This is a genomic window from Spongiibacter sp. UBA1325 (assembly GCF_002306875.1).
GTDB classification, from domain to species: Bacteria; Pseudomonadota; Gammaproteobacteria; order Pseudomonadales; family Spongiibacteraceae; genus Spongiibacter; species Spongiibacter marinus.
Window position 1 is genome coordinate 631 of the sequence record NZ_DBTD01000001.1, and the last position, 113,361, is coordinate 113,991.

The window sequence follows — 113,361 nt, forward strand, 5'->3', positions numbered from 1 at the left end:
AGAAACGGGAACGGGCCAGCCGATATCGGCGGCAAGCGCTTCGGCGCTGGCGGCTCGGCGAACGTCGCCTTTATAAGTGAGCTGGGCGCCTGAGGGGTCGCTGATGATTTCGGCGCCGCCGACACCTAGCGGGCCGGTCAGGCGTATTTTGGCGTAATGGTCGCCGCATTGTAGCCAGGTGATTTGGCTGCTCTCTTGCTGGCTGCCTTGCCACAGGCCGATTCGGCCTTGCATATGCCAGTGCTGCTCTCCGGGGGTGGCCGGGGGCAGGTTGCTACAGGCTGTGAGCACGGCCGCAGCGACAATACTGGTCAGGCGGATGTGTCTATTCATCGAGGAGTTTCAGTCGCTGTAAAGTGTCGTAGATAATGGGGCTGTTCGGTGTGTCTTGCAGGCCTTTCTGCCAAGCCGCGCGGGCGGCATCCTCTCTGCCGAGTAACCAGTAGGCTTCACCGAGGTGGGCGGCAATTTCGTGATCCTGACTTTGGGCAAAGGCGCGCTCAAGGTAGCTGAGCGCAGCCTCGGTCTTACCTTTAAGGAGCAACACCCAGCCGTAGCTATCCAATATGGCGGGGTCGTCGGGCGATAGCTTAAGCGCGCGTTCGATTAAGCGCTGGGCCTCATCCAGTCGTGCGCTGCGGTTGGCCAGCGTGTAGCCCAGCGCATTGAGGGCCGCGCTGTTGTTTGGGTCGCGGTCGATAATGTAGCGCAGGTCCTTTTCCACGGCGGGTAGGTTGCCCAAGCGCTCAGAAAATAGTGACCGCGCATAGCGCAATTCGGTGCTGTCCGGCAGTGTTTGTAAGCCCTGAGTCAGCAGTGAAAAGCCACGCTCGTCTAAATCGGCCTTGCGCAGAATTTCGGCTTCCAGCAAATAAATGAATTCAGCGTGTTCCGGTAGTGATTCGCGCCAGTCGGCTAGGCGCGACAGGGCCTGCTCGCGGCCCTCTGTCGATAGGCTGATACTGGCTACCCGCCGGCTGGCCTCATTGAATTCGGGTAAGCGGGTCGCCTGCTGGTAGTGTTGCAGGGCGTCGCTCCAGTCGCGCTCTTCTTCGGCGAGGCGGCCAAGTACATAGTGCGCCCGACTGCGTTGCTGCGGATTGGCGCTCAGGCTTTCCAGTTGTTGCTCGGCTTCTTCAGTATTGCTGAGCTCGCGGTTTATCAGCATCAACTCCAGCAAGATATCGTGATCCTGTGGGTATTGCCGGGCCAGTACTTCATAGTGCGCCTTGGCTTGATAGACATCGACTTTAACCAGCTTGCGGCACAGGTCATGGCGCAGGCGCTTGTGTCTCGGGTTTTGGTCTACGGCGTATTTGAGTCGTTCTATCGCTTCGTCGTCGCGCCCGAGCTGGCTCAGGGTGCGCGTTTCAATGAGCAGGGCGTGGGGATTGGTCGGCTCTTCATCCAATGCCAGGCGCACAAGTTCTAATGCGTCTTCCTCGCGCTGGCGGTATTGCAGCATAAGCGCCAGGGCAATACGCAGGCTGTTGTCGCTGGGGTGTTGGCTTTGGACAGTTTGCAGGGCCTCGAAAAAGGCATTTTTTTCAGCATCGGGGCGGCCAAGTGCCGTGGCAGCCATTGCTGCGAAGTTGGTTTCATCGCCGAGTTCGAGCACGCGGATCATATGGGGGAGGCCGCTGAGCGGGTCGCCCAGGCGGGATAGCGCGCCGGCCAGTATATAGTGGGCCTCGCTGGCGTCGGCGTCGCGTTTTAGCCAGCGCTGCGCGTAAACCGCGGCGACGTTGTGTTGCTCCATATAGTCGGCGAGCCGCGCCGTGCTGGCAATCAGCTCAAGGTCGCCGGTGCGATCTGCCTGTCGGCGATAGTTGCCCAGGGCGGTATTGAGGTCGTGGTTGCGCAGCGACAATTCGGCGAGCAGCAGGTCGTAAACGCTGTCTTCTGGCAGGGCTCTGAGGGGCGCGCTCTTGTTTTCGGCGGCGACGGCTTTCTCCGGCTTGTGGTCTGCCGGTGTCAGGGCGCAGCCAGAGGCCAAGAGGAATAGGCCAATGAGGGTGTAGTGTAAGCGTTGTGACATTGTTGTCCTGTTGCGATGGCGCCGCGTTGTCGTCGCGGTGTAATGGCTGGAATAATCCTACCTTATTTCTATCGCCAGTTGGGCGACGCGTGCCTTCTATGACCGCTGCGAGCAGGAATGATCACCGGCTGGCAGAGAAATCGCGGCTTGTTTTGGTAATAAAATCCACATTTGAACGCCAACTTGATAGAATCCGCGTCAGTTTTGCGCTCCTGACTCGGCTTCCCAACTGAATGAAATTGCTCCTTGTTGGCATCAATCATAATTCCGCCCCGCTTTCGGTAAGAGAGCGCGTGGCGTTCGTGCCTGAGCAAATTCACTTGGCACTGCAGGACGCCCTGGCCTGTGGCTTGGGTGAGGAGCTTGCCATTCTGTCTACCTGCAATCGCACTGAAATATACGCGTTGGGCGGTCAAGGCGATGCGGTTGACGACGCAAAGATGCTCGACTGGCTGTCGCGTTTTCACCATGTCGAGCGCAGCCATTTGGATGACTGCTGCTATATCAGTCGCGATAGCCAGGCGCTTCAACACATGATGGAAGTCGCCGCCGGCCTGGATTCTATGGTCCTGGGTGAACCGCAAATCCTGGGGCAGATGAAGTCAGCCTATGCGCTGGCAGCCGAGGCGGGTACCGCAGCCTCGGGCATGCATCAGCTGTTTTCACAGGTGTTTAGCGTTGCCAAGCAGGTGCGCACCGACACTGCCATTGGCGAGAACCCGGTGTCGGTAGCCTATGCCGCTGTGTCACTCACTCAGCATGTTTTCAGTAAATTATCCAAGTGTACGGCTTTGCTGATTGGCGCAGGCGAGACGATCGAGCTGGTGGCTCGTCACCTGCGGGAAAAGGGGGTGAAGCGCATCATCATTGCCAACCGCACCCTGGAGCGCGCGCGACAGCTGGGCGAGGAGTTCCAGGCAGAGGCGGTAATGCTGTCTGACATTCCAGCGTACTTGCGCGATGCTGATATTCTCGTGGCATCCACTGCCAGCCAGTTGCCGATTCTTGGTAAAGGCGCCGTTGAGGTGGCTCTGAAGAAGCGCAAACACCGGCCAATGGTGATGGTGGATATTGCGGTTCCCCGGGATATTGAGCCCCAGGTTGCCGAACTTGATGATGTGTATTTGTATACCGTCGACGACCTTCGTGAGATCGTTGACGAAAATAAGCGCGCGCGCGAGTCTGAGGCGCGCAAGGCGGATCAGTTAATTGTTGCGGCCATTGAAGAGTGGCAGGCACGTCTGCGGTCGCGCGGTGCCGTCGCTACCGTCAAAGACTTCCGCGCCAAGGCTGAGGGGCTGCGCGATGCCGAGCTGGAACGCGCGCGTCGGCAGTTGGCCAAGGGTGAGGATGCTGCCGTGGTGCTTGAACAACTGGCGCGGGGGCTGACAAATAAACTGATTCACAGCCCCACCACGCAGATAAAAGAAGCCGGCGCCAAGGGGCGTAACGATCTGGTCGACTGGGCCCGCGAGCTGCTCCAGCTGCGCGACCAGGACCGTGAAAACTAGCGCGGTACCCTCCGCGACTTTTGCATCACCACGTTTACTTTTCTATATGTAGCCAAGCGAGATTTTATGAAGGCGTCTATTCGCAGCAAACTGGAAAACCTGCTTGATCGGTACGAGGAGATCGGCGCGCTGCTTAGCGATGCCGATATTATCGCCGACCAAAACCGGTTTCGTGGCCTCTCGCAGGAATATGCAGAAATTGAGCCGGTAGTGGCCAGCTACGCGCGGTATCGCCAAGTGTGTGATGACTTGGACGAAGCGCGATTGATGCTAGAGGAAGACGATGCCGACATGCGGGCGATGGCCGAGGAAGAAATTGCCGACGGCGAGCAGCAGCTTGAAACGCTGGAGACGGAGCTGCAGACCCTGCTGTTGCCGCGCGATCCCAATGACTCCCACAACGTGTTTTTAGAGATTCGCGCCGGTACCGGCGGTGACGAGGCGGCGATTTTTGCCGGCGATTTGTTCCGAATGTATTCGCGATTCGCCGAGTCCAAGGGCTGGAAGATTGAGGTGCTCAATGAGCGTCCCGGCGAGCATGGCGGCTACAAGGAAATTATTAGCCGTGTTGCGGGGCAGGATGTCTATGGCCATTTAAAGTTTGAGTCCGGGGCTCACCGGGTTCAACGCGTGCCAGAAACTGAGTCACAGGGCCGTATTCATACCTCGGCCTGTACCGTTGCCGTGATGCCTGAGCCGGAAGCGGCCGAAGAAGTAGAGATCAATAAAGGCGATTTGCGCATCGATACCTTCCGCGCCAGTGGTGCGGGTGGTCAGCACGTCAACAAGACCGATTCCGCCGTGCGTATTACGCATATCCCCAGCGGCATTGTGGTTGAGTGCCAGGATGAGCGCTCCCAGCATAAAAACCGGGCGCGGGCGATGTCGCTGTTGGCGGCCCGTATCAACGATGTGCGCAACAGTGAGCACCAACAAGCGCAGGCGGATCAGCGGCGTAATCTCGTCGGCAGCGGTGATCGCTCGGAGCGTATCCGCACTTACAATTTCCCGCAGGGAAGGGTGACCGACCACCGCATTAACTTAACGCTGTATAAGCTTGATGAATTTATGCAGGGCGACGTCGATCAAATCGTCGGTCCTCTGCGCCAAGAGCATCAGGCAGACTTGCTCGCGGCAATGGCTGAGTAAGGCAATGGTGGCGCCGGGTGCAATGAGTATCGCCGATGCGTTGGCGTGCCAGCACCAGCTTGAGTCAGTGAGTGATACGGCGGGGCTCGATGTCTCGCTGCTCCTTTGCCATGTGCTCGACCGGCCCCGCAGTTACCTCTATACCTGGCCCGAGCGGCTATTAGAGCCAGCGCAGCAGGCGCAGTTTTGCGCGCTTCTTGAGCGCCGCCGCACGGGGGAGCCGGTAGCGCATATCCTGGGGTATCGGGAATTTTGGTCTCAGCCTTTGCAGGTCAATGCGCATACATTGATTCCGCGCCCGGATACGGAGTGTTTGGTCGAGCTGGCGCTGAGTCTTTGCCAGAATAATGAGGCGGGTCGCCTGCTCGACCTTGGAACCGGTACGGGGGCATTGGCCTTGGCGCTGGCCAGTGAGTGGCCTCGCTGGCAGTGTTGGGCGCTGGATCGCTCCCCCGAGGCGGCGGCGCTCGCTGAACAAAACCGCCATGCACTGGGGTTGGATAATGTTCGTGTCGCGGTGTCGGATTGGTTTACGGCATTGGACGCGAGCGAGCCGTTTCATCTGATTATTAGCAACCCCCCATATATCGATGCTCAAGATCCTCACCTGGACCAGGGCGATGTGCGATTTGAACCCGCCTCCGCGCTGGTATCGCCCGAGAGTGGCTTGGCTGATCTGCGACACATTGTTGGCTCGTCGATGCCCTATCTGGCTGACAATGGCTATTTGCTGGTGGAGCACGGTTATCAGCAAGCATCAGCGGTGCGGACATTGTTTGTTTCGGCGGGCTTTGTCAGTGTGGAAACGCACCGCGATTACGGCGGCAACGAGCGTATGACCGTGGGGCAAAAGGTGGTGCAGGCCAAGTTATGAAAGAGTTAAGCGATCAGCAATTATTGCGCTATAGCCGGCATATCTTATTGCCAGAAATCGATGTGGCGGGGCAGCAAACACTGCTCTCCAGTCGCGTACTGGTTGTCGGCGTGGGTGGTCTGGGCTCTCCTGTGGCGATGTACCTGGCCGCTGCAGGTGTGGGCGAGCTGAACCTTGCCGATGGCGATACCGTTGAGCTCAGTAATTTGCAGCGTCAGATTGCGCATACCACTGCTGATATCGGTCGTCATAAAGTGGCCTCGGCGGCGCAGCGCGTTGCCGAGCTGAACCCGGATGTCTCGGTGCACGAATATGCGCAGCGACTCGAGGGTGAAGCGCTCGACGTGGCGGTGAGTTCTGTCGATATTGTTGTGGATGCCTGCGACAATTTGGCGACACGGTTTGCGGTGAACCAGGCCTGCTATCGCGCCGGTGTGCCGCTTGTTTCCGGCGCGGCCATTCGCGCTGAAGGGCAGCTTAGCGTTTATGATTTTCGTCAGGCCGATAGCCCCTGCTATCGCTGCCTGTATCACGAAGGCGGCGATGATTTGCGCTGCGCCGACAGTGGCGTGTTGTCTCCCCTGGTCGGTATGGTGGGCAGCATGCAGGCGATTGAAACAATTAAGTGCCTGCTTGCCTTGCCGGGCACACTTTGCGGCCGCTTGATGATTATCGACGCACTTACCATGGATATTCGCCAGTTGCGGCTTGGGCGTGACCCCGGCTGCCCGGTTTGCAGCGCTGGTCGATAATGGCATAGTGCGTCCATAAACCGGCACGACAACATTAATAACAAAGAGGGATTGCCGATGGTGCACGTATTGCGAGCCTATTATTTTTTTCACGACGGCGTGGTGGCGCTGCTCAAGCGCTTGGCGTTTATCTCACCGCTGATGATGCGTTTGTATCTGGCGCCGGTGATGATCGCTGCCGGGCTCAGCAAGGTCTATCATTTGGATGCAACGGCGCAGTGGTTTGAGCACAGCCTGGGGTTGCCTGAGCCAATGCTGATGGCGCAACTGGCGGCATATACCGAGCTGATTGGCGGCTTTTGCCTGCTTTTTGGTTTTGCTTTGCGCTGGGCGTGTATTCCGCTGTTAATTACCATGGCCGTGGCTGCGGTCACTGTGCATTGGCCAAATGGCTGGTTTGCGATCGCGCCCAGTGACCCTTTGAATAGCGCCGCCAAGCCGCTAGCCGATATTGGGCTACCAGCCGCGCGGGAGAGTTTGGAAAACAGTGTAGAGGTGGGGCGCCGACTCGAGCGTGCTAGCGCCATTCTCCAGGAGCATGGCAACTACCCCTGGCTTACCGCGAAGGGAAATTTTGTCGTCCTGAACAATGGTATCGAATTTGCCGCGACCTACTTCATTATGCTGCTGGCGCTATTGTTCAGCGGCGCTGGGCGCTGGCTGAGTCTGGATTTTTATCTTGACCGGCAGTGTCGGGCGGCGATTGCTCGCTATCACCTGCAGCGAGCGTCGCAAAATTTGCAACCCGAACCCGAACCCGAACCCGAACCCGAACCCGAACCGAGCGTCTCGACAAAAAATCCATCCCCGGTCGCTGAGGAGTCAATGCCCGACCCGAAGCCCCAGGCCTCCGATGCTGACGTGGGTGACCAAGCAGTTCAGGACGCCAGCTCAGACGACCCCAAGCCCTCGCGCTAAGCTGACTTTATTAACCTTAGTGCGGGTGTTTGGTGCTAGAATGGTCGAATATTGCACAGAGTCACAGTAAAAGAAGAGATCATTTTGTTAAGAAAGTTATTTTCATCCTCGCCCGCACCCCAGACTGCAGAAACCGACAAGCAGGAAAAAGCGGGTTCAGAAAGCAAGCCCGGCAATAAAGCGACCGGGCGCTCGCAGCATAAGCCACGGCAAAAACGCCCTAAAAAGCCCCAGCCAGAATGGCGTATTGAGCAGTTTGCCGTACCCGAAGCAGAGGGCAAAACGCGCTTTCATGACCTGGGGCTGGATGTTCGCCTCATGCACGGTATTGCCGATGCCGGATTTCAGTACTGCTCCCCAATCCAAGCCGCTTCGCTGCCACACACGTTGCGCGGCAACGATGTTATCGGTAAGGCGCAAACCGGAACCGGTAAAACCGCGGCGTTTTTGATCACTATTTTTAACGATCTGCTCAACAACCCCGTGGAAGAAGAGCGTTTTGCCGGTGAGCCCCGCGCGCTGGTTATTGCCCCTACCCGCGAATTGGTTGTGCAAATTGGTGAAGATGCCCGCCAGCTGGGTGCCCATTGCGGTTTGAATGTGGTGACGCTGATCGGCGGCATGGACTACCAAAAGCAGCTTGAGCGGCTCAATAGTGATCTCGTCGATATCGTGGTCGCAACGCCGGGCCGGCTGTTGGACTTCTCGGGTCGTCGCGATTTGTATCTGGATCAGGTGGAAGTGCTGGTTATTGATGAAGCCGACCGCATGCTGGATATGGGCTTTATCCCCCAGGTGAAGCGCATTGTGCGTCTGACCCCGAAAAAGACCCACCGACAAACCCTGCTGTTCAGCGCCACATTTACTGAGGATATTATTCGCCTCACTGAGCAGTGGACGGAAGATCCGGTAAAAATTGAAATAGAGCCGGAGTCGGTGGCGACGGATACCGTCGACCAAAAAGTGTATCTCGTTGAGTCACACGACAAGTTCAAATTGCTGCTGAATATTGTTAGGCAAGATGACGTGAACAGCGTCATTATCTTTGCGAATAGGCGTGATGAAACACGTCGCTTACACGAGCGACTGCGCAAAGCGGGGATTCGCTGCGGTATTCTTTCCGGTGAAATCCCTCAGAACAAGCGCTCCAGAACACTGCAACAATTCAAAGACGGTGAGATTAACTGCCTAGTGGCCACCGATGTTGCGGGGCGGGGTATTCACGTGAAGGGTATTAGCCACGTGGTGAATTACACCCTGCCTGAAGAGCCCGACGATTATGTGCACCGTATCGGTCGCACTGGTCGCGCAGGCGCGACGGGAACGTCGATCAGCTTTGCCTGTGAAGACGACGCCTTCCTGCTGCCCGATATCGAAGCAGAGCTTGCCATGAAACTGCCCTGTGAGCAGCCGCCAGCAGAGCTGCTGAAATAAGCGCGCTAGGCGCGCTTATTTCCCCCTTCCTTCAGCCTTTCCACCCACATCAGCGTGCCCCCGCATACCGCGGCGGGCATAATGATTAAGTTTACGATGGGGATCATTGTGCCCAGCATAACCAACGCGCCGAAGCTAAAGCTGGTGCCGCGTTGGCTGGCTACCCGACGACGGGCTTCTGAAAAGCTGAGCCGGTGGTTGTCCATTGGATAGTCGCAATATTCAATGGCCATCATCCAGGCATTCATTGCGAACCAAAGCAGCGGGGCCAGGGGCGAAATAATAAAACTGGCTATTAGGGTGAGGATGGCGAAGCCCGCATAGTAGAGAAGTTTGCGGCATTCACGACCGATACTGCGCGGAAAGCTCGCTAGCGCTTGGGCAATGGTTTCGCGGCCTGCCACCTCTTCCCCGCAGAGGTGTTCTTCGAGTTTTTCAGCCAATAGCCCGTTAAAAGGGGCGGCAATAAGATTGGCGATGGTGCTGAAAAAATACATCACAATGGCCAGCAGAAGAATCACGGCGAGGGGCCACAGCAACCACTCCAAAAAGCCCAGCCAGTCGGGTAGCCAGCCAATTAACTGGCCGATCCACTGAGAGAAGCGGGACATGGTTAAATAGCTAAGTGCAGCGAAAATCGCGACGTTGATGAGCAGCGGCAGTAATACAAACAGGCGAATGCCGGGCAGGCGCAACAGCTGAAAACCGCGATGGAGATACTGTGGGCCGCTGAGTAATGCAGGGGGCATAGTGCAAATCCTTGCAATGAAAAAGGCTATGGTAAGCCCGATATCCGAGCTTGCAAAGCATTGCGCCGAGTCGGCACAGTTGCTTATTGCGCTGGGCGCAGACTCCCCGTTAAATGACAGGGAAGAATAATCAACGGCTGTCAGGAGGAAATTATGAAAGTTTGGGTAATGGTGCTGCTGATGGCACTGCTTGGCGCGGCGCACGCGGGTCAGCCGATCAAGGTAAAAATGCTGGCCAGTTTGTCACCGGGCGATGAAATTGTGGTGAGTAGCACCGCGAATACCTACCAAAAAGGTGATGCGCTGAGTTTAGTCGATGTGATTCCCGGGCCGGAGGTGGTCCACGCGCGCGTTGTTGAGCGTATCGGAACCAGTAAACTCAAAGTGCGTGTTGTGGCGGAGGAAAGCTAATGCGTAAAACAATAGCGATCCTGGCCTTGGCGGTTGCGTGCGGCGCGAATGGCCGCGCCGACGAGCTCAGTGATGCGGCCATGGCAATGTGTGAAAAAGCTCGCCAGTGCGCGCGTCAGAGCATGGCCGGTGTGGAGCTTAGTGCAGATATGCGCGCGTTGGTCGATCAGCAGTTGATGCAGATGTGCGATAGCATGAAAGAGCCATTTACTGACGCGGCGGCGCGCAGTCACCCTCTGCACGGCCCCGCCGTCGCTTGCTTGCGCTCTATGGCCAAGCAGAGTTGTGAGGCCTTAGATGGCGGCGAAGAAACGGCGGCATGTAAACGCTATGAGGCGTTGCAGGCAGACTATTAGCCAGCATCACCCTGGGCGTGTTTGATTGCCCCGCAGGCAGCGCATATGCAGCGGCGCTCACCGGGTAGTGCTGCCGCACGTTGCAGTGCACCTGGGTCAAGTGTTGCCGACATGCACCAGCACTGCTGGGGCGCTTCCCCCTTTGCAATGGCGCATTGATTTTCTCCCTCGCACAGAGGGCATGCCCCGGCGTTTGCGGTATCGGTAGTCATCCCGGGATAATACCTCAGTTCGCCGCGAAGAGGCATGAGGGTGAGGTTGAATAATGAGCGACGACGACAAGCTATTTGCTGAAGAAATGGCGGGGGTAAAACCCCTGCAAAAGCCGGCGCGGGTGGCGCTCAAAAAAGCGGCCGTCGATGCCCCGTCGTTTGCTGCCCGCCGAGAGGCGGCGCAAGCCAAGCCGGGCGTGAAGAATTTTTTGGCCGACAACGATGTGCCACTGCTAGACCCCTATTATATGGTGGACTTCCGGCGCGAGGGTGTGCAGCACGGTGTCTATCGCAAGCTCAAGCAGGCCCGCTATGAGGCGGAAGCACGCCTGGATTTACATAAAATGTCGGTGGCGCGTGCGCGCCAGCAGGTCTTTGAGTTCATTCGCGATGCGATGTCGATGGATTTGCGCAGTTTAATTATCGTGCATGGCCGGGGAAATCACAGCGGTGTCGCTCTGTTGAAGTCACACGTTGCCCATTGGTTGCCGCAAATCGACGATGTACAGGCTTTTTGTAGTGCACAGCCACAGCATGGCGGAGCAGGGGCGGTTTATGTGTTGCTGCGTAAAAGCGAGAGGAAAAAACAGGAAAACCGCGACCGGCTAACGCGCGGTCGCAGTGTTTGATGGCGCTGCGCGGCCGTTACAGGCTGGCGCCGTGCTTCTCCAGCGCCGCAATGTAGTCATCGCTGTTGCGGTGTTCTTTGGCATAGCTTAGTACGCTACGCTGCGCGCTATCTACCGCGTTGATATTGCCGCCGGCTTCCAAAAACATACCGATGAATAATTCAAAGTCGTCGGCGCGCATGCTCTGGTAGGCTTTGAGTAGGCGGTGAAAGTCTGCATCCACGCCAGCTTTGGCTTCAACGTTGAGAAACTCGCGCACGCGGTCCTCAGTCCATACTTCATCTAATACTTTTTCTTTGTCTTTCTTCATTGTTTATCCCGTTGTGCCTTGCGGCGGTGTTAATCGCTAAGTTTTTTGCTCAAAAGTTGATTGACCATTCCCGGGTTCGCTTGCCCCTTGGAGGCCTTCATTATTTGCCCGACAAAGAAGCCGATAAGCTTTTTGCGCTTGCCGTCGTCGGCGGCGCGGTATTGCTCGACTTGAGCGGGGTTAGCGGCAATAACCTCATCTACCATTGCCTCTAGTGCGCCGGTATCAGACACCTGCTTCAAACCCTTGGCTTCTATTACCTCGTCGGCGCTCTGGCCGTCGCCGTTCCACAGCGCCTCGAATACTTGCTTGGCGATTTTGCCAGAGATGCTGTTGTCGCGTATGCGCACTATCAGGCCGCCGAGCTGCTCTGCGCTGACCGGGCTGTCTTTTAGTGCTTTGCCTTCGCGATTCAGGGCAGCGGACAGTTCACCGTTGACCCAGTTGGCGGCGAGTTTTGCGTCGCCTGCGACCTTGCTGCATGCTTCGAAGAAGTCGGCAATGCTTCGCTCGGCGGTTAGCAGGCTGGCGTCGTAGGTCGACAGACCGTACTCCGTTTCAAAACGCTGGCGTTTGGCGTCTGGCAGCTCCGGCATTTGTTTTTGCAGGCTATCTATTAAGGATTGCTCGATATGAACCGGCAGCAGGTCGGGGCAGGGGAAGTAGCGGTAGTCGTTGGCTTCTTCCTTGCTGCGCATGGAGCGTGTTTCGTTTTTGTCGCTGTCGTAGAGGCGGGTTTCCTGCACGACTTTGCCACCGTCCTCAATCAAGTCGATTTGGCGCTGCGCTTCTACTTTGATGGCGCGCTCGACAAAGCGGAAGGAGTTGATGTTCTTGATCTCTGCGCGGGTGCCATATTCTTCCTCGCCTTTTAGGCGCACTGAAACATTGGCGTCGCAGCGCATTGAGCCCTGCGACATATCGCCGTCAGAGATACCCAGATAAGTAACGATGGAGTGAATCTTGCGCAGGTAAGCAACCGCTTCCTCGGCGCTGCGTAGGTCGGGCTCAGAGACGATTTCTATCAGCGGTGTGCCGGCGCGGTTGAGATCGATGCCAGACATGCCGTGGAAGTCTTCGTGCAGAGATTTTCCTGCATCCTCTTCGAGGTGGGCGTGGTGAACACGGATATTGCGTGTGCTGCCATCTTCCAGGCGAATTTCCACCACCCCGTGGCCGACAATCGGCTTGTCCATCTGGCTGGTTTGATAGCCTTTGGGCAGGTCGGGATAAAAGTAGTTTTTGCGCTCAAATACCGAATCGCGGCAAATATCGGCATCGATGGCTAAACCGAACAAAATCGCGTCGTTAACGGCCTGTTCATTGAGAACGGGCAGGGTGCCGGGCAGGGCCAGATCGACCGCGCAGGCTTGGCTGTTGGGTGCCGCGCCAAAGGCAGTGCTGGCACCGGAAAAAATCTTTGATTTGGTGGTGAGCTGGACGTGAACCTCCAGCCCGATAACAACTTCCCATTGCATCCGGGCTTCTCCTTACGCGCAGTCTGGGGCGGTACGCAGGTGCCAGTCACTGCGCTGTTGATACTGGTGAGCGGCGGCCAGCAGGCGGCCCTCGTCGAAGTCTCGGCCGATCAGCTGCATGCCGGCAGGCAACTCGCCAGCAAAGCCCACGGGCATGGAGAGGGCAGGTAGCCCCGCCAGATTGACGGCAATGGTGTAAATGTCTTCCAGGTACATCGTCACGGGGTCGCTTACTTTTTCACCGATGCCAAAGGCAGGGTTCGGTGTTGTCGGGCCGGCGATAATGTCTACCTGCTTAAAGGCGTCGGTGAAATCCTGCTTAATCAGGCGGCGAATCTGCTGTGCCTTGCGATAGTAGGCATCGTAAAAGCCCGCCGACAGGGCGTAGGTGCCCACCAATATGCGCCGTTTTACTTCCTCGCCAAAGCCCTCTTCGCGGCTGCGGGTGTAGAGGTCGTCGAGGTCTGTGGGGTTTTCGCAGCGGTAGCCGTAGCGCACACCGTCAAAGCGTGACAAGTTAGTTGACGCTTCGGCCGGTGCAATGACGTAGTAGCACGGTACCGCCAGCTCGGTGTGGGGCAGGCTGATTTCAACCGTCTCCGCCCCCATTTTGCGGTACTCTTCCAGTGCGGCATGCACCGCGTCGCCAATTGCGGGGTCGAGACCAGCGCTGAAATACTCTTTGGGCAGGCCGATCTTCAGGCCGCGCAAATCCTGATCCAAAGCGCCGGCGTAGTCGTCCACGTGAACATCCATGCTGGTGCTGTCGCGCTCGTCAAAGCCCGCCATACTTTGCAGTAACAGGGCGCAATCCTCGGCGCTGCGTGCCATCGGGCCCGCTTGGTCGAGACTGGAGGCGAAGGCGATCATGCCGTAACGCGACACTCGTCCGTAGGTGGGTTTCAGGCCGGTAAGGCCGCACAGCGCCGCTGGCTGGCGGATGGAACCGCCGGTGTCGGTGCCCGTGGCCGCAGGAGCAAGGCCCGCCGCGATGGCTGCGGCACTGCCGCCCGAGGAGCCGCCGGGGACGCGATCGGTGTTCCAGGGGTTGCGCACAGTGCCGTAATAGCTGGTTTCGTTTGACGAGCCCATGGCGAACTCATCCAGGTTTGTTTTGCCGAGCATAACGGCACCGGCGCTGGCCATGTTGTTTACCACGGTGGCGCTGTAGGGCGCGATGAAATTGTCGAGCATTTTCGACGCGCAGCTGGTGCGCACGCCCTCGGTGCAGAATATGTCCTTGTGGGCGATGGGCAATCCACACAAGGCTCCGGCGTTGCCGCGTTGCCTGGCGTTGTCGGCAGCGCGCGCCTGTTCGAGGGCCTGTTCGCGGGTGACGGTAATAAAGCTGTTGATTTGGCCGTCGCGGTCGGCAATGGCGTCGAGGTATTGTTGGGTGATTTCTTCGCTGGAAAAGTCGCCGGCGGCGAGGCCACGAAGAAGATCGGCAACGGTATGACTGGGCATGGTGTCGAGTACTCTTAAATTAGGGGCTGCGGCTAGGGGCTAGTCAATAACCTTGGGAACAAGGTAGAGGCCGTCTTCGGTGGCGGGAGCGATGCGCTGAAAGTCATCCCGTTGGTCAACTTCGGTGACCACGTCTGCGCGCAGGCGCTGTGTTGCATCGTGGGGGTTGGCCATCGGATCTACGGCGTCAGTGTCGACGGCCTGCATGGTGTCGATCATGCCGAGAATGTCGCTGATTCGCTGGCGCAGCTCTTCGCTGCTTTCTTCGCTAATGCGAATTCGAGCCAGCCTTGCCAGTTTGGCGATATCGCCCTGTTCTAAACTCATGGTTCACCCTGTTGGCTTCGTGGCGCGTGTTGCGCTGATAACGCGCGCTTCGCAAGCCGAGAGCGGATGCGGAGTGCGGTTGGGAAAAGCCCGTAAACTTATCATACTTGCGCCTTGCCCTGAATCCCCGGCGTTGATAGAGTGGCAAAGTTTTTAATCTAGGGGTCAGTGCTGCCTTTTGCGCCGCGTTTTCGGCCCTGCCAGCCCGATTCTCGGTCTTCGCAGAATCGTATAAGGTGATAATCGCAAATGTTAAAACGTATCCGCGGGATGTTTTCCAATGATCTGTCGATCGATTTGGGAACGGCCAATACTCTCATCTATGTTCGCGGCCAGGGTATCGTGCTTGACGAGCCTTCAGTTGTGGCGATCCGTGTGCACAATGGCCAGAAAACGGTCGAGGCTGTCGGGATTGAAGCCAAGCGCATGCTGGGTAGAACACCGGGGAATATCACCGCTATTCGCCCTCTGAAAGACGGTGTTATCGCCGACTTTCAGGTGACGGAAAAGATGCTGCAGCACTTTATTAAACTGGTCCATCAAAACAGCTTTATTCGCCCCAGCCCCCGCGTATTGGTAAGTATTCCCTGTAAGAGTACGCAGGTAGAGCGCCGGGCGATTCGCGAATCGGTACTCAGTGCGGGTGCCCGCGAGGTGCGGTTGATTGAGGAGCCAATGGCCGCCGCGATTGGTGCCGGTTTGCGAGTTGAAGAAGCGTCAGGCTCGATGGTGGTTGATATTGGTGGTGGTACCACTGAAATTGCGATTATCTCTCTGAATGGCGTTGTGTATTCCGACTCGGTGCGTGTTGGTGGTGACCGCTTCGACGAAGCCATTGTCACGCATGTGCGACGCACCTACGGTAGCCTGATCGGCGAAGCGACCGCCGAGCGCATTAAGCAAGAAATTGGTTGTGCCTACCCCGGCAGCGAACTGCGGGAAATTGACGTGCGCGGCCGCAACCTGGCCGAGGGGATTCCCCGTCGCTTCACCCTGAATAGCGATGAAATTCTCGAAGCGTTGCAAGAGCCTCTTCAGGTAATTACCCAGGGCGTGAAGCGCGCTTTGGAGCAATCTCCGCCAGAACTGGCTGCCGATATCGCGGAAACCGGCATCGTACTGACGGGCGGTGGCGCCTTGCTGACGGGTATCGATCAGCTGATTGCCGATGAAAGTGCGTTGCCGGTAATTATCGCTGAGGACCCATTGTCGTGTGTTGCGCGTGGCGGTGGTAAGGCACTGGAAATGGTTGATCGTCACCACCTGGATATATTGTCTGCTGAATAAGCATGCTCTTGTGGCGTTGCGCCACAGGCGTGCTCGTGTAACCGTGCGTTCAGCAGAGGGAGGACGCGGCAATTAAACCGGTATTCTCCAAGCCGCCCTCATCGGGCGGTCGACTTGTCTTTTTGGGCGGCCTCGCGCTTGCCCTGATCCTTCTGGGTGCCCGCCTGGAGTCTATGGCCCCCCTTCGCACCCAGCTTTCTGTTGTTGCCGCGCCGTTTTACTGGCTGGCCGACGTGCCCTCTCGCTTGAGTGCTCAGTTTAGCGGCGTGTTTAGTAGCCGCAGCGACCTGCTTGAAGAAAACCGTGCCCTGCGTGCCGAATCGCTGATTCTTAACGCCAAACTGCAGAAATATATCGAGCTCAGTACGGAAAACGTCCGCTTGCGCGAGCTGATGAACTCGGCAGAGCGCGTCAAAGATACGGTGGTCGTTGCCGAAGTTGTTGGTGTGGCCTCTGACCCTAATCGGCATATGCTGGTGGTGGATAAGGGTAGCCGCGACAATGCCTTTGTCGGTCAGCCGGTGATCGATGCCAAGGGCCTGCTGGGGCAGATTGTCGACGTGGGCGTCTACCACAGTCGGGTGTTACTGATTACCGACAGCGCCCACGCTATTCCCGTGCGAATCAGCCGCAATGGTCTGCGCGCTGTGGCCGAGGGTAGTGGTCGTATCGACGAGCTAAGTGTTGCCCATGTTGCCGCGACAACAGATATCCAGGTGGGGGACTTGCTGGTGAGCTCGGGCCTCGGTGACCGCTTCCCCTCAGGCTACCCTGTGGGCGAAGTCACCAGAGTTGCCATCGACCCGGGTAAACCCTTTGCTGAAATTAATGCCCGCCCCTTGGCAGAGCTCGACCGCAGTCGCAATGTGTTGCTGGTATTTAGCGACAAAATTGCGGTGGAGTAAGCCATGGACTCTCACGCTCAGGGGCTGATTTTTGTCGCGGTGAGTTTGCTGGTGGCACTGGTACTTACCATTGCGCCGCTCTCGGCTGGCCTGGCTTGGCTGCGGCCGGACTGGTTGATGCTGGTGTTGATATACTGGCTGCTCGCAATGCCCGAAAACGTTGGAATTGCCCTGTGCTGGTTGGGCGGCATAATCCAGGATATTCTGCTTGGCACGGTGTTGGGGCAGAATGCGTTTTCGCTGGCCGTCGTCGCCTATATCATTCAAATATCCTACCAACAGCTGCGGATGTTCAGTTTGCGAAAGCAGGCGGCGCTGATTGCCCTGCTGGAGTTGTTCCGCATTCTTGTCGATCAGTGGGCGCAAAATTTAAACGGCGTTTCTCAGACGCATTGGTTGGTTTTTCTGCCGGTATTCTCCACCGCCTTACTTTGGTTTTTCCTGCGCCCGATGATGTCGTGGTTGCAGCGTGTGTTTGTGGCCTACTGATATGACCTTGATCCTTGCTTCTGCGTCACCGCGGCGCGCTGACCTGCTGGGGCAGTTGGGGTTGTCGGCAAAGATTTGCCCTGCCGACATCGATGAGAGCGTTCGCCTCGGAGAGCGCCCCGATGACTACGTGTTGCGAATGGCGCAAGAAAAGGCCGACGTGATTGCGCAGCGATACCCCTCGGCAGTGGTATTGGCTGCCGATACTGCCATTGACCTCGACGGACGTATTCTCGGCAAACCTGGCAACCGCGCGGAGGCCGCGAAGATGTTGCGCGCCTTATGTGATCGCGGTCACCGAGTGCTCAGCGCAATAGCGGTGTCGCAAGGTGGTGTGCAGCACGCTGAGTTAGTGGCAACAGAGGTATTTTTTGGCCCCTTGAGCAATCGCGATATCAATGATTATCTCGCCAGCGGAGAGGCCGATGACAAAGCGGGCAGCTATGCTATACAGGGGCGTGCCGCACAGTTTGTTCAGCGTATCAATGGCAGTTACAGTGGGGTGGTAGGGCTACCGCTATACGAGACCCGTAAAGCGCTGCGCGAGGTGGGTATAGAACCCCCGACAGCATTGGCAGAGTGAAACCATGAGCGAAGAAATACTGATTAACGTAACGCCGGTTGAAACGCGGGTTGCGGTCGTTGAAAACGGGGTGTTGCAGGAAGTCTATATCGAACGTACCCGCTCTAAAGGCATTGTTGGAAATATCTACCAAGGCAAGGTCGTAAGAGTGCTACCCGGCATGCAGGCGGCGTTTGTTGAAGTGGGCCTGGAGCGAACCAGTTTTATTCACGCCTCAGATATTGTCGCCCTTGAGCAAGAGGGCGGTGAGCACGCGGATATTCGCAGCAAAATCCGCGAGGGTCAGCAGCTCACCGTTCAAGTCACTAAGGATCCTATGGGAACCAAAGGGGCGCGTTTGAGTACCCGCTTGTCGGTGTCGTCGCGGTACTTGGTTTATATGCCAGGGGCGTCCCACCTCGGTGTGTCTCACCGCATTGACGATGAAGACGAGCGGCAGCGCCTGCGAGATTTGATGGAGAACATCCTGCGGGACGGTGATGACGATGAGCCTTTAGTACTGACGGATGGCTACATTCTGCGCACCGCTGCCGAAGGGGCGGGCGAGGATGAACTGCGCGCGGATGTCGCGTTTTTGCGTCGGCTATGGCTGGCGGTAGAGCGTCGTATGAAGCGTGATACGGCACCCTCAGTAATCTATGAAGACCTGCCGCTGTTTATGCGGACAATGCGTGATTTGGTGCATCCCGGGTTGGAAAAAATCCGCATCGATTCCCGGGAGAGTTTCCAGCGTGTCGATGAGTTTGCCAAAGACTATTTGCCAGAGATTCGCTCTAAGCTGGAGTACTACCCCGGTGAACGGCCGATTTTCGACCTGTACAGCGTTGAAGACGAGATTCAGCGCGCCCTTGGCCGCAAGGTTGAATTGAAGTCCGGGGGTTACCTGATTATCGACCAGACCGAGGCGATGACCACCATCGACATTAATACCGGGGCATTTGTCGGTCATCGCAACCTGGAAGAAACCATATTTAAAACGAACCTCGAAGCGGCGGCAGCGCTGGCTCGCCAGCTTCGCCTGCGCAATTTGGGCGGCATTATTATTATCGACTTTATCGATATGAAAGATGCTGAGCACCGTCGGCAGGTATTGCGCGCGCTAGAACGGGCGATGGAGAAGGATTACGCAAAGACCAGTATTACCGGGGTCTCTGAGCTGGGCCTGGTTGAGATGACGCGCAAGCGTACTCGCGAGAGCCTGGAACACGTGCTGTGTGAAACCTGCCATTACTGTCATGGCCGCGGTTCATTGAAGTCGCCGGAGACGGTGTGTTACGAGGTGTTCCGAGAAATACTGCGCGAAGCCCGAGCCTACGAAAGCAACAGCCTATTAGTGCTGGCCTCGCAGGAGGTGGTCGACCGCTTATTAGATGAGGAGTCGGCCAGCGTTGCCGATTTAGAAGAATTTATCGGTGCCAGTATTCGCTTTCAGGTTGAGGCGATGTACACCCAGGAACAGTTCGATGTCGTTCTGCTGTAAATCCGCTGTTTTAGCGCGAGTGGCTTGATCGCGATGCTACAGGGATTGTTGCGACGAGCCTACGCTCTGGTCTGGAGCTTAGCACTGCTGCTACTCGTGCTACTGGCGCTCTACGCCAGTTTGGGGCGTCAATACATCGGCTTGGTGTCGCGCTACCAAGCGGAAATTTTTAACGAACTTGAGGCGGCGCTTGGTATTGAACTTCAGGCGGAGGCGCTGACGGGAAGTTGGTCGGGGCTGTCGCCGGTCTTGCGCGTGGAAAGCCTGGATATTGGCGGCGGTGCCATCAAGCTGGACCGAGCCAAAGTGGTGCTCGATCCAATTGGCAGTTTGCTCGGTGTTGGTCCACGGCTTAAGCAACTGCGTGTGGGTCACATTGAGCTCGACTTACTTCAAGATGAGGCCGGGCGCTGGTCGATCCCCGGCATGTCCGGTGGCGGTGGCGGGACAAATCTAGACACCCTACTCGATGTTGTACTCGCGGTGCGTCGGGCGAGTATGCAAAGCCTGGATGTTAGCTTAACGTTTGCTGATGGCAGCAAAACCTCGGTGCGCAGTCGCGACTTCAGTTGGTCGAGCGATGGGCATTTTCGGCGTAGCTATGCCAGCCTGAGTGCGGATCAAACCGGCGAGATCCGCCTAATTGCCGAAGCCTATGGTGACCCGCGCGATCGCGATTTCCGGGCGTCGGCATTTGTATCGCTTGATGACAGTCGCTTCTCAGCCCTCGCCCCCCTGTTTCGCAATCAGCAGATTATTCACAACCCGGTGGACGGCCGTCTTTGGCTGACTTGGCAAGCGGGGCGCCGCATGGTGGCAAAGGGGGCGATTCGGGCAGATACCCTGGCGGCGGGTGCTCTGTGGGGGTCGACAGAACAATTTCACGATGTCTCAATGGAGTTTGTCGGCCATCACCGCGGTGACTTCTGGCAGATAGGCTTTAGCGATTTCTCGGCCAAGTGGCGCGACCAACAGTTGGATTTGGCGGGCCTGTCGCTCACCCATCAGGACGCCGTGTCGTGGACATTTTCTCTGCCCGCGCTGGATTTGGCTGCAAGTACGGCGCTGCTGAGCGACAGCGGTGTGCTGAAACGTGACTTGCAGGACACCCTCGATACCTTGCAACCATCGGGGCGGCTTAACAACCTCCATTTGAATATTAAGCGCGGCGAAGCATCCAGCTTCTCGCTGCGAAGTGAGCTTTCCAATGTCGCGCTAGCGCCCTGGCAAGGGGCACCGGGTGCAGAGGGGGTAAATGGCTACCTGGAGCTTGATGAAAATACCGGAACCGCGGTGATCGATACCGACGCGCTTAGCCTCGCGTTTCCCAATTTATATCCCCAGGCCTTCACGCTCGACAATATGAGGGGCGAGGTACATTGGCAGTTGAACAATGACCGGCTGGTACTGCGAAGCTCGCCGCTGCAGGCGCGAGATGGAGACGCACCGCTAACAGCCATGCTGCGCTTAGATCTGCCGCTGTCAGAAGAGGCCCCGGAGCCACCGCTAATGACCCTGGCAATAGCGGCGCAGCAATTACCGCTGGCGTCGGCGAAGGCCTATGTTCCCGAGGTGCTGGATGCCGGCTTGCGGCGCTGGTTGGATCAAAGTATTCGCGCGGGTCGGGCAGCCACGGCTGAATTTATATACCGGGGGTCGCTACGCAGTGGCGACCACGATGGGCGCACGGTGCAGTTGAAGCTTGATACGCGGGCGTTGGCGTTGGCCTTTCACGATGAGTGGCCCGAGGTTGCCGCTGAGCAGGCGCAGGTCTACCTCGATGGCGGGCAGGTGTGGGCCACGGCGTATGCGGGAAATTTCGTGGGCATGCAGCTGCCACGGGTTGATGTGCGCCTGGATGATCATGATGGCCCGGTACTAACGGTGAATACCGCAGCTAGTGTGCAAGCGACGGCTGTTCAGGACCTGTTTAAGCGCAGCCCCCTCGGGGCAATGACGGGGGGAGTGTTAAATGACTGGCGCATGGAAGGTGTGGTGGATAGCAGCTTCGCGCTGACAATGCCGTTAGTCGGTGAGCCGCGTGCAGAGGTGGCGGTGCAAGCGGATTTAGCACTGTCAGAGCTTACCTTGCCGGATGTTAATTTGTCCTTGAATAACGTCCGTGGCCCTCTTCAGTATCGCAGTGATAGCGGTTTGAATAGTTCCGGCTTGCGGGCGTCGGTGTTGGGGGAGCCTATTCAAGGACGCATAGAGCAGCGCGATGACGTCGTCCATGTGAAGGCGTCCGGGAAAATGGACATGGCCGCCGTACGCGCATGGTTACAGCAGCCTGCGCTCGGTTTTTTGCAGGGGCGCACAGATGTAAATGTGCATGTGCAAGCGGGTGGCAAACGCCCTGGGATTGAAATCGAGTCGGCGATGCGCGGAGTGGAAGTGCGATTGCCACAGCCGCTATACAAGGCCGCCGATGAGCCTCGGCCATTGAAAATTTATCAGTCCTTTACCGGTTCAGGGGCACCGCTCAGCGTCGAGCTTTCTGAGTTGTTTCGTTTGCAGTACCGCCAGCGTGATGGCGCTATTTCCGTGACACTGGGCGATGGCAACCGAGCGCCGTTGCGCGAGGGCGCGTTGAGCATTGGTGGGAGGCTGGCGTTTGCTGCCATGGATCAGTGGCAGCTGGCTCTCGACAATTATTTAGAATGGCAGTCTCTGCAACCTGTTGCCACGGCGGGAGGGGGAATCCCGGTGTTTGTCGATCGCTTGCAGGTCGATGAACTGGAAGTCCTTGGGCGAATCCTGCATTCCGCAAATATCAGTGCCCGGTCGGAAGGCGGGGATTGGACGCTGCGTGTCGACAGTGACGAGGTTGCAGGGAATATTGCCCTGCCATCGCAGCTGGGTGACCCCTATGTGTTGATGCTGGAGCGTCTCGCACTGCCAAGCCTTGCCAGCAGTGGCTCCGCGACCGAGCATTTGGGCGATATTGATCCGAGGTCGTTTCCGGCCTTGGATGTCGATATTGAATCACTCAGTATTGGCGATAAAAACTATGGCCGTGTCGGTTTTGACCTTCGCACAGACCTGTTTGGCGCGCATTTCTTAGCCCTGCGTGGGCAAGTGTTGGGCATCGACCTGGGCGACGCCAGCAGGCAAAACGCCTTGCATTGGTGGTATCAGGAAAATGGTCGCCGAGGCTCTCAGCTCAAGGGTAAATTTGCGGTTCGCGATATGGGGAAAGTGCTCAGCTCGCTCGGTTATGAGCGCTCTCTAGAGACGCGCTCCGGCGGCTTTGATATCAATGTGAGCTGGCCAGGCTCACCGGACCAATGGGCGATGAGCGCGAGTCAGGGAAGAGTGAAATTCGCCTTAAAGAATGGTCGGTTTTTAAAGACCTCAGATGCGGCCAGTGGCGCATTGCGCGTGTTGGGTATTTTTAATATGACCAATATTGTGCGCCGCTTAAAATTTGATTTTCGAGATGTCTTCCGCAAAGGCGTACATTTTGACGACATGCGCGGTGAACTGGGCTTTGGTCAGCAGCGATTGGTGCTAACCCAGCCACTGGAAGTCAGCGGGCCGTCGAGCCGTTTTCAGATGAGCGGTAATATTGACCTCGTGTCGGAGGCCTTAGATATGCGACTCGTTGCCACCTTGCCTGTTGGCAGTAACCTGCCCTGGGTCGCGGCGCTGGTTGGCGGCTTGCCGGCGGCTGCGGGAGCGTATGTGGTAACCAAAGTGTTCGAAGAGCAAGTCGATAGCTTCTCCAGTGCGGTGTATGACATTCGGGGCACTGTTCAACAGCCTGAACTCTCCTTCAAAAAGATTTTTGACGTCTCACCCACTGAGTTGAAGGGGCAAGAGATGCCATCGCAGGTTGCGCCGTGAGTCTTCGTGTCTCAGCGGTGCAAATGGTGTCCGGCGCAGCGGTGAGCGTCAACCTGAATGACGCGTTGGAGCATCTGGAGAAGGCCTCTCGTCAGGGAGTGCAGCTGGCGGTGCTGCCAGAAAATTTTGCCTGTTTTGACAGTGGTTCAGCGCTGGCCGAATTGGCTTGCCGGGAGCAGCACGCAGAGATACGGGGGCGGCTGGCCGAGCAGGCTAAACGTTTGGGGATGTGGATTGTCGCGGGAACGCTGCCACTGCCTGCGGCGGATGGTCGTTGTTATGCCGCCTCGCTGGTCTTCAATGACAGCGGTGAGTGTGTCGCCGATTATCGCAAGTTACATTTGTTTGATGCCGACGTTGGCGATGCACAGCAACGCTACCGGGAGTCGGAACGCTACGCTCCCGGCGAGCGGCCCTGCGTTATTGATACCCCCTGGGGGCGGCTTGGCGTAGCGGTCTGTTACGACCTGCGCTTTCCCGAGTTGTTTCGCCTGATGCTCGATGACGGGATGGAACTGTTGGCGTTACCGGCGGCGTTTACGCGGCGCACGGGGCTGGCGCATTGGTTGCCACTGCTGCGGGCGCGTGCAATTGAAAATCAGGTAGCGGTTATTGCAGCAAATCAGGGTGGTGTTCACAGCGCGCGCCGAGAGACATCTGGAGGTTCCTGCGTGATTGACAGCTGGGGGCGCGTACTCGCCGAACTCGGCTTTGGCGCCGGTATTGCGACAGCTGACATCGACATGGCGGCGCAGCGAGCGCTGCGTCAAGAAATGCCAGTGTCGCAACACCGGCGATTCTAGTTCTACGCCTGGCTTTCTTCTTCGTTGGCAATTTGCTGAAGTTCGCGCAGGTAGCGAAAGAGCTTGCGCGCTGCTGCGGGCGGCTTATTCGCCGTTTTTTCTTTGCCAGCTTGCATGAGTAACTGGCGAAGTCGCTGTCGATCGGCATTGGGGAAACGTTGTAGTGCGGCGTCGACGCCCTTCACGCCAGTGGCCAGCATATCGTCTCGCAAGTCCTCTAGCTCGTGAAAGCGTCGCGCCAATGCTTTTTGCCCCTGCTCCTGTTCAAGCAGGGCGGCTTCAATGCCGCTGGCATCAATGCGGCGCATCAGTTTGCCGATGTACTGCATTTGCCGGCGAAGCCCCTCGCGGCTCTTAATCCGCCGCGCCGTGGCGATGGCTTCCTCAAGGTCGGGATCGTCGATGGGAACCCGGGCCAAGTCGGCATTGCTTAAGCCCACGAGGCGACTGCCCAGTTTTTGCAGGGCTTCCATTTCGCGCTTCAGTGCGGTTTTACTCGGGCGTTCTTGATCGTCTATATCGGTCACAATAACGGTTGCTCTATCGGCTTGGCTTGAGTGGAACTCAAGCGTAAAAATACGTGGCTAATCCAAGGAAGGACATAAAGCCGACAACATCGGTAACCGTGGTTAACACAACGCCGCCAGCTAACGCGGGATCGATGTTTAGCGCCTTCATTACCAGCGGCAAAATGGCGCCGGCCAGTGATGCGGTGATCAGGTTAATTACCATGGCGGCGGCGATAATGGCGCCGATTAAGGGGTCGTTAAACCAGTAACTGGCGGCCAGCGCGACAATGAGTGCCCACAGCAGCCCGTTCATGAGTCCTACCAGAACCTCTCGATTGATCAGCCAGCGACTGTTATTGCGGCTGATATGGCCAAGGGCCATCCCGCGAATCACCACGGTTAAGGTTTGTGTGCCGGCGACACCGCCCATGCTCGCGACAATGGGCATAAGTACGGCCAGTGCGACGACTTTTTCAATGGTGCCTTCGAAAAGGTTGATAACACCGGAGGCAATAAAGGCCGTTAACAAATTGATGCCGAGCCAAATGGCGCGGCGCGGCGCGGTGGTCATTACCGATGCAAAGGTGTCTTCGTCTTCATCCAGACCGGCCATACTCATCAGTGAGTGGTCGGACTCTTCGCGGATAACATCGACGACGTCATCGATGGTGATTCGGCCAAGGAGCAATTGATTGTCGTCGACCACGGGGGCACTGACCCAGTCCCGCCGCTCGAAGAGGTTGGCAACATCGCGCGCAGGCATGGACGCCACAATGGGCTCAACCTCGGTGTCCATGATTTCACGAACGGTAACGCTGGGGTCCGAGACCAGCAGTTTCCGCAGCGACAGTGAGCCAATGAACTGGTCATTACGGTTAACGACCAGCAGGCTATCGGTCATTGCGGGAAGCTCTTCGTGCCGCCGCAGGTAACGCAGCGCGACATCTAGGGTGATGTTCGGCCTTACAGTGATGGTGTCGGTGTTCATCAGACCACCGGCACTGTCCTCGTCGTAGGACAGTATGTGCTCCACACGCACCCGGTCTTGATGGTCCATCGACTCCAGCACTTCGCGAATCACGCGGTCCGGAAGTTGCTGGAGTATATCGGCGATATCGTCGGTTTCGAGACCCTCGGTGATCGCGGCGACTTCCTCGGCATCCATGTGCCGCAGGAACTGACTCTGCACCTCGTCGCTCAGGTGCTGGAGAATGTCACCCTCATTTTCGGTATCGACAAGTTGCCACAGCACGCCCCGCACTTTTTGCGGTGTCGACTCAATAAGGTGGGCGGCATCGACGGGCGGCAGGCCATTGAGCATACGCCGAATTTGCAGAAACGCGCCGGAGCCCAGAGCTTCATTCAGTAGCTCTAGGCGGCTTTCAGCTTGGGGCTTTTCTGCGGTTTGGGCCATATAGCTCTCTGCGTTGCGTTCGGCTTTCTGCTGGATAGCAGTCACACAGTGTGGCGAGAATTATCCTTTAATCTTCGCTGGGCAACAATTGCAGACGGGCGAAATCGCGCTGAAATGCGCAGTATTTGATTTATTCGCCTTCGTCAAAGCGGCGTTCGATCAAGTCGACGAGAGCGTCGAGGGCTGCTTGTTCGTCTTCCCCTTCGCAGCGAATGTGCAGTGTCATGCCTTTGCTGGCCGCGAGCATCATTACCGACATGATGCTTTTTCCGTCGACCCATTGCTGCCCCGCCGACACCTGAATGCGAGAGGCAAATGCGGTGCTGGTGGTCACGAATTTGGACGCAGCACGGGCGTGAAGGCCGAGTTTATTGATGATAGGAATTTGGATTTCTTGCATCGCCTTGTCCAGCCCAGGTTAGTGCTGAAGTTCGCGGTGGCGAACTTGCAGGCCAGGACAGGTGTCGCGAAGCGCCTTAGCCAGCTTTTCGGCCATGTATACTGAGCGATGTTGTCCACCCGTGCAACCGATCGCGATGGTGAAGTAGCTGCGACCGGCAGATTCTATCTCAGGCAGCCAGCGCAGCAGGTAAGTGAGTATGTCGCTATACATCTGTTGGACTTGCGGCTGGGCATCGAGGAAGTGCTGAACGGCGTCGTCGCGGCCGCTGAGGCTGCGCAGCGCCTCGTCCCAGTGAGGGTTGGGGAGCATGCGCAGATCGTAGACCTGGTCGGCATCAATGGGTAGGCCGCGCTTAAAGCCGAAGGACTTTAGTTGTAATGCCATGCGGCTAGCGTCGACGCCGAGAACGCGGTCACGTATGGTGGCGCGCAATTGATGCACAGTCATGTCGCTGCTATCGATGGTCAGCGATGCCTCGGCGACGATGGGCTCCAACAGCGCAGACTCTTGCTTTATCGCGTCGCTAAGCGGCTGGGAGTCGGTGCTCAGTGGATGCCGTCGACGGGTCTCGCTAAAACGCTTAATGAGCTTGTCGTCGCTGGCATCCAAAAAAAGAATACGCAAGCTGGCCAGGCTTCGAACTTGTTTGCACAGTTCTTGGAAGCGGGCGAGCTCTGTTTGTGAGTTTCTCGCATCGATACAGACAGCAACCTGCTGATGAACTTTCAGTGTGCTTTGAGAGAGTTCGGCAACGAGTGCGGGCAGCAGTGACACCGGCAGGTTGTCGATGGCGTAAAAGCCTTCGTCTTCGAGCTGGTGCAGCGCCGTGCTTTTGCCCGAACCTGAGCGGCCGCTGAGAATGATAAGCTTCACGCCTAGCTGGCTACCGCACGTTCATAAAGACTGCTGTCGCTGTCTGCGCTGCGAAGCTGCTGGCGGAAAGCGTCATCGTTGAAGGCGTTGGCCAAGCTTGCCAACACTTTAATGTGTTCGTCGTGTGCTTCGGCAGGGACGATCAACGCAAACACTAAGTCCACGGGTTGGTCGTCTATCGCTTCGAAGTCGATAGGCTCGGCAAGTTTAAGCAGCATGCCGGTAATTTCGGTGCACTGCTGGCTGCGACAGTGGGGAATCGCAACCCCGTGCCCGATACCGGTGCTTCCGAGTCGCTCGCGGGCGAGCAGTTCGTTGAACAGTTCGTCGGCGTTGAATTGCGCATTATCCTCACTGACAAAAATAGAAATTTGTTCCAGTAGGCGTTTCTTGCTGCCCACAGACGTACCGCAGTGGGTACGTCCGGGGCTGAGTATTGAATCAAGGGTCATGTTTACGTTTCCGGAACATCCCCGGGCCTTTAGTGGCCCAGGTTTTTCTCCTTGTGTTTAATAAGCTGGCGATCGAGCTTGTCGGTGAGGCTGTCGATGGCCGCGTACATATCCTCTGATTCACAGGTGGCGAACAGATCGGCGCCGGCCACATGTACGGTGGCTTCAGCTTTTTGAACCAGCTTTTCTACTGACAAGGTAACGTCGGTATTGGTGATATTGTCGAAGTGCCGTTGCAGCTTGGCGAGTTTGTTGTTGACGTAATCGCGAAGTGCCGGGGTAACTTCAACATGGTGACCACTGACGGTTATTTGCATATCTTGCTCCTTCATCGCTGAGAACATCCGGCGCCTCCCGGCGCGTTGTTTGGGCCTTTTGGGGCCTTATTAGACCAGTCTTTTCCGTTCGTTAGAGGGCGGAATGACTAGTGATTCCCTGTACTTTGCAATGGTTCGCCGGGCAACTTTGATGCCTTGCTCGGCCAACAGTTGGGTGATTTTGCTGTCGCTTAGCGGTTTTTTGGGATTTTCTGCGGCAATTAATTTTTTGATTAGTGCACGAATCGCCGTGGAGGAGCATTCTCCTCCGGTATCGGTCGAGACGTGGCTGGAGAAAAAATATTTGAGTTCGTAGATGCCTCTCGGGGTATGCATATATTTTTGCGTGGTAACCCGTGAGATCGTCGATTCATGCATGCTCACCGCATCGGCGATGTCGTGGAGCACTAGCGGTTTCATCGCTTCGTCGCCGTACTCCAGGAACCCGCGCTGATACTCAACAATTTTGGTGGCGACTTTCATCAGTGTTTCGTTGCGGCTCTGCAGACTTTTAATGAACCAGCGCGCTTCCTGTAGGTTGTCGCGAATATAGTCTTTGTCGCTGCTGGTGCCGCTGTCTTTGGCGAGCGATGCGTAGTGGCTGTTAATTTGTATTTTCGGGGCAATGTCCGGGTTTAACTCAACCAGCCAGCGGCCTTCTTTTTTGCTGACGAATACGTCTGGTACCACATACTCTGTTTCGTCGTTGCCCACGCAGTCACCAGGAGTGGGGTTCAGCGTTTGAATGAGTGCCAGGGTGTCGCGCAGTTGGTCTTCTTTTAGCCGGCAGCGACGCATGATTTGGTTGTAATCACGGTTGCCGAGCTGCGGCATGTGCTGCTCGACAATCTGCAGCGCTTCAGCCAGGTATGGGGTGTCTGGGGAGAGCTGCCGAAGTTGAATTAACAAGCATTCTTGAAGGTCCTGGCCGCCAACACCGGGGGGGTCAAACTGCTGGATGAGGTGAAGGACTGCATTCACTTCTTCTATTTCGATATTGTCGTCGTCGAAGGCGTCCACCAGCTCTTCGGGGCTGACGGTGAGCCGCCCCTTTTCATCGATCGCGTCGATGATGGCATCGGCGACGATGCGGTCAAGTTCTGAGAGCCGGCTGAGGTTGAGTTGCCAGCGCAGGTGGTCCTGGAGCGACTCTGAGCTGCCGTGGCGATAGTCATTGTTGTAGTCGTCGTCGGCGCTACCGGCCGCGGAGGAGCTTGGTGCAGAGCTTTGGTAGACGTCTTCCCACTGGCTGTCTACCGGCAAATCTTCGGGGATGTCGCTGCGCTCGGCCCATTCACTGTCGGCGTCGTTGCTGGGCGCCTCCTCAGCAGAGGTCGTTTTGCTGTCAGCCTCATTGGCGTTACTTTCGCTCTGGCTGTTGCTGCTCTGGGGTTCCGGGCTGTCGCTGTCTTCCTCTACTTCCAGCAGGGGGTTGGAGTCCAGTGCCGACTGAATTTCCTGTTGAAGGTCGAGGGTGGAGAGCTGTAATAAACGAATCGCCTGTTGCAGCTGGGGCGTCATGGTCAGCTGCTGACCGACTTTTAGCTGGAGCGATTGTTTCATAGGCAATGACTTCTACTACAACCATACCTGAGGGATTAAATGCCGTTATGTAGTCATAAACGACGATGCTTCAGGGTCAGTGTAGTCCCGCAGCCGCACCGCTGCAATAGGCGTTTAAAGCAATTGCTGTGCCGATTTTTTGATCAAAGGGTAAATGTGTCGCCGAGGTAGATGTCCCGCACGATTTGGTTGTTGAGTACGGCCTCGGCATTGCCCTCAGCAACGATGCGACCTTCGCCAACTATGTAGGCTTTTTCGCAGATATCGAGGGTTTCTCGCACATTGTGGTCGGTAATCAGGACGCCGATGCCGCGCGCCTGCAGGTGGCGAATAATTTGCTGAATATCGTTCACCGATATGGGGTCTACCCCGGCAAAGGGCTCGTCGAGCAGAATAAAACTGGGCTCGGTGGCCAGTGCTCGCGCAATTTCTACTCTGCGCCGTTCCCCGCCCGAGAGCGCCATACCCGGCGATTGGCGAATATGGGCAATGTGAAATTCTTGTAGCAGTGCATCGAGCTTTTCTTTGCGTTGCTTGCGATTCAGGTCGCTGCGGGTCTCCAATATCGCCATGATGTTGTCAGCGACGCTCAGCTTCCGAAATATGGATGCTTCCTGAGGGAGGTAGCCGACGCCGTGTTTGGCCCGACCCTGGATGGAAAGTGGTGTCAGGTCTTTGTCGTCGAGCTGAATGCGGCCACGGTCGGCGTTGACGATGCCGACGATCATGTAAAAACAGGTTGTTTTCCCTGCCCCGTTGGGACCCAACAAGCCGACTATTTCACCGCTGTTAATACTCAGGGAGACGTCTTTGATTACCTCTCTGCCTTTGTAGGCTTTAGCGAGGTTGCTGGCTTTCAATACGGGCATGTTAGCGGGGAGTCTCCGGGGTGTCGGGGGTGGTGCTTGGCGCGGGGCTATCGGTATCACTCACGCCCTGCTGAGGCTGTAGGGTCATTTGTACCCTGCCATCGAGTTTGTGGCTGCCGCCATCGGCAATGACCATTTGCTTGCGCCCGCTGTATACAATGCGATCGCCACTGATCTTTGAGCCTTGATGTCGGATGGTGGCATCTTTTTGCAGCAGGATTTCCTCGGCATTTAGGCTGTATTCTATGAGTCGAGCACTGGCGACCACGACGCCTTCCCCGGCGCGGGGTTGTTGCTCAAAATGGGCGGGGCTGCCATGGGCAATAACCTTGGTTACTTTTCTGTCAGCCTCGACAATAATCAGCTTGTCTGCACGAATAATCAGGCTGCCCTGCGACATATTGACGTTGCCCGTGTAAATGCCGCGATTGTTTTCATAGGTGGCTTTGTCTGAGCTGAGGTTGATGGCCTGGCGGCGATCATCGGGCAAGCCATGCACGCTGCTGGCGAGGCAGAGCAGGGCGCTAATAGCGAAGGTGGGTAGATTATTGCGGTTCATAGTATCCTTTTACCTTCGCGAGCAGCTCGACTTTCTCGTTAACGAGGTCGGCCGTCATGCCCTCCGACTGGGTTTCGCCATTGGGTAGTTGCAGTCGCAGTGGCTGATCCGTCGCAACCAGGCTTTGCTCCAGGTCAATGCTGAGTTGCTCTGTGTGGATTTGCGCTTCGCGAATTAAGTCTTCAACAACAACACTGCCACGCAACTGCAGTTGTTGGCCATTTTGTGACAGTGTGCCGGTAATGGCTTGCGCCGTCCACGGCCGCTGCTCGCCGATATTGCCGATGTAAAAGGGCTGATTGAGCTGGATGCTGCCCGAGGAAATCATGCGTTCGGCACTGTCTGCGCGCCAGCGGTATGCCACATTGCCGTCTTGGCGATATTTCAAGCCTTCGATGCCCTGGAGGTGGGAGTCAACGTCGGGGATGGCTTCGAAGCTGTCAGTCAGGCTCAATTTCCCGCTCTCACTAAATTGCGTGAGGTAGATCACGGTGCCCGCGATAGCGGCCAGTACCGATAGGACCGATGCAGCATTGATATTGAATGACGGCGCAGCCATTTACAGGAACTGCTCAAGTGCGTCGTTGAGCTTGCCTTGAGACATCAAAATAAGCTCGGCGATCTCTCTCACAGCGCCGCTGCCCCCCGCGGCACGCGTTTGCCAGTCGGCATGGCGTGCTACGAAGTGGTGACCATTGGCGACGGTAATGCCCAGGCCCGCTGCTCGAATCGCGGCTAAGTCGGGTAAATCGTCACCCACGTAGGCGATTTGATCGTAGCTTAGTTTGAGGTCTTGGCGCAGTTCTTCGAGTGCCGTGCCTTTGTCTTCCCTGCCTTGGTAGATTAACTCGATGCTCAGTTCTCGCGCGCGTCGCAGCAGCAGTTCAGAGGTTCTGCCGGTGATAATTGCGGGGCGGATGCCGGCGTCGCGCAGCAGTTTAATACCAAGCCCGTCAAGGATGCTGAACGCTTTCATTTCCTCGCCGCTATTGCCAAAGTACAGGCTGCCGTTGGTCAGTACGCCGTCGACATCCATTGCCAGTAGGGTGACCGTTTTTGCTTTTTCGAGAATGGTTTGCATGGTGTTCCCTGTTTTAGGCGACGCCGGCTTTAAGCAGGTCGTGGGTGTGGATCACGCCTACTGGCTTTGCGTGATCGTCCAGAGCGACCAAGACGGTGATTTTATTATCTTCCATAATGCGCAGTGCTTCTGCGGCCAGTGTGCCGGGCCTGATGCTGCGGCAGTTGGCGGTCATCACGTCGTCTATTTTCGCCTGGTGAATGTCAATGCCGCGGTCGATCGCGCGCCGCAAGTCGCCGTCTGTGAAAATACCCGCCAGGCTGCCGTCTTCATTGAGTACCGTGGTCATACCCAGCGCCTTACTGCTCATTTCCAGCAGGGCATCGCTGAGCTTGGCGCCAGTATTGATGTGCGGTATGGCTTCCCCGGTGTGCATAATATTGTCAATCTTCAGCAGCAGGCGTCGACCCAGCGCGCCGCCGGGGTGAGAGAAGGCAAAATCATCGGCGGTGAAGCCGCGGGCCTCCAGTAACGCGATGGCGAGCGCATCGCCCATTACAAGTGTTACGGTCGTGCTGGATGTCGGGGCAAGATTCAGTGGGCAGGCCTCTTGTTCTACGCCGACGTCGAGATGGACATCCGCGCTGCTGGCGAGCTCCGAGTTGGGCTTTCCCGTCATGGCGATCACGGGTACGGCCAGCAGCTTAAGCAGCGGGATCAGGGTGACCAGTTCTGCAGTTGACCCCGAGTTTGACAGGGCTATCACCACGTCGCCGGCGGTAATCATCCCCATATCGCCGTGGCTGGCCTCCCCGGGGTGTACAAAAAATGCGGGGGTGCCTGTACTGGCCAGGGTCGCCGCCAGTTTGTTGCCGATGTGGCCCGATTTACCCATGCCGGTGACAACGACTCTGCCCTTGCAGTTTAGAAGAAGTTCGCAGGCGCGATTAAAGCTGTCGTCGATACGCTCGCCGAGCGCGTCGACGGCGTCTCCTTCCATGCGAATAACGCGTTTAGCAGTGTCGAGATAAGAAGATGCCATCGTTGGGAGGAAACCTCGTTATTGCAATAATGCCGTTAAGCGGCGGCTAATTTTCGCTATGATAATTTCCAATGTGAAAAATTAACAGGTTTACCTCGTCGTCGTGCGGGGAGCCAATTCCGTAAACTGCTGTCTTAGCAAGGGTGTAGAGCAGGCTATTCGCGGTAACGCGGGTCGTGGCTTAACTATCGGAGATAAAAAAATGTTCAAACAAATGCTTTTGGCGCTGGGTTTGGTGATATTTGCGGGCGCCGTGTCGGCGGCTGACGCACAGCGCGGGCCTCATGAAGTGGTGGCGGGTACCACGCAGGAATTGATGAAAGTGATTGAAGAGGCGCGCGAGTACGTTGCCGAAGATCCGCAACGCTTTAACGACGAAGTGCGTCGAATTATGGATGAGGTTGTGGATTTCCAGAGCTTTGCTCGCGGGGTAATGGGCAAATACGGTAGTCGTGCGTATTACCAGAGCTTGCGAACCAAAGAGGAGCGCGAGCAATTTCGCGACAATGTGATTCGCTTTACCAAGAACTTCAAAGACGGTTTGATCAACACCTACGCAAAGGGTCTGCTTGGTTTCAACGGCAACAAAATAGAAGTACTTCCGCTGCCTGCTGATGCGGATTTGTCCGGTAGCGTCGGCGTGCGCCAGCACATCTACGGCGAGCGCGCTGAGCCCTATGAAGTTGTTTATACCCTTCGCCGTGGGCGCGACGGTAACTGGATGCTGCGCAACGTGATCATAGAGGGGCTGAATTTGGGGTTGATCTACCAAAACCAGTTCACTACCGCGGTGGCGACCTATGATGGCGACATTGATAAAGTGATCGACAACTGGACGGTTGCTCCGAGAGAGGTGATGGAGCAGGCCGCCAAGTGAAGACCTGCGGCGGTCTTCTCGCCAAGACCGCCGCAATTGCGTACAATTCGTCGCCTAATTTTTGTATTTACGGAATACCTTAGGCATGCAAGCAGAACAGATCCTGGCGCGACTCCGCGAACACTTCGCAGATGGTGTTTTTGAAGTGAGTGGGGAAGGTAATCATTACGATGTGCAAGTGATCAGCGATGCCTTTGCCGGTCTTCGCCCGGTGAAGCGTCAGCAGCTGGTATATGCCGCCGTGAACGACTGGATTAAAGACGGTTCTCTCCACGCTATTAATATTAAGGCGCTGACCCCTGCCGAAGCCTGATGGGCAAATAGGTAGTTGGCGGCGCAGGAGCTCTCATGGATAAATTGTTAATCCGCGGCGGTGGTCCGCTCAGCGGAGAGATACGCGTTTCAGGTTCAAAAAATGCGGCCCTGCCGATACTGGCGGCGACTCTGCTATCCAGTGAGCCGGTAAGAGTCAGTAACCTGCCCCATCTTCACGATATTACTACCATGATCGCCCTGCTGCGTAGCATGGGTACTGAGCTGTTGGTTGACGAGAAACTCTGCGTTGAAATCAACGGTGCCACAACGAAGCAGACCACCGCGCCCTACGAATTGGTGAAAACCATGCGGGCGTCGATCCTAGTGCTTGGTCCGCTTTTGGCCCATTTTGGGCGCGCCAGAGTGTCTTTCCCCGGCGGCTGTGCGATCGGCAGCCGTCCTGTTGATCAGCATTTGCGTGGCCTGGAGGCCATGGGCGCGCAGATCGACGTCGATGAAGGCTACATTACCGCAACCTGTCCCAACGGGCGGTTGAAGGGCGCCCATATTTTGTTTGATATGGTCACCGTCGGCGGCACCGAGAATGTTCTTATGGCGGCGTGTTTGGCCGAGGGGCGAACAGTTCTGGAAAATGCGGCGCGAGAGCCAGAGATTATTGACTTGGCGAATTGCTTAATCGCGATGGGAGCCAAGATTTCCGGCCATGGTAGTGCAACCATCACCATTGATGGTGTAGAAAAGTTAGGTGGCTGCAGTTATTCGGTGATGCCAGACCGCATAGAGGCGGGAACCTACTTAGTTGCCGCTGCAGCAACGCGCGGCAATATTAAACTGCGGGATATCGATCCCAACACGCTAGATGCTGTGTTGGTTAAGCTTGAAGAAGCCGGCGCGAAAATTGAGCATGGCGAAGACTGGATTAGCCTGGATATGGAAGGCCGACGTCCCAAGGCCGTGAGTTTCAAGACGGTGCCATACCCGGGATTCCCCACAGATATGCAAGCGCAGTTCACGGCGATGAATGCGGTGGCTGAGGGCGTTGCCAAAGTGAGCGAAACCATCTTTGAAAACCGCTTGATTCAAACCCACGAAATGAATCGTATGGGTGCGAACATTAGCGTCGATGGCAATACCGCGTTGATTACCGGAACAGAACGCCTGAAAGGTGCGCCGGTAATGGCCAGCGACTTGCGCGCGTCGGCGAGTCTGGTGATTGCTGGTTTAGTGGCTGACGGTGAGACACTCGTGGACCGCATCTACCATATTGACCGCGGCTACGAGTGTATTGAAGAAAAGTTCTTGTCGCTCGGCGCCGACATTCGCCGGGTCAGCAGTTAAAAAATATTAGTCTGGCCATTGCCGCAAGTATTGGCGGTAAAGCCTAATTCGGGAGTTGTAAGCGTGGATCAGCCAATTACCATAGCGCTAACGAAGGGGCGTATTCTCAAAGAGACGCTGCCTCTTTTGGCGGAGGCGGGTATTGAACCGCTGGAGGATATTTCCAGTAGCAGAAAGTTGATCTTCTCGACAAATCATCCCCATATTCAATTGATCGTGATTCGAGGTACGGACGTACCCACATACGTAAAGCTGGGCTCGGCTGATATCGGCATTGCCGGTAAAGATATGCTGCTCGAGTTAGGGGCTGAGGACATGTATGAGCCTCTGGATCTGAACATCGCGCGGTGCAAGCTAATGACCGCTGGGCGGGTGGGCGAGCCGCTGCCTCAAGGGCGCGTGCGCGTTGCGACAAAGTTTGTAAACGTTGCGCGCCGCCACTTTGCCGAGCGCGGTATTCAAGTGGAATTGATCAAGCTTTACGGTGCCATGGAGCTGGCGCCGCTGATGGATCTTGCCGATCTAATCGTCGATATCGTTGATACTGGTAATACCTTGCGAGCGAACGGTATGGAGCCCCTGGAACTGATCTCCCCAGTGAGTTCGCGGTTAGTGGTGAACCGGGCGGCAATGAAGCGCAAGCACGCGGTCATTCAGGGCATTATCAACGATTTGGAAAAGGCAGTTAGCGCACGAGCCGCGGAGGCCTGAAAATGAGCAAGGCAGTGATCAACAGAATGAGCCGCAGCGCGCCGGACTTTGATGCCCGGCTCGATGCTTTGCTCGCCTGGGACTCTGTGTCGGATGCGGGCGTAGTGAGTACGGTCGCCGGTGTGCTGGGCGATATACGTGAGCACGGCGACTCGGCGCTGCTGGACTACACGCGCCGTTTCGATAACGTGGAAGCGGCGTCAGTTGCCGAGCTGGAGTTCAGCCAGCAACAGTTGCACGCGGCATTGCAGCGTATTGATGCACAGCAGCGGCAGGCTCTGGAGCGGGCGGCGGAGCGAATTCGTTTGTACCATGAGCATCAGCGTCAGGAGTCGTGGCAATATCAAGAGGCTGATGGAACGGTGCTTGGCCAGCAAGTGCGGCCTATGGATCGCGTGGGTTTGTATGTGCCGGGTGGCAAGGCAACCTATCCTTCGTCAGTATTAATGAATGCAATTCCAGCCAAAGTGGCTGGGGTGGCTGAGTTGGTTGCCGTGTCCCCCACGCCGGGTGGTCAGGTGAATGATATGGTCTTGGCCGCTGCTGCCATTGCCGGGGTGGATCGGTTGTTTGCGATAGGTGGCGCGCAGGCGATTGCGGCACTTGCCTATGGTACCGAAACCATTCCCAAGGTGGATAAGATCGTCGGGCCTGGCAATATCTATGTCGCCACGGCAAAGCGGCAAGTGTTTGGTAGCGTGGGCTTGGACATGATCGCGGGCCCCTCCGAGATACTGGTCGTTTGTGATGGCAAAACCGATCCTGACTGGATCGCCATGGATTTGTTCTCGCAGGCCGAACACGACGAAGACGCGCAATCATTATTGATATCGCCCAGCACGGAATATCTGGATCAAGTGGCGGCAAGCATCGACCGACTTTTACCGACAATGGAGCGCGAGGATATGATCCGGCGTTCGCTGAGTGAGCGCGGCGCGCTGATCGCTGTGGCGGATATGTCGGAAGCTATCGAGCTGGTGAACCGCATTGCGCCGGAGCACTTAGAGCTATCCGTTGACGAGCCCGAGCAATATTTACCGCAGATCCGTCATGCAGGAGCGATCTTTCTCGGCAGGCACACCCCGGAAGCCTTGGGGGATTACTGCGCAGGACCGAATCACGTGCTGCCGACGTCAGGCACTGCGCGTTTTTCATCGCCGCTTGGCGTGTATGACTTCCAAAAACGCTCCTCGGTGATTAACTGCTCTCCCGCCGGCGCTGCTGTGCTCGCTGAAACCGCGTCGGTGTTGGCGCGTGGTGAATCGCTGACGGCACACGCGCGAAGTGCCGAGTATCGACTCCGGGATGGGGGTGGCGATGAGTAGGTTTTGGAGCCCTCGCGTCAAAGAGCTCGAGCCATACGTGCCGGGCGAGCAGCCCAAGTTGAGCAAGTTGACGAAGCTCAATACCAACGAGAATCCCTTCCCACCGTCGCCTAAGGCTATCGAGGCAATGCAAGCGGCACTGGGTGATGATTTGCGGTTGTACCCGGACCCAAATGCGGACAGCTTGCGGGCGGCGATTGCTAATTATTATGGCGTTGAAGCCAATCAGGTGTTCGTGGGGAATGGCTCCGACGAGGTGCTGGCTCATATTTTTAATGGTCTATTCCAACACGGCCGCCCGCTGCTCTTTCCCGATATCAGCTATAGCTTTTACCCCGTGTATTGCCAGCTGTATAACATTCCTTTTGAGCGCATCCCGTTAACGGACGATTTTGCGATAGATGTCAGTGACTACACCGGCATCAATGGTGGCATTATTTTCCCTAACCCCAATGCCCCCACTGGACGCTTGCTGCCCTTGGATGAAATTCGTCGTTTGCTGGCGGTGAACAACGAAACCGTTGTGGTTGTTGATGAGGCGTATATCGACTTTGGTGGCGAGTCGGCGGTCGGCTTGGTGAATGAATATCCCAATTTGCTGGTAACGCAAACCTTCTCCAAGTCGCGCTCCTTGGCGGGCCTGCGAGTGGGTTTGGCGATTGGTTCAGCAGAGCTGATTGACGCTTTGGATAGGATAAAAAACAGCTTCAATTCCTATCCATTGGACCGTTTGGCATTAGCGGGGGCGGAAGCGGCGATTAACGATCGCGAGTACTTTGCGCAGTGCTGTGATGCGGTGATTGCCGAACGTGAGCGCTTGCGCGCTGAGCTCAGCCAGCGTGGGTTTGAGTCGCTGCCCTCTGCGGCGAATTTTTTGTTCACGCGCCACCGGACGCTGGCAGCCGCGGATATTGCCGCGGCCCTGCGAGAGGATGGGGTGATTGTGCGGCACTTCAAGCAGCCGCGTATCGATAATTATCTGCGTATTACCGTGGGCACTGCCGAGCAGCATGCTCAGTTGTTGGCGTCTTTCGACGCTCGCTTTCCCCGCTAGCCGCCCTGTTGCTCAGGGCGCATCGTAACTTTAGTGGTTACCGAGAATGGTTTGTTGCTGCGCAGCAGGCCTAGTCGAACGGTTTCGCCAGGGCGGGTGTCGGTGATGAGTCTCATCCCGGCGTGGCCGTCGCCAACTTTCTCGCCGTTGATCTCCGTTAAAATATCACCCAGCTGAAGGCCCGCGGTGGCCGCTGGACCATTCCTGGCCAGGCCTGTGATAACCACGCCATTGGTGCCTGTGCCCAGAGGCTGAACTTCAATCCCCAGCCAGCCGCGTACCGGCCGTCCGTAGCGGATGAGGTCGTTCATCGTGCGCAGCGCAAGGTCGGTGGGTATCGCAAGGCCAATACCTGTGGAGCCGCCACTCTGGGTATAAATCGCCGTGTTAATGCCCAGGAGCTTGCCGTCGCGGTCGATCAATGCACCGCCGGAGTTGCCGGGGTTGATCGCGGCGTCGGTTTGAATAAAGTTTTCGAACTGGCTCAAACCCAGTCCATAGCGTCCCGTTGCGCTGATGATCCCCTGGGTTACGGTTTGGCCAAAGCCGTAGGGGTTGCCGATGGCCAGCACAATATTGCCAACCCGCGCCTGCTCTGGCTGCCCGGCTTGGATCGCGGTTAGGTTTTCCAGGTCAATCTTGAGTACCGCCAGATCGGTGTCGGAATCACTGCCGATCACGCTGGCCAGCGCTTGGCGGCCGTCTTGCAGCATCACCAAAATTTCGTCGGCATCTTTAATAACGTGAAAGTTAGTGAGCAGATAGCCGCGCTTGTCGACGATAACCGCCGAGCCAAGGCTGCGCTCCAAGTGTTGCCGTGCCCTGCCGCTGCGGTTAAAGAAGTGCTTGAACAGGGGGTCGTTGGCAAGAGGGTGGCGCTGCTGTACCACTTTGGTGGTGTAGATGTTGACGACCGCAGGTGCTGCCTTCTCCACGGCTGCTGAAAAATCGCCAGGTGCTGCGCCGCCTGGCTGATAAGAGAGGATGAAGAGCCCGAGTAGCAATCCGCAGATACTCGGCCAGAAAAGCGTTTTCAGAAAGTGCAGTTTCACCGCAGCGCCTCAATTTTCAGCAGCATAATCGTTAGCCGGGAGCAGGCTGTGGTTCTGGCGTCCGGCGGGGCGTGATAGCCTATCACGAATGTGAACGATTCCGAATTAACAAGGGGGAAATGTGGCGACGAGTTTGCAGGAGACGAGTTTGCAAGAGTTGGTGGCGGAGGCGAACGCTATCATGGAACCTGAGGCATTTACGGACTACTGCCCGAACGGCCTGCAAGTAGAAGGGCGGGCTGAGGTGCGGCGTATCGTTAGTGGCGTGACGGCCAGTCAGGCGATGATTGATGCTGCTGTGGACGCAGGCGCTGATGTCCTGCTGGTTCACCACGGTTTTTTTTGGCGCGGAGAGGACCCCTGCGTGAAAGGTATGAAGCGCCGGCGCCTCCAGCGGCTGTTAGAGAGCGGCGTTAGCCTTGTTGCCTACCACCTGCCTTTGGATGCCCACCCGGTGCTGGGTAATAACGCTCAGTTGGCAAAAGAGCTGGGGTTTGTGGTGGAGTCGGGGTTGGATGGTTCGGCCAGGCCGGTCGGCAATGTGGGGCGTTTGAGTGAGCCGATGGCCGCGCGCGACTTTGCTGCCAAAGTGGCCAGCGTTTTGGGGAGAGAGCCACTGCTGGAGGAGGTGGGGGAGCACCCCATTCACCGAATTGCCTGGTGTACCGGCGCGGCGCAATCGTATATCGATCGTGCGGCAGAGTTGGGGGTAGATGCCTACCTGAGTGGCGAGGTATCGGAGCCGACCATTCACAGCGCAAGGGAGCAGGGGCTGCACTACATTGCGGCGGGCCACCACGCCACCGAGCGCTACGGCGTGCGCGCGCTTGGCGCCAAGCTAGCGGAGACGCTGGGAATCGAGCATCAGTTTATCGATGTTGATAACCCAGCGTAAGCGGGGTTAGGCGTGGGGCGCCACCGGCGGTTTAGGTTCCTGTTCGGATTCTGAGTCCTTGTCCAGGCCAAACTCTTCATGGAGGGCGCCCTTGCTGCCCGGTTGGCGCGGCGCATAGTCCAGTGGCTGCTGAGAAGGTTTGCCGGCAGCGGGGTTGCCCTCGAGTACGGGGCGGCCCTCGGGAAGGGTTTGCAGGGGACTGATGCCCGTGCTGTGCAGGTCGCGTGCGCCACTGGCGATGTGGTTGTGAACATTGCGGTAGCTTTCAGCAAGGTCGTTGAGTAGCTCTGCAGTGCGGTCAAAGTGGCCGCTGACTTCTTGCTGGTAGTCCTGTTGCTGCTTTTGCATGTCATTAAACTGCTTTTCCAAGGCAGCGCGACTCTGCTGTTCTGGCCTGATGCGGCTGAGCATAAAGTAGCCTGCGGCACTGCCTATCAGCAGGCAGATAATGGCTACGGCGATCAGGGTGCTCAATTCGTACACAGTGTTTCCTCCTTGCTCACGACATGTTGCCGTGTTTCGCCACAGTATAACTGGCTCGGATGATTGGGGCAGCCAGCTGAAGCGAAAAATTGCCAATTGGCATTGCGCTGGGTAAAGTTGCCGCCGTCAAAACTAGGGAGAGCAGTATGTCTTCACCTCTACAGCGCTATCAGAGAGATATTGAGTCGGGCGGGTTTTCCCATGACCAAGCTCAGGCGCATGCTGTTGCGTGTTTGCAGCGTTTGTACGAGGAGCTGATTGCTGCACCGCCGAAAATTCAGGGGCGCGGTTTGGCAGGAGTATTTGCCAGGTTTCGCAAAGCGCCGCCGGTTGCCTCCATTAAAGGGCTCTATTTTTGGGGTGGAGTGGGGCGCGGCAAAACGTATTTAATGGACACGTTTTACGACACTCTGCCGTTTGACGATAAGCTGCGTGCGCACTTTCATCGATTTATGCAGCGCGTTCATCGCGAGCTAAAGGACCTTGCCGGGGAGAAAAACCCCCTGGTTATGGTGGCAGACCGCATAGCGGATGAGGCGAGGGTCATCTGCTTTGACGAGTTTTTTGTCTCCGATATCACCGATGCCATGATTCTCGCAGGCTTGTTCGAACGCTTGTTTGAGCGCGGCGTGGTGCTGGTTGCCACCTCAAATATTGTTCCCGACCAATTGTACAAAGATGGCTTGCAACGGGCGCGCTTTCTGCCGGCTATCGCCTTGATTCAAGAAAATGTTGAGGTTGTGAATGTCGATGGTGGGGTGGACTACCGTCTGCGGGCCCTCGAGCAGGCAGAGTTGTACCACAGCCCCCTGGACGACCAGGCGGAGGCCAGCTTGCAGCGTAGCTTCACCAGTTTGGCGCCCGAGGCACCCGAGGCGAATGTTGCGCTGGATATAGAGGGGCGAAATATTGTCGCCAAGCAAGTGGCTGACGACGTGGCGTGGTTTGAATTCGATGAGCTGTGTGATGGCCCCAGAAGTCAGTACGACTATATCGAGCTGGCGAGAATCTTCCACGCCGTGGTGATTGGCAATGTGCCAATACTGGGCGCCGGAAGAGATGACCAGGCGCGACGTTTTATAAATTTGGTCGATGAGTTTTACGACCGCAATGTAAAACTGGTATTGTCTGCAGCCGCACCGTTGGCGTCGCTGTATGCTGGCGGACGATTAGATTTTGAATTTGAGCGTACCCAGAGCCGTTTGCTCGAAATGCAGTCCAAGGAATATCTGGCGCGAGAGCACCGCCCATAGTGGCGGCTTGCTCTCGCGGTGTTTGTTTAAGAAAGCTGTGTTTTTAGCTTGAAAATCATTTGGCGCTTATGTAGTATTCGCGCTCTTTGTTCGGTACGGTCCCCATAGGCGAGATTCATGAAAACCTTTAGTGCAAAACCCAACGATGTCACTCGCGACTGGTTCGTGGTTGACGCCGCCGACAAAACATTGGGTCGTCTGGCCAGTGAGATTGCGCATCGCTTGCGCGGTAAGCATAAGCCTGAGTACACGCCTCATGTCGATACCGGCGACTACATTGTTGTTGTCAACGCGGAGAAAGTTCGCGTAACTGGCAAGAAAACGACAGACAAGATTTACCATCATCACACTGGCTACCCCGGTGGTTTGAAGTCAATCAGCTTCGAAAAGCTGATCGATAAAGCCCCCGAGCGAGTTATTCAGGGTGCGGTTAAAGGCATGCTGCCTAAAAACCCCCTGGGTCGAGCTATGTTCAAGAAACTGAAAGTTTATGCTGGCGCTGAGCATCCTCACACTGCCCAACAGCCCATCGAACTGAATATTTAACGGAAGCGTACTATGTCAGCCACTCAATATTACGGCACTGGTCGCCGTAAAACTTCTTCAGCTCGCGTCTTTCTGAAGGCGGGAAGCGGTAAAATTTCGATCAATGATCGTGAGCTAGATCAATACTTTGGTCGTGAAGTTGCTCGTATGATCGTTCGTCAGCCTCTGGAGCTGGTCGATATGGTTGAGAAGTTTGATATCAAAGTAAACGTCAGCGGTGGCGGCAGCTTTGGTCAGGCCGGTGCGATTCGTCACGGTATTACACGTGCGCTGATGCAGTATGACGAAGCCTTGCGTGGTGACCTGCGTAAAGCCGGTTACGTGACTCGTGATGCTCGTGAAGTTGAGCGTAAGAAGGTTGGTCTGCGTAAAGCGCGTAGAAAGCCACAGTTCTCCAAGCGTTAACCACTGCGGCCGAATGGCCGGAAGGCGCTTTGGCGGCTATCGGAAAACGCCCAACAGAAAAACTGTGGGCGTTTTTTTTTGCCCGTTTGAGAGGCGGGATAATGCTGGCGAGCAGGGAATTGATTGTCAGTCCGGGCCAAGTTCATTAGTATTTGGCCCACTTGAAATTAGCTGTCGCTCCCTTATTGGGGCGGTTTAGTCTGATTATTCGTATGTTATGGGGGAAACGTCATGAGTAATGACGGCGTAAACACGGGGCGTCGGCGCTTTCTGACCGCAGCTACCTCGGTGGTCGGTGCCGCAGGCGTAGTTGGGGTGGCAACGCCATTCGTGGGCTCTTGGAATCCCAGTGCCAAAGCTAAAGCGGCAGGTGCACCGGTAAAGGCAGATATCAGTAAATTAGAGCCGGGCCAAATGGTCGTAGTAGAGTGGCGCGGTAAGCCAGTTTATGTACTGCGCCGCACAGAAAAGCAGATCGAAGAGCTTTCTACTATCGAAACACATTTGAAAGACCCCGCATCTGAAGGCGCGCAGCAGCCGGAGTACATTGAAGGCATTGCTCGCTCTATTCGTTCTGAGTATCTCGTTTTGATCGGCTTGTGCACCCACTTGGGTTGCGCGCCTAAGCACCGTCCAGAAGTCGGTGTTCCCGACTTGGGTGGCGATGCCTGGGTAGGCGGCTTCTTCTGCCCTTGCCACGGCTCACGCTTCGATCTGTCTGGTCGCGTCTACGCGGGCTCACCTGCGTCGCGTAACTTGGATATTCCGCCATATTCATACGAAGGTGACAATGTACTCGTCATCGGTGTCGATCAGGGGGCTGCGTAATGAAGATGTTAATTGGTCTGCGCGACTGGGTTGATGCCCGCCTACCAATTATGCGTGCATGGGATACCCATATGGGTAAGTACTATGCACCTAAGAACTTTAACTTCTGGTATTTCTTCGGTGTGTTGTCGTTGCTGGTGTTGGTAAACCAGCTGCTGACCGGTGTATGGCTGACAATGAGCTTCACGCCGAGTGCTGAGGAGGCGTTCCGCTCCGTTGAATACATCATGCGTGATGTCGAATACGGTTGGATCATACGCTATATGCACTCAACCGGAGCATCGGCGTTTTTCGTTGTTGTCTACTTGCACATGTTCCGTGCCCTGCTTTACGGCTCGTATAAGAAGCCCCGTGAGCTGATTTGGGTATTCGGTATGTTCATCTTCCTGGCGCTGATGGCAGAGGCCTTCGTTGGTTATGTATTGCCATGGGGTCAAATGTCATACTGGGGTGCGCAGGTAATTATCTCGCTGTTCGGCGCCATTCCGGTTGTCGGCGAAGATATTGTGCAGTGGATCCGCGGTGACTACCTGATTTCTGGTATTACCCTGAACCGCTTCTTTGCGCTGCACGTTGTTGCGCTGCCGATTATTCTTCTGGCCTTGGTTGTTCTGCACATCCTTGCGCTCCACGAAGTGGGCTCCAATAACCCTGACGGCGTTGAGATCAAGAAGAACAAGGACGAGAACGGCATCCCCCTGGATGGCGTGGCGTTCCACCCTTACTACACCGTGCACGATTTGACAGCGGTGGCGGTGTTCTTGTTTGTCTTCTGTAGCATCATCTTCTTCATGCCTGAAATGGGCGGTTATTTCATCGAGTTTGCGAACTTTGAAATCGCCAATGGTTTGAAGACGCCTGAGCACATTGCTCCAGTTTGGTACTTCACGCCGTTTTACTCGGTGCTGCGTGCCGTTCCCGATAAGCTGTGGGGCTTCGTTGCATTCGGCGCGTCTGTAGCGATTCTGTTCCTGTTGCCTTGGCTTGACCGCAGCCCAGTGAAGTCCATTCGCTATAAAGGGCGTATCAGTAAGATTGCTATCGTACTGTTTGCGGCAGCCTTCCTGATCTTGGGTGTGCTGGGTGTTAAGGCGCCGACCGAAGGCCGTACTTTGCTGGCTCGAATTTGCTCAGTGATTTACTTTGCCTTCTTCCTGCTAATGCCTTTCTGGACCAAGTGGGAAGCGACTAAAGCTGAGCCGACCCGGGTGACCGATGGCGGCATGGGCTTCTGGAAGAGCATGGGCGTTCTGCTGGTCGTTGCGCTGTTGACCATCGTTCCGCTGAAGGCGGTCGGTGCGGAGTCAGCGCATAACTGCGGCACTATGGATTGCGATGAAATTCAGACGGACGTTACCAACCTGCCGTCCTTGCAGCGTGGCGCCCAAACCTACATGAACTATTGTATGGGGTGCCACTCTTTGCAGTACGGGCGTTATCAGCGTACTGCCAACGACCTGAATATCCCCGAAGACTTGTTTGAGCAGTACCTTAAGTTCGATCAGTCGGCCAAAATCGGTGCATTGATGACCAATGCCATGGATGAGGCCGAAGCAAAGAAATGGTTTGGCGCTGCGCCACCGGATCTGACGCTGGTTGCGCGTGCGCGTAACCCCGACTGGCTTTACACCTACTTGCGCACTTTTCACGCTGACCCTTCACGTCCATACGGCGTAAATAACCGCGTGTTTAAAGATGTTGGTATGCCTCACGTTCTCGCTGAGCTGCAGGGTATGCCTGAGTGTGCGCCGGGCCCGGTGCAGGCGGCCAATGGTGGTATACTGCGCGACCCGTTAACGGGTGAAGATGTGCTTTTCGATGAAAACGGCAATGCCCTGAACCCATGTGGCAGTTTCACCTACGCTACCGAAGGGTCGTTGACTCCGGAAGAGTATGATGCCGTTATCTACGACCTGGTGAACTTCCTTGAGTACATGGGAGAACCTGTACAAGCGAAGCGTAAGCGCATCGGCGTTTATGTGCTGGCGTTTATTGCGCTGTTCTTCGTTTTTGCTTACCTGCTTAACCGCGAGTACTGGAAAGACGTGCACTGATGTAAACCTGCGAACAGCTGGGTTTTATGGACGGGCGGCTTCATTTTGAGGTCTGCCCGTTTCTTGTCATATAGATTGATAGTTTGAGGTGAGTTCAATGGGCGTTGTTGCCAAGCGTTCTACAATGACATTTTTTTCTGATGCAGCCAGCCACTATAGCCATCGTGTGCGGATTGTATTGGCAGAAAAGGGTGTAACCGTCGATATTGTTGACGTTGATCCAAGCAACCTTCCCGAGGAAGTCGCTGAGCTCAACCCCTATGGTAGTTTGCCGACCCTGGTGGATCGCGATTTGGCTTTGTATGAGTCAAAAGTGATGATGGAATACCTCGATGAGCGTTTTCCTCATCCGCCATTGCTGCCGGTATATCCAGTAGCGCGTGGTGAGAGCCGTCAGTACATTTATCGTATCGAGCGCGACTGGTGTCGTCTGGTTGATGAAATTCAGAACGGAAGCCAAAAAGCTCAGGATAAAGCGCGCAAAGAGCTGCGTGACAGCCTGCTGACGATCGCACCGATTTTCGCTGAAAAGCCATTCTTTATGAATGAAGAGTTCACATTGGTGGACTGCTGTTTAGCTCCGATTCTATGGCGATTGGAGCAGCTGGGCGTGGAAATTCCTCAGACTCGTCAGTCCAAGCCACTGCTGGAATACATGGTTCGCCTGTTTGAGCGCCCCTCATTCCAGGAGAGCTTGACCCAGAAAGAGCGGGAAATGCGCGGCGAAAACAGCGCGGCCTAATCACTATGGCAATGAACTCCAGCCGCCCTTACATGATCCGAGCGATCTATGAATGGGTCGTCGATAATGACTGCACTCCCTACATTCTGGTGAATGCCATGATGGAGGGGGTGGAAGTGCCCCAGCAGTTTGTGCAAGACGGTCAAATTGTTCTTAATATCTCTCCGTCTGCTGTTGTTGGTCTTGATGTCGGCAACGACGAGCTGGGTTTTCGGGGGCGGTTTGGCGGTGTTGCGCAGGATATCCGTGTGCCCGTTGCCGCTGTGCTCGGAATTTACGCCAGAGAAAATGGCCAGGGCATGCTGTTCGATGCCGACGAGCCGCCGACAACACCGCCGGATGGGGCGGGCTCCGACGCGACGTCGAGCACTAAGCCGCAGCCGGGGCGGCCAAGCCTGAAAGTAGTCAAGTAACAGCAGTAGCCCGAATCCTAGGGCTACTTACCTCCCTAGTAGTATTCAAATACCCTTACCACTTTTTGCACGCCTTTTGTTTCGCTGGTCACGCGCGCCGCGATATCTGATTCACTCTTTGATACTAAACCCATCAAATAGACGACACCCTTTTCTGTAACGACCTTGATGCGCGATGCATCCAGCTGTTCGTTAAGGGATAGGCGGCTTTTGACCTTGGTGCTCAGCCAGCTGTCATTGCTGCGTGTGAGCATGCTGCTGGCTTCGCCAATGCTGAGTTCGTTGTGCACCTTTCGCACTTTTTTGAGCTTGTCAGCAACGGCGGCGGCTTGCTGTTTTAGCTCGGCGTTAGCTACTTGTCCTGTGAGCAACACAATGCCGTTGTGACTGGTGACGTTAATGTGTGCGTCCTCGAGCTCCGGGCGGGTTTTGCGGATATTGACGGTGGCTTTGGTTTCAATAATTTGGTCGTCAATATAGCTGCCAAGGCTGCGACTACCGGGGTCTTCCTGTATCGGTGCGTCGTTAGTAGCAGTGAGTATCTGCGTGCAGGAAGCAAGACTCAGGGACAAAGCTAGCGCCTGCAAGGTGCGAAGGTAAGTATTCATATCAATAACTTCCAAATAGTTGGCTGTCGATGAGCTCGCATATTGCGTGAACAGCAACAAGCTGCATTTCTGTTAGGCGGGCGGCATTGTCCACGGGAAAGACCAGCTCAATATCATCGGCTTGCAGCAGCGCGCTAGCGTCACTGGCATCTGGGCCCGAGAGGCCGATTACGCGCATTTCGCGTTCGTGTGCAGCCTGAATGCAGCGCAGCGTATTCGCACTGCCGCCCTGATAGCAGATGAAGAGGCAGTCACCGCGATGACCTAATGCCCGGATCTGATTGGCAAATATATCGTTGTAACCTGACTGGGATGCGATTGCCGTGGCAGTCGCTGAATCCGTCGTTAGCGCCATCGCCGGAAGCGCTGGGCGCTCATGCTGAAAATGGTTAAGCAGGTTGGTAACAAGATGTTGGGCGATTAAGCCCTGAGTGCCCTCGCCACAACAGATAACTTTGTTCTCGCTGAGCATGGACTCGACGATACCGTCACTGGCTTTCGCAATACCTTCACCAAGTGCTTCCATGGTGTACATGCAGCTCTCTATGTGGCGGTGAAACAGGTCTACCACGTGTTCTGATTGATCCACAGTGCGGAATCCTTATAGCTGAAAGGCATTAGGTAGCCAGTGTAGTTGGAATTTGCCTTGCTGCTCCGATGCTTCAATGACATCGAAACGGCAGGGAAGTTCGCACTGGCTGTGAGTTGCTAGGTAGAGTGAGGCCGTTTGGATAATGCGCTGTTGCTTGTGTCGGTCGACCGATTCCGCACCTCCGCCGAAGCGACGGTTATTGCGCAAGCGGACCTCTACAAACACCAGTGTTTCTCCGTCCTTAGCAATAATGTCGATCTCTCCAAAGCGGCTACGAAAATTTTGCTGGACGATGATAAGGCCTTGTTTGCGCAGGAAGTCGCAGGCTGAACGCTCGGCGTTATCGCCTTTTTGCTTGCGGTTAAACAAGTTTATTCCTGGCTTGATGCATCGATGACCGCGACACCCCCGCGAATTTCCGCCAGTGTGAGTTCGCGCTCTATTTGGCCCAAGGCATTCAAGGTGAGTGTGCCTGTTTCGCCGAATACTTGCCCACTGCCCGTGCGTAATTGATTAATACGCATATGCAAACGGAAGCTGTCTACGCCCAGGGCATACATGCGCTGAAAGGCATCGCTGCGAGCAAAGTGCGCATTAATGGCTTGGCGTATGGCGGAGTCACTGTTGAACACCCAGGGGATATCGACAAAGTGAATACCGTTGATGTCCTGGTCCCGGGAGCGGTCAGTGTTGCCGCGGTAGATATGTGATGTCGCGTAGACGGGTAGGTCGCCCGCATAGTGGTAGGCCAAAAGCGGCTTCACGGCGCGGCCTTCGTTCGGGCGAGCCACCAAGAAAATCATGTCGGCATCGCTGCGGCGATAGGGTTCGAAGTAAGGCGTCATGCCAATAATTTGTTGCAGTCGACGTCGACGCTGTTCACTTTGGTCGATATGAAGCAGTTGTTTTATGCGCTTGGAATAGTCGTTGGATTTAGCGTTAAAGTTGGTGCTGTCGCTAATATAGCCGCCGGCTTGTTGCCAGCGCTGGGCGAAGGCCTGTGCCACCTTGCTGCCCCAGTTGCCCTCTGGGGTGATGATCATCGCTCGTTGTAGGCCTTTATTGCGCGCAATATCCGCAATCTGCTCCGCTTCATCTTGCGGGTTAAGGCCGAATTGATAGAGGCCGCTGGGGAATTGATCCCCTTCGATACGGTTGAGCGCCAGGGTGGGGATCGGCATCATTTTGGGGTGCTGACTAATCAGCTCGTCGAGTTTTTCCTTACGCAGAGGGCCGATAGCCAATTCGCAGCCGTCGCTAATGGCTTGATCGAGCAGCCGATTGATGTCGCCGCTACCACTATCGTAGAGAATAATTTCCGGGGTTCTGGCCTGGTTTTCCTGCGCCTGCATGTAGGCGGCGATAAAGCCGTCGCGTATGGCCTTGCCATAACTGGCAAAGCGCCCGGTGAATGGCAGGATGAGCGCGAGTTTCGTGGGCTGGTCAACAATTAGGCTGTCGAGCTGATCCAGGCCGCCGGGTAGTGGGTGGCGACCGGGGTGGTTGGGCCAGCGTGCCAGCCATGTATCGCGCTGGCGAATCTGCGCTTCAATATCGCCCTGATTGTCTTTGGCAACCGAGGCAAGCTCGAGCCAGCCAAGATAGTCGCGGTTGCTGGCGCTGTCGAGTTTGTCGAGCAGTACGGACGTTGGAATCTGCATCAGCGATTGCCAAATAGCATCGCGGTTCTGCTCCTGCTGACTGCGGGTGAGCAGCGGATCGATAAATATCCATTCCCGTACGGCGGCAAGGTGGTCGCCCTCAATGGCAAACAGCGACGCCCTAAGCTGGCTGAATTGCAGTTGGCGCCGAAGGGGGGCTTCCAGCATTGCCTGCTCAATTAATGGATCTGACAGCTGGATCAGCGCCTCGCTAAATTCCGCGTGCGCGCGGTGAATTCGCGCTCTGACAAGGGCCAGGCGAAGTGCTTGATTCGGGGTTAATTCCGGTGCGACCAAATCTCGTACGGTGTCGTCCGCGCGCCCCATCTCTCCGTCTCTAAGAAGCACTTCGGCCGCGCGCAGTTGAAGCTCTTGCGCGGCTTCTGGGTCCAGACTCATGGCTTGTTGCAGCCACAATTCAACATCTTCGGATTTCGCCGTGGCAGGGTTAAACTCGAGTGCTTGCCGGTTTATCGGGGTGCTGGGGCGCTGGCGAATCTCATCGTAGCTTGTCAGGGGTTCCTGCTGCGTAGCGGTTGGCGAACTCGGTGCGCTGGAACAGGCAGCGAGTGCTGCGCCAATGATCGCGAGCGCGAAAAATCTTGTCTTCATCATTATGCCGTTGTTAGTCTTCGCCAGCTGGTTCATTAGAGGATAGTCCTTTTGGAGTCGACTCCCACGCTTTTCGTCGTTGCCACACCTCTCGGGAATCTCGCCGATATGGTACCCCGAGGGCTGGAAGTCCTACAATCGGTAGATCGGATTGCGGCGGAGGATACGCGCCGCAGCGCCCCTTTATTGGCGCATTTCGGTATTACTACCCCTATGATCGCCTACCATGACCACAGCGGCAGCAAGGATACCGAGCGCTTGCTCGATATTCTGCGCAGCGGCGGTAGTATCGCGCTCATTTCTGATGCCGGTACGCCGCTGATCTCAGACCCCGGTTATCGCCTTGTCGATGCAGTGTTGGCGGAGGGGTTTCGGGTATCGCCCATTCCCGGAGCAAGCGCTCTGATAGCGGCTCTGTCGGTCGCAGGTTTGCCGTCAGACCGTTTTACATTTGAAGGGTTTATGCCCGCCAAAGAGCAGGCCCGCCGCAAGCAGCTGGACGCCCTCAAAGCAGAGCCTCGCACCATGATTTTTTATGAGGCTCCCCATCGGTTGCTGGATTGTGTGCGGGATATAGCGCGGTGCTTTGGCGGTGATCGTGTGGTGGTGTTGGCGAGGGAGCTCACTAAATTATATGAGACGGTGGCAAGGCTTCCCGCTGATGAATTGGCTGCGTGGGTGGCTGGCGATCGCAATCAGCAGCGGGGTGAGTGTGTGCTGTTGGTGGCTGGGTATCAGGCGAAGGAGGGCGACCTTAGTCCGGAGGTAGTGCGCTGCTTCGATATACTTCGCAGCGAACTGCCGATGAAGCAGGCCGCTTCGATAGCGGCGAAGCTTACCGGGGTTAAGAAAAACCGTCTTTATCAATACGGGTTAGAGCAACCCCTAAAAAAATAGCCGCTCGGGCTTGTGTCTTTTTAAAGTACTGGTTATTCTTACAGTTGAGTCGGCTGGGCGGCCGCTCTGCGCGCAAGCGCGGGGAGGAAAGTCCGGGCTCCATAGGGTAAAGCGCCAGGTAACGCCTGGGGGGCGAGAGCCTACGGAAAGTGCAGCAGAAAATATACCGCCTACGTAGCTTCGGCTGCCGGTAAGGTTGAAATGGTGCGGTAAGAGCGCACCGCGCGACTGGCAACAGTTCGTGGCATGGTAAACCCCGCTTGGAGCAAGGCCAAATAGGAATCCTACGCTGCGACCCGCAGTGGATTCGGGTAGGCTGCTTGAGGTTTGCGGTGACGCAGGCCCCAGATGAATGGTCGTCCACGACAGAACCCGGCTTATAGGCCGACTCATTTTTCTTCTTTTCTGTTTATTTCTCCGATAACGAGCCATCTACTTAAGGGTTTACTTTAAGTAGTGTTTTTATGTGCTTGTTTTTCATGCCTTAGTTTTCTTCGTTTTTGCAAGTTCCGCGATTTTGCCTGCCATTTCACAACATATTTGCGAAAAATCCCTGCGTTTTGCGGTGCGTCTTCCTTGACATAAATGCTGCACAGTTCATATAGTGTCGCGTAGTGGTGAAAAGTGGCATTTTGTGGGCTCAGGTGGTGTGAAAGTGGATTTTGAAGGGATAAAGGTGGGCTAGCGTGTTTATCGGCAGCTACGCAATCACAATGGATGCAAAGGGGCGCATGGCGATTCCAGCCAAGGTGCGCGATGCCCTTTCGTCCGTGTGTGAGGGGCGTTTGGTTGTCACTGCTCATACAGAAGAGCGCTGCCTGTTGGTCTACCCCGAGCCCCAATGGCTGGATTTACAGCCAAAAATTGAGGCCTTGCCCAATATCCATCGCAAGGCCAGACGTATGCAGCGCTTGTTGCTTGGTTATGCCACGCCGCTTGAGCTTGATGGCAATGGCCGCGTGTTATTGCCACAGACCCTGCGTGACTACGCAAATTTAGAAAAGAAATTGATGCTTATCGGGCAGGGGAAAAAATTAGAGCTTTGGAGTGAGTCGGGCTGGAACCAGGAGCTCGATACCGGCGATGACGATGAGTCGATGCCGGAAGAAATGCTGTCGCTGTCACTTTAAGGGGGCGCTTTGGAACAGCATCTGACGGTACTGCGCAACGAGGCGGTTTCGGCACTCATGGGGCCAAGTGATGGCTGCTATGTGGACGGAACGTTTGGGCGTGGCGGCCACAGCCGGTTAATCCTGGAAAGCTTGGGCGAAGCGGGGCTGCTAATGGGGATCGATAAAGATCCTCGTGCCTGTGAGTCTGGCGCTGCCTTAATGGCTGAAGATCAGCGTTTCCAGATGCGCAAAGGTTCATTTGCCGAGCTCGATGAATTGCTGGAGTGTGCCGGTTGGCGCGAGGGTATCGACGGCGTGCTGCTTGATCTTGGTGTCTCGTCGCCGCAGCTGGATGAAGCCGAACGCGGCTTTAGTTTTCTGCGCGATGGCGACCTTGATATGCGCATGGATACCGAGTCAGGCCAGAGTGCAGCGCAGTGGTTGGCTGAGGCGGAAGAGAGCGATATCGCGCGGGTGCTCAAAGTCTATGGCGAAGAGCGCTTTGCCAAGCGTATCGCGCGAGCGATTGTTGAGGCTAGAGCGGAACAGCCAATAACAAGAACGCTGCAGTTGGCAAAAATTGTGGCGGAGGCGAACCCCTCTTGGGAGAAGCACAAGCACCCAGCAACGCGAGCGTTTCAGGCGATACGCATATACATCAATAACGAATTGGGCGACCTAGAGCGCCTGCTAGAAAAAGTTGTTGAGCGCCTGCGGCCCGGCGGTCGGTTGGTTGTTATCAGTTTCCACTCGCTGGAGGACCGCATCGTAAAGCGTTTTATGCGTCGACAAGCCCAGGGCGAGTCGGTGCCGGCGTATTTGCCTGTTACCGATGATCAGGTTGGGCGGACGATGCGACTGGTCGGTAAAGCAGTGAAGCCGAGTGAGCAAGAGGTGACAGCGAACCCCAGAGCGCGCAGCGCGGTGATGCGAGTTGCTGAAAAACTGGGGGAGCGCTAGGTGGCGGCCGCTGGCAAGCCGAAAAAAAAACAGCGTGAGAATGCTGAGGTTGCGCCTTTTGGCGGGTTTTGGGTGCCGCTGCTGTTTGTTCTGGTTTTGGTGTCAGCGTTGGCGCTGATTCAAAGCTCGCATAAATCGCGCAAGTTATTTAGTGAGTTACAAGATTTGCGACGCGACGCTATGCAGTTAGATGAAGAGTGGGGGCGTCTGTTGTTGGAGCAGAGCACATGGGCGTCGCCCGATAGAGTGCAGGGTCTGGCTGAAGATAAATTAAAAATGAAAGCGCCTGATATGCGTGAGGTAAAAATGGTTAGGGGTTATGGCAAAGCAGGTTAAAGCACCGATATCGCCTTGGCGGTTTCGCGTTGTTGTGGCCGGCCTGCTGGTGCTGGCTGCCATGCTGCTTGCGCGCACCCTGACCTTGCAGGTGCTTGATGTTGATCGCGGCTATGAGTTCCTGCAGGGGCAGGGTAATGCCAGGACGATTCGCAGTGAAGTCATTCCCGCACACCGTGGCATGATCTCGGACCGCAATGGCGAACCGCTGGCGGTTAGCACACCGGTAGCGTCAATTTGGGCAAACCCCAGAGAGCTGGGCAAACAGAAAGACGCCTGGCCGAAGCTGGCGCGTGCACTGTCGATGTCGGTTGCAGAATTGTCCAGAAAAATGGAGCGTTACAGCAATAGCCAGTTTATGTACCTGCGCCGCCATCTCGCACCGCAAGACGCGAAAGCTATCCTCGCATTAAAAGTGCCGGGGGTTTACCTGCAGCGCGAATACCGGCGGTTTTATCCCGCGGGTGAGGTCACGGCACATTTACTGGGTTTTACGAATATCGATGACCGAGGTCAGGAAGGCTTAGAGTTGGCCTATGACGAATGGCTCAACGGCGAGCCCGGCCGCAAGCGAGTATTAAAAGATCTGTATGGCAATATTATTAGGGAGATCGATGCCGGGAAGGAGGCGAGCCCCGGAAAGAGCCTCCAGCTCAGCATAGATTTACGCTTGCAGTACTTGGCCTACCGAGAATTAAAAGCAGCACTTAAACGAACCGGCGCTAAAGCCGGTTCGGTCGTTATTCTCGATAGTAAGAGCGGTGAAGTGTTAGCGATGGTGAATCAACCCTCGTACAACCCGAATAACCGCAGTCAGCTTAATCCGAGCGCGTTGCGCAATCGCGCTGTTATCGACATGTTTGAACCGGGTTCAACGGTGAAGCCGATGACATTGGTCGCTGCACTCGAGAGTGGCCGCTATCAGCCGGATACCGAAATAAACACCCACCCCGGTTATATCAAGGTGGGGCCTAAGCTACTTGAAGATCATCGCAACTACGGCGTGCTGACCGTAGCGGAAGTATTGAAAAAATCCAGCCAAGTTGGCACTACCAAAATTGCACTGTCGCTGGACGAGCAAGAAGTGTGGCGTGTTTTTCAGCGATTCGGCTTTGGCCGTGATACCGGCTCCGGGTTTCCCGGGGAGAGCAGCGGAGTACTGCCTAACCGTCCGAATTGGCGAGCGATCGAACGGGCGACGTTGTCCTTTGGTTATGGCATGACGGTTACCAACCTCCAGCTCGCTCAAGCTTATTCCGTATTTGCGAACCACGGTGTGTTTCAGCCGGTGAGTATGCTGAAGCGTCAGGAGCCCGCCGAGCACCGGCAGGTGATTGCTCCGAAAGTCGCCCGCCAGGTGGTTGATATGCTGGAGCTGGTTACGCAGCCTGGCGGCACAGCCACGCGAGCCCGCGTAGCGGCATACCGCGTTGGAGGAAAGACTGGAACATCGCACAAAGCCGTTGCTGGTGGCTATGCGGAAGACCGCTATTTTTCGCTGTTTGCCGGCGTGGCGCCGGCCAGTGACCCGCGCATTGTTGCAGTCGTGACGATTGATGAGCCGGAGGGTGATTATTTTGGCGGGCTAGTGGCCGCGCCGGTATTTTCCAGTGTCGTTGCCGACGCGCTGCGCTTGATGAATATTGCGCCGGATGATGTTGAGCCTGAAGCTGAAGGCGAAGACCGGGGGGATGCCGCCGCATGACCTCTGTAGCCCGCTATAGCAAGCCGAGTGAGCGCAGCCTGGGTGATTTACTGCCTGGTGTCAGTGCCGATGTGGCGGCAATTCCCGTGGCTGGCCTGTGCCTGGATAGCCGAAAAATTAAGCCGGGCAAGGTTTTTCTGGCATTAAAAGGTCATGCTCACGATGGTCGTGACCATATCAATGCGGCCGTCGCGGCAGGCGCCGTTGCGGTTATTGCCGATGCGCCGTGTGACACTTCGACATGGTCGTTGCCGGTGTTGCCCGTTGACCAGCTAGCTGAGCGCGTTAGTGAAATTGCCGGTAAGTATTTTGCTCACCCTTCACAGGCTATGCGCCTGATAGGCATAACGGGCACCAATGGCAAAACCAGCTGCAGTTGGATGTTGGCGCAACTGCTTGAGGCCATGGGTGAGCCCTGCGGGATCGTCGGTACCTTGGGCAATGGTCGTCTGGGCGACTTGAAACCAGCCGGAAATACCACGCCCGACGCGGTATCCATACAGGCGCTGCTAGCCAGTTGGTGTGAGGGCGGCGCGCGCTGGGCCTCTATGGAAGTGTCCTCTCACGGCTTGGCGCAACACCGCGTTGAAGCGCTGCATTTCGACGCGGCGATATTTACCAATTTAAGCCAAGATCATCTCGATTATCACGGCAGCATGGCGGCGTACGCTGCGGCGAAGGCCCGTTTGTTTAATTGGCCAAATCTGGGGCTGGCGGTCATCAATCGCGACGACGAATTTGGTCGGCAATTGATAGCCAGTGCAGCGGCGTCGCAGATAATTGATTACAGCCTGAGTGATGCCGCTGCGCAGATCTATGTTGAGCGGCTGGCAAGCGATATTTCCGGCAGCCGAGCCGTGCTGCACAGCCCCTGGGGGCGGATCGATATTGATACGCCGTTGTTGGGCGACTTCAATTTGGCCAACCTGGCAGCCGCATGTGGTGTGTTGCTCGCTCGGGGCATTGCTCCACAGCAGATTGCCAATGTATTGGAGGCTCTGCAGCCAGTGCCGGGCCGAATGCAGTGCTTGCGCAGTGAAGACGGGGTGCTGGTTGTGATCGACTACGCCCATACCGAAGATGCCTTGACGAAGGTGCTCGATAGCTTGCGTCCGGTATGCAGTGGCCAGCTGTTTTGCGTGTTTGGTTGCGGTGGCGAGCGAGACCGTGGCAAGCGCCCGTTGATGGGACGCGCAGCCGCCGCTGGGGCTGATCGTCTTTATGTTACTAGCGACAACCCTCGCAGCGAGGCGCCACAAGACATTATCGATGATATCTGCGCTGGTATTTCTGACCTTAGTGGCGTTGAGGCAGAGGTTGATCGCGAGCGTGCCATATTGGCGGCGATTACCGGTGCTCAGCCGGGTGATGTGGTGCTTATAGCCGGGAAAGGCCACGAGCAAAGCCAGGATATCGGTGGTCAACAGCTTCCTTTTAGCGACCTAGCGGTGGCCCATCGGGCTATCGGTCGTAGGGAGGCAATATGATTCAGCCAATGTCGCTGTCGACAATCGCTGCACTTTGTCAGGGACGCGTTTACGGCGAGGATGTAGCGGTGTCTTCGGTGGAGATCGATAGCCGCCGTAGCCGTGACCAAAGTCTTTTTGTCGCGTTGCCGGGTAAGCACGTTGATGGTCACAACTTCATTGACGCAGCGGCGGAAAATGGCGCGGCTGCAGCGCTTGTGAATACAGTGAGTGAACGCCTGCCCTGTGTTCAAGTTGAAGACAGCTATGCCGCTATTGGCGCTATGGCGCGGGAGAATCGCCGGCAATACCGCGGCGCGTTGGTCGCGTTGACTGGCAGCAGCGGCAAAACATCAACCAAAGAAATATTGGCGGCGCTGTTGAGCGTGCGTGGCAATGTGTTGGCAACGGCGGGCAATTACAACAATGAACTGGGTGTTCCCCTTACGTTGTTGCGACTGAGCGCTGAGCACGATTTTGCGGTGATTGAGATGGGTGCCGCCAAGGCTGGCGACATTCGCTACCTGTGCGACTTTGCTAGCCCTCGTGTCGCGATTTTGACCAACGCACAGCCGGCACATATTGAAGGCTTTGGCTCGCTGGATGGTGTGGCAAACACCAAGGGCGAAATATTTGAAGCCCTTCCGGCTGATGGCCTTGCGGTCATTAACGCCGACGATCAGTACTGCTCGCGCTGGCAAGAAAGGGCCGCGCATTGCCGACGGGTCACGTTTAGCGTCGAGTCTGCGTCGGCAGATATTTACGCCAGCGATATTCAGTTGCAGGCAGGGAGATCGCTATTCACCTTGCACTGCCCGGAGGGCAGCGTAGCGGTCGAGTTGCCCCTGCCGGGTCGCCATATGGTTGCCAATGCCCTGGCGGCGGCGGCGGCCGCATTAGCACTGGGCGTTGAACCTGGGCAATTGCCCCAGGGGTTCCGGCTGGTACGAAATGCCAAAGGCCGGCTGTCGCGGGAAACAATTGCAGGTGTCACGCTTATCGACGACAGCTACAACGCCAACCCTGGCTCCGTGCGAGCGGCGATTGATGTTCTGGCCAATGAGCAAGGGCAGCGGGCGCTGGTGCTTGGCACCATGGCTGAGCTGGGAGAGAACGCCGCCGACCAGCACCTGCGAATTGCCGAGTACGCCGCGAAAGCGGGTATCGAGCGTTTCATTGTCGTTGGCGAATATGCCAGTGCGATGGCGGCGCGCTTTGGCGAGGGCGCGCGCGCTTATGGCGATAATTCAGCGCTGCTATCGCAGCTGGCTGATGACACACAGGGCATTGATGCCGTGCTAATTAAAGGATCCCGCAGCGCCGCAATGGAGGCCGTGGTGCAGGTATTACAACAACAATTGTCCAAGGGGGACAGCTGACATGCTGTTACTGTTATCAGAATACCTGAGCCAGCATATTAGCGGATTTGCGGTTTTCCAATATCTTAGTTTTCGCGGCATTCTCGGAGTGTTAACTGCTTTGGCTATTTCGTTGTTAGTCGGGCCGGCGATGATCCGCAAGTTGAACTTCTATCAAATTGGTCAGGCCATTCGCGATGATGGCCCGAAGTCCCACCTGAGTAAATCCGGGACTCCGACCATGGGCGGCGCCTTAATTCTGGTCGCGATATTTACCAGTACCTTGCTGTGGGCCGACCTGCGCAACCCCTTCGTGTGGACCGTATTGATCGTCACCTTTATTTTCGGCGCGGTGGGCTGGGTTGATGACTACCGCAAGGTTATCGAGCGCAACCCCCGCGGACTGCCCGCGCGATGGAAATACTTCTGGCAAAGTGTTGCGGGCATCGGTGCGTCGGTTTTCTTGTATATCACCGCAGACAGCCCCGTCGACACTACGCTGTACTTCCCGTTCTTTAAAAATCTCAGCTGGCAAATGGGGCCGCTGTTTATGGTGCTGTGTTACTTCGTGATCGTTGGCGCCAGCAATGCGGTGAACCTGACTGATGGTCTAGATGGCTTGGCGATTCTGCCCACGGTATTGGTGGGCGCAGCGCTGGGCTTGATCGCCTACCTTACCGGGCACGTGAAGTTTGCCGAATACCTGCATATTCCTTACGTCGCGGGCGCAGGGGAGCTCATTGTGATATGCGGCGCCCTGGCTGGCGCCGGGCTCGGTTTCTTGTGGTTTAACACCTATCCCGCGCAAGTTTTTATGGGTGATGTGGGCGCCCTGGCTCTGGGGGCAACCCTGGGTTGTATTGCGGTGATTACCCGCCATGAGATCGTGTTTTTCATCATGGGCGGCATATTTGTATTGGAAACGGTGTCGGTCATTTTGCAGGTTGCATCGTTCAAACTGACGGGACGGCGCATTTTCCGTATGGCGCCTATCCATCATCACTTTGAATTAAAGGGGTGGCCTGAACCGCGGGTAATCGTACGTTTTTGGATCATTACTGTGATGCTGGTGCTGTTTGGCCTGGCAACATTGAAACTACGGTAATAAGAGAGTCAAGGTGAGCGTAATAGCGTCGGACAATAAACGCGTCATTGTGGGGATCGGAGCCACCGGGCTTTCTGTTGCCCGCTATTTGAGTGCGCGTGGCTTGCCCTTCACTGTTGCCGACAGTCGAGAGCAACCGGCAGGGCTCGATGCGTTTCGCCAGGCGTTCCCCGATGTTGAGCTGCAGCTTGGCCCCTTCTCCGAAGACCAGTTTATCGGCGCCAGCGAATTGCTGGTGAACCCGGGTATCCCGTTGAGCGAGCCGGCGATTGCAGCGGCCTCGGCGGCGGGCATTCGCGTCAGCGGTGACATTGATTTATTTCACCAAGCGGCGAGTGCGCCGATTGTGGCAATCACCGGATCGAATGGGAAAAGTACGGTCACCACGTTGGTGGGCTTAATGGCTGAGCGGGCCGGCATTCGCGTTGCGGTCGGCGGGAATCTGGGCACGCCTGCTCTGGAGTTGTTGGACGACGATGTCCAGCTGTATGTATTGGAGCTCTCGTCCTTCCAGCTAGAGCGCTGTGCAATGCTTGGTGCAGAGGTGGCGACAGTGCTGAATATCAGTGCTGATCATTTAGACCACCACGGCAGCATGCTCAACTATCACCAAGCGAAACACCGAATTTTTCAAGGCTGCAAAAAAGCCGTTGTCAATGCTGACCAGTCACTCACGCAGCCCCTGGTGCCCGACGATGTCGAAGTATGGAGCTTTTCGCTGGGCCACTCAGATTTTCGGCGCTTTGGCGTTTTGGAGCAGCCGGGCGGGCGCTACTTGGCGCTGGCGCGTGAGCCGCTAATGGCGGCAAGTGAATTGCGCATAGCGGGGCGCCATAACCTGAGCAATGCATTGGCGGCACTGTCCATAGGCGCCGCAGCAGGGATTGATACACCGGTAATGCTTGACGCCTTGCGAGAATTTTCGGGTCTGCCGCACCGCTGTGAGTTTGTGGCAGAGATCGATGGCGTGCGTTTTTACAATGACTCGAAAGGCACCAATGTCGGGGCATCGGTCTCGGCAATAGAAGGCTTAGCTGAGAGTGGAAAAATCGTATTGATTGCCGGTGGTTTGGCCAAGGGCGGGGAGTTTTCGCCGCTGGCTGAAGCCATGCGCAGAAGCGGCCGAGCGGCAGTGGTGATTGGCGAGGCGGCCGCCGCGATCGAAGCCTGTCTCGCAGAGCACGTACCTTGTCGACGCGAGCAGAGCATGGCTGCTGCTGTGCAAGGCGCGTTAACCTTTGCTCAAACTGGAGACGTTGTACTTCTCTCTCCGGCCTGTGCAAGTTTCGACATGTTCCGCAGCTACAGCGATCGCGGCGAACAGTTTAGTGCCGCTGTTCGGGAGCTTGCCCATGGTTAAGCCCCTAATGATTTGGCAGGAAGTTCAGCAAATAGATCGGCACTTGCAGCTGCTGTTATTGGCATTGCTGGCCGTGGGCTTTGTCGCGATGACCTCGGCATCGGTAGAGCATGCCGCTAGTCGCTATGGCGACACGTTCTTCTTCGCTAAGCGCTACGGCATGCATTTTACGTTGGCGCTGGCATTGAGTGCGGTGATGTATCTCACCCCCATCGATTTTTGGGAGAAAACCGGTTGGTTGTGGTTGCTGATTGGCTTCTTGTTGTTGGCGCTGGTGCTGGTGCCGGGCGTAGGGCGTGAAGTAAACGGCAGTCGCCGCTGGTTGGCGGTGGGGCCATTGACGCTACAGGCCTCGGAATTTGTGAAGCTCTTTGTCATCTTTTATTTGGCGGGCTATCTGGTTCGTCGCGGCGATGAAGTGAAGGAACGGTGGTCTGGGTTTATCAAGCCGATGGCCGTGCTATTTGCGCTGACGCTGTTACTGATGTTGGAGCCGGATTTTGGTGCCACGGTGGTAACTGCTGGCACTGCCTTTGTCATGATTTTCTTGGGCGGCGTGAAACTTGGTCAGTTTTTACTGGTCATTCTTGGCTGCGTTGCGGGCGCCGTTGCGCTGGTAATTTTTGAGCCCTATCGGATGAAACGTTTAACAGCATTTACCGATCCTTGGGCGGACCAATTCAATAGTGGCTATCAGCTCACTCAGTCACTGATTGCTTTCGGTCGTGGCGAGCTGACGGGCGTTGGTTTTGGCAACAGCGTACAGAAGCTGTTTTACCTTCCCGAGGCGCACACGGATTTTGTGTTCGCAATTTTTGCCGAGGAGTTCGGGTTTATCGGCACCTTGGTCATTCTGGGGCTCTTTGTTGGGTTGGTGGGACGTATCTTGGCGATTGGGCGGCATGCGGAGCTTACCAGTAGGCGTTTTCATGCGTTCGTTGCCTACGGTGTAGCGATGATGATCAGCGCCCAGGCATTTATCAATATGGGAGTGAATACCGGCTTGTTACCGACCAAGGGCCTGACCCTGCCCTTCTTTAGTTACGGTGGTAGCAGCTTGATGGTGTGTATGGCCATGGTGGCATTAGTTGCGCGAATAGAACGTGAATGCAGGGGGGAGCATGGCCGATAAACCCTGTGTACTTATTATGGCGGGCGGCACCGGCGGGCATGTTTTTCCGGCGTTATCGGTGGCCGGGGTATTGTCCGAGCGCGGTGTTGATGTGCATTGGCTGGGCACTGCTGCCGGTATTGAGGCGCGCCTGGTCCCCGCTGCGAATATTCCTTTGCATTGTTTAAATATGGCGGGCGTGCGCGGTAAGAACCCGGTTTTTCGCATTGCTGCCTTGTTTAAGGCGGGGACTGCGGTGCTGCAAAGCATGAGGCTGCTGCGAAAGATCAAGCCGTTTTGCGTTATTGGCTTGGGGGGCTACGCCTCTGGGCCTGGCGGATTGGCCGCAAAAATTCTGGGTATTCCGGTATTGATACACGAGCAAAACGCCGTCGCCGGCACCACTAACCGGGTGTTGGCGAGGCTCGCGCGGCGCTGCCTGACCGGTTACCCAATTGCACTTGGCGGTGCGAAAAGCTGCTATATCGGTAACCCCGTGCGTGCCGAAATTGCCAATATTGCTGCACCGGAGCAGCGTTTATCCGGCCGTGATCAAGGCTTACGGGTGCTTGTACTGGGAGGCAGCTTGGGCGCGAAGGCCATCAATGATTGCATGGTCAATATGTGGCCATTGCTGTCAGGGCTCACCGGGGTGCAACTGTGGCATCAGACTGGTCGCGCTCACGAGGGTGTGGTGCGGGAGGCCTACCAAGCCATTGGCGCCGAGGTGCGCGCTGACGCCTTTATTGATGATATGGCAGAAGCTTACAGCTGGGCTGATGTAGTGATATGCCGGGCGGGGGCGTTGACGGTAGCCGAGCTTGCCGCGGCAGGTTTGCCAGCCATTCTTATTCCCTTGCCGCATGCCATTGATGATCATCAGCGGGCCAATGCCCAGTGGTTTGTCGACGGTGGGGCAGGTGAAATCCTCGACCAAAAAGAGCTGACTCCCGAGGCCTTGGCGGCACGCTTAACTGACCTTGCGGCGCAGCCAGCCTTGCGTCTGAGCCAAGCTCAATCGGCGCGGGCCCTGGCCAAAACTGATGCTGCCGAGGTGGCTGCGGACTACTGTATGGAGTATGCCCATGGTCACTAAGCATCCTTTCATTGTTCCAGAGATGCGCCGCGTGAAGCGCATTCACTTCGTGGGTATTGGCGGCGCAGGAATGTGCGGTATCGCCGAGGTATTGCTGAATCTGGGTTACGTTGTTTCTGGCTCGGACTTGAAGGCATCGCCCAGTACGGCGCGGCTGCAGCGCCTTGGCGCCAGTATTGCTTTCGGTCATGAGGGTGAGCGCATTGCCGGTTGCGATGTTGTGGTTGTCTCGAGTGCGGTGAACAGCGACAACCCCGAAGTTATTGCCGCGCGCGAATTGCGTATTCCCGTTGTGCCGCGCGCGGAAATGTTGGCCGAGCTGATGCGTTATCGGCACGGCATTGCAGTTGCGGGTACCCATGGGAAAACGACGACAACCAGCTTGATTACCTCCATTTTCGCCGAAGCGGGCCTGGACCCGACATTTGTTATCGGTGGTTTGGTAAACAGTGCGGGCACCAATGCGGCGCTGGGCGAAAGCCGCTACCTGGTTGCCGAGGCCGATGAGAGTGATGCCTCGTTTTTGCATCTGCAGCCCATGGTGTCAGTGGTGACCAATATTGAAGCCGACCACATGGATACCTACGACGGCGATTTTGGCCGTTTGAAGAAAACCTTTATCGAGTTTTTGCACAACCTGCCGTTTTACGGTGTGGCTGTGGTCTGCGTCGACGACCCGGTGATTCGTGAGTTGCTCCCCGAGATTGGTCGCCAAACGCTGACCTATGGCTTTTCGGAGGATGCGGATTTTCGTATTCAAGACGTCAAGCAGGACGGACTGAAAAGCCATTTCACCGTTGCGCGGCGCAGTGGCGAGGCCTTATCGCTGTGTATTGGGCAGCCCGGTATTCACAATGTACTCAACGCCACAGCGGCGGTGGCGGTGGCGAGTGACGAGCGTTTGGCTGACGAGGCCATCTGTCGAGGCATTGCAAACTTTCAGGGTGTGGGGCGGCGCTTCCAGCGTTATGGCGAACAAGCACTCGCCGACGGCAGCTTTATGTTGGTCGATGATTACGGCCATCACCCCACCGAGGTTGCCGCCACTCTGGCCGCTGCGCGTCAGGCGTGGCCGGATCGGCGCCTAGTGATGCTGTATCAGCCTCACCGCTACACCCGCACTCGCGATCTTTACGAGGATTTCGTCAAGGTGCTGGGCAGCGCCGATGCGCTGGCGCTGTTGGATGTTTATGCCGCCGGTGAGAATCCGATCCCCGGTGCCGACAGTCGCAGCCTGTGCCGCAGTATTCGCTTGCAGGGGGCGCTTGAACCGCTGTTTATCGATGGACCGGAGCGCGTTTATGAACAGCTCAAGCCTCACTTGCGCCCCGGCGATGTGCTGTTGACGCAAGGTGCCGGCAATATCGGCGCCGTTGCGCAGCAACTGGCCAACCAGGATTGGACATAAGTAATGACGAAAGTAGTGCTCAACGACATTGTGCAGGCGACAGACGGCAGAGTCGCTGTGCTGCTGGGTGGCAACAGCGCGGAGCGTGAAGTCTCGCTGCGCAGTGGCGCGGCCGTTGCTGACGCGCTAGCCGCACAAGGTTTGGCGGTCACTAAGATTGATACCGCTGGCGATGGTTGGATGAGTGAGCTTGCGGCGTTCTCTCACTGTTTTTTGGCGCTACATGGCCCCGGTGGCGAGGATGGCACCGTTCAGGGCGCACTGGAGTGCCTGGGTGTGCGTTACACGGGCAGCGGCGTCATGGCCTCTGCGCTGGCAATGGACAAGTTGCGCTGCAAATTATTGTGGCTGGGCTGCGGGCTTAGCACGCCGAAGTTTGTGGAATTGGACGAGCGCAGCAATTGGTCGGCGATCGCCAACGAGTTGGGTGAGGCCATTGTAAAGCCCGCCTGTGAAGGCTCGAGTATTGGCATGTCGAAGGCGTGTAATGCCAGTGAATTAGAGCAGGCGTGGCTTGCCGCAAAACCCTATGGGCGGGTGTTCGCTGAGCAGTGGGTAAGCGGTGGTGAATATACCGTGGCGATACTCGATGGCGAGGCCTTGCCTGCGATTCGTTTGGAAACTGATGCGGCGTTTTACGACTTCAATGCCAAGTATTTGTCGGATAGCACCCGCTATCACTGCCCAGCGGGACTGAACGATCACGATGAGGCGGAGTTACGTGACCTCGCGTTAAAGGCCTTCGACGCGGTTGGCTGTCGAGGTTGGGGGCGCGTTGATGTAATGCGTGGTGCCGACGGCCGTTTTTACTTATTGGAAGTTAACACCGTACCGGGGATGACGGATCACAGTTTGGTGCCAATGGCCGCTAAACAAGCAGGCATGAATTTCGAGCAATTGGTACTGCGGGTGCTGCACAGCAGCCTCGCCGGTGAGGCAGACGCGAATGGCCGCTAAGCAAAACCGCTTTAAAAGCTCGCGCAAAGAGACAGAGCGCAGCAAGCGCGGCAATCGCCGTGAGTGGGGGCGAATAGCCAACCGGCTGCTGTTGTTAGTTGCTGTGCTTGGCTTTGTTTACGGGGTGGAGCGGCTGTCCGCCAAGTTGGATGCCATACCTGTGGAGCGGGTGGTGTTTGCCGGTGACTTGCAGCGTGTGGATCGCGATGTGCTGGTTGAACGGGTTACTGGTCAGTTAGCGGTGGGATATATCGGCTTGGACCTCGAGGCTATTCAGGCCGAACTTGAGCAGGAGCCATGGGTATATCGCGCAGTGGTGGAGCGGCTTTGGCCGCGGGAATTGAAGATCACCATTGTTGAAGAAACCCCGATAGCCGTGTGGGGACGGGGCGGTTTGCTTAACCATCGAGGGCGGATTTTCGTTCCTCAGGATGGCAGTGATTACGGTGCAGACTTGCCGCGCTTAGATGGCCCGAAGGGCAGTGCGATAGAAATAATGCGGCAGTACCGGTTGATGAGTCAGTTGCTGGGTGATGAACAGCTCACCTTACAACACTTGGAAATGGATGCGCGAGGCAGCTGGACCGCCCGCATCGACGAGAATGTGGAGCTGGTGTTGGGGCGCCAGGAGCCACTGGAAAAATTACGGCGATTTCTGTGGGTTTACCGCAAGTATTTAGCGGCAGATTTCGCCACCGTTGCGCGGGTTGATATGCGCTACATAAATGGTCTCGCGGTTGCGCGGACTCAACACAGTGATAAGGGATAACCATGCACAGTGCGTTAGGAAAAATAGTTAGCGGCAATGCACGCTCACACTATGCGCCGTGCAGAGCTTGGGGGAAGTGCAGCTATGTCTAGTTCAAATGCCGGAAGAATGGTTGTCGGTCTCGATATTGGCACGTCGAAAGTCGTGGCGATTGTCGGCGCCATTAACGACGAAGACAAACTGGAGATCGTTGGCATCGGCTCTCACCCATCGCGCGGCTTAAAGAAGGGCGTGGTGGTGAATATCGAGTCCACCGTGCAATCCATCCAGCGGGCCATCGAAGAGGCTGAGCTGATGGCGGGTTGCGAGATCCACAGTGTGTATGTCGGGATTGCTGGCAACCATATTCGCAGCCTGAATTCCCACGGCATTGTCGCCATCCGCGATCGCGAAGTATTCCAGCTGGATCTGGATCGCGTTATCGATGCCGCGCAGGCGGTAGCGATCCCGGCTGATCAAAAGGTGCTGCATATCCTGCCGCAGGAATTCGTCATCGATGAGCAGGAAGGCATCAAAGAACCGCTCGGGATGTCGGGGGTTCGGCTAGAGGCAAAGGTGCACTTAGTTACCTGTGCGGTGAATGCCATCCAAAATATTGAGAAGTGTATTCGTCGCTGTGGGCTGGAGGTTGAAGACGTCATTCTGGAGCAGCTGGCATCGAGCTATTCCGTGCTGACTGACGACGAAAAAGAGCTGGGCGTTTGCCTGGTCGACATTGGCGGTGGCACCAGTGATATCGCCATCTTCACCGACGGTGCCATTCGCCATACCGGCGTGATTCCCATAGCTGGCGACCAGGTGACCAATGACATTGCGATGGCGTTGCGCACACCGACCCAGTACGCCGAAGAGATCAAAATTAAATACGCCTGTGCCTTAACCCAGCTTGCCGGTGAGGGCGAGACGATCAAGGTTCCCAGCGTTGGCGAGCGGGCGCCGCGAGAGTTGTCGCGTCAGGCGCTGGCAGAAGTCGTCGAACCCCGCTACGACGAGTTGTTCACCTTGGTACAGGCGGAGCTGCGACGCAGCGGTTACGAGGATTTGTGCGCGGCCGGCATCGTGCTGACCGGTGGCACCTCCAAAATGGAAGGGGTTGTTGAGCTTGCCGAGGAAATTTTCCACATGCCGGTGCGCATTGGCTCACCGCAGGATGTTCGCGGTTTGAACGACATTGTGCGCAACCCGATCTATGCAACCAGCGTGGGCCTGCTGCACTACGGCATTAAGCACCAAACCGAAAGTGGTGGTCATGGCCGCGTACGCCAAGACGGTTTCGTATCGCGGCTCAAGAGCTGGTTTCAAAACAATTTTTAACGAATCTGCAGCGGCGCCGATGTTGCCGCAGATGATAACGAAGTAGTAACGGGTCGTGTTTGGCAGCACGGCCAATATTGTAAAAGGGAGAAAGACCATGTTTGAACTCGTAGATAACGTTCCTCAGAACGCTGTGATTAAGGTTGTTGGTGTCGGTGGTGGCGGCGGTAATGCCGTTAAGCACATGATCGCTAACTCGGTAGACGGCGTAGATTTCATCTGCGCGAATACCGATGCGCAGGCGCTAACCGATGTCATGTCTAAAACTGTGCTGCAGTTGGGCACAACGATTACCAAGGGCTTGGGTGCTGGCGCGAATCCAGAAGTGGGTCGTCAGGCCGCCATGGAAGACCGCGATCGCATCGCTGAAGCGCTGGAAGGTGCTGATATGGTGTTCATCACCGCGGGGATGGGCGGCGGCACCGGCACCGGTGGTGCGCCAGTGGTTGCTGAAGTGGCGAAAGAGCTGGGTATTCTTACCGTTGCAGTCGTGACTAAGCCCTTCCCGTTTGAAGGTAAAAAGCGCTTAACCGTTGCCGAAGCGGGAATGAAAGAACTGCGTCAGCATGTGGATTCGCTGATCACTATCCCCAATGAAAAGCTGCTGCCAGTGCTGGGTAAAAACACCAGTCTGCTCGACGCTTTTAAGGCTGCTAACGACGTATTACTCGGCGCCGTACAGGGTATTGCCGACCTGATTATCCGCCCGGGTATGATTAACGTCGACTTTGCTGACGTGCGCACAGTGATGTCAGAAATGGGTATGGCGATGATGGGTAGCGGTATCGCTCGCGGTGAAAATCGCGCCTGTGAAGCGGCTGAAGCGGCGATTCGCAGCCCACTCCTAGAAGACGTGAATTTGGAAGGGGCGCGGGGCATTTTGGTTAATATTACCGCAGGATTGGACCTCTCCCTAGGCGAGTTCAGCGATGTCGGGGATACTATCAAGGAATTCGCGTCCGAGGACGCAACCGTGGTGGTTGGTACGGTTATCGACCCAGAAATGAGCGAAGAGCTGCGGGTTACTGTGGTGGCGACAGGCTTGGACGGTGTGGCACAAGAAGTGCCCTTGAAAGCCGTTGAAAATAAACCTGTTGAGCGTGCGAGTGACTACCGCAAGTTGGACCGCCCAACCATTATGCGTAATCAACAAGCGGCGGCAGCGCGCGAAGCGGTTGCGGCGGCGCCTGTCGTAGAAGACAAGGATATGGAATACCTGGATATTCCAGCGTTCTTGCGCCGCCAGGCAGACTGATACGCAGCAGCGTTAGTCGCGCGGGCGCCGCCGACCTTGGGTCGGCGTAGCGTGCGATGGCGTCTTTGCGTCTTTAAAAGAGTATAGAAAATGATCAGACAACGAACATTGCGCAATACCATCCGGGCGACCGGGATAGGTTTGCATACTGGGGAAAAAGTCTTTTTGACCCTGAAGCCAGCGCCCGTTGATACGGGTGTGATCTTCCGGCGAACGGACCTGAACCCCGTTGTCGAGATTCATGCTCACGCAGAGAATGTCGGTGATACAACGCTTTCCACAACGCTGGTTAATGGTGATGTGCGCGTGTCGACCGTAGAGCACCTGCTGTCCGCGATGGCAGGGCTAGGTATCGACAACGCCTACGTGGAGCTGAGCTCCTCAGAAGTGCCCATTATGGATGGCAGTGCGGGTCCGTTCGTGTTTTTGATTCAGTCTGCGGGAATCGAAGAGCAGGACGCGCCCAAAAAGTTCATCCGTATTAAACGTCCAGTTACCGTGAAAGACGGCGATAAAGTCGCGAGTTTTCTCCCTTTTGACGGCTTTAAAGTTTCTTTCACGATCGACTTTGATCACCCTGTTTTCAGGGATCGGACAGGGCACGCTGAGTTGGATTTTTCCAGCACCTCTTTTGTTAAAGAGGTGAGCCGCGCTCGCACATTTGGGTTTATGCATGAAATCGAATACCTGCGCTCCAAGGGTCTAGCCCAGGGCGGCAGTGTCGATAATGCCATCGTGGTGGACGAGTACCGTATTTTGAACGAAGACGGCCTTCGCTATGAAGACGAATTCGTGAAACACAAAGTGCTCGATGCTATTGGTGACCTCTACCTCCTGGGTACCAGCCTTATCGGTGAGTTCAAGGCGTTTAAGTCTGGCCACGGCTTAAATAATGCCTCGCTTCGCAAACTCATCAAAGAGACTGACGCCTGGGAGTGGGTGACCTTTGAAGACCCCGCCGACGCCCCCATCACCTACGCCGCTGCGGCTGCAGTTAACGCGTAATTTCTGGCCATTTCCGGCGCGAGCAACGGCCGCCGGGAATGGCAATCTTTTCTCATCTATGCGATATTGCCACCCGGTAGCGCAGTGCTCGCACAGCTCCTGCTCGCGCCCACTTGCTGGGTGTCGGTCGCAGTGATCTTCACCGATACGCCCTTGAATTTTTGTCATCTGACCCTCATTGACGTAGTTTAGCGTGGCGCTGCCATTAGGGTTCACAGGCCCTAGCACGCAGGAACTCATATTCCCCGGGAAAGCAACGACTCATCATGATCACATCCGTAGTCAAAAAGGTATTTGGAAGCAAGAATGATCGCGAGCTGAAACGCATGCGAAAAGTTGTTGCACGTATATCCGCCATGGAAGAGGAGCTAACCGCTTTAGACGATGCCTCGCTCCAGGCCAAAACCGGTGAATTTCGCCAGCGATTGAGTGCCGGCGAGTCCTTGGATCAGCTCTTGCCGGAAGCGTTTGCGGTGGCCCGAGAGGCTGGCCGGCGGGTGCTCGGCATGCGCCACTTTGATGTGCAGTTGATCGGTGGTATCACCATGCACGAGGGCCGTATTGCTGAGATGCGCACGGGTGAGGGTAAAACGCTCGTGGCGACATTGCCGGTCTATCTTAACGCGCTTGCAGGCAAGGGCGTGTTCGTTGTTACCGTGAACGATTATCTCGCCCAGCGTGATGCCAACTGGATGCGGCCACTCTACGAATTTCTCGGCTTAAGTGTGGGTATCATTCGCTCTGGGCAGGGTGCGGAAGAGAAGCGCGCCGCTTATGAGTCGGATATCACCTACGGCACCAATAATGAATTTGGTTTTGACTATCTGCGCGACAATATGGCCTTCGCGATTGAGGACCGTTATCAGCGCGAATTGAATTTTGCCATTGTCGATGAGGTCGACTCGATCCTGATCGACGAGGCGAGAACGCCGCTGATAATTTCTGGGCCGGCGCAAGACAGCTCAGCCCTTTATAAACAGATAAACCGTTTTATTCCCCAGCTGCAGCCCGTGCCAGAGAGTGAAGGCGAGCCACAAGCGGGTGTTGAAGCGGCAGAAGGTCATTACACCGTTGACGAGAAAATGCGTCAGGTGGAGCTCAACGAGGCAGGTCACCAACTGGTTGAAGACCTGTTGATTCAGGCCGGCCTTTTGGAAGAGGGCGACAGCCTGTATTCGGCTAGCAATCTTAGCCTCCTGCACCATGTTAATTCGGCGCTGCGCGCCCACGTGCTGTTTAACAACAACGTGGAATACATCGTTCAAAATGACCAGGTTGTGCTGATCGATGAACATACTGGCCGGACAATGCCAGGGCGACGCCTGTCTGAGGGCTTGCACCAAGCGATCGAAGCAAAGGAAGGGGTCACTGTTCAAGCTGAGAGCCAAACGCTGGCGTCGACAACCTTCCAGAATTATTTCCGCTTGTTTAACAAGCTCGCCGGTATGACGGGCACGGCAGACACCGAAGCCTTCGAATTTAAGCAGATCTACGGTTTGGACGTGGTGGTCATTCCCACCAATAAGCCCAATGCGCGTCGCGATTTGAATGACCTTGTATACCTGAGCAAAGAAGAAAAGTACGACGCCATTGTTGAAGACGTTAAGGGCATTGTCGAAACGGGCGCCCCGGTTCTGGTGGGTACTGCCTCGATTGAAACGTCTGAAGAAATGTCCAAACGCTTCAAGCAAGCGGCAATCCCTCACAAGGTGCTGAACGCGAAGTATCACGAGCAAGAAGCGGAAATTATTGCTCAGGCGGGACGCCCCGGCGTGGTAACAATTGCCACCAACATGGCGGGTCGAGGCACCGATATTGTACTCGGCGGTAGCGTCGATGCAGAAATTGAACAGCTCGATTCGCCCTCTGATGCGGTGATCAGTGAGCTCCGTGAGGCCTGGAAGCTGCGCCATGAGCAGGTGATTCAAGCGGGTGGTTTACATATTATCGGCACAGAACGTCACGAGTCTCGCCGTATCGACAACCAGCTCCGCGGTCGTGCGGGGCGCCAGGGCGACCCGGGTCTATCGCGGTTTTACTTGTCTCTGGAAGACAACCTGATGCGTATTTTTGCCTCGGATCGGGTTCGCGGCATTATGCAGGCATTGGGCCTGGAGAAAGGCGAAGCCATTGAGCATCGCATGGTTTCAAACGCCATTGAGAAAGCGCAGCGCAAGGTAGAGGGACGCAACTTCGACATTCGTAAGCAATTGCTGGAATACGATGATGTTGCCAATGACCAGCGGCAAATTATCTACCAACAGCGCAATGAGCTGCTGGAGTCAGACGACATTAGCGAGATGCTATCGGCTGTTCGCAACGACGTGGTGCAAGATGTCGTCAGCGAGTATATCCCTATGCAGAGCATGGTCGAGCAGTGGGATGTTGCGGGCTTGGAGCGCCGTATCGAAGCGGACTTCGGTGTGAAGTTGCCGATTGCGCAGTGGCTGGATGAAGACAAAAAGCTGCAGGAAGAGGGCGTTCGTCAGCGTATTATCGACGCCGTCGACGCTGCCTATGCCAGCAAGTGCGCGCAAGTTGGGCCGGACATGCGCAAAATTGAGCGCCACATTATGCTGCAAGTGCTCGATACCCTGTGGAAAGAGCATCTGGCAACGATGGATCACCTTCGTCAGGGTATTCATCTGCGCGCTTTTGCTCAGAAGAACCCAAAGCAGGAATACAAGCGCGAGGCCTTCGAGTTATTCCAGCAAATGTTGGAGAGCTTAAAGCACGAGGTTGTGCGCTTCCTGTCGCATTTGCAGCTGCAGCAAGATGAGAGCGCTGAAGCACTTGAGCAGCAGCGCCGCGAAGAACAGGCAAAGCGCGCGATGGAATTCCAGCACGCGGAAAGCTCTGCGCTGGACGATGAGGGGCTGCAAGATGAGTCCAGCGACACGCCAAAAACCCCCGAGACCTTTGTTCGAGAGGGACGTAAGGTTGGGCGCAATGAGCCCTGTCCCTGTGGTTCAGGCAAAAAATACAAACAGTGCCACGGTAAGTTGGACTAACCCTTAGCCTTGTTGAAGGGCAGACAGTCAAAATAGGAAACAGTGATGGCAGTGGGTTCGGGGAAATTTGGGCATTTGCACACCGTGCCAGGTGTGCGTCTTGGTATTGCCAGTGCGGGTATCAAGAAAGTCGGCCGTAAAGATATTGTGGTTTTCGAATTGGCGCCAGGCAGCAGTGTTGCCGGCGTGTTCACGCAGAATGCATTTTGTGCTGCGCCGGTAACGGTGGCCAAGTCTCATATTGCTGGTGCCGAGAGCCGTTACCTTCTGGTGAATACCGGCAATGCAAATGCAGGCACCGGTGAGCAGGGCATGCGCGATGCTAAGCGCTGCTGTGAGGCCTTGGCTGAGCTGACGTCGGTATCCCCCGAGCAGGTGTTGCCATTCTCAACAGGTGTGATCGGCGAGTCTCTGCCGGTTGATAAAATACTGACGGCGTTGCCCGATGCCCTGTCTGACCTATCAGAGGATAACTGGGCGGCGGCGGCCAGCGGTATCATGACGACCGACACGCGTCCAAAGGCCTGTTCACGTCAATTAGAATGGCAGGGCAGCACGATTACGATAACCGGTATCTCCAAGGGTGCCGGCATGATCAAGCCGAATATGGCGACAATGCTTGGCTACGTAGCCTGCGATGCACGCATTGAACCGGGGCTGCTTCAGTCCATGGTCACGCGCTGTGCTAATGGCTCGTTTAACCGCATCACGGTTGATGGCGATACCTCGACAAATGACGCCTGCATGCTGATCGCCAGCGGCGAGTCGGGGCTGGAAGTGACTGAGCAAACGCCCGAATTACTGGCCGCCTTGCAAGCGCTGTTGGATGAGGTTTTTCTGGAACTGGCGCACGCCATTGTGCGCGACGGTGAAGGCGCTACCAAGTTTGTAGAAGTGGCGGTGAGTGGGGCGCGGACGTCTGACGAGGCGCTAAAAGTGGCCTACACAGTTGCCGAATCTCCTCTGGTGAAAACTGCCTTGTTTGCCAGCGACCCCAACTGGGGGCGTATCCTTGCGGCCATCGGGCGCGCAGGTGTCGAACGCCTGACGGTTGAAGATGTCAGGGTTCACCTTGACGAGGTCCTGATTGCCGAGCGCGGTGGCCGTGCGGCCTCATACACGGAAGAGGCTGGTGCTGCCGTGATGAAGAAAGACGAGATTGCTATCCGCATTGATCTCGGTCGCGGCAATGCGCGGGAGACGGTGTGGACCACCGATTTTTCTTATGACTACGTCAAGATTAACGCGGAGTACCGCAGCTAGTGGCGGTCGTGCACGTTGCGGTGGGCGTTATCTGCGATGACCAGCACAATATCCTGATTGCCAAACGCTCTGCAGACCGCCATCAAGGCGGCCTGTGGGAGTTTCCCGGAGGCAAGGTGGAAAGCGGCGAATCTCTGGTTGAAGCGTTAGAGCGGGAGCTGCAAGAAGAAATAGGGATTAGCCTTGTGCCTGAGCAATGCTCGCCGCTGCTCAAAATTGAGCACGACTACGGGGATAAACAAGTTTGTTTAGATGTGTGCTGGGTCAGAGGGTTTCGCGGCCAGCCTGAGGGCCGAGAGGGGCAGCCCCTAATGTGGGTTGCGCCGCAGAACTTAAGTCAGTACCGCTTTCCCGAAGCGAATCGCGCGATTATCGACGCCATAATGGCGAGCGCCCCTTAACAACGGGCACTAGCCAATCAGCGCGGCTTGTAGTCATCGTTTAAGTCGCCACTCAGAATATCTTCATAATCGGGTTGCCCCGGAATATGGTGTTCCTCGTTTGACCAAGCGACAAAGTCCTGATTTTTGCAGTTCTCGCTGCAAAATGGACGGTAGGGATTGCCGCTGTCCCATTTTAATTTTGCGCCACAGATTGGGCAGGGCACGATGGTGCTAAGTGTCGTGGGCTTGTTTGCTGTGCTCACTGCGCTTTTTTCTCCTCGGCATAGGCCAAGTACTGCTGGTGCAGTGTTTCCACTTTTACATCCAATTGTTCGATATCGCCACTATTATCAACCACATCATCGGCGGCATCCAACCGTTGTTGGCGACTGGCCTGGCTGGCCATAATCCGCTCTACTTGGGCCCGATCATTGTCATCACGCGTCATTGTGCGAGCAACCTGGACGGACTCCGGAACATCGATCACTAATAGGCGGTCACAAAGCGCCTTCTGCCCGCCCTCTACCAGTAATGGTGAAACGTAAATGACGTAAGCGCCTTTGGCTTGCTCAAGTTGGTTTAGCGTCTCGGTGGCAATTAGCGGGTGCAGGAGTGCCTCTAACCACTGCTTGTCTTCGGCATTGCTGAATATTCGTTTTCTCAACTCCGCGCGCCGGAGTTCCCCGTTTGCATCCACAATCGCATCACCAAAATGCTGCTGAATTGCCTTTAATGCGTCGCTTCCAGGTTCAACGACCTGGCGGGCTATCACGTCTGCGTCCACGACGGTAATGCCGCGCGTTGCAAAGCGGTCCGACACGGCGGTTTTACCGCTGCCAATGCCGCCACTGAGTCCTACAATGAAGTTGCTCACAATCGAAATTCCGTGTTTATCAAAGCGGTGGTAGCCCGGCGAACGTCAGATAGCCGTTCAATAAGGCAGGGCCCCAAAATAAGGCGATCCAGCCTGCCATCGCAAGGTAGGGGCCAAAGGGAATGGTGCCGGCATTGTCCCGACCTTTGATCGCCAGCAGCATGCCGCCGAGCACCGCGCCGACTACCGATGACAGCAAAATGATAACCGGTAGCATCTGCCAACCGAGCCAGGCACCGAGGGCAGCCAGTAGCTTAAAGTCGCCGTAACCCATCCCCTCTTTACCTGTTGCCAGCTTAAACAGCCAGTAAACCGACCACAGAGACAAGTAGCCAAAGATCGCGCCAAAAACGGCGTCCTGAAGTGGCACCGTCCCACTCAAGGCGTTGTACGCCAGGCCGAGCCAGAGCAATGGCAGGGTCAAGCTGTCTGGCAGGAGTTTGTGGTCGATATCTATCATGCTCATCACCAGCAGCAGCCAGCTGAAGACAATGACCGCTGCTGTGTGCCAGGACATGCCGAACTGAATGGCGGCAAAGACGGCGAGGATGGCCGTTGCGAGTTCTATCGCGGGATAACGCAAGCCGATTCCCGCTTTACAGTTGGCGCAGCGACCGCGTAAAAGTATGAAGCTGACAAGAGGGATATTCTGCCAGGCTCTCACGGGGGCGTGGCAATGGGGGCAGTGCGAATGGGGGTAAGACAGCGTAAAGTGTTCCTGCGAATCCGTCCCGTCCTGCTCCAGAATGAGCCTACACTCCTGCTTCCAGCGCGCCTCCATCATTTTGGGTAAACGGTAAATAACAACGTTAAAAAAACTGCCAAACAATAGGCTAAAGACGGCGAGCAGCGCCATGCTTAGCGCTGGGTTGGAGTGTAAATAGCTCAGGGTAGACATGAATAAAACCTAGCGTTGCGCCGCGCAATGTTGGCTAGCGGCGCTTGAAGTAGTGGACAAGCCCGAGATGGTTAAATCGCGGAACCCAGCATGAAGATTGGTAGGTACATTGCGATCATCAAACCGCCAACCAGCACGCCGAGAACCGACATAATGAAGGGCTCTAGCAGCGCCGTCAGAGAGTCTACCGCATTGTCCACGGCCTCTTCGTAATGATTGGCCACTTTATCGAGCATTTCGTCCAGCGAGCCAGACTCTTCACCTATCGAGACCATCTGCAGCAGCATGGTGGGGAAGAGATTAGTAAAGCGGATGGCAGAATACAGCGTCTGCCCCGTGGTCACGTCGTCGCGAATTTGAATAATGGCTTTGTTGTATACGGCATTGCCCGCGGCGCCGGCAACAGAGTTGAGGGCATCTACCAGCGGCACACCGGCGCCGAAAGTGGTGGCGAGGGTGCGAGAGAAGCGGGCAATGACCGAGTTGTAAATAATATCGCCGACAGCGGGTATTTTAAGAGAGACCTTGTCGACCCAGTCTGAAAAAGCCTGAGAGCGCCGGCGTGCCTGACCAAAGGCATAGACCGATACGCCAATAGCGGCGAACATAATATACCAATTGGCCTGCATCCACTCCGACATCCCTACCACAAGTTTGGTGAATGCTGGCAGATCAGAGCCGAAGCTTTCAAAGGTGGCGGCAAACTGGGGGACGACCTTGATAAGCAGGATCGCGGTGACCACGATGGCAACACAAATAACCGCAATGGGGTAGGTGAGGGCTTTTTTGATTTTGGCTTTCAGTGCCTCGGTTTTTTCCTTGTAGGTCGCTACACGGTCAAGCATGAGTTCAAGCGTACCGGATTGCTCGCCGGACTCGACCAGGCTACAAAACAGATCATCGAAGTACTTGGGGTGTTTGGCGCAGGCGGCGGCAAAGCTGCCGCCGGAGGCCACATCGTTCTTAATGGCATTGACCAGCTCGGTCATTGTCGGATTGCCCGCGCCCTCGGCGACAATGTCGAAGCTTTGCACCAGCGGCACCCCGGCTTTAAGCATGGTGGCCATTTGCCGGGTGAAAATGGCAATGTCTGCCGGTTTGATCGGCTTTTTGCTACTGAACAGTGGCTTGGGCTTACGCTTTACAACCTTGGGGGCAATGCCCTGCTTGCGCAATTGCGCCTTGGCAATCGCCGGAGAAATAGCAACCATCTCTCCACGGGTTTTTCGGCCTTGCTTATCGGTACCCTGCCAGACAAAAACGGCATCTTTATTCTGTGCGGCCATAATGCTTCTCGAATCTTGTTTTAATCTTTGGTCACGCGGTTAACTTCACTGAGGCTGGTGACGCCTTGTGCGCACTTCTTGAGTGCAGACTGGCGCAAATTATTAAAGCCTTCTCGTTGCGCTTGGTCGGCAATTTCCAATGAGTTGCCGTTCTCCATGATAATACGAGAGATATCTGGTGTTATGCGAACAACTTCGTATATCCCGACGCGACCTTTGAAACCGTTGTTGCAGCGCTCACAGCCAACTGGCTCCATAATCATAGCTGAGCTTAGCATTTCTTCCGTAAAACCTTCCTCTAACAGGGTTTCTTTAGGGATATCTGCAGGTTTTGCGCATTCCTTGCAGAGCCTGCGAGCCAGACGCTGGGCAATAATCAAGCTGACGGAGGTTGCCACATTGAAGGCGGGCACACCCATGTTCAGCAGGCGGGTTAAGGTTTCCGGGGCGCTATTGGTGTGCAGGGTAGATAAAACCAAGTGACCGGTCTGCGCGGCCTTAATGGCAATTTCGGCGGTTTCGAGGTCCCGTATCTCACCCACCATGATAATGTCGGGGTCCTGACGCAGGAAGGATCGCAGGGCCTCGGCAAAGCCCAGTCCGACCTTGGTATTCACGTGTACCTGGTTAATGCCTTCCAGGTTAATTTCTACCGGATCTTCTGCCGTGGAGATATTGAGCTCTGGGGTATTGAGAATGTTCAGGCCGGTATACAGCGATACCGTCTTACCTGAGCCTGTCGGCCCCGTCACCAAAATCATACCTTGAGGCTGGTTGAGGGCCGATAGGTACATCTCCTTTTGCTCGGGCTCATAACCCAGAGCGTCGATGCCCATTTGTGCGGAAGACGGGTCGAGAATCCGCAACACGACCTTTTCCCCCCACAGAGTGGGCAGCGTGTTTACACGAAAGTCGATAGCGCGCGTTTTGGATAGCTTCATTTTTATGCGGCCATCTTGGGGGATACGCCGCTCAGAGATATCCATTTGTGACATAACTTTCAGGCGCGCAGCCAGTCGAAAGCCCAACGATGCCGGCGGGCGGGCGACTTCCTGCAAAATACCGTCGGTGCGAAAGCGCACGCGGTAGGTCTTTTCGTAGGGTTCGAAGTGAATATCGGAAGCGCCGCCGCGAATTGCGTCTAGCAGGACTTTGTTCACGAATTTTACGACGGGCGCCTCGTCGGCACCGCTGCTATCGCCTTCAGCAGCAGCGTCCTCGTCTACCGCCTGAACGTCCAAGTTCTCCAGGTCGATATCATCCATCTCACCCAGGCTGTCGGTGAGAGACTCTTCCTGGGCGGCCATATAGCTATCGATGGCTGCGTTCAGCGCGGATTCCTCAACAACAATGGGCTCAGTGCTGAGGTTGGTATGAAATTTTACCTGATCCAAGGCGTGGAGATTGGTGGGGTCCGACATGCCTATATAGAGGCGCTTCCCCCGCTGCCACAAAGGCACAATGCGGTGGCTGCGTATCAACTTGCTGTCTACCAGTTTTTTCGGCGCCAAGTCGATATTGAAGGCCCGCAAATCCAAAAAGGGAATGCCAAACTCATCCGCTGCTGCCTCGGCCACGGCGATGCCATCCACCAGCTTGCTGGCCACCAAATGGCTGACAAAGCTCTTCTTTTCCTTGCTCGCGGCTTCTTGCGCCCTGCGAATGCCGGCCTCGTCGATTAAACCGTCGAAGACCAGTCGGCGAGCCAAACCGGTTAAGGGCGTGCTGGAAGAGTTCATAAGCCGTTCTTTTTCTTGGTATTGGATAGAGAAATATCGAAATGCATACAGTACTCTAGCACGCTCGCTCGGGTAGTTGGATAGGGAGTTCAACAGGAAAGTCTCCTCCCATCAAGTATCGACACACTTACCCCATCTGGTATTGGAGAACAATAATAATGGCGACCTTGCCCTCGCTAAAGGCTTTCGGCTTTGATCTAAAGCGTTCCGCAGACTTGCTGCAACTGACCCTGTTACTGTTGGTGTTCTCAGTCGCCCTGCTAACCGGCACTTGGGACCTGGGCAACTCCCGAATTGTGATGTACCACCAGCTGGTATTTATTGCCGCGTTTGCGTTGCTACAGGCTTGGCGGGTTGCTTGGTTGCCGCTCATTCGCGATAACCGTTGGATTTTGGTGCTTACCCTTGCCTGGGTAGTGTCGGTTTCGGTGTCTTTTTACACCTCGCCGCTGAATTTACAGTTTCTGACGGTGGCGCAGTTTCGCTATGCAGAAACGCTGGTACATATTTTTTTCTTCCTATCGTTATATGTTTCCAACCAATTAAGCCCTTTGCCGATCAAGAAGATACTGATCGCTATTGTATTCAGTAATGCGCTGGTTGTAGTGCATGCCTTTTTAACGTGGCACTTTAGTCCGGAGCTCAATATTCATACTCACAGGATGTGGTTTAGCAATTTCCCGATGGCAGGTCATGCTCGGCACGCAGGTTACAATATGCTTGTGGCTGTGTTGGCAGCAATCGGGCTCGTCATATCAAGCCGGCAGCGACGCGGCGCACTGCTGGCGACTATAGGCTTGATGGTGGTTGGTAGTTGCCTCGTTTGGTTGGGCGGGCGCGGTTCCATGCTTTCAGCAATTATAGGTGTGTTCGTTGCTGGGCTCGTGTTCCGGCCCAAAATGGCGCCATTTAAGAAGGCGGCGATTGCTGGGGCGATAGTGCTATCGGTATTTTTCGCCGAGCAGTCCTCGCAGTTTGGGTTTAACGGGCTGGGAAATTCCGTTGCGCGTTCAGTTGCTGCCGAGGACCTTAATCGCCTGTCTTCAAGCCGCTTGGCAATTTGGCAGGACTCACTAGAAAAGCTAGACGGGCATTGGCTAAAGGGGCTCGGCTCTCAAGCTTATCTACTGTTGCCAGACAAGGTCGCCCGTAAAACCTCCATGCCTCATAACGTTTTTGTTCAGTTCCTGCTTGAGTGGGGGGTAATTGGCACGCTGTTGTTTTCTGCACTATTCGCCACTTTGCTTTACAGCATTGCTTGTGTATCCGCTCAGTCGCAGGGGCAAAGCGAGCTTGGGTTGGTATTTTCTGCGTCGGCGATTGTTGTTGCACTGTCTGCACACGGCCTAACGGATGGCACCTTTTACCACGGTAAAGCGAGCTTTTATTTGGCGCTGGCGGCCGCGCTTTGCTTTGCGTTTACTGGGCGTCAAAATTTGGCAGTCACTGACAAATAGTGTCACTGCTCGTGCTGGCAGTTTGGTTAAAGCCCGCATTTTATCAAGCAAGGCACGTTGGCATGAAAACCGCATGACCAGTGTCAGGTTGATAATGGTCAATCGCAATAAATAAGTATCTGGAGAAGACTATGAAGCAAGTACAACAGGGTTTTACACTGATCGAATTGATGATCGTGGTGGCGATTATCGGTATTTTGGCGGCGGTAGCATTGCCTGCTTATCAAGATTACACAACTCGAGCTAAAGTCTCAGAGATCGTTCTAGCCGCGTCTGCATGTCGCACAACTATCACGGAGGTTTATCAGTCTGGCAATAATGCGCCGGGTGCTGACGGCTGGGGCTGTGAAAGTAGTTCACCATCTTCTCAGTACGTGAAGTCGATCGAAACCACTGCGAATGGCCGCATCGTTATCACTGGTCAGGGCATTAGCCAGCTCACCGCAGGCTCCGCAGATGTATTAACATTGAGCCCGACTACTGATGGCTCAACTGAGATGACTTGGGCTGCGAATCAGGGCGATGCAGTTTTCGAGTGGGTTTGTGGTGCCTCGGGCAAGGGCACGACAATTCCTTCTCAGTACCTGCCAGGTTCATGCCGCGGTTAATATTGCTTAAAGCGATTGGGAAAGGCGTCCAATAGGGCGCCTTTTTTATTTGGAGTTCTGCAACGTTGTCAGCCCTTGCACTTTTTATCCTTACCACACTTTCGTATTTTGGTTCTGTAAATCCAAACCCTTTAGGGCTAATTAGCGGCATCTTTATTTTATGCATTGCCGTTACTATGTTGTGGCTGGTGGGCGGAAAGTGCGGTTGGCTGAGACGTGCAGTATCCTACTCGGTGGTCGCATTATTTCTTTTGCTCACCGTTTCGAATTGGTGGTACTTCCAATATTTTCAGTCTTACTTCAATTATGAAGCGATTGCCTTAATTGGCGACGCGCCTGAGGCGCTGAAAAGTGTTTCGCAATTCGAATACACACGCGAAGCCGTCGTCCTGGCCGTCGTAAGCCTACTTCCTTTAGTGCTAGCGCAGCTATTTAGTTTGCCTCTTATACCGCGCTCGCCGCGCGTGCGGTATGTTGGCGCGGCAGTTTTTTTGGTCGCTGCGCTGGTGTCTGGTGGCATCTTTCACAGTTCAGTGGCGAACTATAAAAGCGTGGGGATGTTCAGTTTGTCGCCGGCTTACTTCCATCCCGTGCATGCTTTTTTCACGTCGATGTCGAGTCAGCAAGAGCATGTTGGCGCGGAGTTTGAGGCGCTTAATTTATTTCGGCAGGCGAATCGTGGTGCCCCCACACTTGTTGAGCGTAACAACAAAAATATCATTGTCATTACGCTTGAATCTGTTCGTGCTTCCCAGCTGGATTACTATGCAGCATTGGGTGGTAAGGAGGGTATAGCGGCGACTCCTGTATTCAACGCCTTTGCTGCCAACAATATTTCGGCAAAGAATTTTTACGCTAACACCAATTTCACCGTGAAAGGCGAGATGGCGATTTGGTGTGGTCTTTTGGATCACAACGCCAAACCGCCGCTGTCGACGATTAGTGAACAGCTAGCGAACAACTTACCTTGCCTGCCGTCAATGCTTCGCGAATTGGGGTATGACACGCGCTTTTATCATGGCTATCAATCGCGCTTTTATAACCGCCGTGCGTTTTTGCCTAAAGTGGGTTTTGAAAACAGCCTCTTCTTTGCTGATGTGAGTGAGGGGCGTTCGGTTGAAGAAATTGGCTGGGGTATTTCCGATGAGGCAATGTTGGGCCTGATGCTCGATGAGCTTCAGTCGCTAGCTTCGCCATTTTTTGCTCATATCACCACGCTCAGCAGTCACTACCCCTTTCATTGGCAGTGGCCGGAGGCATCCCAGTCCGCCCAGTTCGTGGAGAGCGGAGATAAGCTTTACGACAATTACCGAAGGGCCGTGGCCTACGAAGATTACGCTTTTGGCAAATTTTGGGAGGCTTTTAAGCGCTCCCCTCTGGCTGAAAATACCATTGTTGTCGTCACGGCTGACCACGGCGTGTGGACGTTTTCGCCGGAGGATGCGGCGCAGGGCGATAATGTTGTGCTGGATGAAAAATTTTTCCGTATGCCGCTGGCGATATACCATCCTGACGTGGACGAGCCTCAGGTCATTGAGCAGGTTTCCAGTCAAATTGATATTGCGCCGACGCTACTGGCAATGCTGGGTTTGCCCCATGACGAGTTTGTTGGAAAGAACATGCTTACCGAAGTGGAGCGGCCCTGGGCGCTGATGATGAAAAGTGGCCAGCTGGTGGTGCGCGTTGAGAATATGCTTTGCCGGATAAACGGGCGGGAATGTGCAGGCCTGCATCAAGAATGCATCGCCCACCAGTTTGGTGAGCTCTTTCTGAAGAAATTCACTGACATGCAGGCTTGTTATAATGTGGATGGCGACCTGCTTCAGGGTGGCACCTATTCAGAGGTGGCAGAGAGTGAGCCGTGGTTGCAGCACGGTTTCAATCTCATTAATTATCACAATAAGCGTGCCCTTGGTGCTATCGACTAAGGGTTTCTTATGTCAGCCGCATCGACAAATCCACCGCCCTGGCATGCTTAGTCAATGCGCCTATCGAGATGTAATCAACGCCGGTTTCGGCAATGCCTGCCAGTGTGGCTTTGCTAACATTCCCCGAGGCCTCTAGTTTGGCGCGGCCTGCGGTAAGGTCCACGCCTTTGCGCATATCGTCCAGGCTGAAATTATCCAGCATGATGGTGTCAGCGCGGGCGTCGAGGGCTTGTTCCAGCTCGTTCAATGACTCTACTTCAACTTCCACGGGTTTGCCTGGTGCCAGCTGGCGGGCAGCCGCGATAGCGTTGGCGATGCTGCCGGCAGCTGCAATGTGGTTCTCTTTAATAAGGAAAGCGTCGTAAAGGCCGATGCGATGGTTGTGGCAGCCGCCGCAGGTTACAGCGTATTTTTGCGCGGTGCGCAGGCCGGGAATGGTTTTGCGGGTGTCCAGAAGTTTGACCTGGGTATGCGCCACAATGTCGGCGTAGTCTCGGCAAGTAGTGGCGGTGCCAGAAAGCAGCTGCAGAAAATTGAGAGCACTGCGCTCACCGGTCAGCAGGCTTCTGGCTTTTCCTTGTAGCTCAAATAACACGCTATTTGGTTCAACGCGGTCCCCGTCTTTGACGTGCCAGGTAACTGTGACTGAGTTATCAATTTGTTGAAATACTTCGTCTACCCAGGCCTGCCCGCATATGACCGCTGCCTCTCGGCTGATAATTTTTGCAGCGGCGATTTCTGTGTCCGGGATTAACATGGCGGTGATGTCGCCGCTGCCGATATCCTCCTTCAGTGCTGCGCGTACAGCGGATTGAACGTCGTTTTCAGTGGCTGTCGGGAGGGGCATGGATAGGCCTCAATGGCAAATTTACTGATAAAAATTTATGGCGAATCCGCTAGCAACAACACAGTGGCCCCTAGTCTTCTAGGTAGTTTCCCGCGCTGGTCGCTGAGAAATGGCAGCTGCTATAAAACGTCTATGTGAGAGGTTGCGGATGCGCGACGCAGGCGGAGTTTACCAAGATGGGAGGTATAGGTGTAGTTGAGTGGGCAGATATGCATAATTCGCTACTGACGACTCAACGACACTTTGGTATAACTGTGTGACCTAGGAAGGGTTGAAGCAAGCAAGGACGGCTAAGGTCGTGTCCCGAGCGGTGGGTTTCCAACGCATTGCCGCTGCATATCGAGATACAACGTACCAATAGAATACAAGCAGTTCGACAGATGGCTGGCAGAAATCAAAATGACTGATAAACCCAACAATGTTGTGGATTTAACCACGCGCAGAGACCCGACGCACGGCGCCGCTGACGCCAGCTCGGCTACGTTGCCTGCCAGTATGGCGGCCCTGCGTGAGAAATGTCAGTTATTCTTGGCAGAGCGTCTTACCAGCTTATTGGACGATGTTGATGACACGCTCTTTGAGCTTGCGGATGAAGCGAGCAGTGCGAAAGAACAGCATCTGTATTTTGACTCGATGCGTGAAATTCGCGTTCATCGCCAAGTGATAGAGCAAAAATTTAGCACAAAACTTCGCGACAATTTTACGGATCAGCTGAACGCCGCCGTCAACGGCGCTGCAGATAGAGGGCGAGCTAAGCTAAAGCTGCTTGAATCAGATGCTCTGGAAGAATTGGTCGCTATTGAGGGCATGGCGAAGAAGGCCGAGCGCCAGCACTTGCAAGAATTGTGGCAGTTGAGTGTTGCCTGGCAACACAGTGTTGGTGGCGAAAGTATCAGCGCGGCGGAGTTGCCAATGGGGCCGGCAAAAATTGCCAAGGCCTTCAGTGAGGCATGCCGCGACCTGAATATCGATATCAAAGCCCGTTTAATACTGTTTAAGATGTTCGACAGCCAAATCATCTCCCGCTATGGCGAGCTGTTTGATTTGATGCTGCCGGTGTTGGAGACAAGCGGCGTCGCCTTGGAATCAGAGCGGCCTGAGCCTCGGCAGCGCGAAGATGAGTCCTCGGCGGCAGCGGAGTCTTCTGGGGCTGTGGATGAAGGAAATTCGCGGCCGGCCGCTGAATTAGTGAATCAATTGGTCGATGCCATGGATGAGGTCTTTCAACAGGCCTCTGCGAATGAGTCGGCGACCCTTTCCAAGCCGTCGTTTATGGTCGCCCTGCAAGATATGCAGGATGAGCAGTTTAGCCACCTGAAAACCCGGGGTGCGGCAAACGACAGTCACGCATTTCTGGAGATTTCGCAAAAGCTGGTTTCCCGGCTTCGCGAAGTGAGCCGGGTTTCGCAAAATGATGCGTCGGCGCTCTCCCTCGAGAGGGATCAGGATACGGTGCATTTCGTAGGTACCTTATTCCAGTACATGCTCGAAGGCGATGGGCTTTCCGATCCTCTCAAGCGCTTGTTGGCTCACTTGCAGATCCCGATTCTAAAAATGGCGATGCTGGATAAGAGCTTCTTTAGCCGAGAAGAGCACCCGGCCAGAAAGTTGCTCAGTGCGATCGTTGGCGCAGGCATTGGTTGGTCGCCTGTTTCCACGCCTGAAAAAGACCCGCTGTATAAAAAACTCGAAGAAGTCGTTATGCGCATTCTTGGCGACTTTGGTGTAGATACCCAGATTTTCGTCGATGTTTTGATGGAATTTGGCAAGTTTCAAGAAAAGGCCCAGCGTCGCGCTGAGCTGGTGGCTCAGCGCACAATCAACGCAGAGGATGGCCGGGCAACTGCCCAGGCAGCGCGCTCATATATCTCCGGCCTGCTGGAAGACAGGCTCCGCGAGGCGGATTACCCTCCGGTGGCCCGCAAAGTCTTGTTAGACGGCTGGAGCAAAGTACTGTTCCTAAGCTATGTGCAGTCTGGTCCCGAGAGCGCAAGTTTCAAAGATGAAGTGCAATTTGTTGAGCGTTTTTTGTGGAGCGTTGCCCCGAATAATGAAGCCGAGCACCGCAATGAGCTGATTACCGCGCTGCCGGTGCTGATTGAAACGCTTCGACTCGGTTTCAACCGGGTGTCGCTAAATGCGTTCGAAACCGGTAAGTGGTTTGAGCAGCTTGAGCGTTTACATCTAGCCAAATTAAGCCGAAATGAGGCACCGTCGGCACCGCGCGCGGCAGATGAAGAGCAAGCATTAGAAGATTTGGACGCCGCCTTGGCAGAGCTCGATGAGCCAGCGGTGGTATCAACGGAAAACGTTACTGCCGATGAGGCGGCTGAGCCTGCGTTAAGTTCAAATGAGTCGCCGGTTGACGATGCGGTAAGCACCGCCGCGGCGCTTGAGAGCTTGCGCGTTGGCAACTGGGTGGACCTGCGTCAAGACGACGGAAAAATGCTGCGTTGCCGCTTGGCGGCAGTGATTAACGGCATTGGTAAATACATCTTTGTCAATCGCGCTGGAATTAAAGTCGCTGAATACGACATGGATACCCTGCGATCAGCAGTGGTTGACGGCGATATCGTGCTGATCGAAGACGACAGAATGTTTGACCGGGCACTGGAGTCGGTGATTAGTAACCTGCGCGACATGCACGACAAGCCGCTAAGTTAAGGCATCTCTGAGTTATCACCGAATTAATCAGAGGCGCCTTAAGTACTGCGCGGCTGGGCTTGTCCGGCCTCACTAAATTTCTCATGGCCTGTTACACTTTCCCGCAGAAACGCGGGAGTGCAGATGTACACGATTGATAAAAATGGGTGGTTTGAACACGCCCGCAAAACCCCCTCCGAAAACTTCAATGCTCGCCCCGAAGGGGAGGAGATTGACCTTCTGCTCATCCACAATATCAGCCTGCCACCCGGGCAGTTTGGCACGGGCTGCGTGCCGCAGTTTTTTTGTAATACCTTGGACTGCAGTCAGGATCCGGCGCTGGCCGATATTCAGGAGTTGAAGGTCTCGGCGCACTTATTCATTGACCGAGAAGGCGAGTGCTTCCAGTTTGTCTCCCTGCTAGATCGCGCCTGGCATGCGGGGGTGTCGCAATTTTGTGGCCGGGACAACTGCAACGACTTTAGTATTGGCATTGAGCTGGAGGGTGAAGACCACCGCCCCTATACCGAGCGGCAGTACCATGAGCTGGCGGCAGTCACGCGCGCCTTGCGTCAGCGGTTTCCAAAAATTAATCTAGAGCGTATCGTTGGGCACTGTGATGTTGCGCCCGGAAGAAAAACCGATCCGGGGCCGGCCTTTAACTGGGACAAATTGCGCGCCTTGTTAGCTTAACGCCTTCCTGTAGCGGTAATGAGTGGAAATTAACTATGGAATTTTTCGCGATTTTGATCGCTTGGGGTGCGGTACAGTTCTGGGGTAGCGCGGAACTGTTCCAGCGCGATAGTTGGGTGGTGCAATACCGTCAGCTGCTGAAAGGATTTGCCAGTCCCGCTCTTCGTTTGGGGCTGTTTGTATTAGTGCCGGTGTTATTACTGGCGCTGCTGTTGTGGTTGATTGCTCCGCTCGTTTTTGGCTTACCGCTGTTCTTAATTAGCGTGGCGGTATTGCTATACAGCCTGGGAAGGGGAGACTTTCAAATACAGCTGCGCCTCTACCTAAACAGCTGGCAGCGCGGAGATTTAGAAGGGGCCTTCCTCTATGGTCAGCACTTTAGTGAGGAGCTCTGTGACAGCGGTGCGGACAATGCCCTGCAAATGCACAACGCCGTGCGCAAGGCCGTGTTCTATCAGGGGTTTGAGCGCTGGTTTGCGGTGGTGTTTTGGTTTTTTGCCTTGGGACCGGCAGCGGCATTGCTCTACCGTTTGGTGTTCATGACCGCGCAAGATGCCCTTGCCAGTCAGCAAGAGCGGGATTTAAGTAAAAACATACTCTACTACCTGGAGTGGTTGCCCGCTCGCCTGCTCGGCTTTGCCTTTGCACTGATTGGCGATTTCGAGGGGTGCTTTGGGAAATGGCGGGCTATGGTGCTGGGGGACCTGCCCAGCGACGCTTACCTGGATGAGCTGGGAAGCTGTTCTATGGCATCAGCGGTGAACGCTGAGCTCGATGGGGATCAATTCGTTCAGCAGGCAGCGCAAGAGTTGCAAAAAGTGCAGCAGTTACTTTCTCGCAGCCTACTGTGTTGGATTGCTGTGATGGCGTTAATGCAGTTGTTCTAAGTCTTGCTAAAACAATGAGTGTTAACAGGCCCTAGGCATGCGTATTGGCATTGATCTCGGCGGCACCAAAATTGAGGCCGTCGCCATGGACGACGGCGGCGACATTCTGTACCGGCAACGCACGCCGACTCCTCGCGATAATTACGCCGCCATTCTCCGCGCTATTGCCGATCTTGTTGAGCGCGTTGAAGCGGCGCTCGGCCAGACCGGCAGTATTGGTATTGGCACGCCGGGCGCCGCCTCGGCGGTTGATGGCCGGATGAAAAATTGCAATACCACCTGTTTGAACGGGCAAGCGCTACAGCGGGATTTAGAAGCGTTGATGCAGCGCCCGCTGCGCCTAGCCAACGATGCGAACTGTTTCGCCTTGTCTGAGGCGGTTGACGGCGCGGGGCAGAATGCGAGCAGTGTCTTTGGTGTCATTATTGGGACCGGCGTTGGCGGTGGCTTAGTGTTTTCTAAGCAGCTTCACGTGGGCGCAAATGCCATCGGGGGAGAGTGGGGGCATAACCTTATGCCAGGCGCTGACGAGGGGCGTCAGTGTTATTGCGGTCGCCGCGACTGCATAGAAACCTACCTCAGCGGCGCAGGTCTGATGCAGAGTTACCAGCGGAATCAGGGGTGTGCTGAGAACGTACAAGGCATTGTGGCTGACGCCGAAGCCGGTAGCGAGCGCGCCCGTGCGCAGCTTGACGATTACTGCGAAAAGCTGGCCAGAGCCCTGGCATCAGTCATCAATACGGTCGACCCAGAAGCGATTGTGTTAGGCGGTGGCCTTTCTAATATTCCACTACTCTATACCAAGGTGCCTGAATTATGGGGCAAGTGGGTATTCAGTGACCAATGCCGCACGCAATTATTGCCCGCGCGCTACGGTGATAGCAGCGGTGTGCGCGGTGCGGCCTGGCTGTGGTGAGTTAGCGTTTATCGGCGGGTTGCCAAAGTACTTCATTGTCGCCATTGCGGCGCGCAAGTAATCGCGCCATCACAAATAAAAAGTCAGAGAGGCGATTGAGGTACTGCCTGCTAGTGTCGTTGATGGCTGTCTCGCGGTGCAGGGCAACAAGGCTGCGCTCCGCGCGACGGCAAATGGCTCGGGCAAGATGGCAGGCAGCGGCCGGTTTATTGCCGCCGGGTAAGATAAAGTTCTTCAGTGGCGGCAGGTCGTCGTTGAGCGTGTCCAGGCTCTCTTCAAGTTCGCCGATGCGCTCTGCACTAACCAGGGTGTAGCCCGGTACAGCGAGTTCACCGCCAAGGTCGAAAAGGTCGTGCTGAATGCGTGCCAGTAGGCGAGCGTAGTCGTCTTGTTCGGGGAGTTCGGCAATCAGTACGCCCACTTGTGAATTGAGTTCATCTACTGTGCCTATCGCCTCCATTCTGGCGTGATCTTTGTCAATCCGCGAGCCGTCGCCCAAGCCCGTTGTCCCGTCGTCTCCGGTGCGGGTATAAATCTTGGATAAACGGTGTCCCATATTTCCCTCTGCTGACTGCTGTCTTGTAGAATGACGTGCCGGTGCGGAATTTCGCTGCCGGCGTAAGTATACGTGACTTACAGAAACTGGGCAGCCGAGTGCCCATAAAAACGATAATAGGAGTCAGGGTGCTGGAATTATATTTAGGTGGTGCGCGGTCTGGCAAAAGCCGCTTGGCGGAACAGCGCGCCTGCGACAGTGGCCGGGATTTGATCTACATCGCCACAGCAACCGCAGGGGATGCTGAAATGGCTGCACGTATTGCCCATCATCGGCAGCAGCGTGCAGGCTGCGGTTGGCACACCGTTGAGGCGCCTGAGCAGCTTTGCCAAGCCATCGCCGAACACGCCGCTGAAAACCGGTGCATCTTGGTAGACTGTTTAACGCTGTGGTTGAGCAACTGGCTCATTAAAGATGACGAACAGCAATGGCAGGGTGTAAGAGCCGGGTTTCTGCAGTGTATCCAGCGTAATCCAGGGCAGGTGATACTGGTCAGCAATGAAGTTGGTCAAGGCGTTGTCCCCACTGGAGCGCTGACTCGCCGCTTTGTAGACGAAGCGGGCCGCCTACATCAGGACATCGCCGCTGTCGCCGACCGGGTGGTATTTGTTACAGCAGGCTTGGAACAAGTGTTAAAAGGGAAATAACCGTGACTGAGTGGTATTTAGAGGCGGCGCCAGAGCCGGACGAGGAAATGCGCGCCGCTGCGCAGCAGCATCAAGACAATTTGACCAAGCCGCGTGGCGCTCTGGGGCGACTAGAAGATGTTGCCGTGCAACTGTCGGCGGTTCAGCGCACGCTGACCCCCAAGCTTGATCGGGCATTTATTGCAGTTTTTGCCGCTGATCACGGCGTCGCTGCCGAGGGCGTGTCGGCGTATCCCCAAACGGTAACCGCCGAGATGGTGCGTAATTTCGCCAGCGGCGGCGCGGCAATCAGTGTATTAGCCGACAGCGTCGGTGCGTCATTTAAAGTGGTGAACACCGGAACGGTTTACGCGATTGAAGACCTGCCCAATGTAGTCGATCGGCGCGTGGCTGCCGGAACACAAAATATGTGCGTCACCGAAGCGATGGATCGCGAGCAGTGCTTGGAGGCCTTTGCCGTGGGCCGGGATATTATTGATGAGGCGGGGGATATTGATATCTTTCTCGGCGGTGAGATGGGCATTGCCAACAGTACCTCTGCTGCGGCACTTGCGGTGGCGCACACGCGGCTGTCGGCAACGGCAATGGTGGGGCGCGGCACCGGTATTAGTGAGCAGGGCTTAGCCAAAAAAGCGGCGGTGGTCACGCGGGCAATGTCGCGGCACTTGCCGCATATGAAAGACGGTGTCGAAACCTTGCGGCGTATCGGTGGATTAGAAATTAACGCCTTGGTGGGTGCATATATTCGTGCCGCGCAGAAAGGCATCGTTGTTTTGGTTGATGGCTATATTTGCACGGCGGCAGCAATTTCTGCCGTGAAGGTGAACCCCACTATTCGACCTTGGTTGTTCTTTTCTCACTGCTCGGCTGAGCCCGGCCACAAGCGGCTGTTAGCGAAAATGGACGCGCAGCCGCTGTTAGAGCTGGATATGCGCTTGGGCGAGGGCAGCGGTGCCGCACTGGCTCTGCCAATTTTGCGTGCGGCCTGTCGACTGCACAACGATATGGCTAGCTTTGAGCAAGCCGGAGTGAGCCGAGGTGGCGACGCGTGACGGTAACAAGCAGCCGTATTGACCTGCTGCGTCACGGCGCCTGCGAGGGCGGCGAGATATTTCGCGGCAGTACCGATGTTGCCTTGAGCGAAACCGGCTGGTCGCAAATGCGTGACAAAGTCGCCAGCGTGGACGAGCCTCACTGGGATCATATTGTCACCTCGCCGTTGCAACGCTGTGCGCGTTTTGCTGAAGAACTTTCTAGCAAACGCGGCATCGCTCTATCGGTGGAAGAGAACTTGCGCGAGATCCATTTTGGCGACTGGGAGGGGCTGCCGCACAGTGAAGCCCAACAGCGAGACCCAGAGGTGTGGCGCAAGTTTTGGCAGTCACCGGATTCGGCTAGCCCGCCCAATGGCGAGGCGATGAGTGACTTTTGCGCGCGGGTGACAGGAGCACTGGATGCCATTGCCCAGCAGCACAGTGGGCAGTCGGTGTTGCTGGTGGTGCACGGCGCGGTTATCCGCGTGATGATATGCCATTGGTTGGGTATGCCAATGGGCGCAATGACGCGGCTATCGGTGCCCTACGCCGGCTTTAGCCGCTTTCATATTTATCACCAAGATGGTCGGGAGCCGTGGGTGCAGTTGCATAGCCACGGCTAGGCCTTCAGTGGCGTGATTACGGGCGTTCGATTTTCGGAGCAGATAGCGCCTTACTGCCTGTAATAAACCATTTGCCGTCCCGGCGCACAAATTGGTAACGGGCGTGATGGCGCTGGGTTTCCCCGGCTTTGAAACTACCAAAGCTGCTTTTGTACTGTTTGTATTCCATATTGAAAGGCGCGAGCTTTCGCATGCCGACCACAGTGTCGAAGTCTTCAGGGAAGCGCAGCGTCACATAGACGTCAGCGCTAGCGGACTCGCCGCCGTCATTTTTGTTCAATACCTCGACACTCTCCAACTCGAAAAATGCGGGCTCAGCCAATTCGGCGATGTTTTTCTTTAACAGTTCTTGCACGGTGTAGTCGGTAAATGCGATGGGCTTCTGGCTGCAGGCAGCCAGCACTATCGCTGCGGCGAACACTGCGAAAATGCGGCGTATTGCAAAGGGAAAAATACACATAAATAGGTAGCTCGTTAGAAACATAACTGTCATCTTTGGGCAGTAGGCTCCTCTGCGTGCGAGATTTGCATGCTTCACGCCCTGTTTGATGACAACGAGTACACTATGGATCGCCGACTATTTATCAAAGCGCTTACTACTGCCAGCATTGGCATACCTATACTGACAGCCTGCGGAGGCGGTAGCAATAACAGCGGCGGTGGCGGTGGTACCGGTGGTGGCGTAACGCCAAGTGCGGGGCTGCGATTTGAACACGGTGTTGCCAGTGGTGACCCTTTGGACGACCGCGTAATTTTATGGACGCGAGCAACGCCAGCGCTTGGCCACACCGGCGATATTACGGTGTTGTGTGAAATCGCCGAAGATCCGAGCTTCGAGCGCATTGTGCTTTCAGAAACCCTGAGCAGTAATGCCAATCGCGACTACACAGTAAAGTTTGACGCTGCCGGCCTACTGGCTGACCGACGCTACTGGTACCGGTTTAAAGGTGCCGACAGCAGCTCACCGGTTGGCCGCGCGCGAACCTTACCCCTGCCAGGTCAATACACTGACCGCCTGCGCTTTGCCGTGTGCTCGTGTAGCAGCTATCCCCACGGTTACTTTTCGGTATACCGCATGATGGCAAACCGCGCCGACCTCGACTTTGTTATGCACCTGGGCGACTACATCTACGAATATGGCCAAGATGAGTACGGCGACCATCCAGAGCGTCTGCTCGATCCGGCCCATGAAATTGTCAGCCTGGACGATTACCGGCGCCGCTATGCGTTATACCGCCGCGACGTCGATCTTCAGGCCACTCACGCCACCCACTCCTTTGTTACGGTGTGGGACGACCATGAAACCACCGACAATTCTTACAAAGATGGCGCGAACAATCACAACGAGGGCGAAGGCGATTGGTTTGAGCGTAAACGCTTAGCGATTCAGGCCTATTTTGAATGGCTGCCGATCCGTCCGCCGACCGCAAGTCAGGACAGCATCTACCGCGCCTTCCGCTTTGGCGATCTGGCTGACTTTGTCATGCTCGATACCCGTTTGGAAGGTCGGGAAAAGCAGCTCGATAACCCGGTTGATCCGGCGCGCATTGAGCAACGTGACCTACTGGGGCAAACGCAAAAAGACTGGTTTAAAAATCAGTTGGCGGTGTCGCAAGGGATATGGAAATTCGTCGGTCAGCAAGTCATGTTTGCGCAGCTGCAGATCCTCGAGCTGCAACGTCTGCTGCCAGGTGTCCCCACTAACGACTTCAGCCCACTCATTGCCGTCAATATGGACCAATGGGACGGCTACCCCACCGAGCGCGAAGAGATACTCGATTTCATCGACGAGCAAGGTATTCAAAACACTGTAATTCTAACCGGTGATATCCACACCAGCTGGGCGAACGAGGTGTATAAAAGCAGTGCGATCTTGACCAGCGGTGTATTGGATGAGCCGTTGGCCGTCGAGTTCGTGACCAGCAGTATTACCTCGCCCGGCTTCCCAGACGGCGCCGCCGAGTTGGTATCGGCAGTGCTGCCCGTGGCGAACCCGCACATGAAATATACCGACCTGAAAAACAAGGGTTTCATCTTGATGGACGTCACTCGCGAACGCACACAGGCGGAGTATTACTACGCCGCCGATATCAGTCGTGCTGACCAGTCCGGGGTGGAAATGGACAAGGTTAAAACACTGTCTGTGAATGCCGGCAGCAGCCGCTTAGTCGAAGACACCCCAGTGAGCCGTCCGCGTAGCTAAGCCGCTGTAACCTAAAAGGAAGTAGATAAATGTCTCATTTGTACAACGCACTGGGTCGCGCTCTGGTATTTGGCGCAGCGGTGGCCGTGAGTGCCTGCGGTGGTTCCTCGTCAAGCAGTAACAGCGGTTCAACGCCTGGTGTAGATAACGGCGTTGAGCAGCCCGTTGATGGCAACGTCGACACCCTGCGCTTTATTTTGCTGGGTGACAGCGGCAGCGGCAGCGATGGTGCTTATGCAGTCGGGCAGGCGATTGAAAAAGTCTGCGCGGCTCGCGGGTGCGACCTTGTCCTTGGATTGGGCGATAATATCTATGAGTCCGGGGTGAGCTCGGTGATGGATAGCCAGTTCGAAGAAAAGTTTGAACAGCCTTTTGCCCCCGTTGATCTGCCGTTCTATTTTGTTTTGGGTAACCACGACAACACCGAATTTTTCGGTGGCGATGGTGCGGGAAATGCCAACGGTGATTTCCAGGTTGATTACCATTATCGCGACAGCGAACACCCCGATGCGCCCCGCGCCAGTGACCGCTGGAAGATGCCTGATCGCTACTACCGTTTTACTCAGGGGCAGCAGGAAAATGGCCAGCCCTTGGTGGAGTTCTTCGCCATTGACTCCAGCCAGGTGGCTGGCGGTTTCCCCGATAGCGATGAAAACTACGCCTACAACAGTTATGGTCTGGCGCAGGCGCGTTGGTTGAAAGCGTCAATCGATGCCAGTCAGGCCAAATGGAAAATGGTGTTTGCTCACCACCCCTATGTTTCCAATGGCAGCCACGGCAACGCCGGTAACTATGACGGCGTCCCCGGCTTCTTACTGCCGGTTCTCGCGGGCGAGCGCTACAAGGCCTTCTTAGAAGAAACCATGTGTGACCGTGCCGACTTTTTCTTTGCGGGCCACGACCACGACCTGCAGTGGCTAATGCCGACGCCATCGTGTGGAAAGACGGAGTTCATTCTATCTGGCGCGGGAAGTAAAACCCGCAGCCTGGTGCGGCGCGACGAAAACCCCGTGTTCTACGAGCGCGGCGACAGCTACGGGTTTTTCTGGGTAGAAATCAAAGGCGACCGCCTGCGTGGCGAGGCCTATGAGGTTGATCCCAATGACCCTGCTTTAGGATTGGGGTCGCTCTCTGACCCCCAGCCGGCTTATGGCCGTCAAACACCGCAACAGCCCTCACAGGGACTGGCGGCAAGCGATGCCTTTAGCAACCCCCTGCAGGGCGATTCGAGCTTTGATGTGTCGTCGGAGCAGGGCAACCTCGACCCTGTGCAGGAGCAATTGCGCGCTGGTTTTAATGGTTTGGCTGCAGCCGTACCAGAAGAGAATTTGGCGGCAGTCATCGCCTCGCTGGGCGCTGCGACGGAAGGCTTGATTGAAGTCGTGGACGCGCTGGCAAGTGGCGCCCAAGCCGCTGCGACTGAGCAAAATCCGGAATTGATACTGGCGGGTTCTGCCAGGGCGTCGCAGGCATTGCTGTACTCTTTGCAGCAGTTGCAAGCCATTGCCGACCGCGATGATTTACCCGCGCCGTTTGACCAGTTAGCGCCAGCACTGGATGCTTTCAAAGCCGCCAACAACCAAGGTGGTGAGCAGCAGGCGGCGGACCTGCGCAGTTTGACTGACCCGCTGCGGGGCCTGGCTGGCAATATTCAGGGCATAGTCGATGCCATTGAAGAAGAAGCCGGTATCGTCCCAGTGGTGGGTGGCAGCTTTGCCTTGCTGTCTGAGCTATTGCTGGACGTGGGCCGCAGCATCGATGCCATCGGCAATGTCAGCGTTAGCGAGCTGGGGCAAGTGCTGTCTTCTACCGTGGAAGATCTGTTGAATAATATTCTTGTGGGTGTGATCCCCATTGAGCAGTTTGCGCCGGCTGAAGTGACTCAGGCCATCGGTTTGGGGCCGGCCTTCCTGAGCAGCGCTTTGCTGGCCGTCACCCGAGAATTGGGTTTCCATATTGATAACTTGCTGCTGTCTCAGTTGGATCCGCTGATCGGCGCCCTGGATCAGCTGCTGTTGCGGCCGCTGTTTGATGCCTTAGCGGGGCTGTCTGAATTCTAGTGAGCAGGCATGGAGCAGTTTATCGAGATCGATGTGCTGCTCCACGCTGTCGGCAATGCGGTCTAGATTCGTTTCTATGACCGCGTCGTAATTGTAGGCAGCCTGCTCGGTGGCACCAGCCCAGGTGAGCAGCTGTTGCCGAGCGTGGTCATCGTCGAACAAACCGTGGATATAGCTGCCCAGTACTTGCCCGTCTTCGCTAATGGCGCCGTCAAGGTGGCTTCCCAAATCGGCAAAATGGCGCTCGAGGCCGGCGCCCTCACTGACCCCGGCGTGAATTTCATAACCGCGGATTGAGGTCGTTTTACCGTTTAGATGGCAGTGCCCGCTGACTTGGCGCAGGGTTTTCTCGCTGGCCAGTGTGGTGGTGATATCAAGAAGGCCTAAGCCCTCACTGCTACCGGCTGGGCCTTCAATACCAAGCGGATCGTGCAGTTCACGGCCCAGCATTTGAAAGCCGCCGCAAATCCCCAACACTTTGCCACCGTAACGCAAATGACGTTTGAGCTGATCGGCCCAGCCATTGTCGCGCAGCTGTTGTAAGTCAGCGCGCACGCTTTTGCTGCCGGGCAGGATGAGCAAATCGCAAGGCGGCAGTACCTCGCCTTTGCGTACGAAGCAAAGGTCAACATTGGGGTGCAGGCGAAGGGCGTCGAAGTCGGTGTGATTACTGGTGCGGGGCAATACCGGTACCGCCACCCGCAAACTGATATCCTCGCGAATTTGCTGGGTATCAATGGCATCCTCGGCTTCCAGGTGCAGGTCGTGCAAATAGGGCAGTACACCTAATACGGGCTTGCCGGTGCGCGCTTCCAACCAGTCCAATCCGGATTGCAGCAGGGCAATATCGCCGCGAAAACGGTTGATGACGAACCCAACAACCCGCGCTTGTTCGCTTGCTGACAACAACTCCAGCGTGCCCACCAAATGCGCGAAAACGCCACCGCGATCGATATCCGCAATCAGTATCACCGGGCAGTCAACCGCTTCTGCAAACCCCATGTTGGCAATATCGTTCGCGCGAAGATTGATTTCAGCGGGGCTGCCGGCGCCCTCCACCACAACCCAGTCGTATTGTTGAGAAAGGCGCTGGTGGGACGCCAATACCGCCTTTCGCGCAGTCGCTTTATAGCCGTGGTAGTCCTGCGCCTCCATATTGCGCAGGGCCTGCCCATGAATTATCACTTGTGCGCCGGTGTCACTATTGGGTTTAAGCAGAACCGGGTTCATATCGCTGTGGGGGGCTAGTCCGCAAGCCCGCGCCTGCACGGCCTGGGCGCGGCCGATTTCCTTGCCATCGGGGGTGACGGCGCTGTTAAGCGCCATATTCTGTGGCTTGAACGGCGCGACATGTAAGCCGCGGCGATGCAGGGCGCGACACAGTGCGGCGACGAGAACGCTTTTGCCGGCATCGGAGGTGGTGCCCTGAACCATTAGCGTATTAGTCATCGTCTGCCTCGTTCTCGATTTGCCAGCCATCCTCCATAATGAGTGTGTGGAGGGGGCGGCGTTGATCCCACTGCGCCGTCTCCAGCATTGGGCGGTCGTAAAATTCCTCTACGGGTCCCAGACACAGCAGGGCAATGGGGTGGCTACCGTCCGGCATTTTTAGCAGTGCCTTCAAGGGTTCTGGCTCAAATAGCGATACCCAGCCCATCCCTAAGTTTTCGGCGCGTGCAGCCAGCCAAAGATTTTGTATGGCGCAGGCGGCGGACGCCAGGTCCATTTCCGGCAGCGTGCGGCGGCCGAACAGGTAGCGCTCTCGCTGGTCGCACAGTGCCACCACAATGAGTTCGGCGCACTCGCGTATACCTTCTACCTTTAGCTGTAAAAACTCACTACCGCGTTCTTCCAGTGCCTCGGCTGAGGCAGTGATCTCCTGCTGCACCAGGTCATAGAGTTGTTCCCGGAGCCGGGGCTTGCGGATGCGGATAAATCGCCAGGGTTGCATGTAGCCGACGCTGGGCGCTTGGTGTGCGGCGCTAAGCAGGCGTGTCAGTGTGGTGTCGTCAATCTCGCCACCACAGAAATGACGCATATCCCGCCGCGCGGCAATCACGCGATAGATGGCGTCGATATCGTCGCGGCTAAAGTCAGTTTTCATTGCCGGTATGTCGCTGATTGCGGGGAATAAAAACGCGCTGGCCTTGGTCTTCGAGTACGGTAAGCGGTTGCCGATACAGTTTTTCCAGGGCGGGGGCTTGCAGCATGATCGAGGCGTCTCCCCAGCAGGCATTGCCGTCGGGGTAGAGCAGAAGTAGCTGATCGCAGTAACGCGCTGCCAGGTTGATGTCGTGCAGGCAAAGCAGAACGGCATTTCCTTGTGCGGCCTGTTCGCGCATCATCGACATAACGGCGACTTGGTGGTGAAGATCCAAGTGATTGCCGGGCTCGTCGGCCAGCCAAATATCCGCTTGCTGAGTCATGGCGGTGGCAATGGCCAGGCGCTGTTTTTCGCCGCCGGAAAGGCTGCTCACCAGGCGCTGCTCCATGCCACTTAACTCCATTCGCGCGAGTGCGGCGCGAGCGATCTCAAGGTCCTCGGCAGACTCCATATCCCAGGCGCTTAAGAAGGGGTGGCGGCCGATCATCACCGATTCCATCACCGTTGCCGGGAAGCTGTCCGAGCGCTCCTGAAAGACAACCGCCATTTGCTGGGCGATTTGCCGCCGGCGCAGCCGTTGAATGGCCGAACCTGCGAGATATACCGTACCTTTACGAGGTTTGCGCAGCCCGGCCAGGGTATGGAGTAGGGTGGTTTTACCCGCGCCGTTGGGACCGAGAACGCCCCAAACTTCGCCGCGCTGAATCGCAAAGTTAAGCTCGCTGCCATCGCTGCGACCCGGCACATCAATGCAAAGCTGGGCGGCTTGTAACAAGACCTCGCTCACTATCGGCTCCGGTATAACAGTAGCAAGAAGGTGGGAACGCCGAGCAGGGCGGTGATAACGCCAACGGGCAATTGCTCCGGTGCGATGATGGTTCTGGCCAGCGTATCTGCCAAGGTGAGCAGTGCACCGCCTGCCAAGGCGCAGGCGGGGAGAATCAGCCGCTGGTCATTCCCCAATATCAGCCGCAGCATATGTGGCACGACCAAGCCAACAAAGCCGATGCTGCCGGCGGTGGTGACCGCCAAAGCGGTGAGTAGGCTGGCGGCAATATAAATACTCCACTCCATGGGCTTAACGGCAACGCCCAGCGCCGCTGCTTGCAGCGGGCCGCGGGCCATTGCATTGAGGCTGCGCCCGAGTGGCAGCAGAAGCAGAGACAGAGCGAGTAGAGTCGTCAGTGCTGGCCACGGGCTGCGAGCATAGGCGAGATCCCCCATCAGCCAGAACAGCATGCCGGGCAGGCTTTCGGTGGGGGCAATGGCAAGCATAAAGGTGACCACGGCTCCCCATCCCGCCGCAATAACCACACCGGTAAGCAGTAAGCGTGTGGGTGTCCAGCTGCCGGTGCCGTGGGCTAAGCCGAATACCGTGATCGCCGATACAATGGCGCCGATGAATGCCGAGCCTGAAACCGCCGCACTGCCCAGACCAAGCAGCATGGCGCTAAGGGCGCCCACCGCCGCGCCTCCGGAAAGGCCGAGCACATAGGGGTCCGCCAGCGGGTTGCGCAGCAGCACTTGCATAAGTGCGCCCGCCACGGCCAGTAGCCCGCCGGTGGCAAACGCGGCAAGGCTGCGCGGTAATCGCAGGTCGAATATCAGGGTGTGGTGTAGGGGTTCTCCCTCTCCTTGCAGTACCGCCCACAGCTCCGCGGTGCTAATGGCGACACTCCCAGTGCTTACACTAAGCGCAACGGCCAACAGCGCGCCGAGGCTGAGTAGGGCGAGTGCGGGTAGCAGGCGCGGGGTGTGATAGCTAGCGGCGGCCACGTGCGGTGTCCAGGTGCTGGCACAGCATTCGGGTGCCGCTGAGGAGTCTTGGTGTTGGCCGTTGCAGAGTAGAGGGTGGAATAAAGAACAGATTATCTCTCTGCACGGCCAGCAGGCCTGAGTAGGGGCGCCAGTCGTCCAGCCAGCTGCGATTTTCTTCTCCCATGCCGCCGGCGATAATGGCTTCGGGGTTGGCGGCTAACACGGCCTCGTGGTCGATGCGAGCAGCCAAGCGCGGCAGGTTGCCAAAGACGTTTATGCCGCCGCACAGGCGTGTCGCTTCGCTAATTAGGTGTTGGTCGTTAACCGTCATTAAGGGGTTAACCCAAATTTGCTGAAAAACGCGAACGCTCTCAGCGTTCTGGTACTGCTTGCGTAAGGCGGATATGCCTTGGTCAAAATGCTCGGCGGCGGCATTTGCTGCGGGCTCGCTGCCGGCCAGCTCGCCAAAACGGCGCAGGGTGCGACTAACATCGTCAAAGCCGCGCAGCTCGCTGTAATACACCTTAAGCCCCAGTGCTTCGAGTTGCGCCAGTTGCTCTGTCGGGTTGCCACTGTGCCAGCCGATTAGTAGATCTGGTGTTAAGCTGAGAATCGCCTCAAGATCAAAACGGTTGTAGCTGCCCACTCTCGGCAGGGCTTTCGCTTCATCAGGGTAGTCACTAAAGCTGACGGCAGCGATTAATTTATCGCCCGCGCCTGCGGCATAGAGCAGCTCCGTCGCACCGGGTGACAGGGCTATAATGCGCGCAGCCGGAGCATCCAGGCAAACCTTTACGTTGCGGTCATCGTCAACGCAGCGCTCACTGCCGGCGTTGGCTATGTGCGCGAGCAGTAGGCTGAGTACGACAAGCAGGCGGCGCATCAATACTCCACGCCTTTTCTCGCCTTAATGCCCGCGCGAAAGGCGTGTTTTTTATCATCGATCATCGATACGGTGTCGGCCAGTTCTTTGAGGGCTGGCGGCGCACCACGGCCAGTAATAATCACGCTCTGCTCCCGAGGGCGGTTGCGCAGCGCTTCGTAGACTTCTTCGGCGTCGATGTATCCGTACTTCAGTATGTAGGTCAGTTCGTCGAGCAGCACTAAGTGTAATGAGGCATCGTTCAACAGTGTTTTCGTTTGCTGCCAGGCTTGCTGAGCGGCTTCGCGATCGCGTTCCCGGCTTTGTGTTTCCCAGGTAAAACCGGAGCCCATCACAATGAAAGGCACCTCGGGACAGCGCTGTTGCAAGAAATTTCTCTCACCACAATCCCAGGTCCCCTTGATGAACTGCACCACCGCGGCCTTGTAGCCGTGACCAATACAGCGAATCACCGTGCCAAAGCCCGAGCTGGATTTCCCCTTGCCCGGCCCGCTTAAGACGATAAGCACGCCGCGCTCTTCGGTCGCTTTCGCGACCTTGGCGTCGATCAGTGCCTTCTTCCTCTGCATGCGCTGTTGGTGGCGCTTCTCTTCTTCATTCATTGTGACGGAGCTCCATCGCAGTCTACGCGTTCGCCTTAGGGGGCGTAGGTCACGCTTAGCAGGGCTTCACGCCCAATTGACTCATAGTTGCCGAGGCTGAAGTGTCTGGCGCTAACGTAGTCTTTGTCAAACAGGTTCTTTACCAGCAGTTGCAACTTGAGGCTGTCATTGATCTGGTAGGAAACACCGGCATCGACCAGGCCGTAGCCCGGCAATTCGTCGGTATTGCTGGTGTTTTCGTAGCGGTCACTGGTCAAGCGAACACTGGCATTGACTCCCCATTGCTGCCATTGGCGGTCAACATCGATGTTCACCTGGCTATCGGCGCGGCGGCGCAACTCCTTGCCTGAATTTTTATCTTCAGTATCCAAGAGCGTTGCATTGGCTTCGATATGCCACTGTCTTACTACGGTTGCTAAGCTTAGCTCCAGGCCCTCGATGCGCGCTGATTCAATTTGGTCCGGCCCGAAGGTGGCTGGGTTGTATTGAATGAGCTTATCCACGTCATTGATGAAATAGTTAACGCTCCACTGTCCCCAGGCGTGTTTACCGCGCAACTCCAGCTCCCGGTTTTTTGAGCTTTCAGGCTCGAGGTTGGGGTTGCCGTAGCCGGGGTAGTAGAGGTCGTTAAAAGTGGGGGCGTTGAAGCCCTCACCGTAGGAGGCGATCAATTTCATGCCCATGGGTAAGTCCAATCCGGCGGCGGCGTTGCGGGTGTCGCTGGAGCCAAATTGTTCATTACTGTCGTGACGCCATCCCAGTGCGTAGTCGATGCGGCCATAGTCGGCTTGCCATTGCGCAAAGCCTGCATTGTTCTCGCGTTCGTCTTTGCCGTAGCTCAGCGTGCTGTCGACCTCGTCATTAATATGCTCGCCACCCAGGGTGAGTACGTGGTGTTTACCGAGCTGCCAGTCATTCTGGGCAGTGAATTGCTTGCGAGTGGTTTCGAATACATCGCCGCGAAGATTCGCGGCAACCAACGCGGGGTCGCGATAGCGATAGCGCGTTTGGCTTTCATCGGTAGATTGGCCCGCGGTAAGCTTCAGTGCCCAGTTGTCGCTTAGCTGAAATTCACCGCGCAAACCCGCGACGGTAACCGTGCTGTCTGTGTAGGGCTCGCAGGCAAAGTTATTGGGAAACGGTGCGTAGCAGTTGGTGTCGTATTCGCTCTCGCTATCGCTGTGCTGGTACAGCGCGTGAACTTTGGCGCGTGCGTTAAAGCGATGTGACACGCTGAAATTGATAGCCTGCTGCTCAAAACCGTCGTCATCGCCGTGGCGCAGTGCCTTGCTTGTGGTGTTGTCGACGCCGTCGGTCTCCTCGTACAAGCCGCTTAGGCTGAACTGAGTGTCGGCGTTTCCGCCGTTTACGGCAGCAACCGTTTTAACAGTACCCTCGGTGCCCGCGCTAAGTTGTACAAAGGGTTTCACACCATCGGTGTCGTGGTACTTCTTGGTGATGATGTTAATGACACCGCCAATCGCCTCGGAACCATACAAGGCTGAGCGAGGCCCGCGAACAATTTCTACGCGCTCGATCAGCTCCGGGGGCAAGTTAGTGAGCGAGGGACTGCCCAGTGTTGCTGAGCCTACCCGCACGCCGTCAACCAACAGCAGCGTATGATTACTTTGGTTGCCGCGAACAAACAAGCTGGTGGCGGCGCCGCGGCCACCGTTGCGCACGAAGCTGATGCCAGCGGCGCGAGACAGCAATTCTTGCAGGTCGAGCGGTGCGATACGCTCGATATCGGCGCGCTCGAATACCGTGACTGGCGCCAGTACTTCGGCAATGCTTTGCTCAGTGCGCGTGGCGGTAACGACGGTGGTTTCTATTTCGCCGGCGCTGGTAATCAGCGGGCTGGATAAGGCTGCAAGCAGAGCAGTGTTCACAGCAAGTGGACGGTTTTTCATGACTTACCTCAAAGCTAAAAATAGGAAGCAATGAGGGAGGGATAGTGGTGATATACAAGTATATGACCGCTGATGAAGCCCTCCGCTACATCGGGTGATAACTGATTAGGCCGGTTCCGGGCTCTCACCAAAGGTGATTACCGTTGCGGGGGCAGCGTCGGTCTTGTCGAGTGGTCGACTCACCGAACTTCCCGTTTAACCCTCAAACTAATGTCTTTGGGCACCTAACACAGGCGGCGCAACTCTATTCGGGCGCGAAGGCGTTGTCAAATATTCAGCGCCAACGCTCGACTGCGGGCGCCAGGTTCGCAAGCTGGCGGGCTGGTTTGCCAGCCCTGCTTCCGTTGGTATTAATGGAGGTACTTGTCTAGGTCGATCAGTGACTTAGCATTTTCCTTTACCAGTATATCGATAATAAATTCCCGCTCAGGCGTGATGACTTTCATCTTGTGTTTTCCAGAGGGCATATTGGGTAATTTGGTTGGCGGCGTGCGAGAGATGCCGTTTATTTCCAGCTGAATATCGTTGCGGGTCGTCACGATTACGAGCACACCAGTCGATTGCACCACTTTTCCTGCGCCTAATTGTTCCGACATATTGCCCGAGGGTTGCATGTCGAAATCATAGGCAAAGGCGTCGTCGGCTTCTATTTGGACGCTAATCGTCTTGGCACCGAAGAAGTCCTTCCGAACTTGTATGGTGTGCCGACCCTCGGTGAGCTTGCCTACGTAGGGCGTGGCTTTACTTATCTTTCCGCTGGGCTTGCCATCGATGTATACGTCGACATTGTCCATGTTTGCGGTAAGGCGAATATAGCCGCTGCCAAGCTTTTCAAGCCGACTGATCTCTTGGTGGAGCTCCGTGCCATCAAAATAGCGCAAGGGGTAACTGGCGGTGCTGTGATTAGTGGAAAAGCTAAGCGGGACAGTAATTTCCTTGAGCCAAGCATCAATCAGGTGGTGGTATTTCTTTGGCAGCTGACTGAAAAAATGCGCCTTCGAAAAGCCGAGGTGCTTGTTGGCTGTCGCCACCTCTATTACGCCGTCATCTACCGTAATTGTCATACCGTCAGGTACATTACCAGCCCGGGGTTGAACCTGAGCCTTCACGCTGCGCTGGTTTTTGAGCACCCGCTTAAACAGCGCATCTTGCTTGACGATATTTACGACCGTATCTGTGATATTGCGCTCATTGAGCTCGCCGCCGGGTGCTAGCCTTTTTAAGAAATGACTCTGATAGCGATTTAGTCTTTCGCCGTTACGGTATGTTATGCAGCTGTGCAAAGCCGACATGTCTAGGCTGCACAGTATGGCATCACCTTGTTCCGGGACGGATACTTTACCTCCGCTCTCGAGGCGCTTTGTCGTCTCCCATATGAGGCTGGGTTTGCCACTGATACGCCGGTTGCGAGTGGTTGAGGTTTCGGCGCTATGCAGCGGTGACAATAACTCGGTCAGTGCCTGGCTTTGCTCCAGGTAAAGGCGCTTCTTCTTTTTTGCGCCGGCGACGCGATGTTTGTAGTCGCCGTCAGAAAACGCCGCCCAGGATTGAATGTAGTCAATGCTCTTGATGTGCGACTCGGTGAGATTCGCCTCGCGATCTATGGTGTACGCCAGGACAATTTGCTGGGGTGTTTCGGTGCGCGTTGAAATTTCAAATTTTTCCGCCTGTACGTCCATGTGCTCAACAATAATCTTTGTTTGATGGACAAGTTCATCGGGGTAGTACTTGTAGTACTTTGTTGCACAGCCTGAGGAAAGGATAGCCAGCAGGCATAGAGTGAAAACAGAAAGTCCCTGTCGATAACGAGTCATTTGCCATGAATCCTGAAAAATACGAGTAAGATCGCCGCAGGCATTGTGGCGTGCCTGGCGACCAATTGTAGCGAAAATAAAGCGCTTCTGACTTGCAAGCTGCTGAATAAAAGCAGATTAAATGGGCTGCGGCGGTCGCCTTTTTGCTCCTCATGCGGCGTGTTAGCAGGTGGTTGTCGTAGAGTTTGCTTGTCGTAGAGTTTGCTTGTCGCGAATGGCGCCCACTTATGTTTTGCGGTCAGGTAAAGAGCGATGTCAGGGTAGAGAGGCTAGACCTTGTATTGATTTTTTCGGTACTGGCCGGGAGACTGGCCGTGCCAGCGCCGAAAGGCGCGGGTGAAGCTTGCTGTATCCAGGTATCCGAGCTGGGCGGCGAGTTCTTCCAGCGTCATCAGGGAGTTCTTTAGCAGTTGCTCGGCGAGTGAGCGTCGCTCGTCATCAACCAGTTGCCGGAAGCTGGTGTTCTCCTCTTCCAGGCGACGACGCAGGCTGCGCGGTGAGATCGCCAGCGCTGCCGCCGTGTCTTCCAGTGTTGCGCTTAGCCCGAGTTGACAGAGGATCTGGCGACGGACTTGTCCTGCGGTTCCGGTTTCCTGCCGACGTGCCAATTGCGTGCGGCACTGGTCTTCCAGCATTCTCACCAAGTGCGGGTCGTAAGTGGGAAGCGGTCGGTCGGCGTCTTCCGGGGCGATTAACACGGCGGTTCGCGGTGCAGCGAAATGCGGGTTCCAGGCAGCTAAGGTCTCGCTTTTCTCAAGCTCCGCGGTTTGCATTAAGTCCAGCTCCACGGCTTGCACGCTAATGCCTGACAAACCGAGTTCACGCAGTAAATTGAGCGCAGTTGCCAAATCGCGAAGTTTCAGAAATTCCCTGAGCTCAAGTGGGATGGTATCGCCGTTGAGTACAACGCCGAAATGCGTGTCGTTGTCGATCAGGCTCAGTTGGCAGTAGGCAGTGCTTAGCGGTAGATAGCGCATGGCATGTTGCACAGCGTCTCGCAGGCTGCGGCAGGTGCGAAGCGTGAAGCCCCATAAGCCGAAGGTGGCGATGTTGTAGCGCAGGCCCAGTTCAAACCCGATGGCGGGGCTGCCGCCAAGGGCATGCATCACATTCGCGATGACCTGCATTTCCTGCTCGCGGGTAATCAGGCTTTCTGTTTCGGCAAGGTCGCTGTCGGAAATACCGGTGTTTTGCAGGCAGCATTGTTGGCTAACGCCGCGCTCGGCTGCAAAGTTGACCATGACCTGGGCCATGGTAATTGGGTGAAGAATATCCGCGTTCATCGCCCGGCTAGCTCCGTCTGCCGCCGCAGCCGGCACGCGATGTGTGGTGGTCTGCTATGCCCTGATGACGGCCAGAAATGCCCTTCTGGTTGAGCGACGCTGTCTGTAGTGTGCTGGCCTGTCATCAATGCTCGGAGAATAATCGGTGGAAAAGAATCATAGCACAGCTAATCGGCGGGCTATTGTGGTGGCCAAGCGCTACATGGGAGAGTTTGCCTGGCCAACGGTGCTACTCACTATGTTAGTTGTCGGTGCTTTTATTGCTAACTTGGCACTGTTCATCGCCGGTGTGGTGCCGTGGTGGCTGGCGACGCTGGTGTATGCCGCGCTCACCTACACGGCCTACACGCCTTTGCACGAAGCCACCCACGCGAATATTCATGGTGATCATGCATCGTTGAAATGGCTGAACGATGCCTGTGGGTTTGTTGTTGCCCCCATTATTATGATCCCTTACGCATCGCACACGGTGGAGCACTTTACCCATCACCGCTATACCAATCAGCAGGGTAAGGACCCGGACTATATGCTCCACAAAATGGGCGACGGGTGTTGGGCCTTTCTGGTGACGGGCCTGCGGTTTTTTTGGCTGCAAAACCGCTTCCTTTACGCGACCCGCTGGCACAAGGTGTCTGGCCGCGAGCGGTTGATTTATTTGGGTGAAATTGCGTTTTCTGTGAGCTGGCGTATCGCCTTGGTGGCGTGGGTGGCCACGCCGGCGATTGTTGCATTATTGATCGTGGGCTACTTCCTTGGTGGCTTCTTTACGGCCTACTGGTTTGCGTATCGCCCGCACCTGCCTTACCGCGACGCTGAACGCTACCGCAATACCTGCAGTATGATCATGCCGCGTTGGATGAAGCCATTTGAATGGTTCTGGCTGGGACAAAACCTGCACTCCATTCACCACCTCTTTCCCCGCGTGCCGTTTTATCGCTATCACGCCGTTCACCGGGAAATCGAGCCGATTTTGCGCGCAGAGCAAACGCCGATTATCGGTATTTTTAGCCGCGAACCTGTGGAGCCTTGATGGGCACGGTGGCAAATGCCTGGGTCTGCGGCTGGGTACGGAAGCCTGTGGCTTATTGGCCCGGAAGGGCCTTAAGCTGCTCTAGCAGCTGCCGGTTGATTGGCATGGCAATACCGTGTTGCTCTGCCACGCGACAGAGGTAGCCCGTGATGTAGTCGATCTCACTGCGGCGACCGGACTCGATATCTTGTAACATCGATGAGCGGTTGAGGGCGGTATTTGCGACGACTTCCACGACTTGCTCCCGCAGGCCGTCAAAGACATCGCCCAGTTGCAAATGCGGCGCCAGGCAGAGCGCCTCGTCGATGACGCCGTGCAGTTGCTGAAGCGCCTGAGGGTTGTCCAACAGCTCGCCGTTGCGGCAGCGATACAGCGCCGTTAAGGGGTTGATGGCGCAGTTGATAATGAGCTTGCGCCACAGGGCTTGCTCGATGTTCGGGTCGGGGGTAACAACGAGCGGCCCGACGCTGAGTTCCCTCGCCAGGGTTTCATCATTTGAGCCGCCGCCAAGCAGCGTGCGACCGCGACCCGCATGCACGACCTGAAAAGGAGCGGGGCGAAACGCTCCTTCCGTGGTGACGGCGTGATAGCACTGCAGGTCGGGCCGAAGTTTGAGCAATTCTTCGCGCACGCCCAGGCCATTTTGAAGCAGTACCACGCAGGCACCCGAGGCCAAGCGAGGGCTGATAGACGCGACGGCTGACAAGCTGTCTGGTGCTTTGGTGGTAAGGAGTAAACGCGCTATCGGCGGGCCGTTTTGTTCGCATGACTCTGCCGCCAGTGGCAGCAGTTCAGCACTCCCTGCCAGAGTCGCGAGGATTCCCCCAACCATTTTATACTGCGAAAGCCGTTCGTCGCTGCGTAGCAGCAATGTGGTTGGCAGGTCATATTTAGCGGCGTAGCTGGCCCACAGGCTGCCTATCGCGCCTGCGCCAAGTATGTGCCAATGTGAGCGGTGTGAAGTCATGGTGGCAGCTTACGTGATGGCTGCGGTGTGGAGCAACGGTGCTGTTTGCGCGCGTCAGCCCTTGTTACACTTGTGCCCGTTCATTTGTATAGGAAGAACCTGAATGCCGTCGTTTGATATCGTGTCTGAAGTGGATTTGCACACCTTTACCAATGCCCTTGATCAGGCCAACCGCCAGTTGGATACCCGCTTTGATTTTCGCGGTGTTGATGCCAGCTTCGAGCGCGACGGGCTCAATGCCACGGTGTTGGCGGAGGCGGAGTTTCAGCTGACTCAGATGGAAGACATACTGCGCAGCACCCTGATAAAGAACAAGATCGACCCGAAGGCGATGGAACTGGGCGACATGGAAGGCTACGGCAAGCAAGTGCGGCAAAGGGTGACCATGAAAAATGGTTTGGAGTCGGATCTGTGCCGCAAGATCGTCAAGCTGATCAAAGACAGCAAGCTGAAAGTGCAAAGCCAAATTCAGGGTGACCAGGTGAGGGTCACCGGTAAGAAACGCGACGACCTCCAGCAGGTAATGGCACTGTTGCGCGATGCTGATCTAGAGCAGCCCCTGCAATTCAATAATTTTCGCGATTGATTGCACCGACTCCGGCCTCTGGGCCGCAGCCCAATTAAGGATAGGCAATAATGCAGCCCCAGCCGTCACCGGACGTCACCGACCTGCCATGGTATCGAGCCATTTTTACACAGCAGATGTTTATCTGCGTGCTTACTGGGTTGGCCTCGGGGTTGCCGTTGTATTTCCTCATTCAACTGGTGCCAGCGTGGCTGCGCAGCGAGGGAGTGGGGCTAACCGAGATCGGCTTATTTGCCCTGGTGGGCTTCCCGTATAACTGGAAGTTTGTATGGGCACCGCTGATGGATCGCTATGTGCCGCCGTTTTTGGGCCGCCGGCGCGGGTGGATGTTGATCACGCAAATCGCTCTCATGCTGTCCATGGCGGCACTGGGTTTTATTGACCCGACGATGTCTGTCGGGTTGGTTGCCTACGTGGCGGCGGGGGTCGCTTTTTTTAGCGCCAGCCAGGATGTTGTGCTGGACGCGTATCGCCGTGAGCTTCTGAAGGACGAGGAGCTGGGGCTGGGCAACGCGATACATGTGCAGGCCTACCGCTTGGCCGGTTTGGTGCCGGGTTCTCTCGGGGTGATCATGGGGGACTACTTCCCCTGGAGCACGGTGTTCATGGTGATGGCCGGCTTCATGCTCATCGGTGTTGCGATGACCTTCTGGGTAAGCGAGGCCGGTGATGACAGCGCGGCGCCTCTTACCCTGCGCGCGGCAGTGGTCGAGCCATTTAAGGAGTTTGTGCAGCGCAACGGGCTGGGCAGTGCCTTGTGGCTGCTGACCTTCCTGTTTCTGTACAAGCTCGGTGACAATATGGCCACCGCGCTGTCGTCGCCTTTTTACTTGGATATCGGTTTTAGCCTCACGGAAATTGGCACGATCGCTAAAACGGCCTCGCTGACGGCCGCGATTATTGGCGGCCTGGTGGGCGGCGTGATAATGATTCGGCTGGGCATCAATCGCGCGCTTTGGCTATTTGGTGTGGTGCAACTGCTGAGCATCTTTGGCTTTGCGGCATTGGCTGAAATCGGGCCGAACCGCCTGGCGCTGACCCTAGTGATTGTATTTGAGTACCTCGGGGTGGGTTTAGGCACCGCCGCCTTTACCGCCTTTATTGCCAGGGCAACAACACCGGCCTATGCGGCCACACAGTTTGCCTTGTTCACCGCGCTGGCGGCACTGCCGCGCACCTTTGCCAATGCCACCACTGGCGCCATTGTTGAAGTGGTCGGTTGGACGAATTTCTATTTGCTCTGCGCCGCATTGGCGATCCCAGGCATGTTGATGCTGGTTAAGGTTGCGCCGTGGTCGGCAGAGCGCTAGTGCTGATCCGGCCACCGGCATCGCTGCCACGCGATTTTGCCGTCGGGTGAGGCGCTGCCTTCATCAATCAGCCGTGAGAGCTGTCGACGATAAGCCTCGGAATTGTGTGGGAAACTGATTTTGCCTTGTGCATTGATAACGCGGTGCCAAGGCAGGGTGTTCTGGTCGGGAAGTTGGCTGAGCTGGCGCCCAACCCAGCGGGCCCGGCCGGGCAGTCCTGCTTGGCGGGCGAGCTCGCCGTAGCTGCATAAGCGGCCAGGAGGAATCTGACTCAGCGCCAGCAGTAGCTGACGCCGAGCTTGGTCGGAAGGCTTATTCGTCAAGGTTGCGAATACGCTCCCAGTAGTCTTCGTAGAAGAAGTCGACCTTTCCGGTTTCCAGCGAGTACTCCGCGCCCACGACCATTAGCTTCCCTTCGCTAATCAGCTGTTCCAATGTGGATGAGCCGCTGCAAAGGTGCTCTACCGAGGTCCGTACATTGGCGCGTACCGCCTGCTTAACCAGTTCCTCTGGGTTGTCTTTTAACTCGGTGACTAGCAGAGTTTCCACGGCTGGGCGCACGCGCTTAACAATGGAGTGTAGGGCGGAGGTGGGGATTTTGGAGTTGCCACTCAGTGCGTCTACCGTGGCTTTGACAGCGCCACAGCGCGAGTGACCCAGCACTACAACCAATGGCGTGCCAAAGTTGAGGGCGGCAAATTCAACACTGCCGATGCCCGACGGGGCTACAACATTGCCGGCTACGCGAATAACAAACAGATCGCCCAGAGTTTGGTCAAACACCATCTCAGCGGGAACCCGCGCATCGGAGCAACCCAAAATGATGGCGAAGGGGCTTTGCTCCTCAACCAACTCGGGTTTTTTATTCGATATGTAGTCTTTGTTTTCAGCCAGCTTTTCAACAAAGCGGGTATTGCCTTCTTTTAAACGCGCAAGCGCTTCCTGAGCATTGATCATTATCTACCTTTATATGTGTTTTCTGTCGAGTGTTACAGCCAATCGCTGATCAGCACGCCAAAACCGACGCTCTGCAGCGAGTTATTGTATTCGATCAGGCTTTCGCCATAACCATTAAAGTATTTTACATAAGCTTTGATCTTGGAACTAATCGGAAAGCTCCAACCGATTTCCACTGCGCCACGGTTGTCGCTGCGCAAGTTGTTGCGCAGCATCACGCTGAGTGTGCGGTCTTTCCATTGATAGAAGCCCATCCACTCAAAGTGGCCGAGATAAAATTCGATATCGCGGTTATCGTCATCATCGGCGGCCTCGGGGATGCGGTACCAGGGCTTAAAGGTCATGGCGAAGCGGTCGTGCTCAAACACCATATTGAGCATGATGCGATTCCAGCTGCGTGACAACGGCTCGCCGCGGCCGTTGGACTGATGGTTAAATATTAGCTGGTTGCCCACATTGCGAATCCCCTTCCATTGCCAGTCGTTGCTGTAACTGAGAATGAGCTCGGGCTCGTGGTTGGTCTCGCGAAACGGTGCGGAAAACTCCTTGTTGTAGGCCTGCCAGAAGGAGCGGTTGGTATAGGCGCCGCTGAGAATGCCGCCCCCGAGGATTCCCTTGGCGATGTGTACTTTTACACTGAGCTGAAATTCGACCTCAGTGCTATCAACGTTTTCCTCTTTGATCGGCAGCGACGAGCTGTACTCTGCGGTGTCGTCGCGCCAGGACAGGGGAAGCAAGTAATTGGCGCGGTGGGGGGTGAGTACAAAGGGATTGTCATCGGTGAAGCGCTCTAGTGCAACACGCTCTTCGACAACGCCCTTGGTTTGTTTGCGAATATGCTCTTCGGCAGCATCGGGGCCTTGAAGGCGCTGTTGGCACTGTTCGCGCAGCTGGCCGAGCGTGATCTCGTCGGAGGCGCTCTGAGCGGCCAGCGATAGGCATTCTTCCATATCCATCGCTGGTGTTGGCGCACTCGACGGTGCAGCGTAACTTTTTGAAATATATGGTGTTAGCAGCAGTAATAAGGCGGCGCGAGCGAGGTGCATAGGGCTGAGGTCTCGAAGGTGGTAGAGGTCGCAGTGGCGTTGCTGACATAATAAGTTGTCAGCAAGGCGGGCACTAGGCGCTTTGGTTTTTTTCTTTCCTTGGGGCTAATGACGGCACCATTTTTGATTCATCAGGTCAGCATAACTATGAGAGTCCTATTTAGTATTTTTGTCATCGCCCCCATCTTGGAAATGTGGCTGCTTATCGAGGTTGGGGGGCTGATCGGTGCCCTGCCTACGATCGCGTGTGTATTGCTAACCGCGTTAATCGGCGCCACATTGCTGCGCCAGCAGGGCGTGTCTACGTTATTGCGTGCGCGCCAGCGCCTGGATCACGGTGAGGTGCCCGCCAGAGAGATACTCGAGGGCCTGATGCTGGCAATTGGCGGCGCACTACTGCTCACACCGGGCTTTATTACTGATGCGGTGGGTTTCGTCTGCCTGATTCGCCCCTTGCGCAACGCCGTTATTGACCAGATGCTGCGCCGCGGCGTTATTCAGATGCAAGCCGGTGGCTTCAGCGCCAGTAGCGGCCCGCGCGGCAATTCTTCGGGCGCGGAAGGGCGCCGCGAGCCTGGCCATATCA

Annotated in this window: 113 protein-coding genes, 1 other RNA gene and 1 riboswitch (1 of these 115 only partly in view); of the genes, 67 read left to right on the forward strand and 47 right to left on the reverse strand. The window is 55.9% G+C overall.

What is annotated here, in order from left to right; genetic code table 11:
* Positions 1–333, reverse strand: a 333-nt coding sequence (locus tag B3K78_RS00010) for a lipoprotein insertase outer membrane protein LolB (RefSeq protein WP_286693830.1), incomplete at its 3' end; no start/stop codon positions are given.
* Complete coding sequence (locus B3K78_RS00015) at positions 326–2,038, reverse strand: tetratricopeptide repeat protein (RefSeq protein ID WP_286693831.1); 1,713 nt, start codon at positions 2,036–2,038, stop codon at positions 326–328. The genes B3K78_RS00010 and B3K78_RS00015, both read right to left, overlap by 8 nt.
* A gap of 233 nt (positions 2,039–2,271) precedes the next feature.
* Here B3K78_RS00015 and hemA point away from each other — a divergent pair, with 233 nt between their 5' ends.
* The 6 genes from hemA to rhlB all read left to right on the forward strand — a co-directional run bounded on the left by hemA (position 2,272) and on the right by rhlB (position 8,676).
* Positions 2,272–3,549 (forward strand): glutamyl-tRNA reductase, encoded by a 1,278-nt coding sequence (gene hemA / locus B3K78_RS00020; protein WP_286693832.1) that lies wholly within the window; start codon positions 2,272–2,274, stop codon positions 3,547–3,549.
* A 66-nt stretch (positions 3,550–3,615) separates the two neighbouring features.
* Positions 3,616–4,698 (forward strand): peptide chain release factor 1, encoded by a 1,083-nt coding sequence (prfA, locus tag B3K78_RS00025; RefSeq protein WP_286693833.1) that lies wholly within the window; start codon positions 3,616–3,618, stop codon positions 4,696–4,698.
* Positions 4,699–4,720: 22 nt separating this feature from the next.
* Positions 4,721–5,572: a peptide chain release factor N(5)-glutamine methyltransferase gene (prmC, locus tag B3K78_RS00030; protein ID WP_286693834.1), complete on the forward strand. Its 852-nt coding sequence runs from the start codon at positions 4,721–4,723 to the stop codon at positions 5,570–5,572.
* Positions 5,569–6,324 (forward strand): HesA/MoeB/ThiF family protein, encoded by a 756-nt coding sequence (locus B3K78_RS00035; protein WP_286693835.1) that lies wholly within the window; start codon positions 5,569–5,571, stop codon positions 6,322–6,324. Before prmC ends, B3K78_RS00035 begins: the two co-directional genes overlap by 4 nt.
* 57 nt (positions 6,325–6,381) lie before the next feature.
* A complete protein-coding gene (locus tag B3K78_RS00040; protein ID WP_286693836.1) occupies positions 6,382–7,242 on the forward strand; it encodes an HvfX family Cu-binding RiPP maturation protein in 861 nt (286 codons plus the stop codon).
* Between the two features lie 246 nt (positions 7,243–7,488).
* Entirely contained in the window at positions 7,489–8,676 is a 1,188-nt protein-coding gene (rhlB, locus tag B3K78_RS00045; protein WP_286693908.1) for an ATP-dependent RNA helicase RhlB, read from the forward strand.
* A gap of 5 nt (positions 8,677–8,681) precedes the next feature.
* Here the strand turns inward: rhlB and cysZ are convergent, their stop codons facing one another.
* On the reverse strand, positions 8,682–9,425 hold the full coding sequence (gene cysZ, locus B3K78_RS00050) for a sulfate transporter CysZ (RefSeq protein WP_204997259.1): 744 nt from the start codon (positions 9,423–9,425) through the stop codon (positions 8,682–8,684).
* 153 nt (positions 9,426–9,578) lie between these two features.
* Between cysZ and B3K78_RS00055 the strand changes: the two genes are divergently transcribed.
* Together B3K78_RS00055 and B3K78_RS00060 are read left to right on the forward strand one after the other, a co-directional pair.
* Positions 9,579–9,836 (forward strand): hypothetical protein, encoded by a 258-nt coding sequence (locus tag B3K78_RS00055; protein ID WP_286693837.1) that lies wholly within the window; start codon positions 9,579–9,581, stop codon positions 9,834–9,836.
* Positions 9,836–10,192, forward strand: a complete 357-nt coding sequence (locus B3K78_RS00060; RefSeq protein ID WP_286693838.1) for a hypothetical protein — start codon at positions 9,836–9,838, stop codon at positions 10,190–10,192. Before B3K78_RS00055 ends, B3K78_RS00060 begins: the two co-directional genes overlap by 1 nt.
* Here B3K78_RS00060 and B3K78_RS16850 read toward each other — a convergent pair.
* A complete protein-coding gene (locus B3K78_RS16850) occupies positions 10,189–10,440 on the reverse strand; it encodes a cysteine-rich CWC family protein (RefSeq protein ID WP_414711273.1) in 252 nt (83 codons plus the stop codon). The two genes, B3K78_RS00060 and B3K78_RS16850, sit on opposite strands and share 4 nt — an antisense overlap.
* A gap of 17 nt (positions 10,441–10,457) precedes the next feature.
* Between B3K78_RS16850 and smrA the strand changes: the two genes are divergently transcribed.
* Positions 10,458–11,033 carry a DNA endonuclease SmrA gene (gene smrA / locus B3K78_RS00065; RefSeq protein WP_204997263.1) on the forward strand — a complete coding sequence of 192 codons (576 nt, stop codon included), beginning with the start codon at positions 10,458–10,460 and terminating at the stop codon, positions 11,031–11,033.
* Between the two features lie 16 nt (positions 11,034–11,049).
* On the opposite strand, the gene B3K78_RS00070 is transcribed toward smrA, so the two are convergent.
* The 4 genes from B3K78_RS00070 to gatC are packed head-to-tail and all read right to left on the reverse strand — an operon-like array spanning position 11,050 to position 14,615.
* A complete protein-coding gene (locus tag B3K78_RS00070; RefSeq protein ID WP_204997264.1) occupies positions 11,050–11,343 on the reverse strand; it encodes a PA4642 family protein in 294 nt (97 codons plus the stop codon).
* A gap of 29 nt (positions 11,344–11,372) precedes the next feature.
* Positions 11,373–12,821: an Asp-tRNA(Asn)/Glu-tRNA(Gln) amidotransferase subunit GatB gene (gene gatB, locus B3K78_RS00075; RefSeq protein ID WP_286693839.1), complete on the reverse strand. Its 1,449-nt coding sequence runs from the start codon at positions 12,819–12,821 to the stop codon at positions 11,373–11,375.
* A gap of 12 nt (positions 12,822–12,833) precedes the next feature.
* Positions 12,834–14,288, reverse strand: a complete 1,455-nt coding sequence (gatA, locus tag B3K78_RS00080; RefSeq protein WP_286693840.1) for an Asp-tRNA(Asn)/Glu-tRNA(Gln) amidotransferase subunit GatA — start codon at positions 14,286–14,288, stop codon at positions 12,834–12,836.
* 39 nt (positions 14,289–14,327) lie between these two features.
* Positions 14,328–14,615 (reverse strand): Asp-tRNA(Asn)/Glu-tRNA(Gln) amidotransferase subunit GatC, encoded by a 288-nt coding sequence (gene gatC, locus B3K78_RS00085; RefSeq protein ID WP_286693841.1) that lies wholly within the window; start codon positions 14,613–14,615, stop codon positions 14,328–14,330.
* Between the two features lie 249 nt (positions 14,616–14,864).
* On the opposite strand from gatC, the gene B3K78_RS00090 reads away from it, so the two are divergent.
* The 7 genes from B3K78_RS00090 to B3K78_RS00120 all read left to right on the forward strand — a co-directional run bounded on the left by B3K78_RS00090 (position 14,865) and on the right by B3K78_RS00120 (position 24,008).
* Entirely contained in the window at positions 14,865–15,902 is a 1,038-nt protein-coding gene (locus B3K78_RS00090; protein ID WP_027874581.1) for a rod shape-determining protein, read from the forward strand.
* Between the two features lie 71 nt (positions 15,903–15,973).
* The gene (gene mreC, locus B3K78_RS00095; RefSeq protein WP_204997318.1) at positions 15,974–16,807 is read left to right on the forward strand and encodes a rod shape-determining protein MreC; all 834 of its coding nucleotides are present in this window, start codon (positions 15,974–15,976) and stop codon (positions 16,805–16,807) included.
* Positions 16,808–16,810: 3 nt separating this feature from the next.
* Positions 16,811–17,296, forward strand: coding sequence for a rod shape-determining protein MreD (mreD, locus tag B3K78_RS00100; RefSeq protein ID WP_204997268.1), 486 nt, complete (start codon positions 16,811–16,813; stop codon positions 17,294–17,296).
* 1 nt (position 17,297) lies between these two features.
* On the forward strand, positions 17,298–17,879 hold the full coding sequence (locus B3K78_RS00105) for a Maf family protein (protein WP_286693842.1): 582 nt from the start codon (positions 17,298–17,300) through the stop codon (positions 17,877–17,879).
* A 4-nt stretch (positions 17,880–17,883) separates the two neighbouring features.
* Positions 17,884–19,359, forward strand: a complete 1,476-nt coding sequence (rng, locus tag B3K78_RS00110; RefSeq protein WP_204997270.1) for a ribonuclease G — start codon at positions 17,884–17,886, stop codon at positions 19,357–19,359.
* Positions 19,360–19,392: 33 nt separating this feature from the next.
* Positions 19,393–23,205: a YhdP family protein gene (locus B3K78_RS00115; protein ID WP_286693843.1), complete on the forward strand. Its 3,813-nt coding sequence runs from the start codon at positions 19,393–19,395 to the stop codon at positions 23,203–23,205.
* Positions 23,202–24,008 carry a carbon-nitrogen hydrolase family protein gene (locus B3K78_RS00120; protein ID WP_286693844.1) on the forward strand — a complete coding sequence of 269 codons (807 nt, stop codon included), beginning with the start codon at positions 23,202–23,204 and terminating at the stop codon, positions 24,006–24,008. The genes B3K78_RS00115 and B3K78_RS00120 overlap by 4 nt, the downstream gene beginning before the upstream one ends.
* 2 nt (positions 24,009–24,010) lie before the next feature.
* Here the strand turns inward: B3K78_RS00120 and yjgA are convergent, their stop codons facing one another.
* The 12 genes from yjgA to B3K78_RS00180 form a co-directional block, all read right to left on the reverse strand.
* Positions 24,011–24,535, reverse strand: a complete 525-nt coding sequence (gene yjgA, locus B3K78_RS00125; protein WP_286693845.1) for a ribosome biogenesis factor YjgA — start codon at positions 24,533–24,535, stop codon at positions 24,011–24,013.
* Between the two features lie 37 nt (positions 24,536–24,572).
* On the reverse strand, positions 24,573–25,931 hold the full coding sequence (gene mgtE / locus B3K78_RS00130) for a magnesium transporter (protein ID WP_027874574.1): 1,359 nt from the start codon (positions 25,929–25,931) through the stop codon (positions 24,573–24,575).
* Positions 25,932–26,061: 130 nt separating this feature from the next.
* Positions 26,062–26,331 carry an HPr family phosphocarrier protein gene (locus B3K78_RS00135; RefSeq protein WP_027874573.1) on the reverse strand — a complete coding sequence of 90 codons (270 nt, stop codon included), beginning with the start codon at positions 26,329–26,331 and terminating at the stop codon, positions 26,062–26,064.
* A gap of 18 nt (positions 26,332–26,349) precedes the next feature.
* The gene (gene rapZ / locus B3K78_RS00140; protein ID WP_286693846.1) at positions 26,350–27,207 is read right to left on the reverse strand and encodes an RNase adapter RapZ; all 858 of its coding nucleotides are present in this window, start codon (positions 27,205–27,207) and stop codon (positions 26,350–26,352) included.
* 2 nt (positions 27,208–27,209) lie between these two features.
* Positions 27,210–27,659, reverse strand: coding sequence for a PTS IIA-like nitrogen regulatory protein PtsN (ptsN, locus tag B3K78_RS00145; RefSeq protein WP_204997274.1), 450 nt, complete (start codon positions 27,657–27,659; stop codon positions 27,210–27,212).
* A gap of 29 nt (positions 27,660–27,688) precedes the next feature.
* Positions 27,689–27,976 (reverse strand): ribosome hibernation-promoting factor, HPF/YfiA family, encoded by a 288-nt coding sequence (gene hpf, locus B3K78_RS00150; protein ID WP_204997275.1) that lies wholly within the window; start codon positions 27,974–27,976, stop codon positions 27,689–27,691.
* Between the two features lie 69 nt (positions 27,977–28,045).
* Positions 28,046–29,539: an RNA polymerase factor sigma-54 gene (locus B3K78_RS00155; protein ID WP_204997276.1), complete on the reverse strand. Its 1,494-nt coding sequence runs from the start codon at positions 29,537–29,539 to the stop codon at positions 28,046–28,048.
* 143 nt (positions 29,540–29,682) lie between these two features.
* Positions 29,683–30,408 carry an LPS export ABC transporter ATP-binding protein gene (gene lptB, locus B3K78_RS00160; RefSeq protein WP_204997277.1) on the reverse strand — a complete coding sequence of 242 codons (726 nt, stop codon included), beginning with the start codon at positions 30,406–30,408 and terminating at the stop codon, positions 29,683–29,685.
* A 1-nt stretch (position 30,409) separates the two neighbouring features.
* Positions 30,410–30,967, reverse strand: coding sequence for a lipopolysaccharide transport periplasmic protein LptA (lptA, locus tag B3K78_RS00165; RefSeq protein WP_286693847.1), 558 nt, complete (start codon positions 30,965–30,967; stop codon positions 30,410–30,412).
* Positions 30,954–31,526 (reverse strand): LPS export ABC transporter periplasmic protein LptC, encoded by a 573-nt coding sequence (gene lptC / locus B3K78_RS00170; protein WP_286693848.1) that lies wholly within the window; start codon positions 31,524–31,526, stop codon positions 30,954–30,956. The genes lptA and lptC overlap by 14 nt, the downstream gene beginning before the upstream one ends.
* Entirely contained in the window at positions 31,527–32,048 is a 522-nt protein-coding gene (locus B3K78_RS00175; protein ID WP_204997280.1) for a KdsC family phosphatase, read from the reverse strand.
* 13 nt (positions 32,049–32,061) lie between these two features.
* Positions 32,062–33,030: a KpsF/GutQ family sugar-phosphate isomerase gene (locus tag B3K78_RS00180; RefSeq protein ID WP_286693849.1), complete on the reverse strand. Its 969-nt coding sequence runs from the start codon at positions 33,028–33,030 to the stop codon at positions 32,062–32,064.
* A gap of 202 nt (positions 33,031–33,232) precedes the next feature.
* On the opposite strand from B3K78_RS00180, the gene B3K78_RS00185 reads away from it, so the two are divergent.
* From B3K78_RS00185 to hisC, 6 genes are all read left to right on the forward strand, one after another.
* The gene (locus tag B3K78_RS00185; protein ID WP_286693850.1) at positions 33,233–33,907 is read left to right on the forward strand and encodes an MlaC/ttg2D family ABC transporter substrate-binding protein; all 675 of its coding nucleotides are present in this window, start codon (positions 33,233–33,235) and stop codon (positions 33,905–33,907) included.
* Positions 33,908–33,992: 85 nt separating this feature from the next.
* A complete protein-coding gene (locus B3K78_RS00190; protein ID WP_027874562.1) occupies positions 33,993–34,220 on the forward strand; it encodes a BolA family protein in 228 nt (75 codons plus the stop codon).
* A 35-nt stretch (positions 34,221–34,255) separates the two neighbouring features.
* On the forward strand, positions 34,256–35,521 hold the full coding sequence (gene murA / locus B3K78_RS00195; RefSeq protein ID WP_286693851.1) for a UDP-N-acetylglucosamine 1-carboxyvinyltransferase: 1,266 nt from the start codon (positions 34,256–34,258) through the stop codon (positions 35,519–35,521).
* Positions 35,522–35,584: 63 nt separating this feature from the next.
* Positions 35,585–36,232: an ATP phosphoribosyltransferase gene (hisG, locus tag B3K78_RS00200; protein WP_286693852.1), complete on the forward strand. Its 648-nt coding sequence runs from the start codon at positions 35,585–35,587 to the stop codon at positions 36,230–36,232.
* A gap of 2 nt (positions 36,233–36,234) precedes the next feature.
* Positions 36,235–37,557, forward strand: coding sequence for a histidinol dehydrogenase (hisD, locus tag B3K78_RS00205; protein WP_286693853.1), 1,323 nt, complete (start codon positions 36,235–36,237; stop codon positions 37,555–37,557).
* Positions 37,550–38,611, forward strand: a complete 1,062-nt coding sequence (gene hisC / locus B3K78_RS00210; RefSeq protein ID WP_286693854.1) for a histidinol-phosphate transaminase — start codon at positions 37,550–37,552, stop codon at positions 38,609–38,611. Before hisD ends, hisC begins: the two co-directional genes overlap by 8 nt.
* Here hisC and B3K78_RS00215 read toward each other — a convergent pair.
* A complete protein-coding gene (locus B3K78_RS00215) occupies positions 38,608–39,663 on the reverse strand; it encodes a trypsin-like peptidase domain-containing protein (RefSeq protein ID WP_286693855.1) in 1,056 nt (351 codons plus the stop codon). The two genes, hisC and B3K78_RS00215, sit on opposite strands and share 4 nt — an antisense overlap.
* A gap of 121 nt (positions 39,664–39,784) precedes the next feature.
* Here B3K78_RS00215 and B3K78_RS00220 point away from each other — a divergent pair, with 121 nt between their 5' ends.
* Positions 39,785–40,558 carry a Nif3-like dinuclear metal center hexameric protein gene (locus B3K78_RS00220; protein ID WP_414711274.1) on the forward strand — a complete coding sequence of 258 codons (774 nt, stop codon included), beginning with the start codon at positions 39,785–39,787 and terminating at the stop codon, positions 40,556–40,558.
* Positions 40,559–40,564: 6 nt separating this feature from the next.
* Here B3K78_RS00220 and B3K78_RS00225 read toward each other — a convergent pair whose 3' ends face one another.
* Complete coding sequence (locus tag B3K78_RS00225; RefSeq protein WP_204997286.1) at positions 40,565–41,041, reverse strand: Z-ring associated ZapG family protein; 477 nt, start codon at positions 41,039–41,041, stop codon at positions 40,565–40,567.
* Between the two features lie 146 nt (positions 41,042–41,187).
* On the opposite strand from B3K78_RS00225, the gene zapE reads away from it, so the two are divergent.
* From zapE to B3K78_RS00260, 7 genes are all read left to right on the forward strand, one after another.
* The gene (gene zapE, locus B3K78_RS00230) at positions 41,188–42,294 is read left to right on the forward strand and encodes a cell division protein ZapE (protein ID WP_286693856.1); all 1,107 of its coding nucleotides are present in this window, start codon (positions 41,188–41,190) and stop codon (positions 42,292–42,294) included.
* A 117-nt stretch (positions 42,295–42,411) separates the two neighbouring features.
* Positions 42,412–42,840 carry a 50S ribosomal protein L13 gene (gene rplM / locus B3K78_RS00235; RefSeq protein ID WP_204997288.1) on the forward strand — a complete coding sequence of 143 codons (429 nt, stop codon included), beginning with the start codon at positions 42,412–42,414 and terminating at the stop codon, positions 42,838–42,840.
* 12 nt (positions 42,841–42,852) lie between these two features.
* A complete protein-coding gene (rpsI, locus tag B3K78_RS00240; RefSeq protein ID WP_204997289.1) occupies positions 42,853–43,245 on the forward strand; it encodes a 30S ribosomal protein S9 in 393 nt (130 codons plus the stop codon).
* A gap of 231 nt (positions 43,246–43,476) precedes the next feature.
* Entirely contained in the window at positions 43,477–44,073 is a 597-nt protein-coding gene (gene petA, locus B3K78_RS00245) for a ubiquinol-cytochrome c reductase iron-sulfur subunit (RefSeq protein WP_204997290.1), read from the forward strand.
* A complete protein-coding gene (locus B3K78_RS00250) occupies positions 44,073–46,127 on the forward strand; it encodes a ubiquinol-cytochrome c reductase (RefSeq protein ID WP_286693857.1) in 2,055 nt (684 codons plus the stop codon). Before petA ends, B3K78_RS00250 begins: the two co-directional genes overlap by 1 nt.
* Before the next feature lie 97 nt (positions 46,128–46,224).
* Positions 46,225–46,869 carry a stringent starvation protein SspA gene (gene sspA / locus B3K78_RS00255; protein WP_286693858.1) on the forward strand — a complete coding sequence of 215 codons (645 nt, stop codon included), beginning with the start codon at positions 46,225–46,227 and terminating at the stop codon, positions 46,867–46,869.
* A 5-nt stretch (positions 46,870–46,874) separates the two neighbouring features.
* On the forward strand, positions 46,875–47,282 hold the full coding sequence (locus B3K78_RS00260; RefSeq protein ID WP_286693859.1) for a ClpXP protease specificity-enhancing factor: 408 nt from the start codon (positions 46,875–46,877) through the stop codon (positions 47,280–47,282).
* A 35-nt stretch (positions 47,283–47,317) separates the two neighbouring features.
* Here the strand turns inward: B3K78_RS00260 and B3K78_RS00265 are convergent, their stop codons facing one another.
* From B3K78_RS00265 to B3K78_RS00280, 4 genes are read right to left on the reverse strand one after another with little or no spacing between them, the layout of a single operon-like run.
* On the reverse strand, positions 47,318–47,890 hold the full coding sequence (locus B3K78_RS00265) for a BON domain-containing protein (RefSeq protein ID WP_027874549.1): 573 nt from the start codon (positions 47,888–47,890) through the stop codon (positions 47,318–47,320).
* 1 nt (position 47,891) lies between these two features.
* Complete coding sequence (locus B3K78_RS00270; protein ID WP_286693860.1) at positions 47,892–48,479, reverse strand: D-sedoheptulose-7-phosphate isomerase; 588 nt, start codon at positions 48,477–48,479, stop codon at positions 47,892–47,894.
* 12 nt (positions 48,480–48,491) lie between these two features.
* Positions 48,492–48,851 (reverse strand): YraN family protein, encoded by a 360-nt coding sequence (locus tag B3K78_RS00275; protein ID WP_286693861.1) that lies wholly within the window; start codon positions 48,849–48,851, stop codon positions 48,492–48,494.
* A gap of 2 nt (positions 48,852–48,853) precedes the next feature.
* Positions 48,854–50,791 carry a penicillin-binding protein activator gene (locus tag B3K78_RS00280; RefSeq protein WP_204997296.1) on the reverse strand — a complete coding sequence of 646 codons (1,938 nt, stop codon included), beginning with the start codon at positions 50,789–50,791 and terminating at the stop codon, positions 48,854–48,856.
* A gap of 15 nt (positions 50,792–50,806) precedes the next feature.
* Here B3K78_RS00280 and rsmI point away from each other — a divergent pair, with 15 nt between their 5' ends.
* From rsmI to mutT, 21 genes are all read left to right on the forward strand, one after another.
* Positions 50,807–51,652, forward strand: coding sequence for a 16S rRNA (cytidine(1402)-2'-O)-methyltransferase (gene rsmI / locus B3K78_RS00285; protein ID WP_286693862.1), 846 nt, complete (start codon positions 50,807–50,809; stop codon positions 51,650–51,652).
* Between the two features lie 45 nt (positions 51,653–51,697).
* An RNA gene (gene rnpB, locus B3K78_RS00290) (RNase P RNA component class A) lies at positions 51,698–52,048 on the forward strand.
* A 290-nt stretch (positions 52,049–52,338) separates the two neighbouring features.
* Positions 52,339–52,782 carry a division/cell wall cluster transcriptional repressor MraZ gene (gene mraZ, locus B3K78_RS00295; protein ID WP_027874545.1) on the forward strand — a complete coding sequence of 148 codons (444 nt, stop codon included), beginning with the start codon at positions 52,339–52,341 and terminating at the stop codon, positions 52,780–52,782.
* Positions 52,783–52,791: 9 nt separating this feature from the next.
* Positions 52,792–53,724, forward strand: coding sequence for a 16S rRNA (cytosine(1402)-N(4))-methyltransferase RsmH (rsmH, locus tag B3K78_RS00300; protein WP_286693863.1), 933 nt, complete (start codon positions 52,792–52,794; stop codon positions 53,722–53,724).
* Positions 53,725–54,060 (forward strand): cell division protein FtsL, encoded by a 336-nt coding sequence (gene ftsL, locus B3K78_RS00305; RefSeq protein ID WP_286693864.1) that lies wholly within the window; start codon positions 53,725–53,727, stop codon positions 54,058–54,060.
* The gene (locus B3K78_RS00310; RefSeq protein WP_204997300.1) at positions 54,044–55,765 is read left to right on the forward strand and encodes a peptidoglycan D,D-transpeptidase FtsI family protein; all 1,722 of its coding nucleotides are present in this window, start codon (positions 54,044–54,046) and stop codon (positions 55,763–55,765) included. Before ftsL ends, B3K78_RS00310 begins: the two co-directional genes overlap by 17 nt.
* Entirely contained in the window at positions 55,762–57,252 is a 1,491-nt protein-coding gene (locus B3K78_RS00315; RefSeq protein ID WP_286693865.1) for a UDP-N-acetylmuramoyl-L-alanyl-D-glutamate--2,6-diaminopimelate ligase, read from the forward strand. Before B3K78_RS00310 ends, B3K78_RS00315 begins: the two co-directional genes overlap by 4 nt.
* Positions 57,249–58,610 (forward strand): UDP-N-acetylmuramoyl-tripeptide--D-alanyl-D-alanine ligase, encoded by a 1,362-nt coding sequence (locus B3K78_RS00320; RefSeq protein WP_286693866.1) that lies wholly within the window; start codon positions 57,249–57,251, stop codon positions 58,608–58,610. The genes B3K78_RS00315 and B3K78_RS00320 overlap by 4 nt, the downstream gene beginning before the upstream one ends.
* 1 nt (position 58,611) lies before the next feature.
* Entirely contained in the window at positions 58,612–59,694 is a 1,083-nt protein-coding gene (gene mraY, locus B3K78_RS00325; protein WP_027874539.1) for a phospho-N-acetylmuramoyl-pentapeptide-transferase, read from the forward strand.
* 13 nt (positions 59,695–59,707) lie between these two features.
* Positions 59,708–61,054, forward strand: coding sequence for a UDP-N-acetylmuramoyl-L-alanine--D-glutamate ligase (gene murD, locus B3K78_RS00330; protein ID WP_286693867.1), 1,347 nt, complete (start codon positions 59,708–59,710; stop codon positions 61,052–61,054).
* Entirely contained in the window at positions 61,047–62,186 is a 1,140-nt protein-coding gene (gene ftsW / locus B3K78_RS00335) for a putative lipid II flippase FtsW (RefSeq protein WP_286693868.1), read from the forward strand. Before murD ends, ftsW begins: the two co-directional genes overlap by 8 nt.
* On the forward strand, positions 62,176–63,261 hold the full coding sequence (murG, locus tag B3K78_RS00340) for an undecaprenyldiphospho-muramoylpentapeptide beta-N-acetylglucosaminyltransferase (protein WP_286693869.1): 1,086 nt from the start codon (positions 62,176–62,178) through the stop codon (positions 63,259–63,261). Before ftsW ends, murG begins: the two co-directional genes overlap by 11 nt.
* Positions 63,251–64,669, forward strand: coding sequence for a UDP-N-acetylmuramate--L-alanine ligase (murC, locus tag B3K78_RS00345; protein ID WP_286693870.1), 1,419 nt, complete (start codon positions 63,251–63,253; stop codon positions 64,667–64,669). The genes murG and murC overlap by 11 nt, the downstream gene beginning before the upstream one ends.
* A gap of 3 nt (positions 64,670–64,672) precedes the next feature.
* Positions 64,673–65,626 (forward strand): D-alanine--D-alanine ligase, encoded by a 954-nt coding sequence (locus B3K78_RS00350; RefSeq protein ID WP_286693871.1) that lies wholly within the window; start codon positions 64,673–64,675, stop codon positions 65,624–65,626.
* On the forward strand, positions 65,616–66,395 hold the full coding sequence (locus B3K78_RS00355) for a cell division protein FtsQ/DivIB (RefSeq protein WP_286693872.1): 780 nt from the start codon (positions 65,616–65,618) through the stop codon (positions 66,393–66,395). The genes B3K78_RS00350 and B3K78_RS00355 overlap by 11 nt, the downstream gene beginning before the upstream one ends.
* Before the next feature lie 84 nt (positions 66,396–66,479).
* The gene (gene ftsA / locus B3K78_RS00360) at positions 66,480–67,709 is read left to right on the forward strand and encodes a cell division protein FtsA (RefSeq protein WP_204997309.1); all 1,230 of its coding nucleotides are present in this window, start codon (positions 66,480–66,482) and stop codon (positions 67,707–67,709) included.
* 97 nt (positions 67,710–67,806) lie between these two features.
* Positions 67,807–68,964 (forward strand): cell division protein FtsZ, encoded by a 1,158-nt coding sequence (gene ftsZ, locus B3K78_RS00365; RefSeq protein ID WP_204997310.1) that lies wholly within the window; start codon positions 67,807–67,809, stop codon positions 68,962–68,964.
* A gap of 90 nt (positions 68,965–69,054) precedes the next feature.
* Entirely contained in the window at positions 69,055–69,969 is a 915-nt protein-coding gene (lpxC, locus tag B3K78_RS00370; RefSeq protein WP_027874531.1) for a UDP-3-O-acyl-N-acetylglucosamine deacetylase, read from the forward strand.
* 266 nt (positions 69,970–70,235) lie between these two features.
* The gene (gene secA, locus B3K78_RS00375) at positions 70,236–72,980 is read left to right on the forward strand and encodes a preprotein translocase subunit SecA (protein ID WP_286693873.1); all 2,745 of its coding nucleotides are present in this window, start codon (positions 70,236–70,238) and stop codon (positions 72,978–72,980) included.
* 45 nt (positions 72,981–73,025) lie between these two features.
* Positions 73,026–74,243 (forward strand): bifunctional glutamate N-acetyltransferase/amino-acid acetyltransferase ArgJ, encoded by a 1,218-nt coding sequence (gene argJ / locus B3K78_RS00380; protein WP_286693874.1) that lies wholly within the window; start codon positions 73,026–73,028, stop codon positions 74,241–74,243.
* Positions 74,243–74,644 (forward strand): 8-oxo-dGTP diphosphatase MutT, encoded by a 402-nt coding sequence (gene mutT, locus B3K78_RS00385; protein ID WP_286693875.1) that lies wholly within the window; start codon positions 74,243–74,245, stop codon positions 74,642–74,644. Before argJ ends, mutT begins: the two co-directional genes overlap by 1 nt.
* Before the next feature lie 17 nt (positions 74,645–74,661).
* Here mutT and B3K78_RS00390 read toward each other — a convergent pair whose 3' ends face one another.
* From B3K78_RS00390 to pilB, 5 genes are all read right to left on the reverse strand, one after another.
* The gene (locus B3K78_RS00390) at positions 74,662–74,889 is read right to left on the reverse strand and encodes a DNA gyrase inhibitor YacG (protein WP_349676106.1); all 228 of its coding nucleotides are present in this window, start codon (positions 74,887–74,889) and stop codon (positions 74,662–74,664) included.
* On the reverse strand, positions 74,886–75,500 hold the full coding sequence (gene coaE, locus B3K78_RS00395) for a dephospho-CoA kinase (protein WP_286693876.1): 615 nt from the start codon (positions 75,498–75,500) through the stop codon (positions 74,886–74,888). The genes B3K78_RS00390 and coaE overlap by 4 nt, the downstream gene beginning before the upstream one ends.
* Before the next feature lie 19 nt (positions 75,501–75,519).
* Positions 75,520–76,398, reverse strand: coding sequence for a prepilin peptidase (locus tag B3K78_RS00400; RefSeq protein WP_286693877.1), 879 nt, complete (start codon positions 76,396–76,398; stop codon positions 75,520–75,522).
* 71 nt (positions 76,399–76,469) lie between these two features.
* On the reverse strand, positions 76,470–77,684 hold the full coding sequence (locus tag B3K78_RS00405; protein ID WP_204997315.1) for a type II secretion system F family protein: 1,215 nt from the start codon (positions 77,682–77,684) through the stop codon (positions 76,470–76,472).
* A 20-nt stretch (positions 77,685–77,704) separates the two neighbouring features.
* Positions 77,705–79,423, reverse strand: coding sequence for a type IV-A pilus assembly ATPase PilB (gene pilB, locus B3K78_RS00410; RefSeq protein ID WP_286693878.1), 1,719 nt, complete (start codon positions 79,421–79,423; stop codon positions 77,705–77,707).
* A gap of 158 nt (positions 79,424–79,581) precedes the next feature.
* Between pilB and B3K78_RS00415 the strand changes: the two genes are divergently transcribed.
* From B3K78_RS00415 to B3K78_RS00425, 3 genes are all read left to right on the forward strand, one after another.
* Positions 79,582–80,880 carry an O-antigen ligase family protein gene (locus B3K78_RS00415; RefSeq protein ID WP_286693879.1) on the forward strand — a complete coding sequence of 433 codons (1,299 nt, stop codon included), beginning with the start codon at positions 79,582–79,584 and terminating at the stop codon, positions 80,878–80,880.
* Between the two features lie 131 nt (positions 80,881–81,011).
* Complete coding sequence (locus B3K78_RS00420) at positions 81,012–81,488, forward strand: pilin (RefSeq protein ID WP_286693880.1); 477 nt, start codon at positions 81,012–81,014, stop codon at positions 81,486–81,488.
* A 557-nt stretch (positions 81,489–82,045) separates the two neighbouring features.
* Positions 82,046–83,416, forward strand: coding sequence for an LTA synthase family protein (locus B3K78_RS00425; RefSeq protein WP_286693881.1), 1,371 nt, complete (start codon positions 82,046–82,048; stop codon positions 83,414–83,416).
* Between the two features lie 7 nt (positions 83,417–83,423).
* On the opposite strand, the gene nadC is transcribed toward B3K78_RS00425, so the two are convergent.
* Complete coding sequence (gene nadC / locus B3K78_RS00430) at positions 83,424–84,263, reverse strand: carboxylating nicotinate-nucleotide diphosphorylase (protein ID WP_286693882.1); 840 nt, start codon at positions 84,261–84,263, stop codon at positions 83,424–83,426.
* A 399-nt stretch (positions 84,264–84,662) separates the two neighbouring features.
* Between nadC and B3K78_RS00435 the strand changes: the two genes are divergently transcribed.
* From B3K78_RS00435 to B3K78_RS00450, 4 genes are all read left to right on the forward strand, one after another.
* Positions 84,663–86,927, forward strand: a complete 2,265-nt coding sequence (locus B3K78_RS00435; protein WP_286693883.1) for a DUF1631 domain-containing protein — start codon at positions 84,663–84,665, stop codon at positions 86,925–86,927.
* A 123-nt stretch (positions 86,928–87,050) separates the two neighbouring features.
* On the forward strand, positions 87,051–87,599 hold the full coding sequence (gene ampD / locus B3K78_RS00440) for a 1,6-anhydro-N-acetylmuramyl-L-alanine amidase AmpD (protein WP_204997411.1): 549 nt from the start codon (positions 87,051–87,053) through the stop codon (positions 87,597–87,599).
* A gap of 35 nt (positions 87,600–87,634) precedes the next feature.
* The gene (ampE, locus tag B3K78_RS00445; RefSeq protein WP_286693884.1) at positions 87,635–88,486 is read left to right on the forward strand and encodes a regulatory signaling modulator protein AmpE; all 852 of its coding nucleotides are present in this window, start codon (positions 87,635–87,637) and stop codon (positions 88,484–88,486) included.
* 37 nt (positions 88,487–88,523) lie between these two features.
* A complete protein-coding gene (locus B3K78_RS00450) occupies positions 88,524–89,402 on the forward strand; it encodes an ROK family protein (RefSeq protein WP_286693885.1) in 879 nt (292 codons plus the stop codon).
* A 1-nt stretch (position 89,403) separates the two neighbouring features.
* Here B3K78_RS00450 and B3K78_RS00455 read toward each other — a convergent pair whose 3' ends face one another.
* A complete protein-coding gene (locus B3K78_RS00455) occupies positions 89,404–89,958 on the reverse strand; it encodes a cob(I)yrinic acid a,c-diamide adenosyltransferase (protein ID WP_204997414.1) in 555 nt (184 codons plus the stop codon).
* 128 nt (positions 89,959–90,086) lie between these two features.
* Here B3K78_RS00455 and cobU point away from each other — a divergent pair, with 128 nt between their 5' ends.
* From cobU to cobC, 3 genes are read left to right on the forward strand one after another with little or no spacing between them, the layout of a single operon-like run.
* Positions 90,087–90,605, forward strand: a complete 519-nt coding sequence (gene cobU, locus B3K78_RS00460) for a bifunctional adenosylcobinamide kinase/adenosylcobinamide-phosphate guanylyltransferase (RefSeq protein WP_286693886.1) — start codon at positions 90,087–90,089, stop codon at positions 90,603–90,605.
* Between the two features lie 2 nt (positions 90,606–90,607).
* On the forward strand, positions 90,608–91,657 hold the full coding sequence (gene cobT / locus B3K78_RS00465; protein WP_286693887.1) for a nicotinate-nucleotide--dimethylbenzimidazole phosphoribosyltransferase: 1,050 nt from the start codon (positions 90,608–90,610) through the stop codon (positions 91,655–91,657).
* Positions 91,654–92,262: an alpha-ribazole phosphatase gene (gene cobC, locus B3K78_RS00470; RefSeq protein WP_286693888.1), complete on the forward strand. Its 609-nt coding sequence runs from the start codon at positions 91,654–91,656 to the stop codon at positions 92,260–92,262. The genes cobT and cobC overlap by 4 nt, the downstream gene beginning before the upstream one ends.
* A gap of 16 nt (positions 92,263–92,278) precedes the next feature.
* Here cobC and B3K78_RS00475 read toward each other — a convergent pair whose 3' ends face one another.
* Complete coding sequence (locus B3K78_RS00475) at positions 92,279–92,755, reverse strand: EexN family lipoprotein (RefSeq protein WP_286693889.1); 477 nt, start codon at positions 92,753–92,755, stop codon at positions 92,279–92,281.
* Between the two features lie 72 nt (positions 92,756–92,827).
* Here B3K78_RS00475 and B3K78_RS00480 point away from each other — a divergent pair, with 72 nt between their 5' ends.
* Both B3K78_RS00480 and B3K78_RS00485 read left to right on the forward strand, forming a co-directional pair.
* On the forward strand, positions 92,828–94,465 hold the full coding sequence (locus tag B3K78_RS00480) for an alkaline phosphatase D family protein (protein WP_286693890.1): 1,638 nt from the start codon (positions 92,828–92,830) through the stop codon (positions 94,463–94,465).
* Between the two features lie 29 nt (positions 94,466–94,494).
* Positions 94,495–96,525 carry a metallophosphoesterase gene (locus B3K78_RS00485; RefSeq protein WP_286693891.1) on the forward strand — a complete coding sequence of 677 codons (2,031 nt, stop codon included), beginning with the start codon at positions 94,495–94,497 and terminating at the stop codon, positions 96,523–96,525.
* Here B3K78_RS00485 and B3K78_RS00490 read toward each other — a convergent pair.
* The 9 genes from B3K78_RS00490 to B3K78_RS00530 all read right to left on the reverse strand — a co-directional run bounded on the left by B3K78_RS00490 (position 96,502) and on the right by B3K78_RS00530 (position 106,879).
* Positions 96,502–97,974 (reverse strand): cobyric acid synthase, encoded by a 1,473-nt coding sequence (locus B3K78_RS00490; RefSeq protein ID WP_286693892.1) that lies wholly within the window; start codon positions 97,972–97,974, stop codon positions 96,502–96,504. The genes B3K78_RS00485 and B3K78_RS00490 overlap by 24 nt on opposite strands.
* Entirely contained in the window at positions 97,967–98,629 is a 663-nt protein-coding gene (bluB, locus tag B3K78_RS00495) for a 5,6-dimethylbenzimidazole synthase (RefSeq protein ID WP_286693893.1), read from the reverse strand. Before bluB ends, B3K78_RS00490 begins: the two co-directional genes overlap by 8 nt.
* Positions 98,619–99,416, reverse strand: a complete 798-nt coding sequence (locus B3K78_RS00500) for an ABC transporter ATP-binding protein (protein WP_286693894.1) — start codon at positions 99,414–99,416, stop codon at positions 98,619–98,621. Before B3K78_RS00500 ends, bluB begins: the two co-directional genes overlap by 11 nt.
* Positions 99,416–100,405 (reverse strand): FecCD family ABC transporter permease, encoded by a 990-nt coding sequence (locus B3K78_RS00505; protein ID WP_286693895.1) that lies wholly within the window; start codon positions 100,403–100,405, stop codon positions 99,416–99,418. Before B3K78_RS00505 ends, B3K78_RS00500 begins: the two co-directional genes overlap by 1 nt.
* Positions 100,392–101,270 carry a cobalamin-binding protein gene (locus tag B3K78_RS00510; RefSeq protein WP_286693896.1) on the reverse strand — a complete coding sequence of 293 codons (879 nt, stop codon included), beginning with the start codon at positions 101,268–101,270 and terminating at the stop codon, positions 100,392–100,394. The genes B3K78_RS00505 and B3K78_RS00510 overlap by 14 nt, the downstream gene beginning before the upstream one ends.
* Positions 101,270–101,872, reverse strand: coding sequence for a cob(I)yrinic acid a,c-diamide adenosyltransferase (cobO, locus tag B3K78_RS00515; RefSeq protein WP_286693897.1), 603 nt, complete (start codon positions 101,870–101,872; stop codon positions 101,270–101,272). The genes B3K78_RS00510 and cobO overlap by 1 nt, the downstream gene beginning before the upstream one ends.
* Before the next feature lie 35 nt (positions 101,873–101,907).
* Positions 101,908–103,782, reverse strand: a complete 1,875-nt coding sequence (locus B3K78_RS00520) for a TonB-dependent receptor domain-containing protein (protein ID WP_286693898.1) — start codon at positions 103,780–103,782, stop codon at positions 101,908–101,910.
* Positions 103,783–103,873: 91 nt separating this feature from the next.
* Positions 103,874–104,025, reverse strand: a riboswitch (cobalamin riboswitch).
* Between the two features lie 107 nt (positions 104,026–104,132).
* Entirely contained in the window at positions 104,133–105,596 is a 1,464-nt protein-coding gene (locus tag B3K78_RS00525) for a TcaA 3rd/4th domain-containing protein (RefSeq protein WP_286693899.1), read from the reverse strand.
* A 269-nt stretch (positions 105,597–105,865) separates the two neighbouring features.
* Positions 105,866–106,879 carry an AraC family transcriptional regulator gene (locus B3K78_RS00530; RefSeq protein WP_286693900.1) on the reverse strand — a complete coding sequence of 338 codons (1,014 nt, stop codon included), beginning with the start codon at positions 106,877–106,879 and terminating at the stop codon, positions 105,866–105,868.
* Positions 106,880–107,024: 145 nt separating this feature from the next.
* On the opposite strand from B3K78_RS00530, the gene B3K78_RS00535 reads away from it, so the two are divergent.
* Complete coding sequence (locus B3K78_RS00535; RefSeq protein WP_286693901.1) at positions 107,025–107,909, forward strand: fatty acid desaturase family protein; 885 nt, start codon at positions 107,025–107,027, stop codon at positions 107,907–107,909.
* Positions 107,910–107,961: 52 nt separating this feature from the next.
* Here B3K78_RS00535 and B3K78_RS00540 read toward each other — a convergent pair whose 3' ends face one another.
* Positions 107,962–108,876: a 2-dehydropantoate 2-reductase gene (locus tag B3K78_RS00540; protein ID WP_286693902.1), complete on the reverse strand. Its 915-nt coding sequence runs from the start codon at positions 108,874–108,876 to the stop codon at positions 107,962–107,964.
* 103 nt (positions 108,877–108,979) lie between these two features.
* Here B3K78_RS00540 and B3K78_RS00545 point away from each other — a divergent pair, with 103 nt between their 5' ends.
* Together B3K78_RS00545 and B3K78_RS00550 are read left to right on the forward strand one after the other, a co-directional pair.
* On the forward strand, positions 108,980–109,462 hold the full coding sequence (locus B3K78_RS00545) for a YajQ family cyclic di-GMP-binding protein (RefSeq protein WP_286693903.1): 483 nt from the start codon (positions 108,980–108,982) through the stop codon (positions 109,460–109,462).
* A 50-nt stretch (positions 109,463–109,512) separates the two neighbouring features.
* Positions 109,513–110,772 (forward strand): AmpG family muropeptide MFS transporter, encoded by a 1,260-nt coding sequence (locus B3K78_RS00550; RefSeq protein ID WP_286693904.1) that lies wholly within the window; start codon positions 109,513–109,515, stop codon positions 110,770–110,772.
* Here B3K78_RS00550 and B3K78_RS00555 read toward each other — a convergent pair.
* Genes B3K78_RS00555 through B3K78_RS00565 form a run of 3 tightly spaced genes read right to left on the reverse strand, consistent with a single transcriptional unit; the run spans position 110,769 to position 112,679 of the window.
* Positions 110,769–111,095 (reverse strand): MGMT family protein, encoded by a 327-nt coding sequence (locus B3K78_RS00555; RefSeq protein ID WP_286693905.1) that lies wholly within the window; start codon positions 111,093–111,095, stop codon positions 110,769–110,771. The genes B3K78_RS00550 and B3K78_RS00555 overlap by 4 nt on opposite strands.
* Positions 111,085–111,729, reverse strand: coding sequence for a carbonic anhydrase (locus B3K78_RS00560; protein ID WP_204997432.1), 645 nt, complete (start codon positions 111,727–111,729; stop codon positions 111,085–111,087). Before B3K78_RS00560 ends, B3K78_RS00555 begins: the two co-directional genes overlap by 11 nt.
* 32 nt (positions 111,730–111,761) lie before the next feature.
* A complete protein-coding gene (locus tag B3K78_RS00565) occupies positions 111,762–112,679 on the reverse strand; it encodes a phospholipase A (protein ID WP_286693906.1) in 918 nt (305 codons plus the stop codon).
* Between the two features lie 243 nt (positions 112,680–112,922).
* On the opposite strand from B3K78_RS00565, the gene B3K78_RS00570 reads away from it, so the two are divergent.
* A protein-coding gene (locus tag B3K78_RS00570; protein WP_286693907.1) for an FxsA family protein crosses the window boundary here: on the forward strand, positions 112,923–113,361 show its 5' portion. The gene runs 32 nt beyond the window's last position; 439 of the gene's 471 nt are visible here — the first part of the coding sequence; its start codon is at positions 112,923–112,925; its stop codon lies beyond the right edge, outside the window.

Excerpts from the sequence above, each read along its gene's own strand:
- B3K78_RS00015 (WP_286693831.1), bottom strand. The coding sequence starts at position 2,038 with ATGTCACAACGCTTACACTACACCCTCATTGGCCTATTCCTCTTGGCC.
- hemA (WP_286693832.1), top strand. The coding sequence starts at position 2,272 with ATGAAATTGCTCCTTGTTGGCATCAATCATAATTCCGCCCCGCTTTCG.
- prfA (WP_286693833.1), top strand. The coding sequence starts at position 3,616 with ATGAAGGCGTCTATTCGCAGCAAACTGGAAAACCTGCTTGATCGGTAC.
- prmC (WP_286693834.1), top strand. The coding sequence starts at position 4,721 with ATGAGTATCGCCGATGCGTTGGCGTGCCAGCACCAGCTTGAGTCAGTG.
- B3K78_RS00035 (WP_286693835.1), top strand. The coding sequence starts at position 5,569 with ATGAAAGAGTTAAGCGATCAGCAATTATTGCGCTATAGCCGGCATATC.
- B3K78_RS00040 (WP_286693836.1), top strand. The coding sequence starts at position 6,382 with ATGGTGCACGTATTGCGAGCCTATTATTTTTTTCACGACGGCGTGGTG.
- cysZ (WP_204997259.1), bottom strand. The coding sequence starts at position 9,425 with ATGCCCCCTGCATTACTCAGCGGCCCACAGTATCTCCATCGCGGTTTT.
- B3K78_RS00055 (WP_286693837.1), top strand. The coding sequence starts at position 9,579 with ATGAAAGTTTGGGTAATGGTGCTGCTGATGGCACTGCTTGGCGCGGCG.
- B3K78_RS00060 (WP_286693838.1), top strand. The coding sequence starts at position 9,836 with ATGCGTAAAACAATAGCGATCCTGGCCTTGGCGGTTGCGTGCGGCGCG.
- B3K78_RS16850 (WP_414711273.1), bottom strand. The coding sequence starts at position 10,440 with ATGCCTCTTCGCGGCGAACTGAGGTATTATCCCGGGATGACTACCGAT.
- smrA (WP_204997263.1), top strand. The coding sequence starts at position 10,458 with ATGAGCGACGACGACAAGCTATTTGCTGAAGAAATGGCGGGGGTAAAA.
- B3K78_RS00070 (WP_204997264.1), bottom strand. The coding sequence starts at position 11,343 with ATGAAGAAAGACAAAGAAAAAGTATTAGATGAAGTATGGACTGAGGAC.
- gatB (WP_286693839.1), bottom strand. The coding sequence starts at position 12,821 with ATGCAATGGGAAGTTGTTATCGGGCTGGAGGTTCACGTCCAGCTCACC.
- gatA (WP_286693840.1), bottom strand. The coding sequence starts at position 14,288 with ATGCCCAGTCATACCGTTGCCGATCTTCTTCGTGGCCTCGCCGCCGGC.
- gatC (WP_286693841.1), bottom strand. The coding sequence starts at position 14,615 with ATGAGTTTAGAACAGGGCGATATCGCCAAACTGGCAAGGCTGGCTCGA.
- B3K78_RS00090 (WP_027874581.1), top strand. The coding sequence starts at position 14,865 with ATGTTAAAACGTATCCGCGGGATGTTTTCCAATGATCTGTCGATCGAT.
- mreD (WP_204997268.1), top strand. The coding sequence starts at position 16,811 with ATGGACTCTCACGCTCAGGGGCTGATTTTTGTCGCGGTGAGTTTGCTG.
- B3K78_RS00105 (WP_286693842.1), top strand. The coding sequence starts at position 17,298 with ATGACCTTGATCCTTGCTTCTGCGTCACCGCGGCGCGCTGACCTGCTG.
- rng (WP_204997270.1), top strand. The coding sequence starts at position 17,884 with ATGAGCGAAGAAATACTGATTAACGTAACGCCGGTTGAAACGCGGGTT.
- B3K78_RS00115 (WP_286693843.1), top strand. The coding sequence starts at position 19,393 with ATGCTACAGGGATTGTTGCGACGAGCCTACGCTCTGGTCTGGAGCTTA.
- mgtE (WP_027874574.1), bottom strand. The coding sequence starts at position 25,931 with ATGGCCCAAACCGCAGAAAAGCCCCAAGCTGAAAGCCGCCTAGAGCTA.
- B3K78_RS00135 (WP_027874573.1), bottom strand. The coding sequence starts at position 26,331 with ATGCAAGAAATCCAAATTCCTATCATCAATAAACTCGGCCTTCACGCC.
- ptsN (WP_204997274.1), bottom strand. The coding sequence starts at position 27,659 with ATGACCCTTGATTCAATACTCAGCCCCGGACGTACCCACTGCGGTACG.
- hpf (WP_204997275.1), bottom strand. The coding sequence starts at position 27,976 with ATGCAAATAACCGTCAGTGGTCACCATGTTGAAGTTACCCCGGCACTT.
- B3K78_RS00155 (WP_204997276.1), bottom strand. The coding sequence starts at position 29,539 with ATGAAACAATCGCTCCAGCTAAAAGTCGGTCAGCAGCTGACCATGACG.
- lptB (WP_204997277.1), bottom strand. The coding sequence starts at position 30,408 with ATGCCCGTATTGAAAGCCAGCAACCTCGCTAAAGCCTACAAAGGCAGA.
- lptA (WP_286693847.1), bottom strand. The coding sequence starts at position 30,967 with ATGAACCGCAATAATCTACCCACCTTCGCTATTAGCGCCCTGCTCTGC.
- lptC (WP_286693848.1), bottom strand. The coding sequence starts at position 31,526 with ATGGCTGCGCCGTCATTCAATATCAATGCTGCATCGGTCCTATCGGTA.
- B3K78_RS00175 (WP_204997280.1), bottom strand. The coding sequence starts at position 32,048 with ATGCAAACCATTCTCGAAAAAGCAAAAACGGTCACCCTACTGGCAATG.
- B3K78_RS00180 (WP_286693849.1), bottom strand. The coding sequence starts at position 33,030 with ATGGCATCTTCTTATCTCGACACTGCTAAACGCGTTATTCGCATGGAA.
- B3K78_RS00185 (WP_286693850.1), top strand. The coding sequence starts at position 33,233 with ATGTTCAAACAAATGCTTTTGGCGCTGGGTTTGGTGATATTTGCGGGC.
- B3K78_RS00190 (WP_027874562.1), top strand. The coding sequence starts at position 33,993 with ATGCAAGCAGAACAGATCCTGGCGCGACTCCGCGAACACTTCGCAGAT.
- murA (WP_286693851.1), top strand. The coding sequence starts at position 34,256 with ATGGATAAATTGTTAATCCGCGGCGGTGGTCCGCTCAGCGGAGAGATA.
- hisD (WP_286693853.1), top strand. The coding sequence starts at position 36,235 with ATGAGCAAGGCAGTGATCAACAGAATGAGCCGCAGCGCGCCGGACTTT.
- hisC (WP_286693854.1), top strand. The coding sequence starts at position 37,550 with ATGAGTAGGTTTTGGAGCCCTCGCGTCAAAGAGCTCGAGCCATACGTG.
- zapE (WP_286693856.1), top strand. The coding sequence starts at position 41,188 with ATGTCTTCACCTCTACAGCGCTATCAGAGAGATATTGAGTCGGGCGGG.
- rplM (WP_204997288.1), top strand. The coding sequence starts at position 42,412 with ATGAAAACCTTTAGTGCAAAACCCAACGATGTCACTCGCGACTGGTTC.
- rpsI (WP_204997289.1), top strand. The coding sequence starts at position 42,853 with ATGTCAGCCACTCAATATTACGGCACTGGTCGCCGTAAAACTTCTTCA.
- petA (WP_204997290.1), top strand. The coding sequence starts at position 43,477 with ATGAGTAATGACGGCGTAAACACGGGGCGTCGGCGCTTTCTGACCGCA.
- B3K78_RS00250 (WP_286693857.1), top strand. The coding sequence starts at position 44,073 with ATGAAGATGTTAATTGGTCTGCGCGACTGGGTTGATGCCCGCCTACCA.
- sspA (WP_286693858.1), top strand. The coding sequence starts at position 46,225 with ATGGGCGTTGTTGCCAAGCGTTCTACAATGACATTTTTTTCTGATGCA.
- B3K78_RS00260 (WP_286693859.1), top strand. The coding sequence starts at position 46,875 with ATGGCAATGAACTCCAGCCGCCCTTACATGATCCGAGCGATCTATGAA.
- B3K78_RS00265 (WP_027874549.1), bottom strand. The coding sequence starts at position 47,890 with ATGAATACTTACCTTCGCACCTTGCAGGCGCTAGCTTTGTCCCTGAGT.
- B3K78_RS00280 (WP_204997296.1), bottom strand. The coding sequence starts at position 50,791 with ATGAACCAGCTGGCGAAGACTAACAACGGCATAATGATGAAGACAAGA.
- B3K78_RS00310 (WP_204997300.1), top strand. The coding sequence starts at position 54,044 with ATGGCAAAGCAGGTTAAAGCACCGATATCGCCTTGGCGGTTTCGCGTT.
- B3K78_RS00315 (WP_286693865.1), top strand. The coding sequence starts at position 55,762 with ATGACCTCTGTAGCCCGCTATAGCAAGCCGAGTGAGCGCAGCCTGGGT.
- B3K78_RS00320 (WP_286693866.1), top strand. The coding sequence starts at position 57,249 with ATGATTCAGCCAATGTCGCTGTCGACAATCGCTGCACTTTGTCAGGGA.
- mraY (WP_027874539.1), top strand. The coding sequence starts at position 58,612 with ATGCTGTTACTGTTATCAGAATACCTGAGCCAGCATATTAGCGGATTT.
- ftsW (WP_286693868.1), top strand. The coding sequence starts at position 61,047 with ATGGTTAAGCCCCTAATGATTTGGCAGGAAGTTCAGCAAATAGATCGG.
- murG (WP_286693869.1), top strand. The coding sequence starts at position 62,176 with ATGGCCGATAAACCCTGTGTACTTATTATGGCGGGCGGCACCGGCGGG.
- murC (WP_286693870.1), top strand. The coding sequence starts at position 63,251 with ATGGTCACTAAGCATCCTTTCATTGTTCCAGAGATGCGCCGCGTGAAG.
- B3K78_RS00350 (WP_286693871.1), top strand. The coding sequence starts at position 64,673 with ATGACGAAAGTAGTGCTCAACGACATTGTGCAGGCGACAGACGGCAGA.
- B3K78_RS00355 (WP_286693872.1), top strand. The coding sequence starts at position 65,616 with ATGGCCGCTAAGCAAAACCGCTTTAAAAGCTCGCGCAAAGAGACAGAG.
- ftsA (WP_204997309.1), top strand. The coding sequence starts at position 66,480 with ATGTCTAGTTCAAATGCCGGAAGAATGGTTGTCGGTCTCGATATTGGC.
- ftsZ (WP_204997310.1), top strand. The coding sequence starts at position 67,807 with ATGTTTGAACTCGTAGATAACGTTCCTCAGAACGCTGTGATTAAGGTT.
- lpxC (WP_027874531.1), top strand. The coding sequence starts at position 69,055 with ATGATCAGACAACGAACATTGCGCAATACCATCCGGGCGACCGGGATA.
- secA (WP_286693873.1), top strand. The coding sequence starts at position 70,236 with ATGATCACATCCGTAGTCAAAAAGGTATTTGGAAGCAAGAATGATCGC.
- argJ (WP_286693874.1), top strand. The coding sequence starts at position 73,026 with ATGGCAGTGGGTTCGGGGAAATTTGGGCATTTGCACACCGTGCCAGGT.
- B3K78_RS00400 (WP_286693877.1), bottom strand. The coding sequence starts at position 76,398 with ATGTCTACCCTGAGCTATTTACACTCCAACCCAGCGCTAAGCATGGCG.
- B3K78_RS00405 (WP_204997315.1), bottom strand. The coding sequence starts at position 77,684 with ATGGCCGCACAGAATAAAGATGCCGTTTTTGTCTGGCAGGGTACCGAT.
- pilB (WP_286693878.1), bottom strand. The coding sequence starts at position 79,423 with ATGAACTCTTCCAGCACGCCCTTAACCGGTTTGGCTCGCCGACTGGTC.
- B3K78_RS00415 (WP_286693879.1), top strand. The coding sequence starts at position 79,582 with ATGGCGACCTTGCCCTCGCTAAAGGCTTTCGGCTTTGATCTAAAGCGT.
- B3K78_RS00420 (WP_286693880.1), top strand. The coding sequence starts at position 81,012 with ATGAAGCAAGTACAACAGGGTTTTACACTGATCGAATTGATGATCGTG.
- B3K78_RS00425 (WP_286693881.1), top strand. The coding sequence starts at position 82,046 with ATGTTCAGTTTGTCGCCGGCTTACTTCCATCCCGTGCATGCTTTTTTC.
- nadC (WP_286693882.1), bottom strand. The coding sequence starts at position 84,263 with ATGCCCCTCCCGACAGCCACTGAAAACGACGTTCAATCCGCTGTACGC.
- B3K78_RS00435 (WP_286693883.1), top strand. The coding sequence starts at position 84,663 with ATGACTGATAAACCCAACAATGTTGTGGATTTAACCACGCGCAGAGAC.
- ampD (WP_204997411.1), top strand. The coding sequence starts at position 87,051 with ATGTACACGATTGATAAAAATGGGTGGTTTGAACACGCCCGCAAAACC.
- ampE (WP_286693884.1), top strand. The coding sequence starts at position 87,635 with ATGGAATTTTTCGCGATTTTGATCGCTTGGGGTGCGGTACAGTTCTGG.
- B3K78_RS00450 (WP_286693885.1), top strand. The coding sequence starts at position 88,524 with ATGCGTATTGGCATTGATCTCGGCGGCACCAAAATTGAGGCCGTCGCC.
- B3K78_RS00455 (WP_204997414.1), bottom strand. The coding sequence starts at position 89,958 with ATGGGACACCGTTTATCCAAGATTTATACCCGCACCGGAGACGACGGG.
- B3K78_RS00475 (WP_286693889.1), bottom strand. The coding sequence starts at position 92,755 with ATGACAGTTATGTTTCTAACGAGCTACCTATTTATGTGTATTTTTCCC.
- B3K78_RS00480 (WP_286693890.1), top strand. The coding sequence starts at position 92,828 with ATGGATCGCCGACTATTTATCAAAGCGCTTACTACTGCCAGCATTGGC.
- B3K78_RS00485 (WP_286693891.1), top strand. The coding sequence starts at position 94,495 with ATGTCTCATTTGTACAACGCACTGGGTCGCGCTCTGGTATTTGGCGCA.
- B3K78_RS00490 (WP_286693892.1), bottom strand. The coding sequence starts at position 97,974 with ATGACTAATACGCTAATGGTTCAGGGCACCACCTCCGATGCCGGCAAA.
- bluB (WP_286693893.1), bottom strand. The coding sequence starts at position 98,629 with ATGAAAACTGACTTTAGCCGCGACGATATCGACGCCATCTATCGCGTG.
- B3K78_RS00510 (WP_286693896.1), bottom strand. The coding sequence starts at position 101,270 with ATGCGCCGCCTGCTTGTCGTACTCAGCCTACTGCTCGCGCACATAGCC.
- cobO (WP_286693897.1), bottom strand. The coding sequence starts at position 101,872 with ATGAATGAAGAAGAGAAGCGCCACCAACAGCGCATGCAGAGGAAGAAG.
- B3K78_RS00520 (WP_286693898.1), bottom strand. The coding sequence starts at position 103,782 with ATGAAAAACCGTCCACTTGCTGTGAACACTGCTCTGCTTGCAGCCTTA.
- B3K78_RS00525 (WP_286693899.1), bottom strand. The coding sequence starts at position 105,596 with ATGACTCGTTATCGACAGGGACTTTCTGTTTTCACTCTATGCCTGCTG.
- B3K78_RS00530 (WP_286693900.1), bottom strand. The coding sequence starts at position 106,879 with ATGAACGCGGATATTCTTCACCCAATTACCATGGCCCAGGTCATGGTC.
- B3K78_RS00540 (WP_286693902.1), bottom strand. The coding sequence starts at position 108,876 with ATGACTTCACACCGCTCACATTGGCACATACTTGGCGCAGGCGCGATA.
- B3K78_RS00545 (WP_286693903.1), top strand. The coding sequence starts at position 108,980 with ATGCCGTCGTTTGATATCGTGTCTGAAGTGGATTTGCACACCTTTACC.
- B3K78_RS00550 (WP_286693904.1), top strand. The coding sequence starts at position 109,513 with ATGCAGCCCCAGCCGTCACCGGACGTCACCGACCTGCCATGGTATCGA.
- B3K78_RS00560 (WP_204997432.1), bottom strand. The coding sequence starts at position 111,729 with ATGATCAATGCTCAGGAAGCGCTTGCGCGTTTAAAAGAAGGCAATACC.
- B3K78_RS00565 (WP_286693906.1), bottom strand. The coding sequence starts at position 112,679 with ATGGAAGAATGCCTATCGCTGGCCGCTCAGAGCGCCTCCGACGAGATC.